The sequence below is a fragment of the Novosphingobium sp. PhB165 genome, assembly GCF_004341845.1.
In the GTDB taxonomy this organism is placed as follows: Bacteria; Pseudomonadota; Alphaproteobacteria; order Sphingomonadales; family Sphingomonadaceae; genus Novosphingobium.
This window is the reverse complement of the sequence record NZ_SLVB01000009.1, coordinates 1-115343: the sequence shown is the minus strand read 5'-3', so window position 1 is coordinate 115343 and position 115343 is coordinate 1. Positions and strand designations below refer to the sequence as shown.

General features: G+C 65.8%; 80 protein-coding genes and 2 riboswitches (1 of these 82 running past the window's edge). Of the genes, 34 read left to right on the top strand and 46 right to left on the bottom strand.

Annotation, left to right across the window (positions count from 1 at the left end; all coding sequences use genetic code 11):
• From EDF56_RS21555 to EDF56_RS21545, 3 genes are all read right to left on the bottom strand, one after another.
• Positions 1-526: the 5' portion of a pirin family protein gene (locus tag EDF56_RS21555; protein WP_132391434.1), read on the bottom strand. 353 nt of this gene lie to the left of the window's left edge; 526 of the gene's 879 nt are visible here — the first part of the coding sequence; the start codon lies at positions 524-526; its stop codon lies beyond the left edge, outside the window.
• Between the two features lie 138 nt (positions 527-664).
• Positions 665-1825: an amidohydrolase family protein gene (locus EDF56_RS21550; protein WP_132391432.1), complete on the bottom strand. Its 1161-nt coding sequence runs from the start codon at positions 1823-1825 to the stop codon at positions 665-667.
• Complete coding sequence (locus tag EDF56_RS21545; protein ID WP_132391430.1) at positions 1822-3282, bottom strand: amidohydrolase family protein; 1461 nt, start codon at positions 3280-3282, stop codon at positions 1822-1824. Before EDF56_RS21545 ends, EDF56_RS21550 begins: the two co-directional genes overlap by 4 nt.
• 87 nt (positions 3283-3369) lie before the next feature.
• On the opposite strand from EDF56_RS21545, the gene EDF56_RS21540 reads away from it, so the two are divergent.
• Entirely contained in the window at positions 3370-4251 is an 882-nt protein-coding gene (locus EDF56_RS21540; protein WP_243652761.1) for a LysR family transcriptional regulator, read from the top strand.
• Positions 4252-4640: 389 nt separating this feature from the next.
• Positions 4641-5633 carry an alpha/beta hydrolase gene (locus tag EDF56_RS21535; protein WP_132391426.1) on the top strand — a complete coding sequence of 331 codons (993 nt, stop codon included), beginning with the start codon at positions 4641-4643 and terminating at the stop codon, positions 5631-5633.
• Between the two features lie 152 nt (positions 5634-5785).
• Here EDF56_RS21535 and EDF56_RS21530 read toward each other — a convergent pair whose 3' ends face one another.
• Genes EDF56_RS21530 through EDF56_RS21520 form a run of 3 tightly spaced genes read right to left on the bottom strand, consistent with a single transcriptional unit; the run spans position 5786 to position 11329 of the window.
• Entirely contained in the window at positions 5786-6463 is a 678-nt protein-coding gene (locus tag EDF56_RS21530) for a DUF6250 domain-containing protein (RefSeq protein ID WP_132391424.1), read from the bottom strand.
• Positions 6460-9243, bottom strand: coding sequence for a Tat pathway signal sequence domain protein (locus EDF56_RS21525; RefSeq protein ID WP_132391422.1), 2784 nt, complete (start codon positions 9241-9243; stop codon positions 6460-6462). Before EDF56_RS21525 ends, EDF56_RS21530 begins: the two co-directional genes overlap by 4 nt.
• A gap of 55 nt (positions 9244-9298) precedes the next feature.
• The gene (locus EDF56_RS21520) at positions 9299-11329 is read right to left on the bottom strand and encodes a rhamnogalacturonan lyase (RefSeq protein ID WP_279389730.1); all 2031 of its coding nucleotides are present in this window, start codon (positions 11327-11329) and stop codon (positions 9299-9301) included.
• 431 nt (positions 11330-11760) lie between these two features.
• On the opposite strand from EDF56_RS21520, the gene EDF56_RS21515 reads away from it, so the two are divergent.
• Positions 11761-14766 (top strand): TonB-dependent receptor, encoded by a 3006-nt coding sequence (locus tag EDF56_RS21515; RefSeq protein WP_243652760.1) that lies wholly within the window; start codon positions 11761-11763, stop codon positions 14764-14766.
• A gap of 48 nt (positions 14767-14814) precedes the next feature.
• On the opposite strand, the gene EDF56_RS21510 is transcribed toward EDF56_RS21515, so the two are convergent.
• The gene (locus EDF56_RS21510; protein WP_132391420.1) at positions 14815-16512 is read right to left on the bottom strand and encodes an arylsulfatase; all 1698 of its coding nucleotides are present in this window, start codon (positions 16510-16512) and stop codon (positions 14815-14817) included.
• On the opposite strand from EDF56_RS21510, the gene EDF56_RS26065 reads away from it, so the two are divergent.
• Positions 16502-16663 (top strand): hypothetical protein, encoded by a 162-nt coding sequence (locus tag EDF56_RS26065; RefSeq protein WP_165912313.1) that lies wholly within the window; start codon positions 16502-16504, stop codon positions 16661-16663. The two genes, EDF56_RS21510 and EDF56_RS26065, sit on opposite strands and share 11 nt — an antisense overlap.
• A 22-nt stretch (positions 16664-16685) precedes the next feature.
• Here EDF56_RS26065 and EDF56_RS21505 read toward each other — a convergent pair whose 3' ends face one another.
• From EDF56_RS21505 to EDF56_RS21470, 8 genes are all read right to left on the bottom strand, one after another.
• Positions 16686-17639, bottom strand: coding sequence for a TauD/TfdA family dioxygenase (locus EDF56_RS21505; protein ID WP_132391418.1), 954 nt, complete (start codon positions 17637-17639; stop codon positions 16686-16688).
• 40 nt (positions 17640-17679) lie between these two features.
• Positions 17680-19086 carry an MFS transporter gene (locus EDF56_RS21500; RefSeq protein WP_132391416.1) on the bottom strand — a complete coding sequence of 469 codons (1407 nt, stop codon included), beginning with the start codon at positions 19084-19086 and terminating at the stop codon, positions 17680-17682.
• Between the two features lie 38 nt (positions 19087-19124).
• Positions 19125-21566 carry a TonB-dependent receptor gene (locus tag EDF56_RS21495; protein WP_132391414.1) on the bottom strand — a complete coding sequence of 814 codons (2442 nt, stop codon included), beginning with the start codon at positions 21564-21566 and terminating at the stop codon, positions 19125-19127.
• A 673-nt stretch (positions 21567-22239) separates the two neighbouring features.
• On the bottom strand, positions 22240-23109 hold the full coding sequence (locus EDF56_RS21490) for a sigma-70 family RNA polymerase sigma factor (protein ID WP_132391412.1): 870 nt from the start codon (positions 23107-23109) through the stop codon (positions 22240-22242).
• Positions 23106-23558 (bottom strand): carboxymuconolactone decarboxylase family protein, encoded by a 453-nt coding sequence (locus tag EDF56_RS21485; protein ID WP_132391410.1) that lies wholly within the window; start codon positions 23556-23558, stop codon positions 23106-23108. The genes EDF56_RS21490 and EDF56_RS21485 overlap by 4 nt, the downstream gene beginning before the upstream one ends.
• 90 nt (positions 23559-23648) lie before the next feature.
• Entirely contained in the window at positions 23649-24347 is a 699-nt protein-coding gene (locus EDF56_RS21480) for a CDP-alcohol phosphatidyltransferase family protein (protein WP_132391408.1), read from the bottom strand.
• Between the two features lie 187 nt (positions 24348-24534).
• Positions 24535-25050: a GNAT family N-acetyltransferase gene (locus EDF56_RS21475; protein ID WP_132391406.1), complete on the bottom strand. Its 516-nt coding sequence runs from the start codon at positions 25048-25050 to the stop codon at positions 24535-24537.
• 43 nt (positions 25051-25093) lie between these two features.
• Positions 25094-25969, bottom strand: a complete 876-nt coding sequence (locus tag EDF56_RS21470) for a LysR substrate-binding domain-containing protein (RefSeq protein ID WP_132391404.1) — start codon at positions 25967-25969, stop codon at positions 25094-25096.
• 176 nt (positions 25970-26145) lie between these two features.
• Here EDF56_RS21470 and EDF56_RS21465 point away from each other — a divergent pair, with 176 nt between their 5' ends.
• Entirely contained in the window at positions 26146-27150 is a 1005-nt protein-coding gene (locus tag EDF56_RS21465) for a putative sulfate exporter family transporter (RefSeq protein WP_243652759.1), read from the top strand.
• Here the strand turns inward: EDF56_RS21465 and EDF56_RS21460 are convergent.
• Both EDF56_RS21460 and EDF56_RS21455 read right to left on the bottom strand, forming a co-directional pair.
• The gene (locus EDF56_RS21460; protein WP_132391400.1) at positions 27113-28477 is read right to left on the bottom strand and encodes an ATP-binding protein; all 1365 of its coding nucleotides are present in this window, start codon (positions 28475-28477) and stop codon (positions 27113-27115) included. The genes EDF56_RS21465 and EDF56_RS21460 overlap by 38 nt on opposite strands.
• Entirely contained in the window at positions 28474-29172 is a 699-nt protein-coding gene (locus EDF56_RS21455) for a response regulator transcription factor (RefSeq protein WP_132391398.1), read from the bottom strand. Before EDF56_RS21455 ends, EDF56_RS21460 begins: the two co-directional genes overlap by 4 nt.
• Before the next feature lie 202 nt (positions 29173-29374).
• On the opposite strand from EDF56_RS21455, the gene EDF56_RS21450 reads away from it, so the two are divergent.
• Both EDF56_RS21450 and EDF56_RS21445 read left to right on the top strand, forming a co-directional pair.
• Complete coding sequence (locus tag EDF56_RS21450) at positions 29375-32191, top strand: TonB-dependent receptor (RefSeq protein ID WP_132391396.1); 2817 nt, start codon at positions 29375-29377, stop codon at positions 32189-32191.
• 164 nt (positions 32192-32355) lie between these two features.
• A complete protein-coding gene (locus tag EDF56_RS21445; RefSeq protein WP_132391394.1) occupies positions 32356-33117 on the top strand; it encodes an FCD domain-containing protein in 762 nt (253 codons plus the stop codon).
• A 489-nt stretch (positions 33118-33606) separates the two neighbouring features.
• Here EDF56_RS21445 and EDF56_RS21440 read toward each other — a convergent pair whose 3' ends face one another.
• Positions 33607-34071, bottom strand: coding sequence for a MarR family winged helix-turn-helix transcriptional regulator (locus EDF56_RS21440; RefSeq protein WP_132391392.1), 465 nt, complete (start codon positions 34069-34071; stop codon positions 33607-33609).
• Between the two features lie 143 nt (positions 34072-34214).
• Here EDF56_RS21440 and EDF56_RS21435 point away from each other — a divergent pair, with 143 nt between their 5' ends.
• Genes EDF56_RS21435 through EDF56_RS21425 form a run of 3 tightly spaced genes read left to right on the top strand, consistent with a single transcriptional unit; the run spans position 34215 to position 38394 of the window.
• On the top strand, positions 34215-35387 hold the full coding sequence (locus tag EDF56_RS21435) for an HlyD family secretion protein (protein ID WP_132391390.1): 1173 nt from the start codon (positions 34215-34217) through the stop codon (positions 35385-35387).
• Between the two features lie 29 nt (positions 35388-35416).
• Positions 35417-36943 (top strand): MDR family MFS transporter, encoded by a 1527-nt coding sequence (locus EDF56_RS21430; RefSeq protein ID WP_243652765.1) that lies wholly within the window; start codon positions 35417-35419, stop codon positions 36941-36943.
• A gap of 8 nt (positions 36944-36951) precedes the next feature.
• Positions 36952-38394 carry an efflux transporter outer membrane subunit gene (locus tag EDF56_RS21425; protein WP_132391388.1) on the top strand — a complete coding sequence of 481 codons (1443 nt, stop codon included), beginning with the start codon at positions 36952-36954 and terminating at the stop codon, positions 38392-38394.
• A 23-nt stretch (positions 38395-38417) separates the two neighbouring features.
• On the opposite strand, the gene EDF56_RS21420 is transcribed toward EDF56_RS21425, so the two are convergent.
• Positions 38418-39689 carry an MFS transporter gene (locus tag EDF56_RS21420; RefSeq protein ID WP_132391386.1) on the bottom strand — a complete coding sequence of 424 codons (1272 nt, stop codon included), beginning with the start codon at positions 39687-39689 and terminating at the stop codon, positions 38418-38420.
• A gap of 150 nt (positions 39690-39839) precedes the next feature.
• Between EDF56_RS21420 and EDF56_RS21415 the strand changes: the two genes are divergently transcribed.
• Positions 39840-40727, top strand: a complete 888-nt coding sequence (locus EDF56_RS21415; RefSeq protein WP_165912312.1) for a LysR substrate-binding domain-containing protein — start codon at positions 39840-39842, stop codon at positions 40725-40727.
• 77 nt (positions 40728-40804) lie between these two features.
• On the opposite strand, the gene EDF56_RS21410 is transcribed toward EDF56_RS21415, so the two are convergent.
• The 3 genes from EDF56_RS21410 to EDF56_RS21400 all read right to left on the bottom strand — a co-directional run bounded on the left by EDF56_RS21410 (position 40805) and on the right by EDF56_RS21400 (position 50970).
• Entirely contained in the window at positions 40805-45559 is a 4755-nt protein-coding gene (locus EDF56_RS21410) for an autotransporter-associated beta strand repeat-containing protein (protein ID WP_132391382.1), read from the bottom strand.
• Positions 45560-45801: 242 nt separating this feature from the next.
• Positions 45802-48555, bottom strand: a complete 2754-nt coding sequence (locus tag EDF56_RS21405; protein ID WP_132391380.1) for a DUF5695 domain-containing protein — start codon at positions 48553-48555, stop codon at positions 45802-45804.
• Between the two features lie 21 nt (positions 48556-48576).
• Positions 48577-50970 carry a DPP IV N-terminal domain-containing protein gene (locus EDF56_RS21400; RefSeq protein WP_132391378.1) on the bottom strand — a complete coding sequence of 798 codons (2394 nt, stop codon included), beginning with the start codon at positions 50968-50970 and terminating at the stop codon, positions 48577-48579.
• A gap of 137 nt (positions 50971-51107) precedes the next feature.
• On the opposite strand from EDF56_RS21400, the gene EDF56_RS21395 reads away from it, so the two are divergent.
• The 9 genes from EDF56_RS21395 (at position 51108) to EDF56_RS21355 (ending at position 65246) form a co-directional block, all read left to right on the top strand.
• Complete coding sequence (locus EDF56_RS21395) at positions 51108-51839, top strand: FadR/GntR family transcriptional regulator (RefSeq protein ID WP_243652758.1); 732 nt, start codon at positions 51108-51110, stop codon at positions 51837-51839.
• A gap of 83 nt (positions 51840-51922) precedes the next feature.
• Positions 51923-54292: a glycoside hydrolase family 127 protein gene (locus tag EDF56_RS21390; RefSeq protein WP_243652757.1), complete on the top strand. Its 2370-nt coding sequence runs from the start codon at positions 51923-51925 to the stop codon at positions 54290-54292.
• An 11-nt stretch (positions 54293-54303) separates the two neighbouring features.
• Complete coding sequence (locus EDF56_RS21385; protein WP_132391374.1) at positions 54304-55332, top strand: Ldh family oxidoreductase; 1029 nt, start codon at positions 54304-54306, stop codon at positions 55330-55332.
• A 1-nt stretch (position 55333) separates the two neighbouring features.
• Positions 55334-57121 (top strand): DUF885 family protein, encoded by a 1788-nt coding sequence (locus EDF56_RS21380; RefSeq protein WP_165912311.1) that lies wholly within the window; start codon positions 55334-55336, stop codon positions 57119-57121.
• Entirely contained in the window at positions 57111-58697 is a 1587-nt protein-coding gene (locus EDF56_RS21375; RefSeq protein ID WP_132391372.1) for a family 43 glycosylhydrolase, read from the top strand. The genes EDF56_RS21380 and EDF56_RS21375 overlap by 11 nt, the downstream gene beginning before the upstream one ends.
• Before the next feature lie 275 nt (positions 58698-58972).
• Positions 58973-61633: a TonB-dependent receptor gene (locus tag EDF56_RS21370; protein ID WP_165912310.1), complete on the top strand. Its 2661-nt coding sequence runs from the start codon at positions 58973-58975 to the stop codon at positions 61631-61633.
• 219 nt (positions 61634-61852) lie between these two features.
• Positions 61853-62767, top strand: a complete 915-nt coding sequence (locus EDF56_RS21365) for a dihydrodipicolinate synthase family protein (RefSeq protein WP_132391368.1) — start codon at positions 61853-61855, stop codon at positions 62765-62767.
• Positions 62768-62777: 10 nt separating this feature from the next.
• Complete coding sequence (locus EDF56_RS21360; protein ID WP_132391366.1) at positions 62778-63776, top strand: 4-hydroxyproline epimerase; 999 nt, start codon at positions 62778-62780, stop codon at positions 63774-63776.
• Positions 63777-64019: 243 nt separating this feature from the next.
• Positions 64020-64126, top strand: a riboswitch (SAM-I-IV-variant riboswitch).
• Between the two features lie 55 nt (positions 64127-64181).
• Positions 64182-65246, top strand: coding sequence for a low specificity L-threonine aldolase (locus tag EDF56_RS21355; RefSeq protein WP_132391364.1), 1065 nt, complete (start codon positions 64182-64184; stop codon positions 65244-65246).
• A gap of 92 nt (positions 65247-65338) precedes the next feature.
• On the opposite strand, the gene EDF56_RS21350 is transcribed toward EDF56_RS21355, so the two are convergent.
• From EDF56_RS21350 to EDF56_RS21330, 5 genes are all read right to left on the bottom strand, one after another.
• Complete coding sequence (locus EDF56_RS21350) at positions 65339-68224, bottom strand: TonB-dependent receptor (protein ID WP_207904853.1); 2886 nt, start codon at positions 68222-68224, stop codon at positions 65339-65341.
• A gap of 249 nt (positions 68225-68473) precedes the next feature.
• The gene (locus tag EDF56_RS21345; RefSeq protein ID WP_132391360.1) at positions 68474-70618 is read right to left on the bottom strand and encodes a molybdopterin-dependent oxidoreductase; all 2145 of its coding nucleotides are present in this window, start codon (positions 70616-70618) and stop codon (positions 68474-68476) included.
• A gap of 88 nt (positions 70619-70706) precedes the next feature.
• Positions 70707-72233: a glycoside hydrolase family 27 protein gene (locus tag EDF56_RS21340; protein ID WP_243652756.1), complete on the bottom strand. Its 1527-nt coding sequence runs from the start codon at positions 72231-72233 to the stop codon at positions 70707-70709.
• Between the two features lie 81 nt (positions 72234-72314).
• Positions 72315-73733, bottom strand: coding sequence for an amino acid permease (locus EDF56_RS21335; protein WP_132391358.1), 1419 nt, complete (start codon positions 73731-73733; stop codon positions 72315-72317).
• Positions 73734-73755: 22 nt separating this feature from the next.
• Entirely contained in the window at positions 73756-74412 is a 657-nt protein-coding gene (locus tag EDF56_RS21330) for a GntR family transcriptional regulator (protein ID WP_132391356.1), read from the bottom strand.
• A gap of 254 nt (positions 74413-74666) precedes the next feature.
• Here EDF56_RS21330 and EDF56_RS21325 point away from each other — a divergent pair, with 254 nt between their 5' ends.
• Entirely contained in the window at positions 74667-75896 is a 1230-nt protein-coding gene (locus EDF56_RS21325; RefSeq protein WP_243652755.1) for an FAD-binding oxidoreductase, read from the top strand.
• A 44-nt stretch (positions 75897-75940) separates the two neighbouring features.
• Here EDF56_RS21325 and EDF56_RS21320 read toward each other — a convergent pair whose 3' ends face one another.
• From EDF56_RS21320 to EDF56_RS21305, 4 genes are all read right to left on the bottom strand, one after another.
• Positions 75941-79066 carry a glycoside hydrolase family 2 TIM barrel-domain containing protein gene (locus EDF56_RS21320; protein ID WP_132391352.1) on the bottom strand — a complete coding sequence of 1042 codons (3126 nt, stop codon included), beginning with the start codon at positions 79064-79066 and terminating at the stop codon, positions 75941-75943.
• Positions 79067-79068: 2 nt separating this feature from the next.
• Positions 79069-81348 carry a DPP IV N-terminal domain-containing protein gene (locus EDF56_RS21315; RefSeq protein WP_132391350.1) on the bottom strand — a complete coding sequence of 760 codons (2280 nt, stop codon included), beginning with the start codon at positions 81346-81348 and terminating at the stop codon, positions 79069-79071.
• Positions 81349-81532: 184 nt separating this feature from the next.
• Entirely contained in the window at positions 81533-82762 is a 1230-nt protein-coding gene (locus EDF56_RS21310) for a phospholipase A (protein ID WP_132391348.1), read from the bottom strand.
• Between the two features lie 144 nt (positions 82763-82906).
• On the bottom strand, positions 82907-83704 hold the full coding sequence (locus tag EDF56_RS21305; RefSeq protein ID WP_132391346.1) for an SDR family oxidoreductase: 798 nt from the start codon (positions 83702-83704) through the stop codon (positions 82907-82909).
• A gap of 112 nt (positions 83705-83816) precedes the next feature.
• Between EDF56_RS21305 and EDF56_RS21300 the strand changes: the two genes are divergently transcribed.
• Together EDF56_RS21300 and EDF56_RS26060 are read left to right on the top strand one after the other, a co-directional pair.
• Positions 83817-84710: a LysR family transcriptional regulator gene (locus EDF56_RS21300; protein ID WP_132391344.1), complete on the top strand. Its 894-nt coding sequence runs from the start codon at positions 83817-83819 to the stop codon at positions 84708-84710.
• A 134-nt stretch (positions 84711-84844) separates the two neighbouring features.
• Positions 84845-85006: a hypothetical protein gene (locus tag EDF56_RS26060; protein ID WP_165912309.1), complete on the top strand. Its 162-nt coding sequence runs from the start codon at positions 84845-84847 to the stop codon at positions 85004-85006.
• A gap of 1 nt (position 85007) precedes the next feature.
• On the opposite strand, the gene EDF56_RS21295 is transcribed toward EDF56_RS26060, so the two are convergent.
• A complete protein-coding gene (locus EDF56_RS21295) occupies positions 85008-85787 on the bottom strand; it encodes an ABC transporter ATP-binding protein (protein ID WP_132391342.1) in 780 nt (259 codons plus the stop codon).
• On the bottom strand, positions 85781-86728 hold the full coding sequence (locus tag EDF56_RS21290) for an iron ABC transporter permease (protein ID WP_279389729.1): 948 nt from the start codon (positions 86726-86728) through the stop codon (positions 85781-85783). Before EDF56_RS21290 ends, EDF56_RS21295 begins: the two co-directional genes overlap by 7 nt.
• A gap of 148 nt (positions 86729-86876) precedes the next feature.
• Between EDF56_RS21290 and EDF56_RS21285 the strand changes: the two genes are divergently transcribed.
• Complete coding sequence (locus EDF56_RS21285) at positions 86877-87746, top strand: ABC transporter substrate-binding protein (RefSeq protein WP_132391338.1); 870 nt, start codon at positions 86877-86879, stop codon at positions 87744-87746.
• Here the strand turns inward: EDF56_RS21285 and bluB are convergent.
• From bluB to cobW, 4 genes are all read right to left on the bottom strand, one after another.
• Positions 87733-88383, bottom strand: a complete 651-nt coding sequence (gene bluB / locus EDF56_RS21280) for a 5,6-dimethylbenzimidazole synthase (RefSeq protein ID WP_132391336.1) — start codon at positions 88381-88383, stop codon at positions 87733-87735. The genes EDF56_RS21285 and bluB overlap by 14 nt on opposite strands.
• Positions 88384-88385: 2 nt before the next feature.
• Positions 88386-88991 (bottom strand): cob(I)yrinic acid a,c-diamide adenosyltransferase, encoded by a 606-nt coding sequence (gene cobO, locus EDF56_RS21275; protein ID WP_132391334.1) that lies wholly within the window; start codon positions 88989-88991, stop codon positions 88386-88388.
• Between the two features lie 2 nt (positions 88992-88993).
• Positions 88994-92788 carry a cobaltochelatase subunit CobN gene (gene cobN, locus EDF56_RS21270; protein WP_132391332.1) on the bottom strand — a complete coding sequence of 1265 codons (3795 nt, stop codon included), beginning with the start codon at positions 92786-92788 and terminating at the stop codon, positions 88994-88996.
• A 163-nt stretch (positions 92789-92951) separates the two neighbouring features.
• Positions 92952-94001: a cobalamin biosynthesis protein CobW gene (gene cobW / locus EDF56_RS21265; protein WP_132391330.1), complete on the bottom strand. Its 1050-nt coding sequence runs from the start codon at positions 93999-94001 to the stop codon at positions 92952-92954.
• Between the two features lie 188 nt (positions 94002-94189).
• Positions 94190-94435: riboswitch (cobalamin riboswitch) on the bottom strand.
• Between the two features lie 270 nt (positions 94436-94705).
• Between cobW and EDF56_RS21260 the strand changes: the two genes are divergently transcribed.
• Genes EDF56_RS21260 through EDF56_RS21250 form a run of 3 tightly spaced genes read left to right on the top strand, consistent with a single transcriptional unit; the run spans position 94706 to position 96842 of the window.
• On the top strand, positions 94706-95029 hold the full coding sequence (locus EDF56_RS21260) for a hypothetical protein (RefSeq protein ID WP_132391328.1): 324 nt from the start codon (positions 94706-94708) through the stop codon (positions 95027-95029).
• Positions 95026-96576 (top strand): PepSY-associated TM helix domain-containing protein, encoded by a 1551-nt coding sequence (locus EDF56_RS21255; protein ID WP_132391326.1) that lies wholly within the window; start codon positions 95026-95028, stop codon positions 96574-96576. The genes EDF56_RS21260 and EDF56_RS21255 overlap by 4 nt, the downstream gene beginning before the upstream one ends.
• Positions 96573-96842, top strand: a complete 270-nt coding sequence (locus EDF56_RS21250) for a DUF3325 domain-containing protein (protein WP_132391324.1) — start codon at positions 96573-96575, stop codon at positions 96840-96842. Before EDF56_RS21255 ends, EDF56_RS21250 begins: the two co-directional genes overlap by 4 nt.
• Position 96843: 1 nt before the next feature.
• Here EDF56_RS21250 and EDF56_RS21245 read toward each other — a convergent pair whose 3' ends face one another.
• On the bottom strand, positions 96844-97629 hold the full coding sequence (locus EDF56_RS21245; protein ID WP_132391322.1) for a helix-turn-helix transcriptional regulator: 786 nt from the start codon (positions 97627-97629) through the stop codon (positions 96844-96846).
• Positions 97630-97784: 155 nt separating this feature from the next.
• Between EDF56_RS21245 and EDF56_RS21240 the strand changes: the two genes are divergently transcribed.
• A complete protein-coding gene (locus tag EDF56_RS21240; RefSeq protein WP_132391320.1) occupies positions 97785-99926 on the top strand; it encodes a marine proteobacterial sortase target protein in 2142 nt (713 codons plus the stop codon).
• Positions 99923-100528: a class GN sortase gene (locus tag EDF56_RS21235; protein ID WP_132391318.1), complete on the top strand. Its 606-nt coding sequence runs from the start codon at positions 99923-99925 to the stop codon at positions 100526-100528. Before EDF56_RS21240 ends, EDF56_RS21235 begins: the two co-directional genes overlap by 4 nt.
• A gap of 186 nt (positions 100529-100714) precedes the next feature.
• Here EDF56_RS21235 and EDF56_RS21230 read toward each other — a convergent pair whose 3' ends face one another.
• Genes EDF56_RS21230 through EDF56_RS21220 form a run of 3 tightly spaced genes read right to left on the bottom strand, consistent with a single transcriptional unit; the run spans position 100715 to position 104014 of the window.
• Positions 100715-101146 carry a YbaN family protein gene (locus tag EDF56_RS21230; RefSeq protein ID WP_132391316.1) on the bottom strand — a complete coding sequence of 144 codons (432 nt, stop codon included), beginning with the start codon at positions 101144-101146 and terminating at the stop codon, positions 100715-100717.
• On the bottom strand, positions 101130-101732 hold the full coding sequence (locus EDF56_RS21225) for a biliverdin-producing heme oxygenase (protein ID WP_132391314.1): 603 nt from the start codon (positions 101730-101732) through the stop codon (positions 101130-101132). The genes EDF56_RS21230 and EDF56_RS21225 overlap by 17 nt, the downstream gene beginning before the upstream one ends.
• 17 nt (positions 101733-101749) lie before the next feature.
• Complete coding sequence (locus tag EDF56_RS21220; protein WP_207904846.1) at positions 101750-104014, bottom strand: TonB-dependent hemoglobin/transferrin/lactoferrin family receptor; 2265 nt, start codon at positions 104012-104014, stop codon at positions 101750-101752.
• A 207-nt stretch (positions 104015-104221) separates the two neighbouring features.
• On the opposite strand from EDF56_RS21220, the gene EDF56_RS21215 reads away from it, so the two are divergent.
• The 5 genes from EDF56_RS21215 (at position 104222) to EDF56_RS21195 (ending at position 108559) form a co-directional block, all read left to right on the top strand.
• On the top strand, positions 104222-105019 hold the full coding sequence (locus EDF56_RS21215) for a DUF4198 domain-containing protein (protein WP_165912308.1): 798 nt from the start codon (positions 104222-104224) through the stop codon (positions 105017-105019).
• Between the two features lie 8 nt (positions 105020-105027).
• Positions 105028-105498, top strand: a complete 471-nt coding sequence (locus EDF56_RS21210) for an EF-hand domain-containing protein (RefSeq protein ID WP_132391310.1) — start codon at positions 105028-105030, stop codon at positions 105496-105498.
• A 59-nt stretch (positions 105499-105557) separates the two neighbouring features.
• Positions 105558-106055 carry a GNAT family N-acetyltransferase gene (locus EDF56_RS21205; protein WP_132391308.1) on the top strand — a complete coding sequence of 166 codons (498 nt, stop codon included), beginning with the start codon at positions 105558-105560 and terminating at the stop codon, positions 106053-106055.
• Between the two features lie 50 nt (positions 106056-106105).
• Positions 106106-107230: a DUF2235 domain-containing protein gene (locus EDF56_RS21200; protein ID WP_132391306.1), complete on the top strand. Its 1125-nt coding sequence runs from the start codon at positions 106106-106108 to the stop codon at positions 107228-107230.
• 432 nt (positions 107231-107662) lie between these two features.
• Positions 107663-108559: a DUF2268 domain-containing putative Zn-dependent protease gene (locus EDF56_RS21195; protein ID WP_132391304.1), complete on the top strand. Its 897-nt coding sequence runs from the start codon at positions 107663-107665 to the stop codon at positions 108557-108559.
• A 162-nt stretch (positions 108560-108721) separates the two neighbouring features.
• Here EDF56_RS21195 and EDF56_RS21190 read toward each other — a convergent pair whose 3' ends face one another.
• From EDF56_RS21190 to EDF56_RS21170, 5 genes are all read right to left on the bottom strand, one after another.
• Positions 108722-109957 carry a hypothetical protein gene (locus tag EDF56_RS21190; RefSeq protein ID WP_132391302.1) on the bottom strand — a complete coding sequence of 412 codons (1236 nt, stop codon included), beginning with the start codon at positions 109955-109957 and terminating at the stop codon, positions 108722-108724.
• On the bottom strand, positions 109957-111798 hold the full coding sequence (locus EDF56_RS21185; RefSeq protein ID WP_132391300.1) for a hypothetical protein: 1842 nt from the start codon (positions 111796-111798) through the stop codon (positions 109957-109959). The genes EDF56_RS21190 and EDF56_RS21185 overlap by 1 nt, the downstream gene beginning before the upstream one ends.
• A 233-nt stretch (positions 111799-112031) precedes the next feature.
• A complete protein-coding gene (locus EDF56_RS21180) occupies positions 112032-113039 on the bottom strand; it encodes a dipeptide epimerase (protein ID WP_132391298.1) in 1008 nt (335 codons plus the stop codon).
• Positions 113036-114049, bottom strand: a complete 1014-nt coding sequence (locus tag EDF56_RS21175; protein WP_132391296.1) for a DUF1611 domain-containing protein — start codon at positions 114047-114049, stop codon at positions 113036-113038. The genes EDF56_RS21180 and EDF56_RS21175 overlap by 4 nt, the downstream gene beginning before the upstream one ends.
• A gap of 85 nt (positions 114050-114134) precedes the next feature.
• On the bottom strand, positions 114135-115022 hold the full coding sequence (locus tag EDF56_RS21170) for a LysR family transcriptional regulator (protein WP_132391294.1): 888 nt from the start codon (positions 115020-115022) through the stop codon (positions 114135-114137).
• Between the last annotated feature and the right edge of the window lie 321 nt (positions 115023-115343).

Here is a 115343-nt window from a genome sequence, read left to right as displayed (position 1 = left end):
ACGACGGGATGGGACCGGTGACATCGCCGAACGCGCCCGCAATCAGGTTCAGCGTGCCTTGACCGTCTGCGATCGGGATCGCGGGAATGCCATCGGCCTGAACGCCGGTGTAGCGCGGCGCCGTCATCTTCAAGTTTGACGGCAGATTGACCCAGAGCTGGAGGATTTCCATGGCTCCGCCCGCTTCCTTGAAGCTGGGTGGCGACACTTCCGCGTGGATCAGGCCGGATCCAGCCGTCATCCACTGCACGCCGCCCGCTTCGATAATGCTCTCGTGCCCGCCCGTATCGTAGTGGGCGAGATTGCCTTCCAGGATGAACGTCACCGTCTCGAACCCGCGATGCGGATGAGGGCCGAAAGGCAGGCCGTTGTTTCCGGGCTGATAGACCTGCGGGCCGTGGTGATTGAGAAACAGAAAGGGGTCGACCTGATCGATGCCGGGCCCGGGCACGGGGCGCCGGGTGATGAGGTCGGCGATATCGTCGCGATGGGCGGGATGGATCCCGGCAACGGAGCGGCTGGTCATGCGAGTTCTCTATCGAATGCGGGCACTGCGAAGCGCCCTCGTTGCATCACGAGGCTCCATCTCGGCCTTGAGAGCCTGGATAGCAAGAGTGCCAATGTCTTCCGGAACGGCCAATGCCTTCTGGAAGGGGGTGTCCGATCAGAACACCCGGCCGCGATGGACGACCACGCGATCGGCGGGCGGGGCCGCGACGGCGGCCGCCGGCGTATCGGCCTCCAGGGCGACGAAGCTGGCCGCCATACCGACCTCCAGCCGGGGCGGCTCCAGCCCGAGTGCGCGTGCCGCTTCTTCCGTCGCCATGGCCAGCGCGCCGGCCAGTTCCTCGTCGCGGTAGAAGCCCGAACGGTAGCCGATCAGCATGGCCCGCTGGAGCATGTCGCCATTGCCGTAGGGCCACCAGGCATCGCGAATATTGTCGTTGCCGGCAAAGACCCTGACCCCATGTTCGCGCAGGCGAAGAATGGGCGGGAAGGCACGGTCGCCGGGCGCATTGGTCATGATCGCCACGCCCGCATCGGCCAGCGCGCGGGCAATGCCGTCCAGCACGGCCCCGTCCACATCGCCCAGCGCATAGGCATGGCTGACCGCCACGCGCTCGCCAAGGCCCAGCGCCTTCGTGCGCGCGGCGATGCGATGGAGCTGCGCGATGCCGCCCGCGCCGCCTTCGTGGAGGTGGATGTCGATCTTCGCGCCGCGCCGGTCGGCAAGGCCGAAGACCACGTCAAGATGCCCGTCGGAATCGCCGTCCATGCCCTCGGGATCGATGCCGCCCACCACTTCGGCGCCGTCGGCGATGGCTGCCTCCAGAATGTCGGCCGTGCCAGGGCAGGTCAGGATGCCGGCCTGCGGGAAGGCGACCAGTTCGATGTCCATCCGGTCGCGCCATTTCTCCCGCGCTTCCATCACCGCGTGAAGGTGGGAGAGGCCGGTGGTGGCATCGACATCGACGTGGCTGCGCATGGCAACCGTGCCGAAGGCGGCGACTTGGGCGATCAGCGCATCGGCGCGCTGGGCGGTGGGGCGTACTTTCGCCAGCAGCGCTTTCTCGGCGGCAAGCCGTTCCCGCAGGCTCGCGGCCGGGCGGTGGGGTTGCCAGGGCTCACCAACGAAGCTCTTGTCGAGATGGATATGGCCGTCGACGAAGCCGGGCAGCACCAGCTTGCCGCCCAGATCGACCGTTTCCGTTGCCGCGTCGGCGGAAAGGTCGGGGCCAATGGCAGCGAAGCGCCCATCCCGTATCGAAAGGTCGACCGAGCGTCCGTCCGGCAGCACGGCATTGGTGAAGAGGCGGTCGATCATTGCGCCGCTCCGTTGCTTTCGGCAGCGTTCCACGCCGCCACCTTGCTGCGGGTTTCGGCCAGCATCGTATCGAGCGCCGCGCGGTCGTGCAGCTTGCCGCGCATCACCACTGCCCGGATCGCGCGCGTCGCGGAAATGTCCTTCAGCGGATCGCGGTCCAGCAACACCAGATCGGCCGCCATGCCGCTCTTCACCGCGCCGTAGCGGTCGAGCAGGCCGAACCATGCCGGGCCGGCGCGGGTGGCGGCGGACAATGCCTGCGCGGGCGTGAGCCCTTCCTTCACGAACAGCGATAGTTCGTCGTGCAGGCCGATGCCGGGATAGTTGAAGGAATTGAGGAAGCCCGCGTCGGTGCCCGCGATCACCGTCACACCGGCCTTTTCCAGCATCGGCAGCACGGCCGCCTCATGCTCGAAATGGGCGTGGCGGGCCTCGATGGCTGCCGCGTCCGCCTTGGCCGCGCGCTCGATGCGCCAGTCATAGGTCTTGCGCAGTTTCGGGCCGATATAGGCGAGGTAAGGATCGTGGGCATGGTCGTCCGCGTCCAGCCAGGCGAGGACGCGGCCGCCGTTGAGCGTCGGCGTGACGAAGACGCCTTTCTGCGCAAAGTTGCGGTAGGAGGCCATGGCGGTGGCGGGGTCGAACCCGGCGTCGAGCCGCCGGTTCGCTTCCGCGCGGTCGATGCGGCCAGCCGCGAAGTCCGCCGCGATTGCCGCCTCGTCCTTGACGCCGGCCTTGTAGGCATAGTCGATATGCTCGATCGAGCTGATCCCCGCGTCCACCGCCTGCCCGACGGTCAGCGCCATCGGGATGTGGCCGGAGGTGCGCAGCCCGCGCGCCTTGGCCTGCGATACGGCATAGAGGAACAGCTGCGGATCCAGCGTGCTGTCGGTGATCTTCACGAAGTCCACCTTGTCGCGGTCCTGCAGGCGGGCGAGCGCGGCATCGACATCGGCCTTGCTGCCCACTTCGATGGTGCCCTTCCACACCGGCTTGATGCCTTCGATCTTGGCACCGGACGTCAGCAGACGCGGGCCGAACAGCGTGCCATTGGCGATCTCTCCGCGCCAGGCGAGCACCTGATCGGGAAGGTCGCCCGAACAGTCGCGGATCGTGGTGATGCCATGCGCGACATAGAGCGGAAGGAGGGCCTTGTTCTCTTCGATCAGGTCCGGCCCGCCGCCGAAGTGGACATGCATGTCCCATAGCCCGGGGATCAGGAAGCGGCCCTTGCCCTCCACTACATCCTGCGCGTGCCACTGGCGGGCAACTTCGCCATCGCCGCCCACCGCGACGATGTCCGCCCCGCGCAGCACCACGGCCTGATCCTTCACCTCGCGCGCATGCTCCACGTCGATCACGGTGACGTGGCGGATCATCAGGTCGCCCTCGCTTGCCGCCAGAGCGGGCGATGCGGAGGCCATGAGGCCAGCGATCAACGGGGCAAGAAACTTCATGGGCACCTGTCTCCTTTGTCGCCTTCGTAGGAGATCGCAGATGCATTCACAAATTAGATGTCAGAATGCATATCATTCTATATATGCATGATTGACATGCTCGATCCCAGACTCCTGCGCAGTTTCGTGGCCATCGTCGATAGCGGCCATTTCACCCGCGCGGCGGAGCAATTGGGGATGACGCAGTCCACGATCAGCCAGCAATTGGGCCGGCTGGAGGAAGCGGCAGGTCATCCGCTGATCGACAGGGCGGCGCGCCCGGTGCGCCCCACCGCCATGGGGGAGCGGCTGCTTGGCCACGCGCGGCGCATCCTTCAACTTGATGAGGAAGCGCGTAACCTCCTGCGCGATCCGGCTGGCACGGCGGGGGTTTCCATCGGCTTGCCCGAAGATCTGGCAACGCCGGCCATGGCGCAGCGGCTTGCCGGTTTCGCGGCGGCCAACAGCCGCATCCGCCTGGATGTCGTTACCGGCCTCAGCCGCGATCTCGCGGCGCGGTACCGGCAGGGCGAATTCGATCTTGTCGTCGTCAAGGAAGACCGGCCCGCGCCCGATTGCCGCGCCAGTTATCCCGAGCCGCTCGGCTGGTTCGCCGCCCGCGATCACGCGGTAGAGGCGCGTGATCCGGTGCCGCTGGTCACCTTTCCCCCCGGCGGCCTTTACCGCGAGCCGATGTTCCGCGCGCTCGAAACGGCTGGGCGGCGGTGGTATGTCGCTTTTACCGGCAGCAGCCTGCAGAGCGTTCTGGCCGCGACGGAGGCGGGCATGGGCCTGTCGCTGCTGCCCCGCTCGGTGGTGGAGGGCAGGGCCTTGCGCCGATTGACAGGGTTGGGCGAAGCGGCCCCGATGGTCGTCTCGCTCTACGCGCGCGAGAATGCAGAGCCGATTGCCGAACTGGTGGACATGACAAAGGCCGTCCTGGAACAGCGGATGTCTCTGGCGCCGACGAGGACCTCCGGCAGCGCCTGAGATTTAGACTGAATCCTCCCGGCCGCGATTACGGACGCGCCCACGCTACGGGCGACCTGCAACGATCCGGCGATTGGTCCGGGATGTTGCTTCCTGCGGCATGAAAGCTTCGCATGCGTCGTGTCGTAGAGAGTATAGCGGCGTCTCTGCGCTGTGTTGTACGAATATATCCGGTCATTTAGGCGTTCTTGAAAATGGAAAATATCAATTACTTCGCATAATGTTGCGATTGATATGGACCATGGTGCGAATTGAACGAATTAAAAACAGATAATCGATCGAATTATCCGAGATAATTCGACTGAATGTTTCACGAAAATTCAAGTTGATGAAGGCTATTTAGTCATATAGTCAGCCATCTTCTTTATCGTTCCAAGGCTTTGTGCAATATGTCGAGTGACCGCCGCCAGTTTCTGGGTTCGCTTACTGCCTTGGCCGCGGCCCCGCTGCTGTCCGGCCGGGCGCTGGCTGCAAGCGGCGAAAGCGTCGTGACGGGCGAGCGTTTCCCGATCTGGCCGGGCTCGCCGCCGGGGCTGCCCAAGGGCGGCGTGACCGAGGAGCGCGTGCTGCGCTCCAACAAGAGCAACCCCGACGATTTCGCGTGGCCCCATGTCGCGGTGCCGATGCTGACCGTCTGCCCGGCGGCGAGGCCCACCGGCGCGGCGGTGCTGACGATGCCGGGCGGCGGCTATGCGCGCGTCGCCATGGGTACGAAGCCTTCCGCGACTTCGCGCTGGTTCGCCAGTCAGGGGGTGACGGCGTTCGAACTGCTCTATCGCCTGCCGCATGACGGCTGGACCGGCGGACCGGACACGCCCTTGCAGGACGCCCAGCGCGCCATGCGCGTGATCCGCGCCAATGCCGCGAAGTGGGGCGTGGACCCGGCCAACGTGGCGGCTATCGGCTTCTCTGCAGGCGGGCACTTGTGCGGCAGCCTTGCCACGCGGGCGGGGGTGAAAGTCTACGAGCCGGTCGATGCCGCCGATGCGCTGGACGCGCGGCCGATCGTTGCGGGCATGTTCTTCCCGGTCGTCAGCATGGTGCCGCCGCTTGCCCATGCGCAGTCGCGCAGCGAGCTTCTCGGCGCGAACCCGAGCGAGGAACTCTCGCGGCGGTATTCGGTCAATCTCGACGTTCCCGCGACGACGCCGCCGATCCTGCTGGGCCATGCGGCGGACGATACCGTGGTCGATTGCGGCAACAGCCTCGCCATGTTCGAAGGCTGCCGGGCGGCGAAGATACCTTCCGAACTCTTCGTGATCGAAAAGGGCGGTCACGGCGCGCCGCTGTTCGAACCGGACGGCCGCGCCGGGGTGTGGCTCACGCGTTTCGCGCGGTTCGGGGCTCGGCATGGGTGGAAAATTCCCTCCGACGGGGCGTGAGAGCAGGAACGAACCGGCAAAACACCGCGTCGCCCCCGCGCGGGCGGGGGCACCGCTTCCATTTCGCCACGCCCGCCAAGGAAAGCGGGGTCCCCGCCTGCGCGGGGACGACGGAGAGGAAGGGGGCAGGCGGTGCGGGGCTATACGCGGCCTCAGCGCTTGGCCCCAAGCGGCACGATCCGGAAATTGCGAATGCGCAGATGGCTCTTCGTCGTGCGCAAGGCGAACCAGCCCCGGCGGTAGAGATCGGCGTCCGTCATCGTGAAGAGCCGCTTGCCGTCGTAGTCCACGGTCACCGTCGCGCCATCGGCGGCAAGGCGCATCGGCACCCATCGGTTTGCCACCAGCAGCGCGGCAGGGTCCGACCGGTCATGCTCGGGCAGCAGCGGCCGGTTCCCCGCCTCACCCACATAGCGGCGCATCCGCGTGGTGGTGTTGCGGTTGCCGCCGATGCCCACGTAGTAGGTCTTCAGCGTGTCATAACGCCCAAACGCCCCGCTGCGCGGGTTCGTCAGCGGTGATCCGTCCGGAGCGGCAGGATCGGTGGCCATCCAGAAGGCGTTGACGTCGCTTACCGCATCGTTCTTCCCGCCTTCGGAGACCGCCATGACTTCGTATTCGATGGCGACAGGCCCGCTGAGTTCGCCAGTCCACCAGACCGAGATCCCTTGCGGCGCATCGATGTCCATCACGCCGCCCTCTACGCTGACGCGCGAGGCTGCCTCGGCCTCGACGCGCCAGTGTGAGAGGCCGTGGCGGAAGTCGTCAGCCTGTGCACTCGCTGCCGCCGGGAGCAGCGCCAGCATCACGGCGGCAGCGAGGGCTCTCATTCCAGCACATCCCCGATCAGCGTGAGGTTCACGGTGGCGGCGATGCCCCACTGCGCGGCGTCGTTGGTGGAGACTTCGGCGATCTCGTCCACCGGCTTGAGCACGGCGGCGCCGTCCACCCGGTGCGCGCCGCGCGACTGGTCTCGGCCTTCGCGGTCGCCCGCGCCGAAGAATTCGCCCCACGCGCGTTTGACCAGTTCCGGCTTGCCGAGCTGCACCCCGGCATAAGCGGTAAAGCGCGAATGCGCCTGCGTCAGCGCGCGGCCCTTGCCGGGGGAGCCGGTGCGGGCGCGGAACTCGGCTTCGGGCGCGTTGTAAAGTTCGCAGTATTCGAGCCAGACCTTGCGATAGGCGGGCTCGTCCACCAGTTCGAGCAGTTCGGCAGTGATTTCGAACACGCCGAACACGCCGTTGAGGTGGCTCATGTTCACCTCGTTCCCGCCGCTGACAAAGCGGCCGCTGGCAAGGTCGAGGGCGCCGCCGCCCGCCAGCCAGCCCTTGGGCATGGCCGCGATTGAGCGCATGCCCGCGACGATGCGGTCGCGCCAGCGGGTGTCGCGCGTGCGTTCCCACTCGGTCAGCCATGCGCCCAGCAGAGAGCCCCAGACCGTGCCGAACTGCATGAAGACCTGACCTTCTGCCAGCGGCTGCTCCGGCACTACCGCGCCGGTTCCGGCGAGGGGCTCGGCGCGGTGGAGGACCTTGCGGCCGATATCGACCGTCTTCAGCGCATGGTCGCTATCGACCAGCGCGTGCATCAGGTCTCCGCAGCGTTCGTCGGTGGTGAGATAATAGTAGAAGCGGCGGAATGCGGCGTTGGAAATGCGCGGCTGCTTCGAACTGTCCCCCCAGTGCTGCACGCCGTGGCGGGTGCCGAGGCCCTTGAAGCGGCCGGAGTGATAGACATCGACTTCGCCGGTATGGCGCGTCATTGCCTCGGCCAGACGGAACACATCGGCGCGGCCGGTGCGCAGGAAGCCGTACCAGAGCCAGAGGTCGGTCGAGAGTTCGCTGTTGTCCCACGCGAAGCCGCCGATGTCGTAGCGCCAGACGTGCCGGTCGTTGTCATAGCTGTGCATGACGTCGCCGTAGTTCCAGAAGCCGTACCAGCGGCGCTGGTCCACTTGCCCGATGTAGAAATCGAGTTCGCGCTTGGCCCGCGTTTCCACTTTTTCGCGCAGCGGTCCGCCCTTGGCGATGGGGCTCCACGGGCCGAACATCCCGGCCGAATGAACGCGCGCGACATTGGCGACCAGGCGCGGCGGCGCGGCAAGGTTCTGCCCCATCCCGGCCAGTCGTTCGCGCGAGGGCGTGGCGGGCAGGGCCCAGAGGCGGAACTCGGTGGTGCGGGCCACGCCGGAGGGATCGCCCCAGCCCGGCTCGTAGTCCTCGTAAGTCGCATCGAGGCCCGCGTTCTGCTTCTCGTAGTCGTCCATGCCCATGACGTCGTGGTAGAAGCGCAAGTCCATCGCCGGGGCATCGGGGGCATGGTACCAGACGGTGAAACGCGCGGTGTCACCGGCGGCGTCGGCCACGTCGAGGCCGACCGGGCAGCGCTGCCAGAAGTCGTGCATACCGAAAGCCACGCCGCCCGAAGGCCCGCCGATATAGCCGAGGCCGGGGCAGCGGCCTGCCGTATCGACATCGATCCACCCGAAGCCGGGCCGCGTGCGCTTGATGATCGAGAACCCGTCCGCATTGGGCTGGCGCAGGCGGAAATCCCCGAATGCGGGCACGTAATCGAGGTTTTGCCGCAGCGCCGGGCTCATCTGGTCGAGCGGGGGCGTTGCCTGCCCGGCCACTTGCGCGCTGCGGAAGGCCTTGCCGGGATCGCGGCGCAGGCCGGTGAGCGGGCGCACTGCTTCGGCCCAGAGGCCGCCGTTCTCGCCTGCGAAGCGTACGTGGCGGTCATGGAGCTTGTCGCGCATCGGCACCGCGCCTTCCAGGCCGAGCCCGCGGATGAAGCGCTTGGCCGGATCGCCGTCGAACACCATCGAATGGACGATGCGCACGCTGTCCGCCCCGGCGTGGAAATAGAGGCGCACGGAGAAGGGCATCCAGTCGCCCTCGCTGCCGCGATGGCGGCCATCGAGTTTCACGACCGCGCGGATCGGGCCGCTCTGTTCGACCGTGGCGCTCTCGATCGTGCCGGTCCAGCGGGCGAGGGCCGGGGCGCCGTCCTCATCGTCCGGTCGGTCCTGCGCGCTGGCGATAAGGCGCACCGATTGCAGCACGTCGTTGGAGCCGACGCGCGCCGAGCGGATCAGCGCCTCGCCGGAACGGCCGACGGTCCAGACCGTCTGGCCGACCGTGACGGTGATCGTATCGCCCGCCTCGCGCAGGAACAGGGTCTGTGCCGGTTTTGCGGAGCCGGGGACAACGCGCAGGCCGCTCGCCTGACCGCCGCCGGCGGGCAGAGCGTGGCCGGTCCACTTGATCGAACCGTCCGGCCACCATGCCATCGGCCATGTCTGAAGCGCTTCGCGCGCGCCGCCCGCGCTTTCGAGAACATAGCCGCGCTTGTCGAGCCGCGTGCCGCGTGGCCAGGGCTGGCCCCAGCTTTGGCCCCAGTTCTGGCTATCGGCGCCGGACGGCGGCGCGCCGTCGAGCCAGACCACGTCGTCGCCCGGTGCGATTCCCGAGCCGAGCGGCTCCTGCGCGCCGCCCGGTGTCGTCGCGGCGTTCGCGCGCCCGGACATCAGCGCCATGGATCCCGCAACGGCGGATGTCGCCAGCGTTTGGGCCAATATCTCGCGACGGCTCCAGCCCGGCTTGGTCATGCTCTCTCCCTTGGGTGTGGCACCTCGTAAGTGCCTTATGTGGGATCATATTTCATTATGTGGGTTGAGTCGTCAACTGGCGCTGCGACGTAAATTGCGCCCGAGATGGCCCTATCTCCTTCGTCATTGCGAGGAGGCGAAGCCGACGCGGCAATCCAGAGCGGCGCCGGGCTGCCCTGGATTGCTTCGCTACGCTCGCAATGACGAAGGTTGGGAGTTGGTGCCCTTTCGTTCGCTCGCTGGCGTGGGCGCGCTCTTCAGCGCTCTCGTTCGGCCCCGCGCCAAGGTAGAAGCCGGTATGCGGCGGCTGGTTGTAGGCGGTGTTCTGCCAGGCCACGCCCGCCCGGTAGACCGGATCCTGCATCAGCGTGACGAAGCGATGCGGGGTGGCGAAAGGCGTGGTGTAGATGCGCAGTTCGCGGTTGTCGGCCCGGCGCCAGATCACTTCCTCACGCCAGTCGCCGATGAGATCGGCCTGAAGCGCGGGCGTCGCCTTGGTGCCGTTGTTCGAGGCGAGACCGTCGGGCGCGAGCAGCGGCGTGGTGGTTCCGTGCTCCCAGTCCCACTTGGAGATCGTCGTGCCGTCCAGCAGTTCGCGCAGCAGATCGCCGTCCCACCAGATTGCAAAGTTCGTCTGGCGCGGGTGCGGGCCGATCGGTTGGCCCTTGGTGTCGAAAAGTCGATCCGAATTGGCGCCCCAGAACTCGTCGCCATAGTGGCGCGGATCGATATCGGCGGCGAGGCCGCGTCCGGCGTCTTCCTCGGCGGGTTTGCTCCACAGCACTTCGCCGGTCCGGGCATCGAGCAGGGCCGAGCCGAGGCCGCCATTGTGCCGGATTTCCTCGAAGACGCCGAACTTTTCGAGGCCCGGACGGGCGGGATCGAGATCGCCGACATGCATGGTGTCGCCGTGGAACAGCGGGCGGGTCCAGAGGCCCTTGCCGGTGTCATCCACGGCCATCGATCCGTAGATCACCTCGTCGCGGCCGTCGCCATCGACATCGGCGATGGAAAGCTGGTGGTTGCCGCGACCGGCGTAATCCTCATTACCCGGCGCGGCGCTGTCGAACAGCCAGCGCTCGGTCAGCTTGCCGCCACGCCAGTCCCACGCGGCGATGGCGGTGCGGGAATAGTAACCGCGCCCGAAGACCATGCTCGGCTGGTGGCCGTCGAGATAGGCGACGCCCGCAAGGAAGCGGTCCGAGCGATTGGCGTAGCCATCGCCCCATGTCGCGGCGAGTTGTTCCGGCGTCGGGTTGCCGCCCGGATAGCGCGGCGGATCGTAAGGCGCGGTGGCAAGCGCCTTGCCGGTCAGGCCCTCGAACACGGTGAGATATTCGGGGCCCTTGACGATGCGGCCCTGCATCGGCGCAACCTTGGTGCCGTCCGCCAGCACTTTCGCGCCGGTGCGGTCCTGCTGCGGCACTTCGCCGCCCGTGCTGCGCCAGTCGGCATTGGCATCGCCGATCGCTTTGCCGGTGCCGTCCACGGTGCCGTCGGCGGTCTTCATCGCCACTTCGGCGCGTCCGTCGCCATCGAAATCGAAGACGAGGAACTGCGTGTAATGCGCCCCGGCGCGGATGTTGCGGCCAAGGTCGATGCGCCAGAGCCGCGTGCCGTCAAGGCGATAGGCATCGAGGAAGACGTCGCCGGTATAGCCGGTCTGGCTGTTGTCATGGCTGTTGGTGGGATCCCACTTGAGCACGATTTCGTAGCGGCCGTCACCGTCGAGATCGCCCACGCTGGCATCGTTGGCCGTGTAGGAATAGGCCTCGCCGGAGGGCGTCACGCCGTCCGCCGGCGGGACGAGCGGGATCGAGAGATAGCCCTTGTCCCACATCATGGCCCGCTGCGGCCCCGCGCGGTCGCCGATGCGCTCCACCGTGTAAGCGCTTTTTGTCGTGCCCTGTGCATCCACGAAAGCCGTCGCCTCGCCGGGCTTGGTGACGTGGATCGGCGCGCCGTCGCGCAGCACGCGGAAGCGGGCATTCTTGGGATCGGTGTTCAAAAACCGCCAATTCACGAGCACGCCGCCATCCTTGGCGGGTAGCGCCACGGCCCCGCGATCGAGCCGTTCCGGAGCCATGCGCGCCGCCGGAGTCGCGGCAAGGGCAGGGCCCGTCAGCGGGAACAGGGAAACAAGCCCGGCCATCAGGGCCAGCGCACGGATTTGGGCCGCCATTTGCATCATCCTCCTGATATGGAACCGATAAGGTCCAAATTATAGCATTGCATCCCACATATCGGTTCCATAAGTGTCCGTCTAGAAAGTGATTCGATCCGACGCCGGAAAACCGGACAAGCGAGATCGTCAGGGGAAAGAGGGGAGAGGCTATGCCGGCTCAGAACGCTGAAGTTACGTCCATTATTCACGCAAACCGCCTTGGTCATCGGGTGTTGCAGGGAGCCTCCGGGTTCGCCCTTGCCGTTGCACTGACGGTTTCCGCTCCGGCTATTGCTCAGACAAATGGGCCGTCAAACCCGTCGTCGAGCGACTCTCCATCAGCCGACGATCAAGTGACCGCCAAGGTCGACGAAAAGACCGCCGAAAAGGCGATCACCACCGCCAACGACATCGTCGTCGTCGGCACGCGCGCCTCACTCCAGTCGGCGATCAACCGCAAGCGGCAGGCCCGCACCATCGTCGATTCCATCGTTGCCGACGACATCGCCAGCTTCCCGGACAAGAACATTGGCGATTCACTCGCCCGCATCACCGGCGTTCAGCTCAGCCGCGATTTCGGCGAAGGCGTGAAAGTCTCGATCCGCGGCGTCGAGCCCGATCTCAACCGCGTGGAAATCAACGGCGTCAGCCAGGTCAGCGCCACCGGCGATCGTTCGGGCGACTTCCGCGAACTGGCGGCCGAACTGGTCAAGTCGATCGACGTCTACAAGGGCTACGCGGTCGATCTTACCGAAGGTGGCATCGGCGGCACCGTGCGCGTGGAAACCCGCAAGCCGCTTGAGCTGATGAAGCCGATCCTGTCGCTCAGCGTGTCCGGCCAGCACCTCGACACCACCGAGAACTGGCGCCCGCGCGTCTCGTTCTTCGCGGGCACGCCCCGGTTCCTGATCGACGGTCTCGGCGTGCTGCTGAACGCCACATACAGCGATGTGGTTACCCGGCAGGACTACATCAGCAATACCGGCTGGGCGCGCATTGCCGACTTCGATCATTCGACCGAGAAGACCGTCGCCGATCCGCTCTATGCGGGCTACAATACTTACGAGAGCTGCGCCGGTGTCGGCGGGGCAAGCGCGGCGAAGGCCACCGCCAACCGCCTCGCCTGCGAAACCCAGTTCTTCGACTGGGCCCCGAAGACGCCGCGTTATCGCAACCTCGTGCGCGAAGACAAGCGCATTTCCGGCGATCTCACGCTGCAATATCAGATCGCGCCGAACTTCCGCGCCTATTCCAATGTGCAGATCAACGTGCGCAACCAGACGCTTCAGGACGTCAATTACTCGGTCGATCTCGGCACGATCCAGCGCTTTAACCTGGATCCGCAGCTTGCCGCCGGTGCCGGTGGCGGCACATCGCGCCAACAGGTGGCGCTCGGCACGTCGACGGTAAATGAGAACCACGTCGTCACCGGCCTGACCACCGCGCTCAATGCCGTGAACCTCGGCACGGCGGCTGCGCCCAACTGGGGCGGTGCGGCCAACATCGTCGGCGTGCAGCGCCGCGATTTCAGCTATGACCAGAATTCGAAGTACTTCTCCGGCGGGTTCCGCTGGGATCTCAGCAAGCTGCACATCGATTTCCTGGGATCGCATGCCACCGCGCACACGGATTCGGAAACCAACCTGATCTCGCTGGGCACGAGCGTTTCCGGCATCGTGATCGACCGCAACAATGCGCAGGGCATTCCGGTCTTCCAGTTCCCTTCGAACTTCGATCCGGCCAATCCGTCGGTCTATTCTGACGCCACCCGCACCGATGCTAATGGGCAGGTCCTGCCGATCTACGGGCCCGGGCTCCAGTACCGCCCGGCCGAATACAACAACACCGAAGATCAGCTGAAGTTCGATGCGGACTGGGAGATCGACCACCCCATCGTCAGCAAGTTCGAGTTCGGCGCGCAGGCTCGTCGTCAGAAGTTCCTGAACTATCTCGGCGGCGGCTCGATGCTGATCGATCCCGCGACTTTGACCTATCAGTCGACCGCGAACGTCTCGTACACCACCACGATCCAGAACAACCCCACGCAGGCACGCAACGGCAATACTTATTACATCACGCCCGCGCAGTACGCCTCGCTGATCTCGTCGCTGGGCGGGGTGACGGGCGGCGCGCCGCTCTACACCGGCCTCAAGAACGCGCCTTCGGGCATTCCGAGCCGGCTGGCCTATCCCAACTTCGATTCCAGCGTGCTGTCGCAGATCTACGATCTGTCGGGCTTCGATCATGACCTTGTGCGCTTTGCCGACGGCTATCCGCAGATCCCCAGCGCCAAGATCACGGAATCGGTGCTGGCGGGCTATGCCATGCTCGATATCGACACCCAGATCTTCGGCATGAACCTCACCGGCAACGCGGGTGTTCGCTGGACGCATACCGAGGACAAGGGCCTTGGCACCAACATCAGCCGCGTCACCCGGATCAATGCGACCGGCGGCACCGAGACGGTGGTCGTCGCCGCGCAAGAGGCCGAGATCTCGAACAGCTACACGGATGTTCTGCCCGCGTTCAACGCCAACCTCGAAATCCAGCCCAACCTCTATCTGCGCGCCAACTATGCCCAGAACCTTGCGCGGCCCAAGCCGACCGATCTGGTGCCGAACATCAACTGCGTGGACGACCAGACGATCTCCGGCGCAGACGATGTCTGCACCGCAGGCAATCCGGACCTGAAGCCCTACCGCGCGGACCAGTGGGAAGTGAACCTCGCCTGGTATCCGAACCCGGACACGATGCTGAGCCTTGGCTATTACAAGAAGTCCGAATCCAGCTTCGTGATCGGCAACGTCCTGCGCGACGGCGTGGACCTGTTCCACGACGGCATTACCTACACCGTCCGCCAGCCCGTGAACGGCAGCGGTGCGCTGCTCGACGGTATCGAGGCGAGCGCGCAGACGGTGTTCACGTTCCTGCCCAAGCCGCTCGACGGTTTCGGTGCCTCGGGCAACTTCACCTATGCCCGCGCCATCCGCACCAACCTCACCAATGTCGCGACGGGCGGTCCGCTGAAGGAATATCCGGGCCTTTCGACCTACACCTACAATGCCAGCGTGTTCTATGACAAAGGCATGCTCAACGCCCGCCTGAGCTACAACTATCGCTCCAAGTGGCTGGACACGGTGATCGATGCCACCAACGGCAACAACCCGATCTACCGCAAGGCCGAAGGTTACCTGGACGGCAAGATTACCCTTCGCTTCCCGCAGTATCACCTCGACGTGTTCTTCGAGATGCAGAACATCAATAAGGAATACTCGAAGACCTACATCAACAAAGACATGCCGCTGGAGCTTTACTACCCCGGCCAGCGCGTCTTTGTGGGCATTCAGGCGAAGCTCTGAAAAAAGTGCCCCTCACGTGGCGACAACCACGTGAGGGGGCATCCGCATTTACGGGCGGTAGAGCACTTGATCCGGCAGGATCACATGGTTCGCCTTGGCGTAGACATCCCAGTCCGCCGCGAGTTCGCGCAGCTTGTCGGGATATTTGTCCGAAAGGTCCTGCGTTTCGCCGGGATCGGCGGCGATATTGAACAGGCGCCACTGGCCGTCACCCACATCGGTAGCCTTCCAGTCGCCCTTGCGCAGCGCGCGGCTGCCGAACAGTTCGGTGCCGATCGGCTCGTTGGCGGCATGGACGAAGGCAGCCTTGCCTTCCAGCCAGGGGCGCGCGCTCTTGCCGGTTATCGGCAGCACGGTGCGACCCTCGAACGTGGTGCCGCCGCTCGGGATACCGGCGTAGTCGAGCAGGGTCGGCGCAATGTCGGCCACGCTCACATAGGCGCCGCCGATGCTCTTGGGGTGAGCGAGACCCCTGAAGTTGACGAAGGCCGTCGTGCGCGTGCCGCCCTCCGAAGCATAAGCCTTGGTCAGCCACGAAGGCGCGGTGCCGGCCTGTGCCCATTCGGGGCCATAGGTCGTGTAGCTGGTGCCCTTGCCGAGATTGTCGAGCGCGTTGTTCGCGGTCGTGGTGTAGCGGGCGAGCATCTTGGCGCCGGTGGTCTTGGCGTCGAGCGCCTCGGCGCCGTTGTCGGCCAGGAACACGATCACGGTATTGTCGAGTTCACCGCTGGCGCGCAGCGCGTCGATCACATGGCCCACGTTGGCGTCCATGCGCGCGACCATCGCGGCGTAGATCTCCATGTTGCGCGCGGCCTCGCGCTTGTCGGCGACGGAGAGGCCGTCCCACCCGCCGCGCGGCGCGCGCGGGGTGTGCGCGACCGTGCCCTTGGCGATGAGCCCGAGCTGTTCCTGCCGGGCCAGACGCGCGGCGCGGATCGCTTCGAATCCGGCATCATAGCGACCGTGCTGGCGGGCAATGTCCTCGTCCGGTGCCTGCATCGGCCAGTGCGGCGCGGTGAAGGTCAGATAGGCGAAGAACGGCTTGTCCGGCGTGTCCTTGCGGCTGCGCTGCAACTCTTCGATCAGGTTGCCGGCAAAGGCGTCGGACGAATAGAACCCGGCGGGCAGCGAGGCGAGGACCTTGCCGTCGCGCGTATAAGTCGCGCCCTTGGTGGGATCGGCCGACTGATCGAGGCCGAAGTGGTTGGCGCCGCCTTGCAGCAGCGCGAAGCTGTACTGGAAGCCGCGTGCATGCGGGTCCTGCTCGGGCTTGAGGCCAAGGTGCCACTTGCCGGAAATCAGCGTGCGATAGCCGCCGGCGGCGAGGCGCTCTGCCAGCGAGGCGACTTCGGGGCGCAGATAGCCTTCGTAGCCCGGCTGCTCCTTCTGGTTGGGCGCGGTCAGTTCGGCCATGTTGCCCAGCCCGGCAAGGTGATTGTCGGTGCCCGACAGCAGCATCGAGCGCGTGGGCGAGCAGGTCGGCGCAGTATGGAAACCGGTGAGGCGCAGCCCGCTTAGCGCGAGACGGTCGAGATTGGGCGTGGAGATCTCACCGCCGAAGGCGCCGAGGTCGGACCAGCCGAGATCGTCGGCCACGATCACCAGGAAGTTCGGACGCGCGGCCGAGGGAACCGGGGCGGGGGCGGCGCTGGGTGCGCTCTGGGCGGCGGCCGGGCTGGCGGCAGTGGTGGCAAGCAGCGCCGCACTGAGAGCGGTGGCGAAACTGAAAAGACGCTTGGCAGACATCGAGGATTTCCTGAAAATCGAGAATGCGGATGGAGAATTTGGCGCAAAAAAGTCCCGCGCCGCGGTTGGGTGCGCGGCGCGGGACTGCGGCAAACAAACGATAAAAATGGAGCGCAATCCGATTCCGAACGGACGGATTGCGCTCCAGTAGTCGGCCCTACAGGGTGGAAGGATCAGGCCGGTTCGTAAGTGGTGGCCTTTTCCTTGCGGATCGTGCGGCTGCTGCGGCCGTCGAGGCCCACTGGCACCACGCCCGCGATCGTCGCGCGGCGCAGGGTGCGGCGCTGGAGGCCGAAGTCGGAGACGGCGCGGTGCTGGGTCGCCTGGTTGTCCCAGAACGCCACGTCACCGGGCTGCCAGCGCCAGCGCACGACGTTCTCGGGGCGGGTGATGTGGTCTTGCAGAATCGCGAAGAGCCGCGCCGAATCCGCCTGGTTGAGGCCGACGATGCGCTTCACGAAGTGGCCCAGCAGCAGACTGCGCTGGCCCGAGACCGGGTGCACGCGGACCAGCGGGTGCTCGGTCTCGTAGACGGTCGCGGCGAAGATGTTCTTGTGGTACTTCTGGCGCTCTTCGGCCACTTCGCTGGCCTTGGGCGTATTGGCGAGGACCTGGGCATAGTCGTAGTCGTTCGAGTGGACCGCCCAGAGATTGTTCACCAGCTGGCGCAGGCTTTCCGGCAGGCCTTCGTAAGCGGTTTCGGTATTGGCCCAGACGGTGTCACCGCCCGCTTCGGGAATGGTGATCGCGCGCAGGATCGAGCCCGAGGGATAGGCGTCGGTAAAGGTCACGTCGGTATGCCAGGTGGAGGCGGCGTAGCCTTCCTTGCTGTCCAGTTCGAGCAGGTAGCTCGAGCCTTCGGCGACCGGCACCGTCGGGTGGGCGACCGGCGCGCCGAACAGCGAGGCGAAGGCCTCATGGCGCTCGTCGTTCAATTCGTGCTGGCCGCGGAAGAACACGACCTTGTGACGGACGAGCGCGTCCTTGATGTGCTGCACGGTCTCGCCGTCGAGATCGCCCGAGAGCGTCACGCCCCGGATTTCGGCGCCGATGGTGCCGGTGATCGGTGCGATGTCGAGCGGGGAGCTGGGGTCCTTGGCATTGGCGTAAGTGGCAATGGTGGTCATGGCATTTACTCCTTCGTCGTTATCAGGGGGACGTGAAAATTCATTCGGCAGGAACCAGAGCGGCGGCGGCGTAGACATCGTCGCGCGCTTCGATCTGGCGGCGGATTTCCGCATGGCGCGAGGCGTCGAGCGGGAAGCGGGAGACCAGCACGGCGGCCAGCGCATGGCCCAGTGCCGGACCGAGTGCGAAGACCAGCAGCAGGCCGTTCAGCGCAGTGGGCGTGTTGGTGGCGGCGGCGGGGTTGAACCCGAAAGCCGTGACGAGCGGCAGGGCGATGCCGAAGGCGAGTGCCGGGCCCAGCTTCATCGAGACGCTGAAGACCGAGTAGTAAAGGCCCACCCGGTCCTCGCCGGTTTCGGCGCGGTGGAGGTCGGCAATGTCCGCCACCATCGACCGCAGCATCAGGTTGCCCGAGCTTTGCGTCAGGCCCTGCGCGATGGCGAGGAAGACCATCAGGCCGAAACGGTCGGGGGTGAGGAACACCAGCCCCAGATTGATGACGGCCTGCGCCACTTCGGCCAGCACGGCGGCCCGTCCCTTGCCCAGAACGAGGCCGATGCGCTGCCAGATCGGCCCGGCGAGCACGCCGAACGCGTACTGGAGCAGGAAGAAGCCCGCCGCCCATTCCGGCCGGTGGAAGTAGAGGGTGATGACGAACAGCAGCAGCGCGGTGCGCACGCCCTGTCCGGCAGTGACGGCCGCGTCCGCCGCCAGCACGCGCAGCAGCAGCGGGTTGCCGAAGATCGCCTTGATCGACTTGCCGAAGGCGAAAGGCTCGCTGTCGGCCGGGGCGCTGCGATCCGGCACGCCGGTAAGCGTGAGCAGCAGCGCGGGCACTGCCGTCACCAGTATAAGCGTGCCGAACAGCGTCAGCCGCAGCGGGCCGTCGTCGGGCCGCAACTGGTCGGCAACGGCAGGGAGTAGCAGGGTGAGCACCAGCGCCACTGCCGACAGCAGCGTGAACTGCGAGGAGATGCGCGTGCGATCATCGTAATTGCCGCTGATCTCGCCGGACCAGGCCAGCACCGTCGTCAGCGTGATCGAGTGGCCGGCATAGTAGCAGAACACGCCCACGCTCACCCAGAGCAGTCCGGCGCCATGCGGCGGGAAGAACAGCATGACGATGCCAAGGGTGAACAGCAGGCCCCCGGCCGCGATCCACGGCCGCCGCCGTCCGAAGCGGCTGCGCGTGCGATCGCTGAGCGCGCCGATCACCGGGTCGAGCAGCGAATTGGCGATCTGCCCGATCAGATAGACAAGGCCGAGGCCCGCGAGCGGAATGCCGTAGTCCCGCGCCAGAATGGCCGGTACGAAGGCCACTGCCGGCTGCGCCGCCGCAAAGATCGGAATGGCCAATGCGTTGAGGCGGAACATGCGCCATGCATCCAGCTTTCTGTGGCTCTGGTGCTGGCTGAGGCGTTGCCGGGCGAAGGACTGGTAATGCATGGCTCGCGGGTTCCCTGTGCTACGTTATGAGCCGGCGGTCAGAGCTTGGTGCGGAGGGTGACGCCGATCGTGCGGGGTTCGCCGATCTGCGCGGTGACGACACCGGTGTTCGCGGGCGCCAGAGCAATGAAGTAGTCCTTGTCGAACAGGTTCTTGGCCCAGATCGAAAGGTCCCACAGGCCGTCATCGGTGCGCAAACCGATGCGCCCATTGACCAGCCCGTAACCGGGCACTTGCGCCCAGGCCGAGTTCGAGGCCGAGGTGTTGTAGTTCGACCGGTAGGCGTAGTCGGCATGGGCGTAGACCGAGACGTCCTTGCCGCCGAGCGTCGTCAGCGCATGGTTGAAGTCTCCGCCCAGCGTCCAGGCCCACTTGGGAACGCCGGGGAGGCGGGCGCCCGAAAGGTCCTGGATCGCGCCGTGGTTGAGGTTTTCGATCGCCTGCGGGGCGTTGTCGTAACTGATGTAGCTGGCGTCGGTATACGTGCCCGAGGCATTGAACGAGAGGAAGTCGGTCGCCGCCACGGTCAGCTCGCCCTCGATACCGCGCGAGCGGACCTTGGGGATGTTGGCGATGTACTGGCGGCTGACCAGCGGGTTGGAGGGATCGAGATCGGTGATCGCGGTCTGGTAATCGCTGATCTCGGTCCAGAACCCGGCGGCGTTCAGCGTGGCGCGGTGGTCGAGGAACTGGGACTTCACGCCGATCTCGAATGCGTCGACCTTTTCAGGCTTCACCGTCGGATCGGTGACGCTGGAGGGAAGCTGGGTCAGGTTGAGCCCGCCCGACTTGTTGCCGCGCGCGTAGCTGCCGTAGACCATCACGTCCGGCGCGACCTTCCAGCTCAGCGAGACGAGGCCCGAGAGGCTGTTGTCGGTAAAGCTGGTGTGGGTGAGCGGCACGGCCTTGTTGAAGCTGGCGCGAATGGCCTGGATCTGGGTCTGGACGGCGGGGGAGAAGCCGGAAATGTCGGCGGCCTGCGCCACCCACTGCTCGAACACGCCGTCCTTTTCTTCATGCGTGAAGCGCAGGCCGGTGGTCAGCGTGAGGGAGGGCGTGATGTGCCAGTCGGTCTGGCCGAACGCGGCCAGCGTCTTGGTCTGCGGGTCGGAGTAGGAATTGACCTCGTACCCGCTGAGCGCGGCATTGTTCACCGCGTTGGACGCGCCGAGGAACCAGAGCGGGGCTGCCGAACCATAGCCCGTCGCGCCGTAGCCGCGCACGGTCTGCCAGAAGTAATAGGCGCCGACCACCCAGTCGAAGGTGCCATTGTCCTTCGAGGCAAGGCGCAGTTCTTGGCTGAACTGGCGCTGGCGGTTGGCCTGCTGGGCCTTGACCACGATCGGCAGCGAAGTGCCGTCACCGTCGTTGGCCGGATCCCAGTCCCACCAGCGATAGGCGGTGATGGACGTGAGCGTCGGGCCGCCCAGCTTCCAGTTCACTTCGCCCGAAACGCCGTAACCGGCCATGTTCGACTGGTAGTGGCTGTCCGCCTCGCCCACGCGGTCGAAGGGCGCGAAGTCGGGCAGCGTGTAACCCGGGAAGCGCGCGGCGCGCTGGGCGAAGTTGCCGGCAATCGGGGTGCCGTCCGCATAAGTCGTGTGCAGGCCGGCGAAGACGTTGAGGACATAGTCCTGCTTCTGCCTTGCATAGTCGCCGATGATGCGGACTTCGAGGTTGGGATCGGGCGTGAACAGCAGCTGCCCGCGAATGCTCTTGTTCAGATAGTTCTGGGCGCGGGTGTTGGTGGTCTTGTTCCACAGGAACCCGTCGTTCTGGCTGATCGCGCCGGACAGGCGCACGGCCAGCAGGTCCTTGATCAGACCACCCGATGCCGAGGCGCGGACCTGATAGTGGCCATAGTTGCCAAGGCTGGCTTCGGCCGAGAGTTCGGGGTCGAACGTGGGCTTGCGCGAAGTGACGTTGATGACGCCTGCGGTCGTGTTCTTGCCGAACAGCGTGCCTTGCGGTCCGCGCAGGATCTCCATGCTCTGGATGTCCACGAGGTCGAACTGCGCAAGGCCGACGCGGCCGTAGTAGACGTTGTCGATGTAGAAGCCGACGCCGTTCTCAAGCCCGTCGTTGGTCAGCGAGACGTTGGAGCCAAGGCCGCGAATGTTGATGTTGGTGTTGCGCGGGTTGAAGGTGATGACCTGAAGGCTGGGCACCTGCTGCTGGATCGAACCCAGCGTATAGTCGCCTCGGCGTTCGAGCGCGGCGGCGCTGATGACGCTGATCGCCACCGGCACTTCCTGCACGTTTTCATCGCGGCGGCGCGATGCGGTGACGATGATCGTGCTGCCCGTATCGCCGTTTCCATCGGCGGCAGCGGCATCCGGTGCGCTCCCGGCCGGAGTCGCCGCGGCGAGATCGGCCGAAGGGGCCTCGGCAGCATAGGCGGGAACGGTGAACAGCAAGGCGGCGGCGAGCGCCAGGGGACTGGTGGCGGAAACGGTATTCCTGAAAGACGTGCGGAACATTGAACGGTATTTCCCTGTTACTGCCGCGTTCGTCAGGCGTGACGACGACCTGCGGGCGGCGAATTCATTCGGTGTGATCGCTGGGGGAGAAGCAGGGCCCGGGAAGCCGTCTCGCCAGGACGTGCGCCAGCATCGCCGGGCAGGCCGAGGCATGCCGGTCGATGCCCGATGGGCACGACGGGTCCTTCGCAGCCGCGCGCTCAGCGCGGTGCGGAAGGGGGTCTGGAGATCCGGTTTCAGGCCGACAGCTTCAGGCACACGTGCAACGGTTGTCCGGTGCGGCGCGACTGGCCCTTCGCGTATCGGTCTGCGGTATCAGGCGCTGGTCTGGAATTTCGGCATCGTATCACCTCATCGTTTCGTGAGGGGAACACGACGCTTGGCGTTGTCGCCCGAGCATCGCGCGCTTTAGCGGTTGGTATCGCGGAGCAAGCTGCTTCCCATCAAATGCCGCGGACCGAGGCCCCTTTAAATGCAGTCCGGCCCGGTCACCGGTCATCTGCGGGGTAAACTCAACCTATTAAGTTGAGAAAGAGAGGTCAAGCACAAGCTTTCCTTTGTCGGCCAATCGCGCAGCTTGCGCGGCCAAGCGTGAAAAGCGCGGAAATCGGGCAGGGATCTGTGCCGGCACCGCGCCGAAAATGCCCAAACGGGCATTTTCCCGAACATCCTCTCAATGCAGCGAATCTTCCAGATGGCGCAGCTTGTCCGGATTGCGGGTGACGTAGATAGCGCGGATCAGTCCGTCTTCCACCAAGAGTGCAGTGGTCTGGAGGATGCCGTCGGGCTCGCGCGTCACGAAGCCCGGCAGGCCATTGACGAAGCCGTAGCGGACCAGCGCGGAGGGCGCGCGGCGCAGGCGTTCGAGTGCGAGATGCGCGCGGACCACTTCGTCCGCGCCTTCCAGCACGCGGGCAACGGCGGGCCGCTTGCCGCCGCCATCGGAATGAAAACGCACGTCCTCAGCCAGCAAGGCGCCCAGATTGGCGAGCCCCTCGCCGCGAGAGGCCTGAAAGAAGGCGTCGGCGATGGCCATGCCGTGCGCCCGGTCGACGGCAAAGCGCGGGCGCTCGCTGCGCACATTAGCCCGCGCGCGGCTGGCAAGCTGGCGGCAGGCGGCGGTATCGCGGCCGATGGCGGCGGCGATATCCTCGAAACTCTCCCCGAATACGTCGTGCAGCAGGAACGCCGCGCGTTCGAGCGGGGAAAGCCGCTCCAGCGCCAGCAGCAACGGCAGCGTCACGTCCTCCACCGGCTCTTCCTCCACCACGGGTTCGGGAAGCCACGGCCCGGTATAAGTCTCGCGCCGCACGCGCGCCGATTTCAGGTGATCGAGGCACAGCCGGGTGACGACACGGCGCAGGAAGGCGGCGGGAATGCTCACCGCCGCCCGGTCGGTTTCCGCCCAGCGGATATAGGCTTCCTGCAACACGTCCTCCGCGTCCGCCATGGAGCCGAGCATCCGGTACGCGACGCGCAGCAGGCCGGGCCTGTGCGCGTCGAAAGTGCCGGTGGCATCAAATGCGGGCGCGGTTCCGGTCACTTCCAGCCCAGTTCCGGCGCGTAGAGATTGAAGCCTACCGCCAGCCGGTTCCAGCCGTTGATGACATTGATCATCATGGTCAGCTTCAACTGCTCCTCCTTGTCGAACGCGGCGTCCAGCGCCGCATAGACGGCATCGGGCGCGCGCTTGGTGGCCACTTCGGTCAGATGATCGGTCCAGGCAAGGGCCGCGCGCTCGCGATCGGTATAGCACGGCGCTTCATGCCATGCGGCCAGCAAGTGGATGCGCTGCTCGGTCTCGCCTGCGGCCCGCGCTTCGGCCGTGTGCATGTTGAGGCAATTGGCGCAGCCGTTGATCTGCGAGGCGCGGATCTTGACCAGTTCGAGCAGCGGCTTTTCCAGCCCGCATTCGCCGACCTGCATGGAGAAGGCATACCAGGCTTTGAAGATCGCGGGCGAGACGGAGTAGACATCGGCACGGGGAGTCATGGCGTGATCCTTTTCAGTGTGGATGCCGCCATGACGAGACAGCGCGGGCCGGTGTGACATGGCCCGCGAAATTTTTTCGAAAATAGTCTTTCAGCGCCAGTTGCGGATGGGCGGCTCGTCCTGCGCCAGCCTGCGCGCGGTGCGCAGGGTCTGGATGATGAAGAAGACGATCAGCAGCAGCCCGATCGAGCCGACCAGCAGGTCGAACCACGTAAACAGGCCGAAGAACACCGGCTGCGATCCGGCGAGGATCATGGCCAGGGTCAGGCCGATCAGCAGGATGCGCAGCTCGGTCGGCCCGGCATAGGCATAGGAAAGCTTCATTTCGCCCAGTACGCGCACCGCCAGGAAGGCGTGGATCGACAGCAGCAGGTAGCCTGCCAGCGCGATAAGCGCGACTTCCAGCAGGACATAGCCGCTCAGGCCGATGCCGACGACGACCAGCGTCGTCGCCAGGCCGTCGCAGCTATGGTCGAGGAAATAGCCGTATCGAGGGCGCTCGATGTGGCGGAAACGGGCGAGGCTGCCGTCCATGGAATCGCCGAACCACTGCACGAAATAGCCGGAAATCGAGAGCCAGAGCCAGCCGTCGCCAAGATTGCTGGCCACGTAACCGCTGAAGACCATCAGCGCGCCGATCATGCCGATCCCGGTCAGCAGGTCTGGCATGACCCAGTCCGGCATGCGCGCGCAGAGCCAGTTGAGCACCTTGCGTTCGGAGCGGGCCAGCAGGTTCTGCTGGATGCGCTGGATGGCTTTGGTTTCGATTTTCTCGTCTCGACTTGCCATTGCATTCCCCGTTCCAGATCGCCGCCAGTGTCGGTGCGGACGAGGCGCCTCGCCAAAAAACGAGCCGGCGCTTGTCGGATTTCCCCTCTCGGAGTTCCCGTCCTGCCTGCATCTGTGGGCGCTTCTGCCCCTTGCGGCAATCGGCAATCGTTGAAGCGCCCGCTTTCACCCCGTACGGGGGCCCCGCTCAGGGCCGGACGGGATCGCGGGCCAATATGATAAGTGAGCCGTTCTCGCGGGGGTGCTGGTCTACCTCTGCGTAGCCGAGGCGCGCCGCCAGTCGTAGCGAAGCGTGGTTGGCGGAGGCGATGCTGCAGGCCGTGCGCAGGCCGATGTGCTTGTCGAACCAGGCTTGTGCGGCAAGGCCTGCCTCCGTGGCATAGCCCCGGCCGTGAAAGCCCGATGCCAGCGTCCACGACATTTCGACCTCGGCCGCCGCGCGGGTGCCGAGATCGCGCTCGAAGTGGGCATGGCCGATCTTGCCGACATAGCGGCCCGAGGCCCGCTCGACGATCGAGAACAGCCCGAACCTCTTGATGCTCCAGTGGCCCACGTCGCGCAGGAAGCGGGTCCATGCCTCCGCCCGCGCGAGCGGCTGGCCGCCGATATGCGCGGTCACGTCCGGATCGCCGAACATCGCGGCGGATTCCTCGAAGTCGGCGGGAAGGGGGGGACGCAGCAGCAGTCGTTCGGTTTCGATCATTGCGTGACGGTAGAGGCGCTATGGGCCGGGCGAAAGGTCCCGCTCATGTCAGTGCCGCGATGACTTCCAGCAGAGCGTCCGCCGCCTTGCTGCGATAGCGCTCCTTGTGGCGCAGGCCGTGGAAGGTTCGCGGTCCGAATTCCAGCGGCGCGGCGTGCAGCGTTCCCGCCGCGATGGCGGGCGCGACGACGAGAGAGGATAGCGCGGCAACGCCTGCGCCGGCTTCCACAGCCGTGCGCACGCTCTCGTTCGAGGGCAGGACCAGAGCGACATCGAGCGCGGTGGGATCGACGCCGAGCCGCCGCAAGTGGATGTCTAGGCTCGACCGCGTGCCCGAACCGGCCTCGCGCCGGATCCAGCGGGCGTTTCGCAGCCAGGCGGCGTCGATTTTCTCTCTTCCGAACGGCGCGGACCGGACGAGTACCAGCCGGTCCGCGCCGACCGGCCAGCGGGCCAGTACGGGATCGTCTATCCGGCCCTCGACGATGCCGAGGTCCGCCTCGCCATCGCGGACGCGTGCGGCGGCATGAACGGTATTGGCAATGGCAAGTTCGACCCGCAGCGCCGGGTGGCGCGCGTGGAATTCGGCCAGGATCGGCGGAAGCCAATAGGCGGCGATCGTCTGGCTGGCGACAAGGCGCAGGCGGCCGCGGCGAAGCTGGCTCAGTTCCTCCAGCACCACTTCGGCGGCGGCGGCGCGGGCCAGCACGCCGCGTGCCTCTGTCAGGAATTCGCGGCCGGTTTCGGTCAGCACGATGCCCCGGCCGACACGGTCGAACAGCTTGACCGCATGCCGTTCTTCCAGCGCTGCGATGGCTGCCGAGGCCGCTGACTGGGTGACGTTCAGCGCCCGCGCGGCAGCGGTCATATGCTCACGTTCGGCGACCGCCACGAAGATGCGAAGCTGTTCCAGAGTCATGCCGCCAGCCTGCCACAATCGATCTGAAAATACGATTGAAATAACAATATCGATGCGTTGGAAGGATTGGTTTTGGAGGCGTAAATGGACCCGCGAAAGGATTTTTCGCTATGGTCTCAAGCGTTTCTCCGCACTTCGGCTTTCCATGGTTTCCCCGGGAAAACCTTGGAGCGCGCTTGCGCCGGGTCTCTCCGGGGATCGTGCTGAGCGCGGCAGTTGCGGCGGGGGCTTATGGGCTTGAAGCCGCCGAACGGATCCTGACCGGCAGGGCGTGGCTGGAGGCTCTGGTCCTGGCGATCGTCATGGGCACGGCGCTGCGCAGCCTGTGGACGCCGGGCAAACGCTGGGATGATGGAATATCCTTTAGTTCCAAATATATGCTTGAAATTGCGGTGGTCTTGCTGGGCGCTTCGGTGAGCGGAGCAACGCTCCTTGCGGCAGGCCCTGCGCTGCTTTTCGGAATTGCCGGAGTGGTGGCTTGCGCCTTGCTGCTTGGTTTCGCGATTGGGCGCCTGCTCGGATTGCCGACGCGTATGGCCTTGCTGGTGGCCTGCGGCAACGCGATCTGCGGCAATTCGGCGATTGCCGCCGTCGCCCCGGTGATCGGCGCCGACAGCGACGATGTGGCGGCTTCTATTGCGTTTACGGCCGTACTGGGCGTGGCGGTCGTGCTGGGGCTTCCGCTGCTGGGGCTGGCGCTGGGGATGAGCGGGCAGGCTTTCGGCGCCTTTGCCGGGCTGACGGTCTATGCGGTGCCGCAAGTGATCGCCGCCGCTGCGCCGCTCGGCCCGGTGGCGGTGCAGACGGGCACGCTCGTCAAGCTGGTGCGCGTGCTCATGCTGGGGCCGGTCTGCCTTGTCCTCTCGCTGATCGCGCCGCGCCTGACGCGGCAATCTGCGTGCGCCCGCCCCGGCATCGGCCATCTGGTGCCGTGGTTCATCCTCGGCTTCATCGCGCTTGTCCTGTGCCGCACGCTGGGGCTCATTCCCGAGGCGGCGTTGCCCGCGCTCAACCGGGCGGCGACGCTGCTGACCGTGGTGTCGATGGCGGCGCTGGGGTTAGGCGTGGATTTGCGGACAGTCGCCGGAGCGGGCGCACGCGTTACGGCGGCCGTCGTGCTCTCGCTGGCCGGGCTGGGCGCGGTCAGTCTGTGCCTGCTGCGCGCCCTGCATCTGGCGTGAGCTGCGCGGGAATCTCGATTTCGACGCGCAGGCCGCCAGCGGGCAAGTTCGCAGCACCAATCCGGCCATGGCAGGCCGCCACCGCGCGCGAGGCGATTGCCAGCCCGAGCCCGAGGCTGCGGTAATCGGGCCGGGGCGTATCCGGCCGGGTGCGGACGAAGGGCTCGAAAATGCTGTCCACCATGTCGGCGGGAACGCCAGGCCCTACGTCGCTGACGGTCACGCGGTAGCGATGGGGGCGCAGGAGCAGTTCGGCCCGTACCTCGATCCGCGAATCCGGCGGTGAGAAGCGCAGGGCATTGCGCATTACATTGTCGATCGCGCGGCGCAGCAATTCGCCGTTTCCGCGTACCGGCGGTGCCTGGTCCTCGTCGATGCCGACGGCCGCGAAATCGATCCGCACGTTCTGCGGCTGGGCCTCGTAACGGGTATCGGCGACGACCTCCGCGACCACGCCGACAAGATCGAAGTATTCATCGCTGCCCGCCGGTTCGTTCTCGGCCCGGGCAAGCAGGAGCAGTTCGCTGACGAGCCCATCGAGCCGATCGACCTCGTGCTCCATGCGGTCCATCGAACTGTCGAAGCGGCCGGGTGACTGGCGGGCCAGAGCAATCGCCAGATGCAGCCGCGCGAGCGGGGAACGCAATTCGTGCGAGACATCGTGCAGCAGGCGGTCGCGGCTCTCGACAAGTTGCTCCAGCCGCCGCGCCATCGCGTCGAAATCGTGCCCAAGGTCGGCCACTTCGTCGCGCCGTGAGCCGATTGCGGGGGAAACACGGGCTTTCAACTCGCCGCGCGCCAGTCGCGCGAAACCGTCGCGCAAGTGATTGATCGGCCGCATCAGGTACCAGGCGAGCAGCGCGCTGAACGCCAGCCCGGCGACGACCCCCATGATCGCCAGTTCGGGCGGGATATCGAGACGCCATTTCCGCATGTCGCGGTGGTACCGGAAGCGCAACTGATACTCGGTGCCGGCGGGATCGCGGACCTTGCGCTCCATGACCGCGTTTTCGACATCGCCCGTGCCCGGCAGCGCCACGACTTGCCCAGGCGCGACGAGTTCAAGCCGCTTGCGCTGGTCTTCCGGCAAGTTGTCGAGCATCGCGACGTAACGTGCCGCGCCGCCCGCCTGGATCGCCTGCGCGCCGGCTTCGAGCACGGCGGGCCCGATCTGATGGATCATCAACGGGGCCGGCGGTTCGCGATCGGTGCGCAACTGGAACAGCAGCCAGACGGCCTGCGTCATCACCACGAATGTGAACAGGAACGACAGCAGGATCTTCCAGAACAGCCGGCGCCCGCTTCTGGCCTGTAATGACGGTGTCATTGGGTGCGGATCCTGTAGCCGACGCCGCGTACCGTCTCGATTCCGGCCTCGCCTTGCGACGCGCCTTCGAGCTTGATGCGCAAGTTACTGACGTGGACGTCGACGCTGCGGTCATAGCTTTGCCGCGCCCGGCCGAGACCGCGCAGCGACAGATCGTCCTTGGTGGTGACGGCGTTTCCGGCGCGGACGAGTACCAGCAGGATGTTGAATTCGGACGGGGTCAGTTCGACGGGGGCACCGCGCCATGCGGCCTTGCGGGCGGCGATCTGGACGTCGAGCCCGCCGATGGAGAGCGTCTGCGCGGCTTGCGGCGGGCGCCCGTCGCGCGGCTGGTGACGCCGCATATTGGCGCGCAGCCGCGCCACCAGTTCGCGGGGGTAGCAGGGCTTGGCAATATAGTCGTCCGCACCGAGTTCGAGGCCGATCACCTTGTCCACCTCGTCCCCGCGCGCGGAGAGCATGATGACCGGCACGTCGTTGGCGGCCCGCAACTGGCGCAGCAGTTCGATGCCGCCCAATCGGGGGAGCATGATGTCCAGGATCACGGCGTCGTGTTCGCCGGACAGCGCGCGCCGGATGCCCTGATGGCCATCGGTGGCGACTTCGACCCGGAACCCCTCGCTCTCCAGATATTCGCCCAGCATGGCGCCCAGTTCGAGATCGTCGTCGATCAGCAAAATGCGTTTGGAATCCACGTCCACGCGCTCCTGATGGCCCAGCCCGCCGCGATTGTCAGCCGTTTGCAGTGATCCTTGCGAAAACTTTACGTTTCCCTTGCGAACTCTTTACCCACAAATCCGCCGCTGCGCGCCATATCGCATTACTCGGACAAATACGAAGTCCAGTTAATCGAAATGGGGCATGGTACGGGCCAGCCCCCTGAGGGAGGGTTGATCCATGGCATTCAAGCCACTTGCATTCTGCACGGCTTCCGTACTCGCGCTCGGCATAGCCGGTGCTGCCCAGGCACAGGATGCGCAGAACGCTACGCCGCAGGATAGCGGCACTGTTGCGGCAGATTCGAGCGCCGATTCCGCAGCCAACGCCAACGATATCGTTGTCACCGGTGTGCGCGCCTCGATCGTCGGCGCACTCAATGTGCGCAAGAACTCGGTGCAGATCGTCGACTCGGTGGTGGCCGAGGACGTTGGTAAATTGCCGGACAATAACGTGGTCGAGGCGCTCCAGCGCGTCACCGGCATCCAGATCACCGACCGCGCCGGCGGCGAAGCCGGCACCGTTACCATCCGCGGCCTTCCGGACGCGGCAACGACGATGAATGGTCGCAATATCTTTACGTCGACCGGCCAGTCGTTCTCGCTTCAGGACATCTCGGCCAACCTCGTCAAGCAGGTGGACGTCTACAAGACCCGCTCGGCCGACCAGCTCGAAACCGGCCTTGCCGGGCAGATCGACGTCAAGACGCGCCGCCCGTTCGATTTCGATGGCTTCGCGGTCTCCGGCCTTGTGCGCGGGACCTACAACGAGGTGTCGGACAGCTTCAACCCGAACATGGCGCTGCTGATTTCCGACCGCTGGCACACCGGGATCGGGGACATCGGCATCCTCGTCAACGGCAGCTACAGCAAGACCAAGTACCGTAACGAGAGCGTGACTGCGGGCGCGCTGGTGCCGTTCGCGACCGAGAACCCGCCAGAGGGCTCCGGGCTTGCGCCGCTGGAGCGCATGTTCTCGGGATGGACGCCGGGCCTTAGCGCGGGCCTGCCCACCACGCCCGGCTCGACGATCAACTACAACGGCGTCGATGTGCCCTATTACCTCTCGCGCGACGCGGTCTTCTCGACCGACCAGTACGGCGAGCGCAAGCGCCCCTCGTTCAACGTCGCGCTGCAATGGGCCCCGAACAGCAGCTCGGTCTACACCGCCGAGATGTTCTACACCGGCTACCGCAGCAGCCTCTACAGCGACATGATGTTCAGCTACGTCGACTGGTGGGGCAACCCCGGGGCGTTCCAGACCTATGACGGCACCAACATCATCAAGTCGCGCACCGTGGACGATGTCTATGGCTTCAACAGCGGCGATTACACGAAGTCGAGCACGGACAGCTACGTCTACGCCCTGAACGGCCAGTGGGACGTGGGCGACGGCCGGGGCAAGATCACCGCCGATCTCGCCTATCAGGACAGCACCTACAACACCTCGTTCATCGCCATGCGCACCGACCGCACGGCGGACCAGATCACCGCCGACTTCAATGCAGGCGGCGGCATTCCGTCGTACCACTTCAGCGACGATACGCTGCTGACCCAGCCCTCGACCTGGAACGTCGCGCAGCTTTACGACAACGCCGAGCGCGACAAGGGCAGCGCGATCACCGGCACGCTGGACGCCTATTACGGTTGGGACGAAGGCTTCCTGCGCCGCATCAAGGCGGGCCTGCGCTATGACGACCGCAAGGCGTCGAGCTATTCGCGCACCGCGGACGCCGACAGCCTCGGCGTGAACATGACCACGCTGCCCGAGGCGGCGTACTTCACCAATTCCGGCTTCATGAGCGGCGAGGCCGATGTGCCGCGCAGCTGGGTGGCGGCCGACGGCCGCTGGGTCTCCCAGAATGCCGATTACGTGCGCAGCCTCTACGGCTTGCCCACGTCGGACTCGCTGAGCCTCAACAAGACCTTCGACATCGACGAGATCACCATGACCGCCTATGTCATGGCCGATGGGCAGGCGACGATCTTCGGGCGTCCGCTCGATATCGAAGGCGGCGTGCGCTACGTCAATGTCGCGACCGATTACGACTTCTTCGACCGCTACAACGACTATGCGCTGAGCCGCGCGAATTCGGGCTCGGCGAAGTTCCTGCCCAGCTTCACCGCGCGCTATGCGATCACCGACAAACTGCGCGCGCGCTTCAACTATGGCGAGACGCTGCGCCGTCCGAACTTCACGGACGTCAACCCGACTTATTCGCTGACCGGAGACCTCACCAACGTCGGCTACGGCAGCGGCTCGGCGGGCAACCCGAACCTCAAGCCTACCCATTCGAAGAACTTCGACGTGGCGCTGGAATGGTACTTCGACCGCGACAGTGCGATCACCGTCACCGCCTTCCGCCGCGAGATCGACGGGCTGGTGGTCAGCTTGCCGGCGATGACCTACATTCCGAACAACGGCATCGTGGCCGGTGCGACGGACAATTTCGTCATCACCAAGCCGGTGAACGCATCGGACGGCGTGCTGAAGGGCGTGGAAGTTGGCCTCACTTACTTCCCACACTATCTGCCCGGCCTGCTCAACGGCCTTGGCTTCCAGGGCAGCCTGACAGTGCTCGATTCCAGCCAGACCATCCCGGTCACGGACTCGACGGGCACCGTCACCGGTTACACCAAGTCGGCCTTCTTCGACGTCTCGAAGCTGTCCTACAACGCCACGCTGGCTTACGATCGCGGACCGTTCAACGCGCGCCTCTCCTACGTCTGGCGCAAGGGCTTCCTGCATAACAACGAGGCCAGCCTGTTCGCGAACCCGATCGGTATCTGGTACAAGTCCGAGGACAGCCTGGACATGCAGCTGACCTGGAACGTCACCCAGGACATCGGCCTGACTTTCGACGCCACCAACCTCACCAAGTCGAAGCAGCAGAGCTATTACAAGTTCGGCGATGCGGGCGGGGCGACGACCGACAACCTCGGCACCACGCTACTGGCGCGGACTTTCGCCATCGGCGCGCGCTTCACCTTCAAATGATCCTTGCCGCGCGGCCTGCGACGGACTTTCGGGGAACCTGTTCCTCAAGGTTCCGCGCGGGCCGCCGGTGGCGATCGTTTCGGAGTGCTTTCCGGCAGGGGGGAGAGGGCGCGCCGCACATATCGAAAACGCGGGGGCGGCACTTATCTGATGGACCCGATCCCATGGCCAGACCCCAGCTTGCGATAACACCGCCCGCCGCAAACGATGCCTGCGGTGCTTCTGGCCGCCTGCACGACAGCGTGGCCTCGCGCCTGGCCGCGCGCATTCTTACCGGCGAATATCCGGTGGGCCATGTGTTCGTGGCCGAAGTGCAGCATGCCGATGCGCTCGGCGTCTCGCGCTCGGTCCTGCGGGAGGCGTTTCGCATGCTGACCGCCAAGGGGCTGGTCAGCAGCCGTCCCAAGTCAGGGACGCGGGTCAATGCCCGCAGGCACTGGAACCTGCTCGATCACGAGGTGCTGGCCTGGCAGGTGGCATGCGGGGCGGACGAGGCGTTCTTGCGCAATCTCTTCGAACTGCGCATGGTGGTGGAGCCGGAAGCCGCCGCACTGGCTGCGCTCCGCCGCGACGAAAGGCAGCTTGCCGACATGGCCAACGCGCTTGAGGCGATGGAGCACCACGGTCTTGCCAACAAGCCGGGCCGCGCCGCCGATCTGCGTTTTCACGAGCTGGTTCTGGAAGCCACGCACAACGAGATGTTGCTGGCGCTGGCCGATCCGATCCTCACCGCGATCGCCTCGACGACGGCGATCAAGCAGGAGGGCAATGCCGCGCCTGAGAACCCGCCACGCTGCCCGATGCCCGAGCACCGCGAACTTCACCGCCATATCGCCGACGCTAACCCGGCCCGGGCGCGGCGGGCGATGGCGCGGTTGATCGACCTTGCGCTGGCCGACACGCAGCTCGCCCTGCGTCGGTTCTAACTGGCGGGGCGTCCGAACGGCCAAACGGTCACACGGTCACACACCCAAAAAACGAACCCACAGCCCCGTCATCCCCGCGAAGGCGGGGATCCCGCTTCTTGCGGCATGCGAGAGCTTGCAGAAGTAAGCGGGGCCTCCGCCTTCGCGGGGGCGACCGGGTTTGTAACTGACGGCTCATCACCGGCATGGATCGTGGTGCGGAGGCCAAACCTCGTGCCGTACAGCGGCTCTACCGGCCTCGAAAACCTTCCTCTCCAGACAAGTCCGATGTCTTAACGGCGCAAGTATTACTTCGCCCCGGCGATGGCACAAATGCATCGGATCGCTACCAGTGCCCCGCAATCCATGGTATCCTCGCGAAAACCACCAAAGAGTGGACTTGAGAGGAGAGCCGGAATGGAAGGCTTGGAATCGGTTTTTTGCGTTTGCGAATTCCGCACGTTGTGCGCTGCGGTGGCCTGTTCGGGCACCTTTGCACTCGTGACGATATTATTGCTGCGTTGATCCTTCGGTAGACGCCGTTGGCCCCCCCAACGCGCGTGGAGCACCCATGTCGACCAGCCGGTCGTTCAGGGTTTCCAGGATCCTCAGAAAGCTGGCCTGATCCGCGTCGGTCAGGACTTCGAAGAACTGTGCCGTGAAGGCATCCTTGTGCGGCTCCACTTCCCGGATCAACGCACGCCCCGCCTCCGTCAGACTGATCCGCTTGGCTCTCCGATCGTCCGGATCGGGGTTGCGGACCGCCAAACCCTCGCGTTCCAGCCCGTCCACGGCTTCGGTGACGGTCCTCGGCGCCTGTCCCAATGCATCGCAGATGTCGGTGGAACGCACCGACCCACCCCGCTCGATCAGCAGAAGCAACTTGATCTGCGCCAGCGATGCACCCTGCGCGCGCATTCGTTCGTTGAACAGCCGGTACATGCGCAAATGCAAGTCGCGCAGCTGCTCCATCATCTGCTGATGAATACTCACGGCAAGAAATATTGTGGGACCATATAAAATGCCATTGCCATAGGCCTCCCGGCAGGGCAAGGGGCCAGCCCATCACTGCTGCGATGCAGCAAACGATCGAGCAACCAGGACGTGAGAAGCGATTGATGGCAAGCGACGGAATCGATTCGGACGGACAATCGCACGGCACCCCAGAGCAGGCGCCCGCACCAAGCCCCTCGGCGCTCAAGCGGCCCACCGTTCGCCGTGCGCTGATGGCCGGCGTGCTCGTGGTGGTCGTCGCCGTGGGCGCCTGGCTGCTCTACTACGCGACGCGCGGCAAGTATCTGGAAGACACCAACGACGCCTTCATCCAGGCCGACGCGGTCACCGTTTCGCCGCGCATTTCCGGCTATGTCGATGCCGTGCTGGTGGGTGACAACCAGGACGTGAAGGCAGGTCAGCCGCTCGTACGCATCGATCCGCGCGATTATGACGCGCAGGCGCGCCAGTATCAGGCGCAGATCGACGTTGCGAAGGCCAATGCCGACAACATCCGCGCCACCATCGGCGAACAGCAGTCCGCGATCACGCAGGCGCAGGCCCAGCTCGCCTCGGCCGAGGCGGATGCCAGCTATGCCGAGCGCGAGGCCGCCCGCTATGCGCCGCTCGCCGCCAGCGGCGCCGAGACCAAGGAACACCTCGCCACGCTGCGCAATCAGGCCGAAAAGGCCCGCGCGGCTGCCGATGCACAGCGCGCCGCGCTGGTTTCGGCGCAGCGCCGGATCGCCTCGCTCAACGCGCAGGTCCAGCAGGCCGAGGCGCAGGGCGAAGCCGCCCATGCGCAGCTTGCTTCCGCGCATGTCAATGTCGGCTCGACCGTGCTGCGCGCCAGTGTCGATGGCCGCATCGGTGACCGCACCGTGCGCGCCGGCCAGTTCGTGCAGGCGGGCACCCGCCTGATGTCGGTCGTTCCGCTTTCCAAGCTCTATGTGACGGCCAACTTCAAGGAAACGCAGATCGGCCTGATGCGTCCCGGCCAGCCGGCGACGATCGAGATCGACGCGCTCGACGGCACCAAGATCCGCGGCCATGTCGAGAGCATCTCGCCGGGCACGGGATCGCAGTTCTCGCTGCTGCCGCCGCAGAACGCGACCGGCAACTTCACCAAGATCGTCCAGCGTGTGCCCGTGCGCATCGCCATCGATGCCGGTGACGAAGCGCGCCGCGTGCTGGTGCCCGGCCTTTCGGTGACCGTGACGGTCGACACGATCGCCGCCAAGGGTTCGCAGCAGGCCATCGCCAAGCAGGAGAAGGCCCGCCGGAACGACGGCCGGTGAGCGCAACCTCCACAGCAGACGCCCATGCCCTGCCGCCGCAGCTGGCGGCGGAGAAACCGGCCGACGCGGCGGCGTGGCTGGCCGTGGCGGCCGGTACGCTGGGCGCGCTCATGGCCACGCTCGACGTTTCGATCGTCAACAGCTCGCTGCCCACGATCCAGGGTGAAATCGGCGCCAGCGGCACCGAGGGCACGTGGATCGCGACCGCCTATCTGGTGGCCGAAATCATCGTGATTCCGCTCTCCGGCTGGCTCGAACGCCTGCTGGGCCTCAGGACCCTGCTGCTGATCGCGGCGACGCTGTTCACGATGTTCTCGGTCGCCTGCGGGCTTTCGACGACGCTGCCGATGATGATCGCCGGCCGCGTGGGCCAGGGCCTGACCGGCGGCGCGCTGATCCCGACGGCCATGACCATCGTCGCCACCCGCCTTCCGCGCGCGCAGCAGCCGATCGGCAATGCCCTGTTCGGCGCGACCGCGCTGCTGGGGCCGGTCGTCGGCCCGGTGCTGGGCGGTTGGCTGACCGAGAATGTCAGCTGGCACTACGCATTCTTCATCAATCTGCCGGTCGGCGTTGCGCTGGTGACGCTGCTGCTGGTCGCCATTCCGCATCAGGCGGCCAAGCTGTACCTGATCCGCGAGGCGGACTGGCTGGGCATTCTCGGCCTCGCTCTGGGCCTCGGCGGCCTGACCGTGGTGCTGGAGGAAGGCGAGCGCGAGCAGTGGTTCTCCTCCTCGCTGATCATCACGCTCACGGCGATTTCGGCTTTCGGGCTGGTGCTGTTGGGGCTGGGTCAATTCCTTGCCCGTAAGCCCGTTATCAAGCTGCGGCTCCTGCTTGACCGGCAATTCGGCAGCGTCGTCGCCATGGTGACGGTGGTGGGCATGGTGATTTACGGCACGTCTTACGTGATCCCGCAGTTCCTCTCCCAGATCGCCGGGTACAACTCGCTGCAATCGGGCCAGATCGTGATGCTTTCGGGTATTCCGGTCATGCTGATGATGCCGATCACGCCGTGGCTTATCCGCAATGTCGACATCCGCCTGTCGGTCTGTTTCGGCCTGTCCGTCCTGGCGCTCAGTGCCTGGCTGGAAACCGACATCACGCCGCTTTCGGACGGCAGGGACTTCGTCGATTCCCAGCTTCTGCGCGGCATGGGCACGGTATTCTGCATGATGTTCCTGAATCAGGCGGCGATCCGCTCGGTGCCGAAGGAAGAGGCGGGCGATGCCTCCGGCCTCTACAATGCGGCGCGCAACCTCGGCGGCTCGTTCGCGCTGGCGGGGGTCGCGATCATTCAGGACCAGCGCCTCTGGCTTCACGCCCGCAGGCTGGAAGAGAGCCTGAACGCGAACTCGATCGCGGTGCAGGACTATGTCGCGGGGCAGGGCGCTGCGGCGCTGCGCTCGCTTGAAGCGACGATCCAGGTTCAGGCCCTTGCGATGACTTATGCGGACATGTTCCAGATCATGTCGGTGGGTATCATGTTCGTGATCCCGCTGGTGATGTTCCTGCGCCCGCTTCCGAAGAATGCGCCGCTGGCGACCGGACATTGAGGAAAACCATGCGTTCCTATCTTCTGCTGCCTCTCCTGACCGGAATTCTCGCCGGCTGCACTGTCGGCCCGAACTATGCCGGGCCCCCCAAGGCGGTGTCCGGCACCGGCACTGGCTTCGTGCGCGCCGACGCGCAGACCGTCACGTCCGCGCCGCCGGTCGCGCAATGGTGGAAGACGCTGGACGATTCCGCGCTCGACGATCTCATCACCCACGCCCTTGCGAACAACACCGATGTCGCCGTGGCCGAGGCGCGCCTGCGCCAGTCGCGCGCGGCGCTGGGTGAGGAACGCGCCAACTTCGCGCCCAAGGTCAGCGGTTCGGCGCTCTATGCCCATGCCCATGTTCCCGGCGTCGCTTTCGGCGCGACGGACAGCTCGTCGGACGGTTCGGGCAGTGGCAGCAGCGGTTCCAGCGGCTCCGATCTCAACCTCTACAACCTCGGCTTCAACGCCAGTTGGGAAGTGGACCTGTTCGGCGGCCAGCGCCGCGCTGTCGAGGCCGCGCGCGCCACCGCCGAAGGCGCCGAGGCCAGCCTTGCCGACGTGCAGGTCAGCCTCTCTGCCGAAGTGGCCAATACTTACCTCAACTTGCGCGATCGCCAGCAGCGCATCGCATTGGGCCAGCAGGCAATTGCCTTACAGGAAGAGGTCCTTGGCCTGACCCGCCAGCGTCTCGAGCGCGGCACGGCAACGGCGATGGAGGTGACGCAGATCGAGGGGCAGCTTGCCGGCACCCGTGCCCAGCTTTCGCCCCTGATGGCGGACCGCGATGCCTATCTCAATTCGCTGGCCGTGTTGACCGGGCAGGAACCGGGTGCGGTGGATGCCGGTCTCGTGCAGGCGCGCGACATTCCGCTGCCGCCCGCCTCGGTCCCCGTGGGCGATCCGGCCCAGCTTATCGCCCGCCGCCCGGACATCCGCTCCGCCGAACGCACGCTCGCGGCCGACACTGCCAAGATCGGACAGTCCGAGGCGGCGCGTTTCCCCAGCCTCTCGTTCATGGGGCTGATCGGGATCGGCGGGACCAAGATCAGCGACCTTGGCAAGCTGGACGATTTTACCGCGCTGGCCGCACCGCAGCTGAGCTGGAACTTCCTCGATTTCGGGCGGAACAAGGCCAAGGTCCATCAGGCCGAAGCCGTGCGGGACGAGGCGGAGGCGCGCTATCGCGGCACTGTGCTCACGGCCCTGCGCGATGCCGAGGACTCGCTGGCCCGCTTCCGGGAAGGCCGCGTCCAGTTGGCCGAACTCGCCCGTGTGCGGGAGAAGGCGGCAATGGCCGAGCAACTGACGGCGCAGCGCTTCGCGGCGGGCACGGCAACGCGCATTGCGCTGCTCAATGCCCGGGGCGATCTCAACACTGCCGACCAGAACCTCGTTACCGCGCGGGCTTCGCTGACTTCGGGCTATGTGCTGATCCAGAAGTCGCTGGGCCTCGCGTGGCAGTAATACGGCGGTGACGGGCCCCTTCCTCAGCCCATGCTGGGGAGGGGCTCCGTACGGTTCCGGCCGAACCCGGCCATGAAGGCGAGAGCGGCAAGAACACCGAAGGCTCCGGCGATCAGGAAGGCGGGCGTGTAGGTCCCGGTGGTCTCGCGGATCACCCCGGCGCCGAACGCCGCTATCGAGGCGCCGATCTGGTGCGCCACGAAAACCCAGCCGAACACGATCGGCCCGTCACGCTCGCCGAAGGTGCTGTTGGCCAGCTTCACCGTGGGCGGCACCGTGGCGATCCAGTCGAGGCCGTAGAACACTGCGAAAACGGTCAGGCTGAACGGCCCGAAGTCGATGAACGGCAAGGCCACCAGCGATAGGCCCCGAAACCCGTAATAGACCGCCAGCAGGCGGCGCGGGTCGTAGCGGTCGCTCAGCCAGCCCGAAGCGGTGGTGCCGAACAGGTCGAAGAAGCCCATCATCGAGAGCACGCCTGCGGCGGCGACTGGCGCGATGCCGTGATCGCCGCAAAAGGCGATCATGTGCGTGCCGACAAGGCCGTTGGTCGTCAGGCCGCAGACGAGGAAGCTGCCCGCCAGCAACCAGAACATCGGCTGGCGCGATGCGCGCACGAGGGCCTCGATGGCGAGCCACGGCGTTGCCGCCTGCTTCATCGGCGGGGGAGGGGGTGTATCCTCATTCTCGCCATAACGGCGCACGCCGCGATGATGCGGGCGCTCGGGCACCAGCAGCGCCACCACCGGGATCAGCGCCGCGGAGGCAAGGCTCACCGCAAGCGCCACCGGACGCCATGCCCCGCCCTGCGACAGCCAGGCAAGGAACGGCAGGAAGATCAGCGATCCGGTCGCCGTGCTGGCACTCAGCAGGCCCATTACCAGCCCCTGCCGGGTCGCGAACCAGCGGTTGACCACGGCCGCGCCCAGCACCGAGGCGACCGCGCCCGAACCGATGCCGGAGACCACGCCCCAGCTCAGCACATATTGCCAGGGCGCGCTCATCCACCGGCTGGCGAATGTCGCCACGGCCATGAGCGCGAGCCCGCCGAGCATGGTGCGCTTGATCCCCACGCTCATCATCAGCGCGGCGGCGAAGGGACCGACAAGGCCGTAGAGCAGGATGCCGATGGCCGCGCCTGCGGAAATGGTCGCCCGGTCCCAGCCGAAGTGCAGTTCCAGCGGGACCATCATCACGCCCGGTGCCGAGCGCAGCCCGGCCGAAACCAGCAGGGCCAGGAACGTCACGGCCACCACGACCCAGGCGGGATGGAAACGGTTGGAAGTGGACGGCATCTGGCGCGAAATCCCCTGATCGATACGGGCACCGTTTCTAGCCCTCTCCTCCCGCTGTTCCGAATGAGAAAATTTGGCAGGGGATGTGAGCAAATCCGGGAGTGCTTGGCCGGATTGAGTTCGCGCGGGCGCCCATGTAACAACGCCCGCATGTACCGGCCGCCTTCGCTCAACACTCTGCGCGCGCTTGAGGCGGCCGCGCGCCTTCGCAGTTTCAGCCGCGCGGCGGAGGAACTGGGCGTCACCCATGGCGCGATCAGCCACCGTGTGCGCGAGGTGGAACAGCGGCTAGGCGCGGCCATGTTCGAGCGGCAGGGCAATTCGATGGAGCCCAGCATGGCCCTGCGGCAGATCCTGCCGACGGTGCGCCAGTCGCTCGAACTGATCTCCAGCATTTTCCCCGCGCCGCCGGAAGCCGGACGGCAAGTGCTCAGGATCGCGGTGCTACCCTCGTTCGCGGCGCAGTGGCTGGTGCCGCGTCTGGCCGAGTTCCATGAGGCGCATCCCGGCATCTTCATCGCGCTCGATGCCCGGATCGATGTCAGCCGGGTCGGCGCGGACGGGGTGGATGCGGCCGTGCGCTATGGCAGCGGAAACTGGCCCGGTCTGGCGATCGAGCGCCTGCTGACCGATATGCTTTTCCCGGCCTGCTCGCCCGAATACCGCGCGCGGATGAAGATCGAGACGTTGGATGACTTCGCGCGCTGCCGGTTCCTGCGCAACAGTTGGCAGACCTGGACGCCGTGGTTCCAGCGGGCCGGGCTGTCCTTGCCCGAGCCTGCGGATTCCCAGCCTTACGACGATGCCGCGCTCATGCTGGAGGCGACGATCGCGGGCCACGGCATCGCCCTTGCCCGCCGGGTGATTGCGCACGACGCGCTTCAGGCGGAGCGGCTGGTGCGTCTCTCAGAGATCGAGATACCGTTCGAAGGGGCATATCACTTCGTGTGGGACCCGCACACGCCCAAGCCGCGCCTCGATGCCGTGGCCGCGTTCGGTGCATGGCTCTCGGCGCGGCTCAGATCCGAGTTTCCCTGACCGAGCGCGGCCACCCGCTACGCGAACCGGCGGCGCTTCGGTTTCCTCGCAGGGAACCCGAAGCGCCGCCGTCGGGATTAGAACCGGATTCCGAAAGTCACCCGGCCACCGTGGTTGAACTGGCTGTCGCCCACGGTGCCAAGATACGATGCACCCAGCCAGACATTGCCCATCGCGATATCGAAACCGCCGTCAATCTGGGCGGCATCCTTCGGCAGGGCCGGGCCCACGACCTCGAACGGCGCAGCACCGGCAAGCGCCACCGTGGCAACTCCGGTCCGGTCGCCCCAGCCACGCTGATAGGCGAGCGAGAGGCGTGGTTCGAACACTGCCCGGGTTCCCGGGATCGGGGTCGATCCGGAGAAGTGGAAGCCTACCCGCGCCAGATCGATGTCCCGCTTGACGCGCGCTACCGAAAGGGCTGCCGCCCCGCCGGTCTCCGTCGTCGGATCGACCGACACATATTGATGGGTGTAGCCGATGAACGGTTCGAACGTCACCGCGCTTCCCGCGAACAGGGCATACCCCAGTTCGCCGAAGCCCTGCGCGCTGTTGGCGTGCTGGCGCGAATGAAGGGCGTCCTGGAAGCCGGCAAACGCCACGGAACGGTCGTTGCTGAGGGTGTGCCAGCTATAGGTGCCGCCTGCCTGCAAACGCAGCGCGCCAAAGCGATAGTCGACAGTGCCGCCGGCATAATAGGACTTCACGCTGGACCGGCTCTGCAGCGCGGGCTGGGTGTAGGTCCCATCGGAATAGCCGGTGGCGATGCTGGCGCGGAATGCGTCCCGGCCATAGTCGATGCCGGTGATGATGCCGTCCCGGTGCGTTTTCAGGACGGACGTTCCGAGCGAGGCATCGCTGTCGAATCTGCCGCTGTCGTCCATCGCATCGCCCCAGATGCCGAAGCCGTCGCCGGTCCGCCGCCCATTGAGGAGGAGCGCCTCGCGTACATGTCGGCCTTCGTCGATCAGGGCCATCGGCGCTGCGGCGTAGCTTTCACCGGAGAGCGAATTGTAGGCCTTCCTCGCCCCCGCTGCATCGAGCGAGGCGATCGCGCTCGGCAGGGCCGAAGTGAAGTCCATGCTTCCGATCGCGGTCGCCACGGCGCGCTGATTGGGCGTCTGGGCGACATCGGTAAAGGCAACGTCGTTGCGAACGAGGTCCAGGGAGACAGTATTGCCGGTGTAGGCCAGATGCGGCGTCAGGAATGCCAGGTTCGAAGTGACATCGGCGAAGGTGCCGGAAACCCCGCCGTTCGCCGACAGGATCGTGTAGCGGGTCGACGGGCTGTAGGTCGTCCCGCCTGCGAGAACGCGAACCGTGCCGCCTCCGATCGTGGCGGTTCCCGATGCGGCGATGCTGTCGGACTGACCTGCCGGGGTCGCGGCAAGCTGGTACGTCGAACCCGCCGCGAACGTCACGCTGCCCTTCACGGTGAGCGTGCCGATCGAGCCGGCAGCGCTGGGCGCAACCGTCCCGCCGTTTGCCACGGTCAGGCCGCCGATCGTGCTCGTGCCCGTGAGCAGGGCACCGTTGGCGACCGTTACCGCCGAAGCGAGCGCCCCCGTGACGTTCAGTGTACCGGCGCTGACCGTGGTCGCGCCGGTATAGCTGTTCGCACCCGACAGGGTGAGAGTGCCGCTGCCGGTCTTGGTCAGGGAGGTGGCGCTTGCCCCATCGGCGATGGTGCCCGCGTAGCTGGTGGAGCTGTTGTCCGATCCGGCCGTCAGGTGCCCATTGCGCAGCACCGCGCCCGTGTTCGTGCCTGACAGGGACGCCACGCTGAACGCGGTGCCGCCGAGATCGACCAGGCCGTCGTTCACGAGCGACACGTTGCCCGTGGTCGCGCCGGTGAGCAGGAGATCCCCGCCATTCTCGACGGTTCCATTGATCTGGCCGGAGACTTGCGCCGTGCCGCTGTTCGTCAAGCCGGCGGCGAGTGTGCCGGTGCTTGCGAGCGTCCCGTTGTTGGTGACGGTGCCTGCTACGGTGCCTGCGTTGTCGAAAGCAGCGCCGCTTGCAACCGCCACGTCCGAGACCAGAGAGCCGCTTGCCGCCACGGCCAGCGTGCCGGCCGTAACACTGGTCGCGCCGGTGTAGGTGTTCACACCCGACAGCGTCAGCGTACCGGTGCCCAGCTTGACGAGGCCGATTGTGCCGCCGGTGCTGGTGAGCGCGTTGGCAATGTCGACGCCGACGCCGTCATCCACGTTGATGAAGCTCTGGTTCGGGGTGGAGAAGGGATCACCCGTCAGGTTGAGCGTTCCCGAGCCGACGAGCTGGTAGCCGTCCACCGTGAACTGAAGGCCTTGCACGTTCTGCGCGTCCGCGACAGTGACCGTGCCCGCGCTGCCGGCGAAGATGCCGACGCCGGAGCCCCAGGACGTGTTTACATTGCCCGTCGGCGCGCCTGTCCAGTTGGTGCCAGCAGCGTCCCAGGTGCCGTTACCGCCCTGACCGCCCGAGGTAGCCCCCGTGGTGTCGATGCCATCCCAATATTGCACCGACTGGCCGGCATTGGCGATCAGCACGTTCACCTGGCCGGGAATCGTCGTGTAGACGGTCGCGGACTGGGCGGTGGGCGTCGACACCGTGTCGAAGCTTCCGGCGAGCGTGCCGCCGTAATTGTAGAGCCGGTAAGCGCCTGCCACCGGCGAGGCGGAAGCGTCGGCTGCGTTGACGAGGCTGAGCGTGCCCGCGAGAGTCAGGTTGCCGCCGACTTCGATAAGGTCGTTGCCGACGCCGCCGGCCACATTGGGCGTCCCCAGCTCGAACAGGGACGTGGCGTCGCTGGCCAGCGTGTAATTCCCGTTGACCGTCAGCGTGCCGGGCGAGTTGCCCGCCGAAACGGTACCCCCCGAGGCGACGTTGACCGAACCGGCGACCGTGCCGGAACCATGCAATGTACCGCCTGCGTTGACATTGACGGTCGCACTGTTGGTGGCAGTGTCGCCAAACGTCCCGTTCACCGCGAGAATGCCGGCATTGACGTTGGCGGTGCCGGTAAACTGCCCGGCAGTGGCGCTGTTTACGCCCGTCAGGGTCAGCAGGCCCGAGCCGTTCTGATTGAAGGTGCCTGCACCGGTGATCGTGTTCGACAGCGACTGGGCCGTCGCGGTGTCCATGGTCAGGACGCTGCCGGCCCCTGCGAGCGCGATGTTACCGCTGAGCGTGCCGCTTTGCCCTGCAAGGACGAGCGTGCCCGAGGCGATCTGGATGGCATTGACCCCCGCCCCGCTGGCGCCGATCGTGCCATAGTTGGTGAGAGTGGTCGTACCCGTGCCGGCGAGGTAGAGGCCGGTCTCGCCCTGCACTGCGGGCTGGCTCGGCGCACCGGCTGTTCCGATGGTGACGCTGTTGGCACTGCTGTTTCCGGAGAGGATAATGCCGGCATTGCCTGCGCCGTTTGCCGTCACGTTCCCTTGGGCGGCAATCGAGATCGCACCCGTATCGGCAGACGCCAGGATGCCTGAACCGGCCGTGCCGACGACGTTGCCGCTCGTCACGATATCCAGGGTACCAGTGCCGCTGATCGCGGTATCGATGCCACGCGCGCCCGATACCGCTCCGAGCGACGATGCGGTGGTGCCCAGGACAATGTCGCCGTCCTCACTGCGGACATAGATGCCGGAATCACCGCCCGTATTGCCGCCGGTGTAGGAGCCCGCGCCGGTCACTGTAAGCGACTGGGTGCCGCTGCCCGAGAAGTTGATGCCGCTGTCGCCGCCAGTGATGGATCCGGCATTTTCGATCACGCCGCCTGAACGGGCATAGACGCCCGAAGTCTTGGCTGTGACGGTGCCGCTGGTGATCGTGAGGGTACCGCCATTGAGCTGGACGCCGTCCTCCAGGCCCGCTCCAGACGTCGCTGTGATAGTGCCGCCATCGAGGGTAAGATGCGTACCGCCCTGATCGACGAGTGCAGCCGCCGAGGAGCCCATGTAGCCGGTTCCGGTCGTGGCGAGACTGCCGGTCAGGACGATACCGCCGCTGCCTGTCTCAGCCTGAACGCCGTTGATAGTCAACGGACCTGAAAGCGTCACGGTGCCCGCACCGCGCGCGACGATCACGCCCGAGCCTGCCACGGCGCGATTGAAGGACGTGTCATCGGAACGGTCGAATGCCAGGGTGCCGTTATTGAACATGGAAACGTCCGAAGACGTGTCGATCGAGCCGGTCGTGCCGCCGTTACCGATCTGTAGCGTGGCGCCGTCGATTATCGTCTGGCCGGTGTAACCGTTGGTGCCCGTCAGCACGAGAGTGCCGCCGCCGTTGGCGATCAGCGGCGCGTTGCCGCCGATGGCCCCGGTTATGGTCATGACATGGCCGCTGGTGATGAACGAAGCCCCGTATCCAGCCAAAGTGATGGTCTTGGCGACGCTGACATCCTGCAGCGCCTGGAATGACTGTGTGTTGAGCGTGATGGGCCCGACGCCCAATGCGCTGTCGCTGTCGAAAGCGATAATGCTGCTTGAGGCGCTGAGGCCGTTGAAACTGTTGGTGCCGGTCAGCCTCACGATGCTGGAACCGCCGCTGCCCAGGAAGGTCAGGCTTCCGGAGCCCCCCATGCCGGTTATGCCAAGTGTATTTGCGCCAAGGTTGATCGTAATGTCGTTCGTGGCGGACACTGCTGGAGCCGACACATTGAAGCTGCCCGCAATCACGATCGTCTGGCTCGGATTGGCATTGGCGGTGGTTACGGCCGTCTCGAATTGGCTCTGGTCCGAAGCCGTTCCCGCATAAGCCGGTGCAATCTGGGAAATACCAATGAGCGCCGTCGTCGCCAGGATTGCGCCGCGCAGCCCCTTCGCTCGAGTAACCTGTCCAGTCATGTCTGCTTGTTCCACTGCCGTATCTTGCGTTGTTGCTTGCCGATCGCAGCCAGAATTCGGTTGCCGCCCCGGATGCCCGTCTGATGGGCGTGCGTTCTTAATGTAGAGGCTTCGGAACAGGAATCGGCTCAGCGCGCATCGAAAAGGGGTTTGCGGCACGGGGAATTTCGTCCGCTTTTCAATCGCGGACGGGTAAGGAGGCCCCGCCAGTCATGGACATGGCGGGGTTCCGTCAAGCGGGTTTAGCGCGGCGTCAGCGTCACCACGGTCGGAGCGCCGCTCAGCGTGATGGCATAGCCTTCGCGGTCCGCCGTGCCGGTGTCGGTGGCGTAAGGGCGGCCGCCAGCCGTGGTGGTCTGGAACAGCAGGCGTGCGGCCGGATCGGTGGCGCTGGCGGGATCGAGCGTCAGCACGACCTTGCCGGTCTTGCTGTCATAGTCGGCGCTCTGGATACGGCCGGCTTCCAGTGTGATCCACAGACCGGCGGGGGCGACGAACAGGCGGCGGCGGGCGCCGTCCTTCGGGGCGAGGCTTACGGTGCTGCCCTTGGTGGTCAAGTCGCCGCCGAAGCCGATCCAGCCGAACTGCGGGTCATTGACCATGTAGCTCGCCGCGGTGATCGCATGGCCGTAGAAGCCCATGCCGTAGTCGCCGGTGATCGCATCCCACTTCATCATGTCCGGCCAGGAGTGGAACGCGGCCGAGCCGAAGCCCTTCTGGTCGATATTGGTGATGCCGCCCATCATGCCGCCGTAAGCGACGCGCAGCAGGTGCAGGTCGGTGGGGTTCTGGCGATAGGCGTCGAACAGCGGCACCGCGTTGAGCGCCGACCCGTAGTGATGGATCTGCCGCTCGATGCGCGAGACCTTGCCGCCATAGAGGAAGTCCCAATAGCGGCGCGCATTGCCGTTATAGCCCCAGCTGGGGATCGTGGGGTCGTAACCCAGGATCACTTCGCGGGTCTCGTCCGCCTGCGGCTGGAAGCCGAAGTAGCGCATCCAGGCGTAGACTTCGGGCTGGCCGGTGGAATCCCATGCCATCTCGCTGCCGAACGGATACTTCATCGAACGCCAGTGATCGGCGCGCTGCTTCATCAGGCCTTCCATTTCGGTGGCCTCGGCGGTCATGCCCTCGCGCTTCAGGTCCTTCAGGATGTCGACGAAGACGTCGCCTTCCATCTGGCCGAATTCGGCATAATAGGGCGCATCGCGCATCATCGCGACGGTCGTGCGATAGGCCCAGTCCAGATAGAACTTCCAGTCGTGCTGCTTGACCAGCCCGGCATTGTCGCGCGCCAGACGGTAAAGCACCCAGTGGCCGATGGCGACGTGCGGATAGTTGTAGGACCGGCCGAGATCGCCGGCATCCTTCTTCGACCACGCGGTCCAGTTCTTCCAGTTGATCTTGGGGTCGTAGTAGTTCGGGAACGCGACCGGATCGTAATAGAAGATACTCTTCTTGACGGCACCGGCCTGCGGGCCGTCCTTGACCTGCAGCGTGCCGAGCACGGTCTCGTTGACGAGGCGCTCCAGCTTGGCGACTTCTTCCGGGTTCGGATTGTCGAGCTGCTTCATCATCGCCGCGACCCACGAACCGGCGCCGCCTTCGTCGCTCATGCCCGAAACCCAGACGCGGCCGTCCTGCGTCAGGATCTTGTTGTCCTCACGGTCGTAGGACAGGATCGCGGGCGAACGGTGGAAGGGATCGTCCTTGCCTTCGAACCACTGGTCGGTGGTGGTGAAGTGGCCAATGTCGGCCATCACCTGATCGAGCGGCTTGGTGATGTAGTAGCTGACGGTCTGCTTCTGCCCGTCCGCATAAGTCACCGTCAGGCGGGCCTGACCCCAGCCGCTGGCCTTGATCTGGTAGCGGGCCCAGCCGCTTCCCGATTTCTCCGAGGTGGCGGTCAGCGAACCTTCGGGGAAGGCTTCGATCTTGGCCACCTTACTCGGCGTCTTCAGGAACAGGCTGGCGGTCTGGTCGGTGGGCACGACATAGCCGGGAATGCCGACCGCGACCGGGCGCTTCTGGGCGACCAGCGTATCCTCGATCGCGCGGACGCTGGGCGCGGTCACGAAACGCAGGCCGATCGTGCGGCTCTCGCCGGGGGCAAGGGTGATGCTGGTCGGCTCGTTCCACTGCTGGCCGGCCTTTGCCCATTCCTTCTCGGCAAAGCCCTTGCTGGCGACGGTCCAGTCGTAGAACCCTTCGGAAACCTGCGTGCGCGGGCTCTTGTCGGTGAAGATGTCGCCATGGCGACCGGCGCGCGCCTCGGCAATCGGGCGATAGGCTTCGAGCGGGGTGCCCTTCTCGGGCAGTACCAACAGCGCCGGGCCTTCGCCGTTCAGGCGCGTGACCTGAAGATAGCCGGCATCGCGGCCGATATAGGGATCGACGAAGCTCGCCTGCGCGTGGGCGGAATCGAGATCGCGGTCGAGGATGATGTTGTCGAACACCATCGGCATGCCGAGGCCGCCGATCTCCACGGCAGCGCTGCTGGTGTTGACCAGCGTGAAGCGCAGGGCGAGCACGCCGTCCTCGTTCACCCAGCGGCGCTCGACGCGCAGCGGAATCCCGGCTCCCATCGATGCAGTGATGTCGGCGGCGGCGAGCACGCCCTTGCCGCCCGTCAGTGCGGCGATCTGCTTGCGGGCATGGGCGGAGGAGAAGTCCTGCCAGTCGGAACCAGCGGTCTTCAGGCGGATATGGATATCGCCGATATGGACATAGCCATCGGCCGCACGTTCGGCCTCTCGCCCGGCGGGCACGAAGTCGAACGCGGCATTGCCCTTGGGCGAGAGATGGGCGAGCGTCTGCGTATCCGCCCGAAGGGCCAGATCGAAGGCAGGGGTCTGCATCTCGGTCTTCTGGATCGGCGGGTAGACCGGCTTCGGCTTTTCCGCTTCCTGTGCCTGCGCCGCCGCCATCGGCAGCATCGCCGGAACCGGCGCGAGTACCAGCGCAATCAGGGGAAGGGGCTTCAGAAGGCGCTTCATGTCAAATCCTCGCGGGGGAGTTCAGTGGGCCAGCGCGACTGCCGGTGCGGCAGGCTTCACGGGGCCGAGCGGCGGCGGCGTTTCGCCGAGCAGGTAAAGGGTGAAGTAGTCGCGCAGCTTCTTCCAGAAGAAGGGCTGGTAGACGTTGTGCGTGGCGTTGGGCACGACCACCATGTCGACATCGCGCCCGGCATCGATGAGCGCTTTGGCCAGGCGGAAGCTTTCGGTGATCGGCACGTTATCGTCGATATCGCCGTGGACGAGCAGTAGGTGGCCCTTGAGCTGGCTGGCCACCGCCATGTTCGAATTGCGCTCCCACGTCGCCGCGTCCGCCTCGCCCATCGAGACTTCGGGCCACCAGGTCTTGTCGAGCCTGAGGTCGTGGTTGCCCGATGCGGAGACGCCCACCTTGAAGAAGTCCGGCCGGCGCAGCACGAAGCGTGCGGTGTCATAGCCGCCCGCCGATCCGCCGAACACGCCGACGCGGTTCACGTCCATGTAGGGATACTTGGCGGCCATCTGGCGGATCAGCGCAATGTGATCGTCCAGCCCAACTTCGCCAAGGTTCTGGAAGGCGGGCAGGCGGAAGGCCTGACCGCGCCGCGACGTGCCGGTGCCGTCGATCATGACGACAACCGCGCCGATCTGCGCGATGCTATTGCCTGGCACGCGCAGCGCCATGCCCCAGGTGGAGGGAACATCGGTCGTGGTCGGGCCGGTGTAGACATTGTCGATCACCGGATAGCTGCGCTTCGGATCGAAGTGCACCGGGCGATAGATCATGCCGTAGATCGGCGTCTTGCCGTCTGCCGCCACGCCCTTGAACGGTTCGGGCGGAGTGTAGCCGGCAGCCAGAAGGCGGCTGTCGTCGGCCTTGGCCAGTTCCATCACGATCTTGCCGGTAGTGCCGTCGCGCAGCACCGCGCGGGACGGCGTGGTCGGGCTCGACATCTGGTCGACGATCCACTTGCCGTCCGGCGAGACTTCGGCCTCATGGTCGAGCGGTTCGGGCGTCAGTTCGGTAAGGCCGCCGTTCAGCGAGACCCTGTATAGCGCCCGCCAGTAGGGATTGCGCGCAGCTTCGCGCCCGACGCCGGTGACGATCAGCGAGGCCTTGTCCTCGGCCACATGGTCCACCGAGAGAACTTCCCAGTCGCCCGTGGTCAGCGCCTTGCCGCCATCCGGGTTGTCCGGGGTGACGAGGTAAAGCTGGGCCCAGCCGCTGCGCTCCGAGATCGAGAGTTCACCGCCGAGTTCGGGCGCGGGGAAGATCATCGAGGACGTGACGGTGATGACGGGCTTCACCGCCTCATGCGCGACGATCTTCGTGGCGCCGGTCGCCGGATCGGCTACATAGACGGCCTGCTGGCGATAGCCGCGCTCGGTCCACTGCATGCGCGGTTTGCCGTCCACCCAGTTCATGTCGGGCGGGGAGGGGTAGAGGATCGATTCGGGCGGCATCTGGATCGGCACGACCTTGGCCTTGCCGCTCTTCAGCGCCGCCTGCACATCGACCACAAAGCGCGTCGCCTGCGGCAGCTTCTCTGCGCCCGCCAGCGGATAGACGTACGAGAAACTGCGCGGATAGAAGCTGCCCGGCGGGTTCTGCTGGGTGATCGAAAGCTTCTTTACCTCGCGCGTGTCGAGCCGCCATGTCAGCAGATAGCGTCCATCGGGCGACCATGCGCCGGAGACGGGCATCGCCGGTTCCTCGGTGCCTTCACGCAGGATCTGCGAGAGTTCGGGGATCGAACGGCCATAGGGCTGCTCGTGCGTGCCATCGGTGGTCAGCGCCACTTCGCGGCCCGAGGCTACATCGACCGCATAGAGGTTGTATGCGCGCGCGACGATCTTCGTCTTGCCGTCGGGTGAGGGCAAATCGAGCCGCGGCGCTTCTGGCGGGAGCTTTTCCGCCTTGCCGTCGGCGCCGATCCGCCAGTGCCCATCCAGCGCCTCGAATGCCAGCGTGCCCTTGGCGGGATCGTAATCGACATCGGCAAGCCGCGCGTCGTCCAGCGTTACCGTCTTGCCGCTTGCTTGCGTCAGCGCCGCCAGCAGGGTGGCCGTCGTCGCCACTTCGCGCACCTGCCGGGTGGCGAGGTCGAGGAACAGGTAGCGCTGATGGCTGCGGTTGCCGGTGCGGTAGAACAGGCCCGCATCCTTGCCTTCGCCGACGAAGCTGGGCGCGATATTGGCATTGTCGATGAGGTCGGCGATGCCGCTGCCCAGGAACGTGTCGGCGGCAGCATATCGCTCCGCGATGCTGGGCGGCGGAGTATGGGCGGCGGCAGTTTCGGTCTGACGCGCCAGTGCGGCACCGGGTTGCAGTGCCACGGCGACGGCAAGCGTCAGCAGCCCGACTGCGGGTTTTTTCAGGACACGAACGAAAGGACGGGAAATCAAAGGGCTGCTCATGTCATGTACCCATTGGCTGGCGCCGGAAGATGCATGGGTTCTTGACGCCCATCCCGGAAAGGGTCAAGAAAATTATACGATATATGATCTGAGCATTGGGAATGGACTTCGCTTCCATTGGGCTGGGGATGAGAAAGATGACCGCACGACTGCCCGCCGAAACCGCGCTTCCACTTGTCAGCGGCCGCCTTCATCACGCGGTGGCGCGCCGGTTGGCGACCGCGATCGTCAGTGGCGAGCTGCCACCGGGGCACGTCTTTCCCGCCGAAGTCGAACATGCCGACCGGCTTGGCGTTTCGCGCTCGGTCCTGCGCGAGGCGTTCCGGATATTGACCGCCAAGGGCATGGTCAGCAGCCGCCCGAAAGCGGGTACACGCGTGAACGAGCGCAAGAACTGGAACCTGCTCGATCCTGACGTGCTGGCCTGGCAGATCCAGTGTGGGGCAAGCGACGAATTCCTGCGCGACCTGTTCGAACTGCGCATGGTGGTCGAGCCGCAAGCCGCCGAGATGGCCGCGCAGCGCCGCGATGAGCGACAATTGACCGACATGGCCAATGCGCTGGAAACGATGGAGCGCTGCACGCTTACCAGCGACAAGGGCCGCGCCGCCGATATTCGCTTTCACGAACTGGTGCTGGAAGCGACGCGCAACGAACTGATGCAGGCGCTCTCCACCTCGATCTCCACGGCAATCGCCTCGACGACCGCGATCAAGAGCCGTGTGCAGGATTGCCCGCGCGATCCGATGCCCGAGCACCGCGCGCTCTACCGCTGCATTGCGGAAGGCAATGCCAAGCAGGCGCGCAAGGCGATGATCGCACTGATCGATCTGGCCCATGCAGATACCCGCGTCGCGCTTCGGCGCTGACGGCACACGGTTCAACAGGGTTGACTCGCGCCCTCCGAAGCTTATCAATAACCGTATACGATATTCGATAGGAGTTTCTGGTGATGAAGGCCAATCGGCGCGAATGGATGGCGGGTGTGGCGGCGCTGGCTGTCAGCTCTGTCCCTCTCAAGGGCTTCGCGGCCGTCATCGCCCCCAAGCTTCCGATCAAGGCGAAGCCGCTGCCGCTCAGCGACGTGCGGCTCATGGCTTCGGACTATGCGACCGCGGTGGACGTCAACGTCGACTACCTGATGTCGCTCAGCCCCGATCGCTTCCTGCACAATTTCCGCAAGTATGCAGGTCTTGAGCCCAAGGCGCCGATCTATGGTGGCTGGGAATCGGATACTATCGCCGGTCACACCCTTGGCCACTACATGACCGCGCTGGTCTTGGCATGGCAGCAGACCGGCAATCCCGAATGCCGCCGCCGCGCGGACTATATCGTTGACGAACTGGCGCTCTGCCAGGCGCAGCGCAGCGATGGCTATATCGGCGCGCTCGGCCGCAAGACCAAGGACGGCAAGGTCGTCGACGGGCAGGAGATCTTCCCCGAAGTCATGCGCGGGGAGATCAAGTCGGGCGGGTTCGACCTCAACGGATCGTGGTCGCCGCTCTACACCGTGCACAAGTACTTCGCGGGTCTGCTCGATATCCATTCGGCCTGGGGCAATGCCAAGGCGCTGGAAGTGGTCATCGGCCTGGGCGGATACTTCGAGAAGGTCTTCGCCGCGCTCGACGACAAGCAGATGCAGGAACTGCTGGGCTGCGAATATGGCGGCCTGAACGAAAGCTATGCCGAACTCTACGCCCAGACCGGCGATCTGCGCTGGCTGAAGGTGGCGGAACGCATCTACGACAAGAAGGTGCTCGATCCGCTGGTGGCGCAGGAGGACAAGCTGTCCAACTTCCACGCCAATACGCAAGTGCCCAAGCTGATCGGCCTGGCGCGCATTCACGAGCTGACCGGCAAGGACGAGCCGGGCCGCGCCGCCCGTTTCTTCTGGGAGCGCGTGACCCAGCATCACAGCTACGTGATCGGCGGCAATGCCGACCGCGAATACTTCTTCGAGCCGGACAATATCGCGCTGCACCTCACGGAATCGACCTGTGAGCACTGCAACACCTACAACATGCTGAAGCTGACCCGTCAGCTCTACTCGTGGCAGCCGGACGGCGCGCTGTTCGACTATTACGAGCGCGCCCACCTCAATCACGTGATGTCCGCGCACAACCCGCATACCGGCGGCTTCACGTACATGACGCCGATGATGAGCGGCGCCCCGCGCGGCTATTCGCAGCCGGGCGAGGAAGCCTTCTGGTGCTGCGTCGGCTCGGGCATGGAAAGCCATTCAAAGCACGGCGATTCCATCTACTGGCAGGGTGACGACACGCTGTTCGTGAACCTCTTCATCCCGTCGAAGGCGGAGTGGAAGGCCAAGGGCGTGGCGCTGACGCTGGCCACCGAATATCCGTTCAAGCCCGAAGTGGGCGTGACGCTGGATGCGGTGAAGAACGGCAAGTTCACCCTCGCGCTGCGCATTCCGGGCTGGGCCAACGGCCGTGCGCTGGTCGCCGTCAACGGTGCCCCGGTTCCGGCCAATGCCGTGAATGGCTACGCTGTCATCGACCGTCGCTGGAAGAAGGGCGACACGATCTCGCTCACCCTGCCGCTCGATCTGCGGTTCGAGGCGGCCGCCGGTTCGCAGGACGTGGTGGCCGTGCTGCGCGGCCCGCTGGTCATGGCGGCGGACCTCGGTCCGGCCGAAATGGAGTTCACCGGCGTCGAGCCGGCGATGGTGGGCGACAATCCGCTGTCGGCCTTCGCGCCGATCGTTTCGGACCGTCCGCGTTTCCAGACCACCGGCGTGATGCGCCCGGCGGACCTGACGTTCGTGCCGTTCTACAGCCAGTACGACCGCCGCAGCGCGGTCTACTTCAAGCGCTTCACCGAGGCCGGCTGGAAGAGCGAGGAAGCCTCGTTCCTGGCCGAACAGGCGCGCCAGAAGGACATCGCCGCCCGCTCGATCGACGTCATGCACCTGGGCGAAATGCAGCCCGAGCGCGATCACAACCTGACCTCGGAAATCTCCTACCCGGTCTCGTACCGTGGCCGAAACGGGCGGGACGCCCGCTCGGGCGGCTACATCGAGTTCACGATGAAGGTAAAGCCGGGCCCGCTGCTGCTGCAGGCGATCTATTGGGGCAGCGAGCGTTCGCGCGTGTTCGACATCTTCGTCGATGGCACCAAGGTCGTCACCCAGACGCTCGACAACGATACGCCGGGCAAGTTCATGGACGTCGACTATCCGCTGCCCGAGGCGCTGACCAAGGGCAAGAGCCAGGTCAAGGTGCGCATCGTGCCGCATGACCGCAGCTCGGCCGGTCCGATCTTCGGCATGCGCCTGTTCACGGCGAAGCCGGCGACCAAGTGAGTTCACGGAAAATGACTGGTCTAAACGAAGTCGCGTTCACGCTCGACGAAGCAGATGCGCTGGCCCGCAAGGTGCTGCAGGCCTGCGGTCTTGCCCCCGATCACGCCGCTGCCGTGGCCCAGACCATGGTCTCGGGCGAGCGGGATGGTTGCACCTCGCACGGGCTTTACCGCCTGCTCGTCGCCGCCAATTCGGTGGCGCGCGGCGTGGTGGTGCCCGATGCCGTGCCGGAAGTGACCGAGCCTGCCAAGGCGCTGGTCAAGGTCGACGGCAAGGGCGGCTTCGCCCAGCTTCCCTTCGAGCGCGGGATGCCGCTGCTGGTGGAGAAGGCCAAGGCTTACGGCATTGCCGCCATGGCGCTGAACAACGTGGTCCACTTCGCCGCGCTCTGGCCAGAGGTAGAGGCGCTGGCCGAACAGGGCCTCGTTGCACTCGCTTTCACGCCCAGCCACGCCTGGGTTGCGCCGGAGGGCGGCACCAAGCCGGTGTTCGGCACCAACCCGATCGCTTTCGGCTGGCCGCGCCCCGATCGCGCGCCCTTCGTGTTCGACTTCGCCACCAGCGCCGTCGCGCGCGGAGAGATCGAACTGCACCGCCGCGCGGGCAAGGCGATCCCGCCGGACTGGGGCTATGACGCCGATGGCCGTCCCTCCACCGATGCCAAGGCCGTGCTCGACGGTGCGATGCGCACGTTCGGCGCGCACAAGGGATCGGCGCTGGCGGCCATGGTCGAACTGCTGGCCGGGCCGCTGATCGGCGACATGACCAGCGCGGAATCGCTGGCGGCAGACGAAGGACGCGGTGGTTCGCCAATCGGCGGCGAACTGATCGTCGTGATCGATCCGGCGGGCTTCCTGGGCGACAGCGTGGATGAATACCTGAAGCGCGCCGAGACCATGTTCGAAACCATCGAAGGGCAGGGCGCCCGCCTTCCCGGCGCGCGCCGCCTGCTGGCTCGCGCGCGTTCGCAAGTGGAAGGCGTGCGCATCCCCGCGCAGCTCCACGCCGACATTCTCGAAATTCTCGAAAGGGGAAATTGACGTGAAGAATACGCTTGGCCGCGCGCTGCTGCTGGCAGGCGCGGCGCTTGCCGTGGGCATCGCCCACGCCGCAGTGGCCGCCCCCGCCGCTCAGACTGCCAAAGTCCAGACCGCCGATGAGGCGTTTGAGGCGATCTACACGTCCGAATATGCCTGGCGCGCGGCACAGTCGGGCCCCAGCGAGGATGGCCCGAAGAGCCAGACGCTGATGCTGCCCGATGTCGGCGCCAAGGCGCAGGCCGAGCGTCTGGCCCGCTGGACCCAGGTGGAAAAGCAGCTTGCCGCCATCGATCAGGCCAAGCTTTCGCCGGAAAACCGCATCAACTTCGCAGTCTACAAGGGCCAGATCGACGCGCTCGTTGCCGAGCAGCGATACCGCGATTACGAAAAGCCGTTCAACGCCGATACCAGCTTCTGGGGCGATCTGGCCGGCTGGGCGCGGGAGCCGCTGCGCGACCAGAAGGGCGCCGAGAACTACCTCGAAATGCTGCGCGAGATCCCGCATTTCTACGATCAGCAGATCGACAATATGCGCGCGGGCCTGAAGCGCGGTTTCTCGGCCCCGCAAGTCACGCTGATCGGGCGCGACAAGAGCATCGAACTCGTCGTCGACGCCAAGACGCCCGAGGACTCGCCGTTCTACGAACCGTTCAAAAAGCTGCCCTCGACGATCCCGGCCGCCGAACAGGAGAAGCTGCGCGCCGCAGCGCGTGAGGCGATTACCGGCAGTGTCGTGCCCGCCCATGCCAAGCTGCTGACGTTCATGCGCAGCGAGTACGAAAAGCAGGCCCGCAAGTCGCTGGCCGCCTATGCGCTGCCGGACGGCAAGGCCTATTACCAGTCGAAGATTTCCGAGTTTGTCACGCTCGACAAGTCGCCGGAGGAAATCCACCAGATCGGCCTCAGCGAAATGGCGCGCATCCGCTCGCAGATGAACGAGGTGATGCAGCAGGTCGGCTTCAAGGGCGACCTCAAGGCGTTCCTGCACTTCCTGCGCACCGATCCGCAGTTCTATCCCAAGACGCCGAACGAGCTGCTCTACCGCGCCGCGTGGATCGCCAAGACCTTCGACGGCAAGGCCTCGCAGTTCTTCGGCCACCTGCCGCGCAGCCGCTTCGCCATCAAGCCGGTGCCCGATGACATCGCACCGTTCTACACCGGCGGGCGCGGCGGTCCGGGCATCTACCTCGTCAACACCTACGACCTGCCGAGCCGCCCGTTCTACTCGCAGATCGCGCTGACCCTGCACGAGAGCGCGCCGGGCCACGCGATGCAAATGCCGCTGGCAATGGAGAACAAGGACCTGCCGGCCTTCCGTCGCGACACCTATCTCTCGGCTTATGGCGAGGGCTGGGCGCTCTATTGCGAGGCGCTGGGCGAGGACATGGGCATGTACGAAACGCCCTATGACCGCTTCGGCATGCTCAGCTATCAGGCGTGGCGCGCCTCGCGCCTTGTCGTCGATACGGGCATTCACGCCAAGGGCTGGACCCGCGAGCAGGCGCAGCAGTACTTGCGCGACAACACCGCGCTTTCCGATCACGAGATCGAGACCGAGGTGGATCGCTACATCTCCTGGCCGGGCCAGGCGCTGTCCTACTACATGGGCCAGCTGGCCTTCATGGACGCGCGCAAGAAGGCGGAAACTGCGCTTGGGCCGAAGTTCAACATCCGGGCTTTCCATGATGCGGTTCTTCAGCTTGGCGGCGTGCCGCTGCCGGTGATCGACCAGCGCGTCGACCAGCTGATCAAGGACGGTGGCAAGGGCCCCTATCCCGATGAGGAATAGGCTCGCACTGATGCTGGCGGCGTGTGCATTCGTGCCCGCCGCCCCGGCACCCGTTTTCGCGCAGCAGGCGCGCGAACTGACCATTCCGGGCAATCCGATCCTCGCCGACGGGGATTACTACTCCACCGATCCCGCGCCGTTCGTGGCGGACGGCCAGCTCTGGATCCTCACCGGCCGGGACGAGGCGGCTCCGGACGTCAACGACTTCATCATGCCCGAATGGCAATTGCTGAAGACCGCCGATCCGGCCTCGCACAAATGGACGCATTATCCGGCGATCCTGAAGCCGGAAAACGTCTTCGCATGGGCCGAACCCGCGCGTGCCTATGCTGGGCAGATCATTCAGGGCCCCGAGGATCCGAATGGGGTCAAGCGCTACTACCTCTACGCCCCGGTGCTGGAGAAGAACAGCGACGCCAAGGACCGCTTCGCCATCGGCGTGGCTGCGGCGGACAGCCCGCTCGGCCCATGGCGCGATGCGCATCCCTCGGGCCCGATCATCTCGCAGAAAGTGCCGGTCGCCAACGATATCCAGAATATCGATCCGACCATGATGATCGACGACGATGGCCGGGTCTACATCTACTGGGGCACGTTCGGCCAGCTTCGCGGCATGGAGCTGGAGCGGGACATGATCACGCCCAAGGGCCCGGAGCTGGAAATGAAGGGGCTGACCGGCTTCTTCGAAGCGCCGTGGATCATGAAGCGCAAGGGCACGTATTACATGCTCTACGCCGGCAACAAGGCCGGCCCGACGTCGGACTGCACGCCCGCCGTCTACCACGCCTGCATCGCCTACGGCACCGCGCCTTCGCCGATGGGGCCGTGGACGTATCGCGGCGTGGTGCTGAAGCCGGTATCCTCCACCACCTCGCACTCCGGCGCGGTCGAGTTCAAGGGGCAGTGGTACCTCGCCTACCACACGGCGGACGCCAAGGGCGGCGGCCACTTCCGCCGCAGCGTCGCGCTCGACAAGATGGAGTGGGACGACAGCGTCTCTCCCGCGCGGATCCTGCCGGTCACCCCGACCCTGCGCCCGCAGCCTCCGCTGGCCGCCACGCGCAACATTGCCCGTTCGGCGTGGGCGACCGCTTCCAACAAGCCGGTGCCGGTGCAGTTCTGGATCAAGTCGCTGAACGACGGGATCGTGAAGGAAGCCCCGCTGCCGCCCGACATGTGGGGCAGCTGGTCACCGAACAATCCGCCCAGTCAGTGGATCGAATACCGCTGGGATGAGCCGGTGACGGTGAACGGATCGCGCATCCGCTTCTGGAACGACCAGCCTGCCGGCTCGGGCGTCGGCGTCGCGCCGCCGGCCAAGTGGCATCTCGAATACTGGGAAAAGGGATGGAAACCCGTCCCGCGTCCCAGCGCCTACGGCACCGCGACCGACGCTTTCCAGAACGTCTCATTCCGCCCGGTCACCACCCGCTGTCTGCGCGCGGTGATGGAGGCATCTACGGACGGCAAGACGCACGCCGCGCTTGCCGTGCAGGAATGGGAAGTGCTGGCGCACCAACCGGCAGTCCCGATTGTGCGCGATTCGGACAAGGCACCGCCGATCCCTTGCGGGTAGGGCGCCGAATCGAATTTAATTCTCCGACTAATTGAAAGGGGAGCGCGGTCCGTCCGCGCTCCCCTTTCTCGTTATAAATGCAAGATTCGATGCATTTTTGTCACGGAACGCCCGTTTTGTTGCCGGTCCGTGACAACTCCGTTGACTCCGACAAATAAAGTAGGAGGTATACGATATATTCGGGTGTGATCCGGGGCCGAGGGCCGAACAAACAAGGGGAAGTTCGCATGATGTCACGTAGAGTTTCGCGGCGAGGTTTGGCGCTTTCGTCGGCCATGACGGCGGTTATGGTCATGGCGCTGACAGCCGCGCCGGGCGCCGCCCGCGCCGAGGAAAACGCCGCTGGCGACACCGCCCAGCCGGGCGCGACGATCATGGTCACCGGCGTCAGGGGCAGCGTCGAAAAGGCCGCCCAGAAGAAGCGCAAGGCGAAGCAGATCGTCGACTCCGTGGTGGCCGAGGACGTCGGCAAATTGCCGGACAATAACGTCCCCGAAGCGATTGCCCGCGTCACCGGCGTCCAGATCGACCGCGTCCATGGCGAGGGCTCGTCGATCTCGATCCGCGGCATGACCGACATCTCGACGACCATCAACGGCTTCGAGGCTACCAGCGGCGTCGGTCGCTCGATGAGCCTGTCGGACGTTCCGGCCGAACTGCTCAAGGCCGTCGACGTCTACAAGACCCGCACGCCCGATCAGGTGGAAGGCGGCATCGCCGGCACCGTGAACGTCGAACTGCGCCGCCCGCTCGACCTCAACAAGGGCCTGACCCTGGCGGGGAGCTTCCGCGAGGTGTTCTCCAGCATCGGCAACACCAAAAGCCCTTATGGCAGCCTCCTGGTCGGCGACCGGTTCGACACCGGGATCGGCGAGATGGGCTTCCTGATCAACGCATCCTACACGCGCAACAACTACAACGAGACGTTCCTTGAAAGCGAGACGCCGGGCACTTTCTTCGGCACCGATCTGAACTCGCTTCCCGCCGATCAGCAGCAGACGACGATCACGCCCTATGCGGTGAATTACGGCACGGAAAACGGCCGGATCTCCCGCCCTGCGCTCAACGCCGTGTGGCAATGGCAGGCCAGCGACCAGCTCGATTTCGTGGTTGAGGGCAATTACTTCGGCAGCCGTGAGCTGCGTTCACGTGATCGCCTGCATCTCGTGCTGCGCAATGGCAACTACAACCTGTCGAACATCTCGTATGCGGATAACGGCAATACCGATTTCCAGACCATCGACGGCATGACGGTGGCGCCCGCCTCCGGCATCATCGCCGGTGGACCGGAATCCTATTACGAGCGCCAGACCTCGAACAATTACGGCGGCAACTTCGAGACCCACTGGCACAACGATCACACCAAGATCAATTTCAGCGCCCAGTACAATCAGTCGAAGCGCGTCTACTACGGTGTCCTGAGCACCTACCGCTTCTCGACGATCGACAGCGCGACGGTGAACTTCAATGAAGACGTCGGCGCCGGCCGTGGTCCCTTCGTCTCGTTCAACGGCGTCGATATGTCCAACCCCGGCGAGTATTATCTCGACAATCTGCATGACGAACGCGGCGTCGAGCGCAGCCGCAATTTCGCATCGCAAGTCGATTTGACACAGGATCTTTCCGATACCGGCCTGCTGCGCTCGTTCCAGATGGGCGCGCGCTTCACCGATCGGAAGATCAGCTTCCGGTACGGTTATCGCGACAGCTTCCCGCGCAATAACGGCGCGACCATTGCGCTCGACGACGTCGGCTATCCCTACGAGACATCGACGACCGATGTTTCGGGCTTCGACGCGCCGACCTGGTATCATCTCGACGGCAAGTATCTCATGAACAACATGGATAGCGTCCGTCAGTGGTTGCAGGGCGTGAGCACGACCGGACAGGACTGGTCGACCGAGAATCCGAGCCTCAATCTCGGCAGCGGCTATGCCTCGCGCGAGAAGACTTTCGCGGTCTACGGGCAGTTCAATTATGCCTTCGACGCAGGCGTGCCGGTGGAGGGCGTGTTCGGCGCCCGCGTGGTCAACACGTGGGGAACATCGGACAGCGCCTCCTACAATATCGACAAGCAGAATAACCAGGTCATCACCGACGCCGCCGGCAAGGGCAATTTCCTCGATGTCCTGCCAAGCTTCAATGCGATTGCCCACTTCACCTCGAAGCTGCAATTGCGCCTGGCCTGGACGAAGAATGTCCAGCGGGTCGGTTTCGATGCGCTCAGCCCGTTCCGGATCGTGAACTTCCAGAACAATACGGTCACGTCCGGCAATCCGGATCTCAAGGCCTATAGCGAAAACAGCTTCGACGCCTCGCTCGAATATTACTTCGGTCGAGCAGGGTCGGTGTCGTTCGCGTCCTACCTCAAGAAGCCGAAGGGCTATATCTACTATTCGGTCGCGGACGAGTACGTTCCGGAATTCGGCGGGATCGGCCAAGTCTGGACGAACCGCAATGCGGGCGGCGGCACGTTCCAGGGCTTCGAGATTGCGGGCCAGACGTTCTTCGACTTCCTGCCCGGCTTCTGGAAGAACTTCGGTGTTCAGGGCAACCTGACCTGGCTGCGCAAGGGCAACATCAATTACCCCGATGGTTCGGACAACAATGCCATCGGCATGTCGAAGCTGACCTACAATGCGGCGCTCTATTACGACACGCCGGAGTTCAGCGGCCGTGTCGCCTGGAACTATCGCTCGCGCTATCGCACTTCGGTGATGTCGGACTTCCCCGACTACTCGCCCTACATGGACGCGACGTCGCGTCTGGACGCGGCGCTCAACTTCACGCCGTGGGAGCATATCACGTTCAGCGTAGAGGCGACGAACCTGCTGAAGAACAATGCCCAGATGTGGTGGGGCAAGGATCGCCTGCTTCCCTATGGCGTGCGCCTGCAGGCGCGCACCATCCAGGCGGGTGTGCGCTTCCGCTTCTGAACCGGCGTTCCGGAACGGTTGGAAGGGGGGCGTGGGCATTGATGTCCGCGCCCCCTTTTCTTTGGACAGAGGCAGTTTTCGGAGCGTGCAATTGCCCATTTTCGCCGGGATTCGTTTGACTTACGGCGCATGCGGTGGTGCAAAGAATGCAATTGCACACTCATTTGTAATATCGTATACGATATCTGCATTAACAAGAAGCGCAGGAACGAGATAGTTATGGCAATTGCTTGGAAGGGTGTGTTCCCGGCCGTCACCACGCAGATCCGCGAGGATCTGTCGCTTGATCTCGCTGACACGCAGCGCGTCGTCGACGATCTGATCAACGACGGCGTGACCGGCGTGATCGCGCTTGGCACCGTGGGCGAGAACAACTCGCTCGAATACGACGAGAAGGTCCAGGTTCTCACCGCCATCGTCGAAGCCGTGAACGGCCGCGTTCCGGTCGTCACCGGCGTTTCGGAGTTCGATACCCGCCGCGCAGTGCGCTATGCGCAGGCCGCTGAAAAGGCTGGCGCCGACGGCCTCATGCTGCTGCCGCCGATGGTCTATGTGCCCAAGGCCAAGGAACTCGTCGCGCACTTCAAGGGCGTGGCCGACCAGACCGGTCTGCCGATCATGCTCTACAACAACCCGCCGGCCTACCGCACGGTGATCGACAAGGACGTGCTGACCGCGCTGATCGATGTGAAGAACATCGTCGCCGTCAAGGAATCCGCGCCGGATACTCGCCGCTTCACCGATTTCCGCAATACCTTCGGCGATCGCTACACGCTGTTCGCGGGCCTCGACGACGTGGCACTGGAAGGCCTCTACCTCGGCGCGCAGGGCTGGGTCTCGGGCCTCACCAACGCCTTCCCGAAGGAATCGGTCGAGCTGGTCAAGGCGTTCGAGCGTGGTGACCATGCCAAGGCAATGGAAATCTATCGCTGGTTCATGCCGCTCCTCCACCTCGATGCCGAGCATGACCTGGTCCAGTCGATCAAGCTGGCCGAGCAGGTCATGGGTCGCGGTTCGGAGCGCGTTCTGCCTCCGCGCTACGTCCTTGAGGGCGAGCGCCGCGCGGAAGTGATCGCGATGGTCGAGAAGGCCGCCGCCACCCGTCCCGACCTGACGGTCGCGGCAGCAGCATAAGGGAGCGTCGATGCGGCACACTTTCTTCTGCATCGACGGCCACACAGCCGGTAACCCCGTTCGCCTTGTGGCGGGCGGGGCTCCGCTGTTGAAGGGCGCCTCGATGTCCGAGCGTCGGCAGGATTTCCTGTCGCGGTTCGACTGGATCCGCACGGGGCTCTGCTTCGAGCCGCGCGGGCATGACATGATGTCGGGCGGCTTCCTCTATCCGCCTTGCGATCCGGCGAACGACATCGGCATCCTGTTCATCGAGACCAGCGGCTGCCTGCCGATGTGCGGCCACGGCACCATCGGCATGGTCACCTTCGGGCTTGAGCACGGGCTGATCCAGCCGGCGACGCCGGGCAAGCTGCGCGTCGAGGTTCCGGCAGGCGTGATCGAGATCGCCTACGAGACCAACGGTCCCAAGGTCACTTCGGTACGCATCACCAATGTCCCCGCCTATGTCGCCGAGCGCGGCATCGAGGTGGACGTGGAAGGCATCGGCCCGCTCTCGATCGACGTGTCCTATGGAGGCAACTACTACGCCATCGTCGAGCCGCAGGGGAACTACACCGGCCTCGACGACCTCGGCGCCTCGCGCATTATCGAGCTTTCGGGCCGCATCCGCGAAGCCGTGCGCGCGAAGTACGAGCCGGTCCACCCGCTCGATTCCACGATCCGCGGCGTCAGCCACATCCTCTGGGCCGACAAGCCCAAGCATGAGGGCGCCGACGGCCGGAACGCCGTGTTCTACGGCGACAAGGCGATCGACCGCAGCCCTTGCGGCACTGGCACTTCGGCACGCATCGCGCACTTGCACGCGACCGGCCGGCTGAAGGTGGGCGAGCGCTTCGTGCACGAGAGCTACATCTGCAGCCGGTTCATCGGCCGCGTCGAACAGGAAGTCATGCTGGGCGACAAGCCGGCGATCATTCCCTCGATCGAGGGCTCGGCCATCGCCACCGGCTTCAACACCATCTGGATCGACCGGGAAGACCCGTTCTGGGCCGGTTTCCAGGTAACCTGATTAGAGTACCCACCCGATCGGCGGGTCTGCATTCCCTCGCCGCCGATCTCTCTTTGGCCCTCGCCGTAATCCGGCGAGGGCTTTTTTTGTGCGGGCGCAATGGCTGCCTTCGGCACTTCGAAGCATGCGAAAAGGCCGGGTAAGTCAGGGACTTCGCATCAATCGCATGTAACAGAAATCGGTAATGTTTGTGCGCAGAGCCGTAACACTCTTGCGTTGCGGCATTGCGGGGTTTATTGGCCGCCACAGCATCAAGAGTCGGACCGACGTTCGACACCAACCTGCTCCCGAGCAAGGTGGTGCCTCCAGAAAGGAGGGATGTGGCCGGACCGGCAATAAACGGGACCTTCAGCCGCAGTTACGTCGATCCGATGCTTGTCTATCGAAGCATGAAGGAATCGATCAATGACAGACCAACCTCAGCAGTTCGCGAGCGACAATTACGCCGGCATCTGTCCTGAGGCGCTTGCCGCGATGCTGGCCGCGAACGAGGGGTCGGCCGTTGCCTATGGCGACGACGAGTGGACCTTGCGCGCCGCCAACACGTTCCGCAGCCTGTTCGAGGCGGATGGCGAGGTGTTCTTCGTCTTCAACGGCACGGCGGCGAACTCGCTGGCGCTGGCCTCGCTCTGCCAGTCCTACCACAGCGTGATCTGCTCTTCCTCCGCCCACGTCGAGACGGACGAGTGCGGCGCGCCGGAATTCTTCTCCAACGGTTCGAAACTGCTGGTCGCGCCCTCGGCCGACGGCAAGCTGACCCCGGCCGCGATCCGCGCGCTGGCGGCAAGCCGCTCCGACATCCATTTCCCCAAGCCGCGCGTGGTGACGATCACCCAGCCGACCGAGACCGGGCAGGTCTATGCCGTCGACGAGATCAAGGCGATCTCTGCGGTCTGCCGTGAGCTCGGCCTCAAGCTGCACATGGACGGCGCGCGCTTCGCCCATGCCTGCGCGGCGCTCGGCTGCACCCCTGCTGCGATCACGTGGGAGGCGGGCGTGGACGTGCTCTGCTTCGGCGGCACCAAGAACGGCATGGCCGTGGGCGAGGCGATCATCTACTTCGACCGCGCGCTGGCGGCGGACTTCGAATATCGCTGCAAGCAATCCGGCCAGCTGGCGTCGAAAATGCGCTTTCTGTCGGCGCCGTGGATCGGGTTGATCGAGACCGGCGCATGGCTTCGCAATGCCGAGCACGGCAATGCCTGCGCGCGGCGGCTTGCCGAACTGGTCGGCGACTTGCCCGGACTTTCCTTCAAGTTCCCGGTGCAGGCCAATTCGGTGTTCCTGGAGGCCCCGGCCGAAGTGCTGGAGCGCCTGCGCGGGCGCGGATGGCGGTTCTACACTTTCATCGGCGGCAGCGCCCGCTTCATGTTCGCATGGGACACCGACCTTGCCCGTGTCGAGGAACTGGCCCGCGATTTGAGCGAGATTACGGCGGAAGTCGCTGGCGAGCACGTCCCCGCAGCCTGACCCAAACGCGAAAGGCCCGACCGGTCTTGCGACCGGACGGGCCTTGGATTTCACGGCGGCTCCAAGTGGGGACGGGGAGCCGCCGTGCGGGATCAGAAGTTGGCGGTGAAGCCCACGAAGATCGTGCGGCCCAGCGCGTCGTAGACGCCCGGATAGGTATTGCCGTTGCCGAAGGCCGAAAGGATGCCCGCAGCGATAGCCGGCGGATTCTTGTCGAACATGTTGTTCACGCCTGCGCGCAGGGTGAACTGCTTGTCGATGGCCTGCGAGACCGAGAGATCGAAGTAGTTGTAGGCATCGATCTTGCGGTTCACCACGCTGGGCGTGCCGGCCAGGAACGGATTGTCCGACAGGCTCGAAAGCTTGGTGCCGCCGATATAGCGCCACGACAGCGAGACGGTGGTATCGCTCGGTGCCATCCAGGTCATGCGCGCGACATGGCGCCATTCCGGGTTCGGCTGGCCGCAAGTATAGCCGAACAGGCCCTTGCAGTCATAGGAACCGAGGCCCGAGATCGGCTCGGACTTCTGCGAGGCCAGCCAGGTGCCCAGCATGTTGACGTTCACCTGACCGGCATTGCCGATGTTGAACGTATAGTCCGCGTTCACGTCGATGCCCGAGGTCTTCAGGTAGCCGGTGTTCAGCATGGTCGAGACGACATAGCCCGCGTTCGTGCCGAACAGCGCGCCCGAGCGCGGATCGCGATGGAACAGGCCGCAGAAGTACGGATCGCCCGTGGTCGCGCACTGGCTGATGCTCAGCGAAGGCGCGATCGAGGAAATGTAGTCCTTCACCTTGATCGTGTAGTAATCGACCGAGAGCGAGAAGCGGCGCAGCGCCTTCGGCGTCAGCACGAAGCCCAGCGTGTAGGTGTCGGCCGTCTCCGGCTTCAGGTCGATATTGCCGCCGCCAAGTGCGGAGCAGGTATCGGCCGGGCAGGTGGGGATCTTGCCGTACTGCGCGGCGGTTACGCCGGTGAGTTCGCAGGCTTCCAGCGACGCGGAGGGGCTGGCGCCCGAGCAGGGATCCTGTGCCGCCACGTTGCCCACCGACTGCGAGGCGAACAGTTCGCCCACGTTAGGCGCGCGGATGGCGTGGTTGTAGCTGGCGCGAATGCGGATATCATCGATCGGCTGCCAGCTCAGTTCGCCCTTGTAGGTCCAGACGTTGTAGCCGGACTTGATGCCGGTCGAGTCCTGCTTGTTGTCGTAGGACGAATAGCGCAGGCCGCCGTTGACGGTCAGCGAGCGGAAGAACGGCTTGTCCTCGATCAGCGGCACTTCGACTTCGCCGTAACCTTCGACAACGCTGATCACGCCGTCCGAATTGGTGGCGCCGCCCTGCTGGGCGATCTCGTCCGCGAAGTAGTTCAGCGATTCGCGGCGCTGCTCGGCACCGAACGCGACGCCGACGCCGTGGCTGGCCCAAGGCAGGGTCACGCCCATTTCGCCAAGGTCGCCGCTGATGTTGCCCGAGAACACCCGCAGCGAATTGCGCGACGAGGTGTGGCTGGGCGTGAACAGGTAGGCACCCTGTTCGGCGGTAACGCCGCCGGCCTGGAACACATTGGCCGGGATGCAGCTCGGATCGCTTCCGTCGATGACCGACTGGCAGGTCGGCACGCCGTTCACGTCCACGACGTTGAGCGCGCGAGCGGCCTTCACGGCATCGACGTTGTTGAGGTAGGTCTCCTTGTAGCGGACCAGCGAGTAATTGTAGTTCACGTCATAGCTGAAACCGCTGCCAAGGTCGCCCTTGACGCCGGCGCTGTAGCGGTAGTCGTTGTAGTTCAGATCGTCGCGGCGCGGCGCGATCGACATGCGGTAGCCGACCAGCGAGTCCGCCGTCGTCGCGGTTCCGGCCTTGGCGCCGCAGATCGCCTGAAGCTGGCTGGCACTGGCAAGCGGGTTATTGCACGAAATCGGGAACGCTTCGCCCAGGAAGATCGCGGAAGGCGCCACCTGCGAGAAGGTGTGATCGCGCATGAACATGAAGCTGCCGTAGACTTGCGCCGCCGGGCTGATGTCGAAGTGCGCGAAGCCGCCCGCGTTGATGCGCTCGTCCGAACGCTGGATGTAGCTGTCGGGCGCGTAGTTGTAGGCATAGCTGTTGTCGTAAGGCACGAGGGTCTGCGTGCCGTTGCGATTGTTGATCAGCGTCTGGCCCTGATAGGGGCTGGCATCGTCCAGCGGCACGAACGAGCCGTAGGGCGTGTTGCTCGAACCACCGCAATAGAGACCGGCGCCGTCATCGTTCAGCGCGCAGGACGAATAGTCGCGGCTGGACTGCTTGACCGGATCGACATGGCGATAGCCGGCGAAGACCGTGATATTGCCGCGACCGTCGGCAAAGTTCTTGCCCGCCGAGATCGTGATGTCCTGCTTGCCACCGTCGGCCACCGACCGGGGCGCGGTGTCGTAGCCCTGCGAGCGGACGAGGTTGCGGATCGAGCTGTCGTCGTTGGTGTGCTGCGCGAAGCCGGTCTGGGCGTCGATGCGGACGCCGTCCAGATCCTTCTTCATCACGAAGTTGACGACGCCCGAAAGCGCGTCCGAACCGTAGACCGCCGAGGCGCCGCCGGACATCACGTCCACGCGCTCGATCAGGCTGCTGGGAATGAAATTGGTGTTGATCGCCTGCGAGGGCATCAGGCGCTGGCCGTCGATCAGCACCAGCACGCGGTTCGAGCCGAGGTTGCGCAAGTTGATCTTGGCGGTGCCGTCTGAACCGTTCGAGACGTTCTCGTTGGCGTCGGCGGTGAACTGCGGCAGGCGGTTCAGCACCTGATCCACGGTGGTCGCGCCCTGGAACTTGAATTCGTCGGAACCGACGACGGTCTGCGGGCTGTTGCTGGCGAGATCGGCGCGCTTGATGCGCGTGCCGGTCACGACGATGTCGGCGGCCGGCGTGGCGTCCGAAGCGCCGTCCTGAGCGAACGCGGCCTGGCCGAAGGCCGTGCCTGCAATGATCGCGGACATGGCGGCCGCGCAATAAAGTGTTCTGTTACGACCCCTCATGGGTTTCACTCCCTTGTTCAATGTCGGGAGGTTGCGACACATTTCGGTGCATGTCAAATATAGTATACGAAATAAGTTATCTGTCGTAAAAATGCCGCAATGACGCCTTGTTGGCGGTACCGGCGGCGGGCGGGTTTCGGGCAAATGGCACGGCCCCTCCGCTCGCCATGAGGCGACGGGGGCGAATCGCCGGGGCGGAAGGGGCTTCCTTCAGACGGGCGTGACGCGGACCGGAATGCCCGAAAAGCGCGGCATGTAGTTGACCGAGGCGAGCCCATCGACAAGCGAGGTCAGCTCGCCGGTATTGGCGCCGCCATCCGCCAGCGGGTAGCCGGTACCGACCAGCGGGCCGAACATGTGCGACATCGAGACGACCCCGCGCCGTAGCCGGTCCTCGCCGCGCGCGAGCGAGCGGATCGTGCCGTGGGGCGAGGCGATCTCGACAAGCGCGTCTTCGGCAAGGCCCAACGCGGCCATGTCGAGCGGGTTCATCCACGCCGGATTGACCGGATAGCGCTTGCGCGCCCCTCGCGATTCCCGGAACGCGCCGTTGAGTGTGTGCAGCGTCCGGCGGCAGACGAGCTGGAGCGGATAGCTCTCATTGGCGCGTTCGTCTGCATAGGCGCGGAACTCGGCGGCGACGTCATCGGGCATGAGCTGGAGTTTGCCGCCAGCGTTCGGGGCGGGCTGTACGAAGGAGGTCGGCGTATCCGGCCGCAGCCCCTCGGGATGGGCCACAAGCTGGTCGAACTCCACCGCGCTTTCCCCGCACAGAAAGCGGCAGAGGGCTTCGGGATCGGGCTTTTCGGTCAGGCTCAGCGGAAGGCCGCGCGTGATATCCTCGAAACGCTGGCCGTAGCTCCAGTACTTGAACGTGAGCGGCAGGTTCATCCGGGCGGAAAGAGCCCAGAAGAACTCCCAGTCGTGCACGCAGCCCTCCGGTTTTGGGGCGATAGGCGGCGCATATTGCGCAAAAGGCTCAGGGTACAGCGCATCAGCGGCGATAGTCAGGTCGTGCCGCTCGAAAGGCTGGCTGGCGGCCACGACATAGTGCGCGCGCTTGCCGGTCTCGTTCATTCGGGAATCGAGCGAGACCAGCAGGTCCAGCTGCGCGAAGGCGGCGCTGGCGACCGCCGGATCGCCCACCGCCTTCAGCGGATCGCCGCCGAAGACGAGCAGCGCGCGGATGCGGTCGGGCGAATCCGCCGTGATCTCGCCCGGCAGCAGGGCGCTGGGAAATTCGCCGAGAAGCTGGCCGGTCGGCGCGCTGACGCACTGCGGCGCCTGCTCGAAGCCGCGCGTGGGCGGGACGGCCATCTCGTAGAAGGCGCGCGGGCGAAGCGTGCCCGGATTGCGCACGCGGTCGCCCGCGCGGCGATAGCCGCCGCACAGCACGTTCACCAGTTCGATCATGTGATCGGCAAGGTTGGAATGGGCGGAGAACGAGGGACCGGTGCCGCTGCCGACGCCCACGTTCCGTGCCTCGCCCAGCCAGCGGGCGGCCTGTTCGATCTGCTCGGCCGGAACATCGGCGCGGGCGGCGACCCACTCGGGCGTCGCGGCCGCCACTATTGCGCGGACCTCGCCAAGCCCGGCGCACCAGCGTTCCACGAACGCGGTATCGTACCCGCCGTCGCGCAAGAGGACATGGGCGATGGCCGCGAAGAGGGCGGCATCGTGGCCCGGCAGCGGCTGGATCAGCAGGTCGGCATAGCGGGCGGTCTCGGTCCTGCGCGGATCGACGAGGATCAGCTTCATGCCGCGCGCCCGCGCGGCCTCCAGCGCCCGGCCGGGCGCACCGCTTTCGACCAGCGCGAACGGTGCGCCCTGATGCGTGACCAGCGGATTGCCGCCCGCCAGCAGCGCCACGTCGAGATCGCGCAGGGCATGGCGGCCGCTGGCGAAAGTGCCCATCCGCGCCATCGTCACCCACTTGGCCGACTGATCGATGGTCATCGTGGAGAAGAAGTTGGGCGTGCCCAGCGCGGCGACCCACGCCCGCTCCATCAGCGCGCCCAAGGTGCTGCGATAGGCGCCGGTGCCGTGATAGACCGCGACCGAGCGCGGCCCATGTTCCGCCACCAGCGCGGCCAGCTTTGCGCCGATGGCATCGAGCGCCGCTTCCGCCTCAATGGGAGCGAATTCGCCGTCCACCCCGCGCGCGAGGCAATGCAGCAGGCGGTTCTCCGCCCCGTTGTGGAACTCGACCGAGGCGAGCCCCTTGGGGCAGAGATAGGCGCCGTAAGGCGAAACTTCGCCATCGGGCCGCGCGCGGATCAGGCGGCCATGCTCGACGTCGATCTCCATCGAGCAGGCGGCGCTGCAATTGCGGCAGAAGGTCCGGGCGGTCTCCATCGTCCCGCGATGGAACCGCCCGGTGAGGGAGGAAAGGGCGGAGGGCCGGTCTTGCCGTCAGGGGCAAGCCGGTCCGCCGCCCCCGGCGCTAGTCCGCCTTGGGACCGTGCACCGCGAGCAGGACCACGCCGTGCCCGGGCACGGTGTAAGCGGCGGGGAGGGCGCCCGAACGCGCGCCGCTCCAGAGATCCTCGACGCCATCAACCGCGCGCAGCCCGGCATCGGCGGGAGTCAAGGCAAGCGAGGCGGCGCTGTCGCCCCGGTTGAAAAGTGCCAGCGCCACGCGCCTGTCAGCGAGCGGCTTGCTCCAGACTTCCAGCGCGCCCGCCTTGCGCAGGGCCTTGCCCTGAACCCCCAGCGCATCCTGATCGACCGCGATGACGCGGCGGTTGGTGAGCATGGCGAGCGTTTCCGGGCTCATTTTGCTGAGATCATGGCCCATCATCAGCGGCGCGGCGGACATCGCCCAGAGCGACATGTGGGTGCGGTATTCGTCCGCGCTCATGCCGCCATTGCCGATTTCCAGCATGTCGGGATCGTTCCAGCCGTGCGGACCCGCGAATGCGGCGCTGCCGTTCTTGTCGAAGCCGATCTTGGCCATGGTCGGATAGTCGTCGGTGATGTCGCCTGTCGTGCGCCACAGCACCCCGCCGACATCGCGGCCCCAGCCGCCCACGTCGAAGCGGCCATATTCGCAGAGCGAGAACACGATATCGCGTCCCGTTTCCTGAAGCGCCTTGCCCATCTCGTAGTAGCTGCGCTTCACGGTATCGGCATCGGCGTAGAACCACTCGCCCGAGCAGAGGTCGTACTTCAGGTAGTCGAAGCCCCAGTCCGCGAAGCTCTTGGCGTCCTGCTTCACATGGCCGTAGCTGCCGATGTAGCCCGCGCAGGTCTTGGGGCCCTGCGAGGAGTAGATGCCGATCTTCAGCCCCTTGGAATGGACGTAGTCGGTCAGCGCCTTCATGTCGGGGAACTTGGCATTGGGTTGGAGCACGCCGCTGGCATCACGCGTTCCCTGCCAGCCGTCGTCGATGTTGATATAGACGTATCCCGCATCGCGCAGGCCCGAGGAGACCATGGCATCGGCCATGGCGCGCACGGTCTTGTCGTCGATATGGTCGGCGAACTTGTTCCAGCTGCTCCAGCCCATTGGCGGCGTGGCGGCAAGCTTGCTGGGGATCGGCGCACCGAGTGCGGGCAGCGATGCGAACTGGAAAGCGCGGGCCTTGGCGTCCTTGGCCGTGCCGGGGCGGCCGGTGCTGTCGATCTCCGATTCCCAGATCTGGCCCTTCAGGTGCGCTTGGCCGCCTTCGATCGCGACGCTCCACTGGCGGGTGAGGTGATCGCGGTCGTTGAGGTTGCGCGCCTCGAACTTCAGCACGCCGCCTTCGAGATGCGGGTTGATCATCTCGACCGGGCCGTACCACTGGGTCGTGACCGAGCCGGCGATCTTGCCGCCTTTCGAGGTGACTTCCATCATCGTCACGCCCGGCGTGGGCGGGGTATCGTCGAAGAGCCAGACGCCGTCGTAGGCCGTTTTGGCAAGGGCGGGCGAGGCGGAGGCAAGCAGGGCGCCGGCAAGGGCGGCTGCCGTCATCAGGGCGTGTTTCATCGCGATCTCCTTGGACCGTGTCGCATTCGGGAAAGGGGGGAGCGAGTGGGGGAATGCCCGGCCGGGCATTCCCCGAAAGGCTTATGCCGCGAGCTTGGCTTCGCGGGCGGCTTCGCTGCGGGTACGGCCGTAAAGGCAGTAGGCAACGAGGCCGATGACGTTCCACATGCCGAAGCGGATCAGCGTCGTCGAAGGCAGGCTGAACAGCAGGTAGGCGCAGCCCAGGATCGTCAATGTGCCGACCACGTAAGGCTGCGGGCACTTGAACAGGCGCGGAAGCTGCGGCGCACGGCGGCGCAGGATCATCAGGCACGCGCCCACCGAGATGAAGGCGATCAGCGTGCCGGCATTGGCCAGCTCGGCAATCTCGTCGAGGCGGAAGATGCCGGCGACCAGCGCAATCGAAATGCCGGTGATCAGGGTGATGCGGGTGGGTGCGCCGGTGCGCGGGCTGATCTTGGCAAGGCTGCGCGGCAGCAGGCCGTCACGCGCCATCACGAAGAACACGCGGCTCTGGCCGTACATCATGACAAGGATGACCGAGGGCAGCGCGAGCACGGCGGCGAGCGCGATCAGGTGTGCGGCCACCGGCTGGCCAAGCTGGCGCAGCACGAGCGCGAGCGGCTCGGGCGAGTTGGCAAGCTGCTGGAAGGGCAGCGCGCCGATCGCGGTGATGGCAACGGCCATGTAGATCACGGTGCAGACCAGCATCGAACCGACGATGCCGATGGTGAGGTCGCGTCCTGGGTTCTTGGCTTCCTCTGCCGAAGTGGCGACCGCGTCGAAGCCGTAGAAGGCGAAGAACACGATGGCCGCCGCCGCCATCACGCCGCGCTGCATGCCGCCCACTTCGGTGCTGGCAAAGCCATAGGGCATGAAGGGGTGCATGTTGTCGGCATTGAAGGCGGGCGCGGCCATGAAGACGAAGATCGACAGCGCGACCAGCTTGATGATGACCAGCACGATGTTCAGCGTCGCGCTTTCGCGCGTGCCGGCGATCAGCATGCCCATCACTGCCAGCGCCACCATCACGGCGGGCAGGTTGACGATGCCGCCGCCATGGGGACCGACCAGCAGCGCGTGCGGCAAGTGAACGCCCGCGGACTCGATCCAGCCGACCAGATAGCCGGACCAGCCGACCGCCACGGTAGAGCAGGCCAGCGAGTATTCGAGGATCAGGCTCCAGCCCACCACCCAGGCAACGGTTTCACCCATCGCCGCATAGGAGAAGGTATAGGCGCTGCCTGCAGCCGGGATCATCGTGGCCATTTCGGCATAGGCGAGCGCCGCGCAGGCGCAGACCGCGCCTGCCACGGCAAAGGCCAGGATCACGGCGGGCCCTGCGCGCTCGGCGCCGACCCCGGTCAGGGTATAGATGCCGGTGCCGACGATGGCGCCGACACCCAGGGCGATCAGATGCGGCCAGCTCAGCGTCTTGGCCAGGGAGTGTCCGGAATCGCGCTGCGACAGTTTTTCTATGGATTTACGCGGTCCGAGCATGGAATCCCCTGTTTTATCGTGTTCAGCCGGTCAATTCGGCAGTGAAATGGGCGCGCAGATCGTCCAGCGTGCTGGCGATGTGCTGGGTGAGCAGTTCCTTCACCCGGTCCGCATCCGCGGCAAGCCAGGCGTCGAGCAGATCACGGTGTTCGGTATGCGCGCGGTCTCCGCGACCGGCCGGTTCGAGGTGCCGGAGCACGTAGCGTTCGGCGAGCACTTCCAGGCGCTCGACAAGCTGCGTGGTCAGCAGCCGCTTGGCCGGACGCACCAGCGCGACGTGGAATTCGCGGTTGCGCACCGCCACGTCGTTGAGGTTGTCCTTCGCGGCGGCGTCGAGCCGTTCGAAGGCCGCGATGGCGGCCTGCTTGTCGGCCTCTTCGGCGCGGGTGCAGGCATAGGCGGCGGCTGCCGGTTCCACCGCAAGGCGCAGCAGATAGATTTCTTCGGCCTGATCGGTCGACATCGGGCGGACGAACCAGCCGCGATTGGCCTGGCTGGTCAGCAGCCCTTCGTGTTCGAGCCGGGCAAGGGCCTCGCGCAGCGGGATCTTGCTGACGCCGAGTTCGGCGGCGAGCGCATCCTGCCGGACCGGCTCCATGACAGGCAACTTTCCTTCGACGATCCTTTCGCGGATCACGTCGAAAATACGTTCGGCAAGCGTGCGGACGACGATTGTCACCTGAGGGTCTCCATATGGGGCGCCCGCGGGCGGCGCGGTGCCGTCGCGGAGCGGACGTATACGGTAGATGATGTCCCGGAGGCCCGCAATATTCCCAACACGGACGTTGGGAAGAATCGCGGCGACGGCGTGGCCGTTCGCCTGCTCAAACCGGGGAAAATCGAACCCATTCGTGATACGCCGCCTTGCGTGGAACTCTCGATACTCTTATATCGTATACGATTGTATTCGAGCTTTGCAATGGAGTTTTTGTGGTGCGCACAGCAGTCGTCGGTGGAGGCGTGGTCGGCCTGTCGGTAGGTATCGAATTACTCGATGCGGGCGAGGCGGTTACGCTGATCGACGATGACGGTGCGGCGGGCAATTCGGCGCAGGCGGCAAGTTGGGGCAATGCCGGTCATATCGCCGTCGAGCAGGTCGAACCGCTCGCCTCGATGGAGATGGTGCGGGCCTTGCCGGGCCGCCTGTTCCTGCGCGGTGGGCCGCTGGCCTTCCCGCCCGCAGCGATGGCGGCATGGATGCCGTTCGGGCTGCGACTGCTGGCGGCGTCGGCACCCTCTCGCTTCCGGAAGGGCTGCGCGGCGCTGCGCCCGCTGATGGATGGGGCGATGCCCGCATGGGTTGCGCTGGCCGAGCGGATCGGCGCTCCGGACCTGCTGCGGCAGGACGGGCACTTCGTGCTCTGGAGCGATCCGCGCAAGGCGCAGGCGGGCAAGGCGGCATGGGAATCGGCCGACACCGGCCCGGCGCGCGTGGAAGCTGCCTCTCCGGCCGAGCGCGAGGCACTGGGCAAGCTTGGCGTCTTTCCGGTGGCGGGCGCGGTGCGCTTCTCGGGAAGCGGGCAGATCGCCGATCTCACCGCCTTGCGGGATGCCTTGCGCGCGGCCTTTGCGGCGCGCGGCGGCATGATCGTCGGCGCCCGCGCGGTGGTTCGCCAGGCCGGCGGAAAAGTGGCGGTCGAGGGCGTCGAGGCGGACCGGGTGGTGATCAGTGCGGGCGTGCGTTCGCGCGGGATCATGGAAGCGCTGGGCCACAAGGCACCGATGATTGCCGAGCGCGGCTATCACATCCGCGCCGATGCGGCCGGTTGGCCGGAGGACATGCCGCCGGTAGTGTTCGAGGAGCGCTCGATGATCGTCACGCGCTATCGCGATTGCTTGCAGGCGGCGAGTTTCGTCGAACTGGGCACGGTCGATGCGCCCGCCGATCCGCGCAAGTGGGAACGGCTGGAGCAGCATGTCGCCGAACTGGGCCTGCCAGTGAGCGGGCCGTTCCGCCGCTGGATGGGCTGCCGCCCGACTTTGCCGGATTACCTGCCGGCGATCGGGCGTTCGGCCAAGGCGGACAATCTCTATTACGCGTTCGGCCACCAGCATCTGGGGCTGACGCTGGCGCCGATCACCGGCAAGCTGGTTGCCGCGATGATGGCGGGCGAGCAGCCGGCGGTGCCGCTGGAATCCTTCGACATCCGCCGGTTCGGCTGAATTTCGGGCGGAGGGCGGCGCGCTGGCGCCGCCCTCCGCTCCGCTCATTGCGAAGCGCCGATAGTGAACGAATACGTCAGCGGCTTCAGCGCGATGCGATAGGGCATGTGCGCCCGGCCATCGAGGTTCCAGCCGGTATCGCCACCCACGCCCGCCTGCGCCGCATCGATCAGTAGCGTGCCGTTGCCGTGCGGGCGAATGTCTGAGCTATGCGCCTGCGATGGCGGCTTCATTGCCAGATCGGCATAAGGGAACGCCAGCGCATTGACCGAAAGCGGCTGCGCGCCGGTGACGCGCAGGCCGGTTTTGGGCCCAGCCTTCGCGCCTGTCAGTTCGATCCAGCGCACATCGGTCTTGTTGCCCGATTCCTGCGGCCTTGCGTAGTCGTGGAACTGTTCGGCCACGGTGCCCTGCCACTGGGCTATCAGGCCGCCGGTCTTGCGATCGGCATAAGTCTCCTGCGGTCCGCGCCCGAACCAGCGAACCTGGTCGAGCATGGCGGGCGTCTCGAAAGCCAGCCCCACGCGCAGCGGATCGGGCAGTGTATCGCGCAGCGGTTCGAAATGGACGGTAACGCCTACGGAGCCATCGGCGGCCATCGTCCAGCGCGTTTCGGTCTTCACCGAGCCGACGCCCATGTCGTGGTGGACGACGATGGCATTGCCGTCCCGCTCGATGCCCTCGACGCGGCGATGATCGGAGAAATACTGCCACATCGCATGGCTCTTGGGCACGCCGGAGCCGACGTCGTTATCGGTGGGCGAGCGCCAGAAGTTCGGCGCGCCGCCGGTCAGCAGGAGCTTGCCGCCGCGTTCGTAACGGGTGACGAGGCCGGTCGCCTTGTCGATCTCCAGCACCGCATCGCCACTGGCGAGGCGAAGCGTCGAGGCGGTCTCGCTGGGCGCGACGGCGCCGGCCGCAACCGGCACCACGGCCGGCGCGGAAAGTTCGAACTGCTCCCAGCCGACGACATGCCCGGCAGGCTGCGTCGGCACCGCTCTGGCCTTGGCGCGGGCGCGCAGGACCAGGATGCGTTCGGCGGACGGGTTCTTCGCCGCCGGGATCGGCACCGTCAGCGGCGCGGAGGCACCCGGTGTCACGTTAGGTGTCGCCAATGTACCGCTAGCGACATCCTTGCCGTTCTCCATCACCGTCCAGTCGAGCGTGAAGCGCGAGAGGTCGATATGGTCGTGGCGGTTAACCACGCGGTAGCCGCTGGCGTCATGCGTAAAGGCAATCGGCGCCTGCACTTTGGCCAGTTCGTAGTATTCGGGATCGGGGGTGCGGTCCGACTGGATCACGCCGTCACCCACCGGGCTGTCGTCGCCGTGGACGCCGGGGGCCTTGGGATCTGGATCGTAGTCGAGCCCCTGTCCCCAGTAGGTGCGACCCTGCTTGTCCTTCAGCTCCATGGTCTGGTCCACCCAGTCCCAGATGAAACCGCCTTGCAACTTGGGATAGGTGCGCATGACCTCCCAATAGCCCTGAAGATCGCCCAGGCTGTTGCCCATCGAATGCGCGTATTCGCACAGGATCAGCGGCTGCGTGAAGTTCGGGTCCTTGGCGTAGTCGATCAGCTTCGGCACGTCGTCATACATCGGCGCAAAGATATCGACGTAGCTGTTGGTCGGGTGGCGCCAGTTGCTCATGCTCCAGCCGAGGAAGTTGATCAGGCGGGTGGGATCGTTCGCCCGCACCCACTTGCCGGCCGCCTCGAAATTGGCGCCCACGCCGCTCTCGTTGCCGAGCGACCAGAAGATGATCGACGGGTGGTTGCGGTCGCGCTGCACCATGCGCTCCACGCGGTCGAGGTGCGCGGCCTGCCACTTGGGATCGTTGGCCAGCAGGTACTTGGGATCGTTGCCATGTTCCTGCGAGAGGCTGAGGTAGCCGTGGCTCTCGATATTGGCCTCGTCCATGACGTAGAGGCCGTATTCGTCGGCCAGATCGTACCAGCGCGGATCGTTGGGATAGTGCGATGTGCGCACGGCATTGACGTTGGCCGCCTTCATCAGTTCGATGTCACGGCGCATCGTCGCTTCGGAAACGACGTGGAAGGTCTTGGGATCGTGTTCGTGGCGGTTGACGCCGCGGATCATCACCCGCTTGCCGTTCACCCGCACTTCGCCGCCGGCGATCTCCACGGTGCGGAAGCCGATGCGGCGGCTGGTCGCCTCCACCAGCTTGCCGTTGGCATCGAGCAGTTCGACCAGCAGCGTGTAGAGCTGCGGATCTTCGGCCGACCATGTGCGCACGGCGGGGATTGCGCCGTTCAGCGAAACCGTGCCGCCTTCCGCAGCGCCTTCGCGCGTCAGAACCTCGCGCTGGCCGTCCAGCACGGTCGCCCGCACGCGCATGGCGGCGGGCTGTCCGGATAGGTCGACCTTCAGGTCCAGCTTGCCGTCGCGGTAGTCGTTCTCCAGCCCGGCATCGACAGTCAGGTCGCGGATATGCGTGGCGGGGGCCGCGTAGAGCGTGACGCTGCGCTCGATGCCGTTGACGCGCCAGAAGTCCTGATCTTCCAGATAGCTGCCATCGGCAAAGCGGTAGAGTTCGATGGCGACGGTATTCGTGCCCGCGTGGGCATAGCGCGTCACGTCGAATTCGGCGGGAAGCTTGGAATCCTCCGAATAGCCGACGCGCTGGCCGTTGACCCAGATGTAATAGGCAGCGCCCGCCGCTCCGACCGTCAGCAGCAGCTTGCGCCCTGACCAATTGGCCGGAACGGTGAACTCGCGGCGGTAGGAGCCGACTTCGTTGAGGTCGTGCTCGATCCACGGCTGGTTGCGCGGGAACGGATAGCCGCTGCCGACGAAGACCGGGCGGCCGCGCCCTTCGGCCTGAAGGATGCCGGGGACCTTCATCGTCTCCCACCCACTCACGTCGAAGCCGGGCTTGTAGAAGTCGGCCGGGCGCGCCTCGGGATTGGGCGAGAGGTGGAACTTCCAGTCGCCATCGAGCGAGAGGTGATAGCGCGACTTCGTCACATCGCGCGAAAGCGCCCCGGCACGGGTTTCGAAGCCGTCGAAAGTGGTGTGCATGGGCTCCGCGCCCTGGCGGATGACTTCGGGCTGTTCCCATTCAGGCGGGGTGGTTTCGGCATAAGCCGGTGCCAGCGAAAGGCCTAGCGCGAGGCTGCCGATGGCGCAGCCCTGAAGAAGATATCGCATGATCACTGACCCTGAAGGCTACGGACGAAGAACGTGGAAAGGCGGCGCGTCACGTAGTCGATCGGGCCGGTAGAGCGGCCCACGGTGTGCTCACCGCCGGGCACGACAAGGAGGTCGAAATCCTTGTTCGCGTTCACCAGCGCGTTCACCACCTGCATGGTGGAGGCGGGATCGACGTTGCTGTCCTGCTCGCCCACGATCAGGAACAGCTTGCCCTGCAGCTTCGCGGCATTGTCCACGCCCGAGGCATCGGCATAGCTCTTGTCCACCGGCCAACCGAGCCACTGTTCGTTCCAGCTGATCTTGTCCATGCGGTTGTCGTAGCAGCCCGCCATGGCGACGCCGGCCTTGTAGAAATCGCCGTGGAACAGCAGCGCGTTGAGCGTCGATTGCCCGCCTGCCGAGGCGCCGTAGATGCCGACGCGGCTGATGTCGTAGGACGGGTCCTTGGCGGCCATGGCCTTGTGCCACAGCATGCGATCCGGGAAGCCGGAATCCTGCAGGTTCTTCCAGGCAACGTCCTGAAATGCCTTCGAACGGTTGGCCGTGCCCATGCCGTCGATCTGCACGACGATGAAGCCGAGATCGGCCAGCGCCTGCATGCCGATCACCTTGTCGCCGCCCGAGTGGTAGCCGAAGGGCCAGAAGGTTTTGGGCACGAAGCTGTCGTGCGGGCCGGCGTAGATGTTCTCGATCACCGGGTACTTCTTGGCCGGGTCGTAGTCATGCGGACGCACGACAAGGCCCCAGATATCGCTTTTGCCGTCGCGGGCCTTGGCGGTGAACACTTCGGGGGCGTGGAAACCGGCGGCGGTGAGGCGGCTGATATCGCCCTTGGTGATCGTCGCCACCACGCCGCCGTCGCTGGCGCGGTGGAGTTCGCTGACGGTGGGCATGTCCACGCGCGAATAGGTATCGACGTAGAACTGCATGTCGGGCGAGAAGCGGGCGGTGTGGTCGGCGCGCTCGGGCGTCAGCGGGGTGAGGTTCCGGCCGTCGAAATCGATGCGATAGTAGTGGCGGAAATAGGGATCTTCGCCCGCGTTCATGCCGCTGGCGGCGAACCAGATCTGGCGCTTCTTGTCGTCCACCTTGACCACTTCGCGCACGACCCACTCGCCGGTGGTGATGCGGTTCTTCACCTTGCCGGTCTTGCCGTCCATCAGGTAGAGATGGTTCCAGCCATCGCGCTCGGAGGCCCAGACGATCTCGCCTCCAAGCCCGTTCACATCGTGCGCGAAACGGCGGTCGGCGTAGAAGAAGGTCTTGGCATCTTCGGCAACGGCGGCATGGGCGACGCCGGTTTCTGCATCGACGGCGATGATCCGCGCCTGCCCGAAGCCGCGCTTGTCGTAGTCGAACTCGACGCTCTTACCGTCCGCGCGCCAGCGGGCCTGCGAAAGCTGGTAGGGATTGGGGAACAGGGTGGGGTCGACCACCATCTGCCGCCGCGCGGCGACGTCGAACAGTACCGGCTGCTCCAGATCGACCGCATCGCCCGGCTTGGGGTAGAGCTGGCTGCGCAGCGCCGGCTGAAGTTGACCATCGGGCGCGGCTTCCACGCGCAGGACGTGGCGCGCGAAGCCGGGGCGCACGCGGTAGATCATCACATGGCGGCTGTCTGGCGACCATTCGATGGTCTCTGGATCGTAGAAATTGCCCTCCGTCCCGTCGCTGCTGAGGCGCGTCAGGTCTTTCGAACCGGCAGGACGGACGACAAGGTTGTTGTCCTCCACCACGGCTTCCCACTTGCCGTCGGGCGAGAGGCGCGGGTGGTTGTCGGCGGGCACCGAAAGATCGCGCACCACGCCGAAGCCGCGCGGGCGGCGCGGGTCTTTCTCGGCCTCGCAGCGATAGTCGGTGAGTGTGCAGTGCCAGCCTGCGTAGTCGATTTCGAACGCGATGGTCTCGCGGTTGCCCGCATAGGAGAACTGCTCGAACGGCAGGCGCAGCGGCTGGACGGGCTTGCCCATCGCATCGCCCAGCGCCTTGGCGAGCCGCTGCTGGTCGAACGCGGCGGATTTGGCCTGCGTATGAACGTCGTACGTCTCGAAGGCAAAGCCGCCTTCGACGGTCTTGCGATAGGAGAAGGCGCTGCCATCCGGCGTCCATGTCGCGGGCCAGGCAATCTCGCGCGTCAGATATTGCCAGTCTTCCCGCAGGGCGACCGAGCGCGCGATTTCCGCCTCGCTGGGTGCGGCCATGGCCATTGCCGGAAGCAGCGTGGCGGTGCACGCCAGCAGCAGGGCCGCGAGACGGGGGCGACGGGCGGGGGAGTTCATCGGGCGCGATCCTCGGCTTCTCCGGGCCCATCCCGTTCGTGCCGAGGCCGCGCGGCCGCCCGCGTGGGAGCGGCGGCCGAGGGGAATCAATGGAGGCTGGCGGGATGGCCTTGGGGTATGTTGCGGCTAGTATCGTATACTATATTTCGGAAGCAGCAACAGGCAAGTGCCTCGCTCCCCGGCACTATCGGACCAACGCGAAGCCTACGCGCAGGCGGGTGGTCGACTTGTTGTAATCGAGCAGGTTCTCGCCATAGCCCGCGAAAGCCTGTGCGAAGAGGTAGAAGTCCGGCCCGCCGCCCAGCAACCGGGGAAGCGGGTAAGAGACCTCGGTATTGATCGCGCCCTTGCCGGACCCGAAATTGAATCGCGTGTTCGTCGCGATCCGCAGCCCGTCCGGATCGCCGATTTGCAGGAACAGCCCGGTATGGCCGCGATAGTGGATGATGTCGGGGTTGTCGGACGTGTCACCCAGATAGAAGGCCAGTTTCGGCGCCACCAGCAGGCGCCAGTCGCCGCCCAGCGGGATGGCGGCCATGGGAGCCACGTAGAAGGTGTTCACGCTGCGCGAATCTTCGCCGTCGCGGCCGTTGGATTCGTGTCGAAGCCCGCCCTGCAACGCCAGCGACATGCCATTGTCCAGCACCTTGGCGGGGGAGACGTAGATGAGTTCAGGTTGGTAATCGATATTGTGGAACGGCATCGATTGCGCGCGCAAATCCCAGAACATGCGCTGGGTGTACGTGAAGTGAAGTCCGCCGCGCCACGAGGTGGGCAGGTCCTTGCGCTCGTGCGAGCCGAACAGGTGGTAATCGAAACTGATCTGAAGGCGTGCCTCGGTATCGGTTCCGGGGCCGAAAACCGCGTAGATCGGCTCGTAAGGGCCAAGGTTGTCGATGAAGGCGTTGCCGTAACTGCGATCGGCGGGCGCCGTGGGGGTCGGAGCCGGCGGAAGGGTGGCGGTATGCGCGGAGGGTGGCGGCGATGCCTCGGCCATTCGGGCGGCGGAAGTGCTGTGCAAGGCGACTTCGGCCGTGCGCCACTGCGGGATCGAGAGCAGGGCGCCATCGGCAACCGTGCCTGCCGCCAGCCGATAGCGTGCTTTCGCGAAGCCGCCGGGGGCAAGGCTCAGCGATGCCGGGGTGCCGGGTGCGCGTTCCAGCCAGACAGTATCCTGCCGCCCGGCGCTTTCGACATTCGCGGCGACGCGGTCGGGAAGCGCCACGGTGGCCGGAGCAGCGCCGGGATTGAGGAAGCGCAGTTCGACAGGCACCGTGCCGTCGGCCTCGGCACTCGACACGCTGCCGATCAGCGTTTCCACGGGCTCCTCGGCATGGGCCGAGAGCGGCATCAACAGGGCCGCGCCGGGAAGGCATCGGGCAAGTATCCGGCGCGCGGCAAGACGATCGGTCATTGGCAATCCCCTGTCGCGCCATTTCATACGGGCAGGAGGATATCGGCCGCCGCGACCAAACACAAACGCCTTGAAGTTATGGATGTTTGCGCTTCCGGCAACCTGTGCCCGGCGCGCGACTGGGCGCGCCGGGCGGGCGTCGGGTCAGGCGATGGTGGGGACGATGCCGCCTTCGACGCGAATGGCCGCGCCATTGGTGATTGCGCCGAGCGGGCTGGCCAGCAGGGCCACTTGCGCGGCGATCTCGTCGGCCTCGATCAGGCGGCGGATCAGCGAGAGCGGGCGCATCTTGGTGAAGAATTCGGCCTCGCGCTCGGCCTCGGGCGCGTCCTTGTTATCGACCACCGAGCGGATGAACTCGACGATGCCTTCCGAACGCGTGGGTCCGGGCATAACCGAGTTGACGGTGACGCCGGTCCCGCGCGTCTGCTCGGCAAGGCCGCGCGCGATGGCGAGCTGGGCGGTCTTGGTCATGCCGTAGTGGATCATCTCGCCCGGGATCACGAGCGCGCTCTCGCTGGCGATGAAGATCACGCGGCCCCAGTTCTTGGCCAGCATCTTGGGGAAGTAGTGACGGGCAAGCCGGGCGCCGCTGACGACGTTGACTTCGAAGAAGTGGTGCCAGTCGGCATCGGTGATCTCGGTGAAGGGCTTGGCCTCGTAAATGCCGAGATTGTTGACGAGGATGTCGACTTCGGGCGCGGCGGCGATCAGTGCTTCGGCGCCTTCTGCGGTCGCAGGGTCAGCCAGCACTGCGCGGACCTTGCCGCCATTCGCGCTGCTTGCGGCGACTTGCGCGGCGGCGGCGTCCAGCTTCTCCTGGTTACGGCCCGAGATGACGACGTCGACGCCTTCGGCGGCCAGTCGCTCGGCAATGGCAAGGCCGATCCCGGCGGTGGAACCGGTGACGAGAGCGCTCTTTCCGGCGAGTTTCAGATCCATGCGAAATTTCCTTTGGGGGGAGAGGGGTTAGGAAACTCGAAGATAGGCGGGCCGGCGTTTATTGATTAGATAGAGACTTGGCATCTCAGAATTGCATTGGATTCACGGATCGATGGACAACCGCTTCGGTGAAATGCAGATCTTCCTTGCGGTATCGCAGAGCGGCAGCCTTGCCGGAGCGGCCAGAGCGCTGCGGCTGACGCCCTCGGCAGTCAGCCGCGCGCTTGCCCGGCTGGAGGCACGGCTGGGCGTTCAGTTGATCGCCCGCACCACGCGCGCGCTGTCGCTGACGGCGGAAGGAGAGATCTACCGCGCCCGCGTCACCGGTCTCATTGCCGAAGTGGACGAGGTGGAGCGGGGGTTCGGCGGTGCGTCGGACGTGCCGCGCGGGCCGCTGCGGGTGAACAGTTCGGTGCCATTCGGCACCCAGTGCCTGCTGCCGATCCTTCCCCGGTTCCTCATGCGCCATCCCGCCGTGCGCGTGAATCTGGCGCTCGCCGACGAACTCGTGGACCTTGTGGAAGCGCGCGCGGACATCGCCATCCGCATCGGTCCGCTGCGCGATACCGGGCTCAAGGCCAAGAAGCTGGGGCGCAGCGGCATGGCGCTCGTCGCGAGCCCGGGATACCTTTCCGAGCGCGGCACGCCCACGCATCCGCGCGATCTGGCCCGCCACACCTGCCTGCAATTCAGCTTTCGCCGGGCTATGGACACCTGGCCGTTCCGGATTGACGGCGCGCTGGTCCAGCGTCCGGTCGAGGGGGCTTTTCTCGGCAATTCGGGCGAAGTCGTGCGGCTCATGGCGGTAGCGGGCGGCGGCATCGCCCGGCTCGGCCGCTTCCATGTTGCCGCCGATCTTGCAGCCGGGCGGCTGGTGGAGGTTCTCGAAGACTATAATCCCGGCGATCACGAGGATATCCATGCGCTCTATGTCGGCCATCAACGGCTGGCATCGCGCATCCGGGCCTTCCTCGATTTTCTGGAAGCGGATTTGCGCCTGCCCTGACTGTTCGGAAATATCGAACGTTTGGCGCAAGATTATCGTGGTTTTCCGAAGATCGGAAAAGGCGCATTCACGCTCTCACACCGCCGGTCCGCGGCTTTTCCGAAGCGACCGGCAATCCTTGCAGGAGCAGCGGCGTGACCCGGATGATCGAAACCTTGAACCAGCGCGCGCAGCCCTTCGCCAACATGGCGCAGCCTGTCATCGTCGCGATCGGCACCGCCGGACTGACCGGCGGGACCATGGCGGCGATCGGGCTGATCGCGGATCGCGCTCTGCGCCGCCACAGGGCCTCCTGATCTATCCGCGCCAGCGCGTGAGCGGCACGACCAGCGGAACATCGTCCAGCATGCGGCTATAGCCGGTCACGCCGTAGACGGTCCGCAGGGTTTCCTCGGTCAAGACTTCGGCAGGCGGCCCATCGGCAACCAGCCGGCCGTTATCGATCACCAGCAGCCGGTCGCAGTGCCGCGCGGCGAGATTGAGGTCGTGCAGCACGGCCAGCACCATTGCTCCGCCCTGCGCTTCGCGCACCAGCATTTCCATCACGTCGATCTGATGGCCGGGGTCCAGCGAGGCCAGCGGTTCGTCCACCACCAGCGCCTTTGCCCCCACCGCCAGCGCGCGGGCGAGCAGTGCCCGGGCCCGCTCGCCGCCCGAAAGTTCGGTGGCGACCCGTTCGGCGAGATGGGAAACGTCCGCGCGCGCCATGGCCTCTTCGATAGCGGCCTGATCTTCCTCCGAAATGCGCGAAATCGGCCCGAGATGCGGCAGCCGGCCCAGCGCGACCAGTCGCTCCACCGTCAGCGGCCAGTGGAGCGTCTGGCCCTGCGGCAGATAGGCCACGCGGCGGGCGCGCTCGCGGGCGGGCAATTGCGCTAGATCGTGACCGTCCAGCGTGACCGTGCCCTCATGTGGGTCGATCAGGCCGACAAGCGCGCGGACCAGCGTGGACTTGCCCGCGCCGTTGGGGCCGATCACGCCGATCAGCGTGCCGGGCTCGAAACGGGCGCTGATCCCGTGCAGCACATCGCGCCGACCCAGCCGGACGGAGAGGTTCTCGGTCGAAATCGTCACCACAGGCGGCGCTCCCGGAGCAGGTAGAAGAGGAAGACGGGAACGCCCAGGAAAGCGGTCACCACGCCCAGCTTGAGTTCGGCATCGGTGGGGATCAGGCGGACGAGGATGTCCGCGCCGGTCAGCAGCACTGCGCCGCCTAGCAGCGAGGGGATCAGCAGGGCAGAGGGGCTGCGGTCGGTCAGCGGGCGGATCAGGTGCGGCACGATCAGGCCGACAAAGCCGATGGCGCCCGAGACGGCAACCGCGCCGCCGACGCCGATCGCCACGCCCAGCATCAGCCGGCGACGCGTGCGGCGCAAGTCGACACCGAGCGACCGCGCGCCGTCCTCACCCAGCGAAAGCGCGTCGAGCGCGCGTGGATCGATCAGCAGCAGCGTGACCCCGACAGCGATGCAGGGCAGCGCGATCCAGACATGCTGCATCGCCCGGTTCTCGATCGAACCCAGCAGCCAGGACATGATCTCCATGGCCGCGAAAGGATTGGGCGAGAGGTTGAGCGCAAGGCTGATCCCCGCGCCCGCCAGCGTCGAGACGGCAATGCCGGCAAGGATCAGGCTGAGCGGGCTTTCCGAGCGTCCGGCCAGAGCGAAGAGCAGGGCAATGGCAAGCAGTCCGGACAGGATCGCCATCAGCGGCAGCAGCGCCGGGTGCCATTCGGAAAGTCCGAAATAGAGCGCGATCACCGCGCCCAGCGCCGAAGCGTTCGAGGCGCCGAGTACCGAAGGCTCGGCCAGCGGATTGCGCAAGTAGCCCTGAAGCACGGCGCCGGACAGGCCCAGCATCGCGCCGACCATGAGCCCGATCAGCGTGCGCGGCAGGCGCAACTGGAGAAGGATCGCCCGAGCGACCGGATCGTCATGTCCGGCCAGCGCGCCCACGATCCGCCCGAGGCCGAGCGAGACCGGGCCAAGGCTCATCGAGCCGAGGGCGACGAACGCCACGGCGAGGCCCAGCAGCGGGATCAGGGCACGATGGCGCGCCCGCTGGGTTGAGGGTGATGATGTACTGAGAGATTGCACGAATACCTCGCATCGGATCGGCGCCCCGCCACGCTTGTGTCCCGGGTACGTGTTGGTAAGGAGCCATGCCATGGCTCTCGGAAAAATCCACCTTCGCCTGCGGCTTGCCGCGTGCATGATTATTGCGGCCTTGCCCGGAGCCGGTGTGAGTGCGGGGGCCGGTGCGGTAAATTCGACCGTGCGGCCTCACCGGATCGTCTCGCTCAACCTCTGCGCGGACCAGTTGCTGGTCGCGCTGGCCGATCGCGACCAGATCGCCGGGCTGACGCGCTATGCCACCGATGCGCAGATGTCGGCGGTGGCCAGTCAGGCGAAGGGACTGCCGGTCTTCGGCGGTTCGGCCGAGGAAGTGATCGCGGCCGATCCCGACCTCGTGGTGGGCATGCCTGCGCGGCGCAATCCCTCGATCACGGTGCTGAAGGGGCGCCACTATCCCGCGCTCGACCTCAAGGCGGCGCGTGACTACGACGAAATCCTCGGCTCGATCCGCGATGTCGCCCGTGCGGTCGGCCATCCCGAGCGCGGAGAGGCACTGATCGCGCGGATGAACGCCGATCTTGCCGGGCTGCCGCGCGTGCCGGGCCACAAGGTTGCGGCCTATTACCAGCGGAGCGGATACCTCACCGGCACCGGCACGCTGGTCGATGACCTGATGACGCGCGTCGGTCTGGTCAATCTTGCTGGAAAGCTGGGCAAGCCGGTGCTCTCGCAGGTGAGCCTTGAGGAAATGGCCATGGCGCGGCCGGACTTCATCGTGGTGGACAGCGCCACCCAGACCGTGACCGACAAGGGCACCGAGATGATACATCACCCCATTCTCGCGAACATCCCGCGCGTGGCCATTCCGCAGGCCTGGACAGTCTGCGGCGGCCCGGCCTACGTCAAGGCAGCGCGCTTGCTGGCAGCGCAAGTGAACAAGCCCCGGCTCAACGCTCACTGACGTTGCTGCTCCCGTCGAGGCGGGGTTGCCAGCCGCGTCGTTCCAGTTCGGGGATGACATCCGGTTCGAGCGGATGGCCCAGGCAGAGCAGCGCGATGAAGCGCCAGCTCGCCGGAACGTCGAGCAGGTCGGTAACGAAGCCGGGCTCGACGATCGACACCCAGCCCAGCCCCAGCCCGCGCGCCCGGGCGGCCAGCCATAGCGTGTGGATCGCCAGCACCACCGAATAGGCACGGGTTTCTGGCATTGTCGCCGCGCCAAGACCGAAACCTGTCGTCGTGGCATCATCGCAGAACACCGCGATGACTTCCGGGGCCTCGCGTATGCCGTGGAGCTTCAGCGCGGCATATTTCGACCGGCGTTCAGCATCGGGCATGGCGGCAGCGGCCGCCGCCTTTTCGGTATCGGCATGGCCCGCGAGCGTCTCGCGCAAGGCGGCCGAGCGAACCCGCACAAAGCGCCAAGGCTGCGAATTGCCGACCGAGGGTGCAAGCTGCGCCACCGCCAGCAGTTCGGCCACGCGGTCCTCGCCAATCGGCTCCTTGCGGAAATGACGCACGTCCCGCCGCCACGCCAGCAGTTCGGCCAGTTCGCTGGTGAATTCCGGGCTGAAGTCAGGGGCGGACGGAGACGGCATCGTCAGAATTCGATGCCGGCCTGCGCCTTCACGCCGGAGCGGAACGGATGCTTCACCAGCGTCATCTCCGTCGCCAGGTCCGCCGCCTCGACCAGCGCCTCGGGCGCATTGCGGCCGGTGACGACGACATGCTTCATCTCGCCGCGCGATGTCAGCACTTCCAGCACCTCATCGAGCGGCAGGTAGTCGTAGCGTAGCACGATGTTGAGTTCGTCGGCGAGCACCATGTCATAGGCGGGATCGGCGATCATGCGCTTCACCTCGTTCCACGCCTCGCGCGAAAGTTCGATGTCGCGGGCGCGGTCCTGCGTGTTCCAGGTGAAGCCTTCGCCCATCGGCTTGAATTCGACGTTGTCCGGGAAGGCATCGAAGACGACCTTCTCGCCGGTGGTCATCGCGCCTTTCACGAACTGGACGACGCCCACTTTCTTGCCGTGACCGATCATGCGCACCACCATGCCGAGCGCGGCGGTGGTCTTGCCCTTGCCCTTGCCGGTGTGGACGATCAGCAGGCCCTTTTCGACCGTCTTTCCGGCCATGATCTTGTCATGCGCGGCCTGCTTCTTCTTCATCTTCTCGGCGTGCTGTTCGTCGGTACGCTGCACCATGGTCATGCTCCTGAGAGGGCCGCGAGCGTCAGGCCCGCGCTGTTCGATCGGGGTTTCCAGAGGCCGCGCTCCAGCGCCTCGGCAAGGCGCGCGGCGGTTTCGCGCAAGGCGGCGGGGTTGGTTTCTGCCATGAAATCACGCACCGCCTCGTCCTCGATGAAGGCGGCGTGGACGGCATCGAAATGGTGGTCCTTCACCGCGTGGGTGGTGGCGGCGAAGGCGAAGAGATAGTCGACCGAGGCAGCGATCTCGAATGCGCCCTTGTAGCCGTGGCGCATGACGCCGGCGATCCACTTGGGGTTGGTGACGCGCCCGCGCACGATGCGGCCGATCTCGTCCTCCAGCGTGCGGACGACCGGGCGTTCCGGGCGGCTGTGGTCGTTATGATAGCTGAGCGGCGCGCGGCCTTTCAGATGCTCGACGGCGGCGGCAATGCCGCCTTCGAACTGGTAGTAGTCGTCGCTGTCGAGCAGGTCGTGCTCGCGGTTGTCCTGGTTCTGGACCACCGCATCGACCGAGGCGAGGCGTGCGGCGAAGAGGCCGCGCTCGGCATCGCCCTCCACACCGCCGCCATAGGCGTAGCTGCCCCAGTCAAGATAGACATCGGCCAGATCGCCGCGCTCATGCCAGATCTTCTCGTCGATCATCGCCTGAAGTCCGGCACCGTAGGCACCCGGCTTCGATCCGAACACGCGTGCGCCGGCGCGGCGGGTGGCCTGCGTTTCCGCCTCGCCGCTTTCGACGAGTGCGGCCGTTTCGGCGCGATGGCGTTCGGCGGCGGGGTTGTCGCCCAGCGGTTCGTCGAGCGCCATCACCGCGCGCGCGGCGCTGTCGATCAGGTCGATCTGTTCGGGGAAGGCGTCGCGGAAGAAACCGGAGACGCGCAAGGTCACGTCCACGCGCGGGCGGCCGAGTTCGGCCACGGTCATTACCTCGAAGCCGACCACGCGGCCCGAAGTCCAGTCCCAGCGCGGGCGCACGCCCATCAGCGCGAGGGCCTGTGCGATATCGTCACCGCCCGTGCGCATGTTGGCGGTGCCCCATGCGGAAAGGGCCATGGCCTGCGGGTACTCGCCCTCGCGCTGGAGGTAGTCTTCCACCAGCAGATCGGCCGACTTGCGGCCGAGTTCCCAGGCGACGGCGGTGGGCACGGCGCGGGTGTCGACCGAGTAGAAATTGCGTCCCGTGGGGAGCACATCCGGTCGCCCGCGCGTGGGCGCGCCGGAAGGGCCGGGCAGCACGAAGCGGCCATCGAGTCCGGCCAGCAAGGCTTCGGCTTCGCGCGGGCCGCAAAGATCGATGCGGGGGGCTAGGTCGGTGCGGATCGCGTCGAGGACGGCCAGTGTCCTGTCCCCCGCTCCGCTCATCCTGAGCTTGTCGAAGGATGCTGGCGCCGTGCTGTGGTCCTTCGACAAGCTCAGGACGAGCGGGGTTTGGGTTGTTTCGCTCACCCATTCCGCTGCCAGCAGTTCCAGCCGTTCGACGGTGTCGCCATGCGTGCGCCACGGCTCTTCGGATACCGCCCCGAGCGCTTCTGGCCGGGCGCCATTCCAATGGTCTCCCATCCGGCAGTCGAGCGGGTCGAAGTCCAGCCCGAAATCGTCCGCCATCGCCCGCAGCAGCGAGGCCTGTCCGGCATGGTCATACCCACGCGGCGTGCGGGCCAGCGCGACCAGCAGATCACGCCGCAAGCGGCCCTCGGGCGATTGCGTGAAGACATGCAGACCATCGCGGATCTGCAATTCCTTCAACTCGCACAAGTAGTTGTCGATGGCCGAAAGCGCATCGTCATCGTCGCCGTTGGCCCCGGCGTCACGGTCGAGGCCGTGGCTTCGCGCCAGATCGAGAATGTCCCGCCGGAGCCGGTAGAGACGGCGCGGGTCCATCCCGGCGGCGAGGTAATATTCGTCCACCAGCGCCTCAAGCTGCTTGAGCGGGCCATAAGTCTCGGCTCGGGTCAGCGGCGGGGTGAGGTGATCGACGACGACCGCGCCGATGCGGCGCTTGGCCTGCGTGCCTTCGCCGGGGTCGTTGACGATGAAGGGGTAGAGTTGCGGCAGCGGCCCGGCGCAGATCTCCGGGAAGCACTCGCGCGAGAGCGAGATGGCCTTGCCGGGCAGCCATTCCAGATTGCCGTGCTTGCCGACATGGACCACCGCCTGCGCGCCGAAGTCCTGCGCCAGCCAGACGTGGAAGGCGAGATAGGCGTGCGGGGGCGGCAGGGCCGGATCGTGATAGCTGGCCTTGGGATCGATATTGTAGCCGCGCGCGGGTTGCACGGCGATGGCGAGATTGCCGAAACGGTGCACCGGCAGGCGGAACGCGCCGTCCCGCACGAAGGGATCGGCCGCAGGCTCGCCCCAGCGTTCGACCATGGCCTTGCGCGCGCTTTCGGGCACGGCTGCAAAGGTGGCTTCGTAGATCGAAAGCGGCAGGGAAACTTCGCCGGGACGGCTCAGCGATGTCAGGTCGTTGGTCACGCCGCCGGTCATCACGCGCATCAGCGCGGCGCCGTCCTTGGGCGCGTCGCCGGTGTCATAGCCCGCCTCGGCCAGAGCGGCGATGATCGCAGCGGTGCTGGCGGGGGTGTCGAGGCCGACGCCGTTGCCGATGCGCCCATCGCGGTTGGGATAGTTCGCCAGGACCAGCGCGACGCGGCGCTTGGCAGCCGCCGTGCGCCGCAGGCCCGCCCAGTTCGCGGCAAGATCGGCGACGAACGCCACCCGGTCCGGCGCCACGCGCGGGACGACGATGCCGCATTGGGTCACTTCGTCAAAGCGCTCCGCTGCCTTGAAAGCGACCGCACGGGTGAAAACGCGCCCGTCCACCTCCGGCAGCGCGACGTTCATGGCGAGATCGCGCGGGCCGAGCCCGCGGGCGGACCCCTGCCATTCGCCTTCCTCAACGCCGGCGAAGGCGACTTGGAGGATCGGGCAGTCCGCCTTTTCCAGAATGCCCGGCTTGCGATCGTCGCCTGCGGAGGACGAGGCGAAGCTGGTGGCATTGACGATCACATCGGGCGCGATCTCGCCTAGCAATCCGCTCAGCCAGTCCACCGCGAAAGGCTCCCGCAAGGCGCGAACGTGAACGGCGGCGACGTTGAAGCCGCGTTCCCGCAACGCAGCGATCATCGCGTCGACGGCGTGCAAGGTGCCCGCGATCATCAGCGCGCGATAGAACACCAGCAGGGCGAGCGGGCGGCCTTCGGTCCAGCCTGCCTGCACGTCGGCAAGTCCGGCGCGTTCTGTGCCCGCAAGATAGAGCCCGGCATCGGCTACCGGCACCGGATCATCCGGCTCGCCCGCATCATGCCCGATGGTCCGCGCGGCAGTACGCAGGAACGAGAGGGCATTGGCGGTGCCGCCCTGCCGCAGATAGTCGCGCATCCGCTCGCGGACCTCGGCGGGTAGGGTGGAGGCGCGGTCGAGCGCCGGGTCCGCCTCGCGCCCATCGGCAATGGCGGCGAAGGCGATGGCGTTCTCGCGCGCGACGCGGGCGATCTCGTCGATGCCGTAGCCCCAGTAGCTCTTTCCGCCGAGCAGGATCACGCAGACGAACTTGGCCTTGGCGATCACCTTCTCGACATAGAGGTCGATCGAATAGGGGTGGCGCAGTTGCAGCAGGTTCGCGAGCCGAACGCTCGGCGCGCCTTCCGGCATTCGCGCCGCCGCGCCCGCAAAGCAGGCGAGTTCGCTGTCCGCCACGGTGAGGATCACCATGTCGCCGGGAGACTGGTCGAGGTCGATCGCCTCCTCGCCGTTGGAGATCGTCCCCGGCGTGGCGGACAGCAGGTGCATCAGGCGTTCCCCCCGCCACTGCGACAGAACTCTGACTCGTCATTGCGAGCGTAGCGAAGCAATCCAGTGCGGCTCTGCGCGAATCTGGATTGCTTCACCCGCTTCGCGGGTTCGCAATGACGAGGGTAGGGGGGGGCGGCGAAGGTGGGCATGAGGGAGAACCTCAAGCCGCTACCGTGCCGAGAACATGCGTAAGGCCCGCCTCGATGGCGGTGCGGTCCAGCCCCTTCTGGCCGATGATGACAAGCTGGGTGCGGCGCACTTCCTGCGGCAGCCATGCACGGTCGTAGAAGTGCTGGATGCGCGGGCCCACGGCCTGCACGACAAGGCGGCTAGGCTTGCCGCCGACGGCGACCATGCCCTTCACGCGCAGCACGTCGTGTTCCGCGATCAGGTCCTTCAGGCGGGCGAGAAGGGCGTCGAGATCGGCCACGTCACCGCCGGAAACAACGAAGCTGTCGAAGTCGTCATGGTCGTGATCTTCGTCCAGCCCGTCGATGTGCGAGGGGCGGGAATCGAGATCGTCTTCGGCCGCAGCGGTAATGCCCAGCAGCGCGGCGATGTCGACGGCGCCGTGATCGGCGCGCACGATCTTCACGCCGGGGCGTGTCTCGGCCAGCACCAGCGTCTCGACATGGGCGAGGGCATCGGCGTCGACGAGGTCAGTCTTGTTGAGCACCACCATGTCGGCGCAGCCCAGTTGTTCCTCGAACAGTTCTTCCAGCGGGCTTTCGTGGTCGAGCATCGGATCCGCCGCGCGGGCCGCCGCCAGCGCCGCCTCATCGGTGGCGAAGCGGCCCGCCGCGACGGCATCGGCGTCGATCAGCGCGACCACGCCGTCAACCGTGGCGCGGGTGCGGATGTCGGGCCACTGGAAGGCCTTTACCAGCGGCTTGGGCAGGGCAAGGCCGCTGGTTTCGATGATGATGTGATCGGGCTTGTTCTCGCGGTCGAGCAGCTTCTGCATGGTCGGCAGGAAATCGTCGGCGACGGTGCAGCAGATGCAGCCGTTGGCCAGTTCGACGATATCGTCCTCCGGGCAGGCCTCGTCATTGCAGCCCTTCACCAGTTCGCCGTCGACGCCGACATCGCCGAACTCGTTGATGATCAGCGCAAGGCGGCGGCCCTTGGCGTTCTGCAGCAGGTGGCGGATCAGCGTGGTCTTGCCGGCGCCCAGGAAGCCGGTGATGACGGTGGTGGGAACTTTGCTCATGTATCGTCTCCCGCGCGCCGGTAACTCGGAAGCGGCGGGGCAGGCCGTCTCTTGCGGACGACGCGGACACACGGGCGTCGGGCAGGCGCGCGAGCGCCCGACGTGGCATGCCGCTGCGGCCCCGGCCGCATGCATCACGTCGCTCAGACGGAGAGTTACCGTGCCTTGGCCAATCCCTGGACCCGGGCAAGAGCGACATCGACCCCGGCAGGTCTCCTGGCTTGCGGGTCACGGCACGATGCACTGCCTTCCCAGGCCTCGCATGACTTAGCGTCCGGCCCAGTGGCTGCGGGCAGAGGCTTTGCCCCGCCGCGAATGTGCATCGCGCTCGCCGCTTACAGTTGCAGGGACAGCCCCGGATTGGAGTGGCAGGCCACTCGTACCGTGTTCCCATTTTAAGCCCCTTGCGGGGCACCGGCGCGATAATGGTGTTCGCCGTCGCCCCGGTCGGGGCTGCGGCGGACAGGCAGGCTCCTAGCCGTCGCCGTGTCCGCCCGCAAGTGTCGCGCCCCGGGCAAGCGCCGGGATCGCGCGCGCAGGCCGATCCAAAACGCGATGACGATGAGCAACGCATCAGGCTGGCGGTGCAGATCCCCTCGATTTTGCATCTAATGCGATTGACTCGCAAGTTGGGACTCTGTTAGCAGCGCCAGAAATGCGAATGGTTCGCAATAACGCGACCAAGGCGCACTTTCGGAGCCGTCATGAACACGCGCGCGGGCAAAGTCCGTAAAGGCATCGGCAAAGGCAATCTCGCGGCCAGACTGCTGGCGGCGGTTCCGGCCAATTATGCGCTCTCTTCGCTGGCGGCGGCCTGCGTTGCCCGTGCGTTGGCGCATGGTCTTGCGGTCTCCGCGCCCGAAGCGAGCATGGCGGCCACGCTGCTGTCTTTCGCGATCTTCGCGGTGCTGGCGCTGGCGGCGTTCGGCATGCGTTCGGTGGTGCGGCTGTGGCTGTGGATGCTCGTTTCGGGCGCGGTCATGGGCGGGTACCTCTGGTTTTCTCTGACAACGGGGGGCCGCCTGTGAAGGAGAGCCTGCGGCAATCGATGGCGCTCGTGCACACCTGGACAGGGCTGGTGCTGGGCTGGCTGCTGTTTGCCATGTTCGCCACGGGGACTTCGGCCTATTTCCAGGACGAGATCACCCGCTGGATGCAGCCCGAAGTGACCGGCACGGCCGATCCGGTGGCATCGGCGCAAGGCGCGGTCCGCTTCCTCCAACGCACCGCGCCAGACGCGAGCTTCTGGTTCCTCACGCTTCCCAACGGACGCAGCGCTACCACGCAGGCCTTCTGGTACCCGGGCACCGGCACCAGTGGCCAGACCGAGGCCGTACTCGATGAAAGCGGCCGGGAAGTGACTGTGCGCCAGACCAACGGTGGCTACTTCCTCTATCGCTTCCATTTTGACCTGCATTACCTGCCGGTGCTCTGGGCCCGCTATCTGGTGGGCATCGCGGCGATGTTCATGCTGGTGGCGATCCTCTCGGGCGTGATCACGCACAAGAAGATCTTCGTCGACTTCTTCATGCTGCGCTTCGGCAAGGGCCAGCGATCGTGGCTGGATGCGCACAACGTGACCGCCGTGCTGGCGCTGCCGTTCCACCTGATGATCACGTTCACCGGGCTGGTGACGCTGGCGGCGATGTACATGCCGTGGGGTATATTGGCGAACTACGCTTCGCCCGACACCTTCCAGTCCGCGGTTTTCGGCGATCCACCGGCCGCCGAACGCAGCGGCAGGAACGTCCCCCTTGCCGACCTTGCGCCGCTGATGCGCAAGGCATCGGCGCAGTGGGGCGGGCGTGAGGTCGGCGTGGTGCGGATCAACAATCCGGGCGACGAGACCGCGACGATCGCGCTGACGCGCGGGCCGGGCGAGGCGATGGGCTCGCGCGGCGAAGTCATGGTTTTTGACGGTACCAGTGGCCGCCAGACCGGCGGCAGCCTGCCGCAAGGCGCTGCGCTCAAGACCGAGAGCGTGATGATCGGCCTCCATTCGGGACGCTTCGCGCAGATTGCGCTGCGCTGGCTCTATTTCCTGAGCGGCCTTGCCGGAACCGCGATGGTGGGCACCGGGCTTGTGCTCTGGACCGTCAAGCGCCGCCAGCGGCTACCCGATCCGGAACGCCCGCATTTCGGTTTTCGCCTCGTGGAAAAGCTCAACATCGCGACCATTGCCGGGCTGGGCTGCGCCATTCCGTCCTACTTCCTCGCCAACCGATTGTTGCCCACCGGGATGGCAGCGCGCGCGGACTGGGAGATCCACACGATGTTCCTCGTCTGGCTGGGCGTGCTGATCTGGGCGCTGCTGCGCCCGGCGGCGCGGGCGTGGCTTGAGGCGCTGCGACTGGCGGCGCTGCTTTTCGCGGCGGTGCCGCTGGTCAACGCCTTCACCACCAGCCGGGGACTGCCTGTCAGCCTGATGAGGGGGGACTGGCTGTTCGTGGCTTTCGATATGGTCATGCTGTCGCTTGCGGCTGCCTTCGCGCTCGCCGCTGCCAGACTGGCGGCACGTCAGCGCAAGGCGTCGGCCGGCCGGACGATGGGCCGGGAAAAGGCAGTGCGGGCATGACCCACGTTCTGGGTATCCTGCTTGCCCTCGCTGGTTTCTGGGCGCTGGCAGTGTCCATGCCGCGCCACCAGCGCGATCTTGCCGGGCGAACGCTCGCGAAGAGCCACGCCTTTACTGCCCGGTGGGCCGGATGGGCCCTGCTGGCGGCAGCGCTTGCCGTCGATATTGCGGGCCTTGGCGGCGGCTATGGGCTCGTTGCCTGGTGCGCGCATCTAACGGTGGGCGCGTGGCTGACTGTGGCGCTGCTCCACCTGCCGAAACGCTAAGTCAGCCGGGCATGTGCACCCGCGCGTAGTCGTCGTCGGTCGCGCGGCCGAGCATCTCGCGATAGGGCGCGAAATGCGGCATCTCGGGCGTTACCAGCCCCAGCGCCACGTCCTCACCCTCGGCCAGCTTGCGCAGGGCGAGCGGCGCGGCGGCCGGAACGAGCTGGGAGCCCTTGCCCACTTCCAGCGTGGTGAGAATGCCGAACAGCCCGCCATCGATGGTCGGGCGCGAGAGGATGGCGAGGCGGTATTGCCCCTGCTCGTTGGTCACGAGGTAGATATGGCCGGAAAGGTTGGGCATCGAGACTTGCCCCGCCTGCTCGAAACGCGCGTCTGACCGGCCGGATTCGGCGAAAGCGAGGCAGGCCTTGGCGCTGTCCCACCGGATTGTCGTCAGATAGGCGAACAGGCTGCCCGGCGTGCCGAAGCTGGGGCGCAAGGTCAGGTAGCGGCCTTCCAGCCAGGCCACGGCCGAGCGGGCATAGGCGCCCAATGCTTCGGGGGCGACATCTCCGGCGCCAGGCAGTGGTGCAGGCGTGCCCGGGATGGTGCCGGGGCGCAGGTTTACGCCCAGCGCTTCCTCGATCCGCAGCAATGTCGCCAGCGTGAAAGGGCGCTTGCCCGCCAGTGCCTTTTCCAGCGTCGAGAGGCTGATCCGCGCCATGTCGGCCAGCGCCTGACGGGACATGCGCCGCCGCGCGATCTCCTCGCGGACGAGGCGCGCGGCCTCTGCGCTTTCGGGAGCGATCGGGGCGGAATCCGGCAGGTCGGTCTGGGGTGTCGTCATGTCTGCCTATTTCCGCACAAATGCGCACATTCCGTCAATGCCTGCGTCAACAGGCGCAATTTGCGCACGCGTGCGGAACCGGCCAATAGTGCTCGTGGCTGTGCGCACCGCCATGCGCATAGAGGGAGGGCTCCCGAACATCCAAGGAGCCTGTCATGCCGCAATCACCCGCTTTCCGCCCTCTCGCCTTTCGGGGCGCGCTGATCCCTGCCGTCGTGCTGGCGCTGGGCGCTCCGGCCGCCGTCGCGGTCCAGTCCACCGCCGCCCTTGCCGCCGACGAAGCCGAAGACGCCGCCACTGACGACGGGCCCGCTGCCGGCACCCTGATGCTGCGCGGGCAGGGCATTGCCGAGAGCTTGCCCGCCGTTCGCCTCGGCACCGACATGGACGTGACGGTGACTGGCCAAGTGGCCCGCGTGCGCGTGACGCAGGCCTTCCGCAACACCTCGGGCAAGTGGATGGAGGCGCATTACCTCTATCCGCTGCCGCAGGACGGAGCGGTGGACTCGCTGAAGATGGTGGTGGGCCAGCGCGTGATCGTGGGCCATGTCCAGCCGCGCGAGAAGGCGCGTGAGACCTATGAGGCGGCCAAGGCCAGCGGCCGCAAGGCCGGTCTTGTCGAACAGCAGCGGCCCAACATGTTCACTACAATGGTCGCCAATGTCGGCCCCGGCGAGACGGTGCTGATCGCCATCGAATATCAGGCCCCGGTCACGCAGGCGAACGGCACGTTCTCGCTGCGCCTGCCGCTGGTGGTCGGCCCGCGTTACACGCCGCCGCACACGCTGACTTCGGCGCCCGCGGTGGAGGATGCCAATGCCGTGACCGCGGCGCCGGTGCTCGACCCCAAGGTGGGTTCGGGGCTCAATCCCACGTCGATCTCGGTTCGCCTCGCCCCCGGCTTCGATGTCGCCAACCTCATCAGCCGCTATCACAAGGTGAACATCACCGGCCCGTTGGACGACCGCACCGTCCGTCTTGCCGAAAGCGTCCCGGCCGACCGCGACTTCGTGCTGGAATGGCGCTCGGCCTCGGCCGATCCGACGCTGGGGCTCTTCGCCCAGCACACCGACAAGGGCGACTTCGTGATGGCCTCGGTCACGCCGCCCGCCGATCTCTCCAACTTGCCCACGCCCCCGCGCGAGATGGTCTTCGTGATCGACAACAGCGGCTCGATGGGCGGGGACTCGATGGACGAGGCCAAGGCCAGCCTGATCCACGCGCTCGGCACGCTACGCCCACAGGACCACTTCAACGTGATCCGCTTCGACGACACCATGACCCGCCTGTTCGACCACAGCGTGGCCGCCACGCCCGATCAGGTGGCGCTGGCCAAGCGTTTCGCGGAATCGCTGGAGGCACGCGGCGGCACCGAGATGCTGCCCGCGCTCAAGGCCGCGCTGGAGGATGCGGGAACCGGCGGCGGCGCCGATGCGCTGCGCCAGATCGTGTTCCTCACCGATGGCGAGATCTCCAACGAGCGCGAGATGATGGCCGCGATCGGTGCCGACGGCGGGCGCAGCCATGTCTTCATGGTCGGCATCGGCTCGGCGCCGAACGACTATCTGATGGAGCGCATGTCGACCTTCGGCGGCGGCGTCTACACCCATGTCGGCACCCCGGCCGAAGTGGCCGCGAAGATGATGCCACTGATCGACGTGCTCAGCCATCCGGCCATGCGCGACCTGTCGGTGCGGGTCGAGGGCGGGACGCTGGATCTCACGCCTGCGCGCCTTCCCGATGTCTATGCCGGGCGGCCGCTGGTCCTTGTCGGCCGGACCGGGCATCTTGCCGGCACGCTGACGGTGAGCGGCACGATCGGCGGCAAGCGCTGGGAGCGGCGGGTCGATCTGGCCAGCGCGCTGCCCAGTCCCGCGATCGAAAAGCTCTGGGCCCACCGCCGCATCACCGACATCGAGGCGGACCGCGCCCTCGGCCAGATGGAGGACGCGCAGGCCGATGCCGAAGTCGAGCGGATCGGCATGGAGAGCGGGCTGGTCACCAGCCGCACCAGCCTCGTCGCCGTGGACGAGACGCCTTCGCGGCCCGCCGGTGCGCGGCTGACGCGTGAGGAATTGCCGATCAATCTGCCGGCAGGCTGGGATTTCGACACGCTGTTCGGGCACGATGCCGTGCAGTCGCGGGTGGGTTCGGATGACCTTTCCGCCATGCAGGCCCAGGCGCTCGACCTGCCGCAGACCGCCACCGGCTTCGTTGGCATGGTGGGCAAGGGGCTGGCGCTGCTGCTGGCGGGTCTTGCCGGGTTTGCTCTCCTGCTGCGCCGGAGGACGGCATGATCGGGCTCGCACGTGTGAAGGAGGCTGCGCGCGGGCGCGGCCTCCTCGTTTTGCTGCTGGCCGGACTGTGCCTTGCAGGCGCGGCGGAGACCGGGCGGGGACTTTATGTTCCCGCCAAGGCCATGGCCGCGCAAGTCCTGTTGGAGCGGGCTTTCGAGCGCAGCCTTGCCAACCACACGCCGCAGCGGCCCTGGGCCTGGGCGGACATGACCCCGCTCGCCCGGCTCTCGGTACCTCGCCTCGGTGCGGCGCGGGTGGTGCTGGACAGCGGATCGGGGCAGGCCATGGCGTTCGGACCCACCCTGCTTCCGGGCGGCGCGGCCTTCGGGAAGGAGGGAACCGCCGTGGTCGCTGCCCATCGCGACACGCACTTCCGCTTCCTGCGCGATGTCCACAAGGGTGATCTCATCACCGTGCAGACCCGCGAGGGACTGGAGCGTCGTTACCGGGTGACCGGGGCCGATGTGGTGCGGTGGGATCGCTATGCCGTGCCCGATGCAGGCGCGGGCGAGCGGCTGGATCTGGTGACGTGCTATCCCTTCGACGCCGTGCGGCATGGGCCGTGGCGCTATGTGCTTCATGCGGAGCGGATCTCGTCCTGATGGGAAAGCGAAGTCCGCCAACCTCAACCCGTCATCCCCGCGAAGGCGGGGACCCCGCTTTCGCTGTGCAGGACGAGAGGTCGCAAAGAAGCGGGGCCCCCGCCCGCGCGGGGGCGACGAGGTTTGAAACCGGGAACTCATCCCTCGACACTGAGCGCATCCGAGATCGTCCACGTCGTCCGACGTTTAAGTGCTGTCCCCGCTCGGCTCGCGCCGCCGCCCCACCCAGATGGCGCAGGCGAGCAGGACTGCCGCTACCGGTAGCGCCACGAGCGGACCCGGCCGCACAAGCAGGCAGAACGAGACGAACCCCACCGTCATGCCGATCCACGAGGCGATCTTGGCATGACGCGGGATCGCCCGCTCCGCCCGCCAGGCACGCAGCCCGGGGCCGAAGCGGGGATGATTGAGCAGCCAAGCCTCCAGCCGCGGCGACGAGCGCGCGAAGCACGGCAGCGCCAGGATCATAAAGTCTGTGGTCGGCAGCAGCGGGACGAAGATCCCCACCACGCCGATGCCGACCAGCACGAGCCCCAGCACCAGCCAGCCCATGCGCGCGGCCCGGCCCCGGCGGAGCAGGTCCTCGGTGCCGCTGCCGTCCTCAGGCGAGGCGGGCATCGGCCAGCGAACGCACGCGATCGAAAGCCGCTTTCGCCCCCGCGACCGCGCGGGCTTCCTCGTCCGGGCCCAGCCGGGCGGCGTCGAGCCCCGCCGTGAAGGCCCGCCAGTGCGCGGCAGGCCCTTCCGCCGCCGGCGCGAGATGGCGCGCGCCGTGATCGTCGGAGAGGCCAAGCTTGGCCGCCTCCTTGCGCAGCAGCGCCGCGCCCATGTTCGACCCTTCGGCGACATAGAGCCAGCCGAGCGCGGTCGGGACATCGACCGGCTCGCCCGCCGTGAAGGCGGGCGGCATGTCATCGGCGGGCAATGCCTTGCCAAGGTCGGCCAGATCCGCCGCGATCAGGCCGAGGCGCTGCCGCTCGGCAAGGCCCGGCAGAATGTACTGCAAGGCCTCGTGGGCATAGAGCGCCGCGATGTCTCGGTGGAACAGGTACTGCAACTCGGCGAAGCGGGCATAACCCGGCAGGCTGGCGAACGGGTCGGCGGCCATGATCGCCTTGTCCAGGCGTTCATGCATCTCGCGCGTCCCGGCCCGGAGCGATTGTACGAGGCTGGGTGCCAGCGAGTTGTCCGTAGTGGTGTTCATGGTCTGCGGCGTTCCTTTCAGAACGAGATCAGGGCGGTCGCCTTGAAGGTGCGGCCGGGCTGCGAATAGAACAGCTTCGAAAGGCTGCCGCTGTCGGGCAGGTCGAGCGCGTTGTAGTAGGTCTTGTCGAGCAGGTTGTAGACACCGACCTGAATACGCAAGCCCTCTGCGAAGGATGGACGGATCCATGCGCTGGCGTCGATGATGCCGTAGCTCGGCGTCTTGTTGAGATCGGAGGCGGGATTCTCGACCTTGTTCCGCGATGCTGCCGCCGTGCCGGAGAGGTCCGCGCCGAAGTTGCCGTGCGAATAGCCCACGCCCAGAATGGCGCGCAGCGGCGGGATCGAGTTCAGGTGATAGTCGTCCGCAGTGTTCTTGCCGTCGGCGTAAGCGAGCGAGGCCCAGGTCCGCCAGTTCTTCGAAAACTCCCAGTTTCCGCTCGCCTCGATGCCGTAGATCCGTACGCGGTCGAGGTTCATGTACTTGAACACGCCGAAGGGATAGCTGCCGGACAGGCCGGCCTCGGCGGCGGTCGTCGTAACCGTGTCGATAAAGTTGCGGTAGGTGTTGTGGTAATAGGCCACGCGCAAGCCGCGCTTGTCGTCGCCGAAGCGCATGCCGAATTCGTAGCCCTTGCTGGTCTCGGGCTTGAGATCCGGATTGCCGATGCTGACGTAGCTGCCGGTGCCGCCATAAGTCAGATAAAGCTCGGTTGCCGAAGGCGCGCGGAAGGCCTGTGCCCACTGGCCATAGAGCGTGAGTTTTGACAGCACTTCGGCCTCGACCAGCACCTTGGGCGACCAATGCGTGTCGGACGACTTGGCGGGGAGCCCCTCGAACGCGGCGTTCTCGGCATAACTCGGCGTGTCCTGCGGCGAACGGCGATAGTTGTCGTAGCGAATGCCCGGAGTGACATGCAGCCACGCGTTCGTGCCGAAGCCGATGCGGTCCTGCAGGACAAGGCCGATGTCGGTGCCGCGCACGTCGGGCATGTCGGACTGGTTCACGTGAAGGAACGAGCAGGAATAGATCGCGGGCGTGCAGTTGTCCTGCCCGGCGGCGTATTGGCTGGTATTGGTGCGATAGGCCTCGCCCGCCACGGTGATTGCGTGGGAGAGCGGGCCGGTCGTGAAGTCTCCGGTGATCGAACCGTTCAGGCCGAACATCTCCACCTGCAGGTCGCTGTCGCGGGTATAGAGGCCCTTCGGTGCGGTCAGGCGATTGCCCGCCGTATAGGTCTGGAGATTGCTGCGCTGCCAATATGCGGTGAGATGCGCTTCGCGGACTGCCCCGCCATCGCCCTGATAGTCGTAATTGCCCGAAATGCGCTTGCGCTTGGTCGTATTGTCGGTCCGGAAGCTGGAATAGGTCGAGCCGATGCTGGTCAGCGTGTTCTCGTCGTAATCGCGCGAGAAGATTTCGCCGGTCAGGCCAAGGCGGTGGCCGCCGGGCAGGTATTGGTGGACTTTCACCAGCAGGTTGAGCTGGTCGTAGCTGGCGGGATTGGGCTCGGTGCGCGTGGTGCCGGTGCCGCCGGTATCGCCCTGGTTCTTCGTCTCATTGCCGTTCTGGTAGCCGCCCTGGATCAGCATCAGCGTGTCGCCGCTGCGCACGGCGGCGGCCTGATTGAGGAACACGCTGTCGCTGGCGCTGTCGTACGTGACTTTCGAAAGGCCGGCCATGGCCTTGCCGTCGGTCAGCAAGTCCTCGGGATCCAGCGTGCGCAGCGCCAGCGTACCGGAAAGCGCGCCGGTGCCGAAGAAGCTGGAATCCGCGCTGCGAACCACGTCGATGGCGCTGAGCGAGTTGAAGTCGAACGAGGCGACGCCGCCTTGCACGCCGCGCGCGCCGTCATCGAGCCACGGGGTGCGGATGCCGTCGATGGTCGTCAGTACACGGTTGGAATCGAGGCCGCGGATGTTGATCGACATGTTGCGGGGGTTGAAGTTTACACCGGCATCCACGCGGCGGGAGAAGTCCGTGAGGCTATCGACCATGCGGTCGCGCAGGGTTTCTGCGGTCGTGGTGGTGGTAAGGACGCGGGGCTTGCCGGCCGCGCTGCTTTCGGCGTCGGTATCCTCGGCCTTTGCCCTGACCGGGAAGCTGCCGAGCGGAACCGCGCTGTCTGTCGAGGCTGATTGGTCGGCCGATTGAGCCCAGACCGGAGCGCCCGGAAGTGCGAGCGTGAGGGCCACCGCCCAGCCGATCTTGCAGCCGATGCCGGTGCCGATTTGGGCAGCGATGCTTGCCCTGCTCGTTCCTGTCAGCAGACCCATGTTCATCCGTTCATTCCTTTTAACAAATGCGACGCAGTAGCAATAAGAGAGTGAAGGGCGAGCAAAGGGAGGAGGTTCTCCGCCGGTCGTGGTTTTGAGTGTTCCCCCAGGCGCCCCCAAAGTGCCCTTAACCGCCCCTCTACCTTAATGCTATTGATTCGCAATAGATAATGTGAGACGAGCCGCGCACTCGCTTTCGAGGGGATGAATCTCATGACTCTTTTGACCCGATTCCGGCCGGCCATCACGCTGTCAGCCGGTCTCTGCGCCAGTCTCGCCGCGACATCGGCGCTCGCGCATTCGCCTTACCTTCTGCCCAATGGCTTCACGATCGACGGGCAGGACCACGTGACGGTGGAGGCCGCGTTCAGCGAGCACGTCTTCGTACCCGCCATCGCCATGCAATCGGACGGCTTTCAGGTCGTCGCGCCCGACGGCACGGCCTCCGCGCTCAAGCCGGTGATGCTGCGCGACCTCGCCGTGCTCGAAGTGCCCACGCCCGCCGACGGCACGTACCGGATCAGCAGCGGCGAGCGGCAGGGCCGCGTTTCCAAGGCGGCTTTTATCGACGGCCAATGGGAGTTCATCGACCCGCGCCGTCCGCTCCCACCCGGCGTCACGCCGGTCGACATGCAGAGCGTGACCAAGGCCGAGGCCTATGTCAGCCGGGGCACGCCGACCCAGACGGTGCTCGCGCCCACCGGCAAGGGCATCGAATACCGCGCCGTAACGCACCCCGACGCCATCCACGCCGGGAAACCGGCCGAATTCCAGATCCTGTTCGACGGCAAGCCGCTCGCCAATGCCGATGTCGAGGTTGAGGAGGCGCGGCCCGGCGAAGTCGAGAATGTCCGCCTGCCGCTGATGACCAGCGACGCGCAGGGGATCTTCCACGTCACCGCGCCGCGACCGGGTCTCTACCACGCAATGACGCGCCACCGCGTCGCCGCGACGGCTGGGGAGCCCGCCCGCAGCTACACATATGCCCTGACCTATTCCGTAAGCGAATGAGACCGACCATGACCATCAAGACGATCCGAATTGCCCTTGCCGCCGCCGCCTCACTGGCCGCCATCGGCACCGCCCACGCCGCCTCGCATGATCTTGCGACTTTCATCCGCGAGCAGGATCTCGACGGCGACGGAAAGGTCAGCAAGGACGAGTTCCAGCGCGGCCGTGACGCCGAATTCGCGCGGATGGACCGCAATCACGACGGTGTGCTCTCGCACGACGAATATGTCGGCGACTATCGCGAACGCCTTGAAAAGGAGCTGCTGACGGAACCGGCAGCCTCGCGCGAGGAAGAGCGCGTGCGTCAGCTGCGGCAGGCCGATGTGCGCTTCGGCGTTCTCGACAGCGACCACAGCGGCGGCATCACGTCGGCCGAATTCGCTGCGACCGGCTGGGGCATGTTCCTGCACCACGACACCAACCACGACGGCTGGGTTTCGGCCGAGGACGCCGCCACAAAGGCCGATCCAGCGCCCTAAGCCGAGATGCGAGCGGGCGGGGCTTGTCCCGGCCCGGCCCGCTCCGTAATCCGGTACGCATGAGCCCTGTTCTGATCCGCCCCTTCGTCCCGTCGGACGAACAGGGCGTTATCGATGTGATCCTCCCCATCCAGCGGGAGGAATTCGGCATCGCCATTTCCGCCGACGATCAGCCCGATTTACGTGCGATTCCGGCCTGGTATCAGACCGGCGCGGGCGAATTTCTGGTGGCGGAGCACGAAGGGCGGATCGTCGGCACCATCGCCATGAAGGACATTGGCGCAGGGCAGGGCGCGCTGCGCAAGATGTTCGTTGCCGCTGACTATCGCGGCCGGGAATTCGGCACCGCGAACGCATTGCTGGCGCGGCTGCTGGAGATCTCGCGAGCGGCCGGAATCCGCGAGGTCTTTCTTGGCACGACCGACAAGTTCCTTGCCGCGCACCGCTTCTACGAGCGGCATGGCTTTCACCGCGTGGAGCCGCAGGAACTTCCCGAAAGCTTCCCGAGAATGGCGGTGGACACGCGGTTCTACGTGCTGGTGCTGGCTGAAGAATAGAGGCATGATCGGCCCGACATTACGTCACCGCTTGTTCGGTGTTCCGGGGGATGATCGAGATGCCGGAGGAAACGGGCCAAGAATTCGCCGGACGTAATATCGTCGTTTGCTGCGACGGTACCTCAAACCAGTTCTCCCGTGACCGTACCAGCGTCATCAAACTCTTTCACGCACTGGTGAAGGACGAGGAAAGACAGGCCGTCTATTACCACCCCGGCATTGGCACCCGTGCGCCGACCGGGATCGGAACCCGCACCGGACGCTGGCTGGGTGAGCTTGCCGGGCTCGCTTTCGGCTATGGTTTGCAGGACGACATTGCCGACACCTACCGTTACCTTGCCGACACCTATCGGCCCGGAGACCGCGTCTACATCTTCGGGTTCAGCCGCGGCGCCTATACCGCGCGCGTCGTGGCCGCGATGCTCCATTGCTATGGCCTTGCCATGCGCGGAAACGACCCCTTGGTCCCCTATGCGGTGAAGATGCTCTGGACCATGGCCCGGGCGAAACCGGGTGCCGACTATCAGGCCTGCGAGCAGCTCGCCTCCGATTTCAAGGGCACGATTTCGGCGCGCGATTGCCCGGTTCATTTTCTGGGCGTGTGGGACACCGTCAATTCGGTCGGCTGGATCGGCAGCCCGCTCACCATTCCCTACACCCGCGCCAATCCCGATGTCGCTATCGTCCGTCATGCCAAGGCGCTCGACGAGCGGAGGGGGTTCTTTCGGGTCAACTGGTTTGCAGCCGATCCCCGGCGCGACATTCGCGAGGTCTGGTTTCCCGGCACCCACTGCGATGTCGGTGGCGGCTGGCCCGAGGCCGAGAGCGGGATTTCCAAGTACCCGCTGGAGTGGATGGCGCAGGAAGCGGAGAAGGCCGGCCTCTTGCTCGATCCGGACCGGCTGGCGCAAGTCCTTGGCAAGGACGGCGGCCTCTATGCGCCGGAAAGTCCCAATGCCAAAGTGCATTACGGCATGCACCCGTGGTTCTGGGCGCTGGCGGAGTTCGTGCCGAAGAAGCACTGGAATTTCGACTGCAAGCGCTGGGAGTGGCGGATGAACCTGTTCCGCCGCCGCAGCCTGCCGCCTGCGCCGGTGGTGCACGATGTGGCCTGGGAAATTCCCGGTTACGCTTTGCCCGATGGGGCAGTGAAGCTTTCGCAATCCGCGCCTTAGGGTGTGAACGAATGCCCGTTCCGGCGGGTATTGCGCACTGATGTACGCCGCTGGCTTAACCGCCGCCGTCCCCCTCCTACCCCCGCTCATCCTGAGCCTGTCGAAGGATGTGAACCTCGCGCTGCGCCTCCGGGGGCTTCGACAAGCTCAGCCTGAGCGGGTTGGAAGACAATTGGGCAGAGAAGGCAATTGGGCAGAGTGGAAGGTAGCGGTGACTATATATGAAGCGCGCAGCATCCCGATTCAGGCAGAACTGCCATCCCTCTATTTGTGGATTAGGCGCGGGCCGGGCTTGCTGTCTACGACCTGTCTTGCGGGCTTTCCGATAAGCAGGTTTTAATACCAGACCACTGGCAAGCTGCCCTTACAGCGCATAGACTGCGAGAAGCGGAGCGAAGGGGGCGTAAGTTGCGCAGAAAATTTGGCTATTTGATGGTCGGCATCGCGGCAATCGGTGCCGTTATCTTTCCGGCCGACGCAAGCGACTTGGGCCAGATACGGACCAGCGACGTAGCGCTTTTCTACAAGCTATATGATGCGGCCAATGGCACGCCGAGCAGCAGCGTACTGCAGCAGGATTACATCGACGCGGGAAGCGATGGTGTTCGCCAGTTCGTCCCCCATCGGATCATCTCCGGTACGTCGCTGGCACAGACCATCCAACAAAATCGCTCCATCTACGATCAGGCGCGAACGTGCATGGACGTTCTGCCAACGGTTACCCGCAAGTTGGAAGTGGCCTTCCGGAAGCTTTCCGATCTCGATCCTCAGGCGACTTTCCCGCCCGTGACGATCCTGATCGGAAGGAATAACAGTGGAGGCACAACCGGCAAGGCGGGCGTGTTGATTGGCCTTGAGGTCGTGTGCAGATCATCCTGGTTGCAACCCGACCTGTCGGAACGCCTTTTCCATCTGATCTCGCACGAATACGGGCATGTTCAGCAAGCCCCGGAGCTTGACGATGACAACGCTCCAACCACAGTCTTAAGGCAGTCTCTTATCGAGGGCGTTGCCGAACTCGTCGGTGAGCTAATTTCCGGTCAAGTAGGCAACGTGCATCTGCAAAAATGGACGCAGGGACATGTGAAGGAAATAGACGCCAGATTTGTGGCCGATGCCGATAAAGCCGACATATCGGATTGGCTGTATAATGGCGTTGGCACTCCCGACCATCCGGGCGATCTCGGATATTGGGAAGGCTATCGAATTGCCAAAGCATATTACACCAAAGCCAAGGACAAGCGCGCAGCGCTTCGCACGCTATTGGACCTGAAAGACCCAAAAGCCGTGCTGGCCGAGAGCGGTTGGAAGCCGGGGCAGGACAGCTGAACACATGGCAACTGTCGGGATCGCCATGGCAAACGCGTAACGGCGTATTCGGCGGTGGTTCGGGAAAGGCGGCTTCCGGACTGAATCTCTGAAAAGCAGCGATTCAGTCGCGCGAAGGTCCTCGCGCGTCGTCCATCGCCGTTGCGCAGCAATCGGCTCCGCCTAAAACGGCACTTTCATCACGATCACATCCGCGTCCGCCCTGACGACGCCCTGGGCCTGCGCGGGAAGGTCGCTGCGCACCACGTTCATCGCGCGCGGGCCTTTCATCTCGTCGACCAGTCCCTGATAGGGCACGTTCGAATAGGCCTTGGGATCCACCGAAACCATCGCCGGAATGCTCTTTGGCAGCAGTGTGTCGATCAGTGTCACCGGCGAGGCATTGTGGCTGGCGTGGTGGCCCACTTTCAGGAAAGTCGTCTCGCGGATCAGGTCGCACCAGTGCGGATCGGCGAGGATCGATTTCCAGTTGCCCCACTGCGCATCGGCGCAGAACAGCAGCCGCGCGGCGCCCACTTCGATCAGGATGACAAGGCTGGTGTTGTTGATCGCCGCATCGATCTCGGCCGCGAGGCCGACGAGATCCACCCCGTCGGACATGCCCCGGATCGTCGCCATGTCGGCGGCGGAGAGGCGGGCCGAGAGCATCTGGCGCTGGCGCGGTGACAGTGCTTCGGGATCGATCCGGCAGCGCGCGGGGAAGGGCGAGAGTTGGCCGCTTCCGGCGGCATCCTGCGCCATCGCGAGGTGCCGGAACGTCTCGGCGCGCGGTGGGTCCATCACTGCCAGTGCTGCCGCATCGCGCGAGGGCCCCATGACGTGAAAACGCAGGCCGGGAAAACCGGCGAGGCCGAGCGGTACTTGCGGCGCGTCGGCATCGGGCAGGTAGCGGCGAACCGGCTTTCCGGCGAACCCGGAATAGAGCGTGTCCATCGCCGCCTCGTTGCTGAGCGCGAGGGAAAGCATTGCGTCCGCCCCGGCCAATGCCTGCGCGGATCCGTTCGGCGCGGCGGCCAGCGCGGGCGCCAGCGCCATCCGCGCAAGCGCGGCGCTGCGCACCTGCCGCTCGACCATGCCGCGCGCGGCGGGGTCCTGCGGGTTCTCGGTCCATGGCATCCAGACTTCGGCGACCTGCACTTTGTCCCAGCCGCTGGCGGCAAAACCGCTGACATGGTCCTTGTGACGGTGCGTGCCGACGACGAGGTCGATCCGGGCGCTGCCGTCGCTGTCGCCGGCGGCGGCGATCACCCGTTCGGCAAGCTTCTGGTTCTCGTCCGCCCCGCCCTTGTGGCGGCCGCAGTCGAAGAGGATGCGGCACATTTTCTCGGGGAAGGGGATCTCCACCAGAAAGCAGTCGCCGAAGCCGACATTGAACATCGAGATGGTGATATCCGGCATTAGCATCCTCCCCCATGCAGCGCGCGCAGGCTGGCACGGGCGATCATGCGATCGGCCACCCCGCGCGGATCGCGATAGGTGCTCATCGGATCGGCCAGGTCGCACTGCTGGACGAAGGCGGCCACCGCCTCGATGCGCAGCGCGCCCTTGTCCGGCGCCACCGGCGTTCCCGCCGCGCCCGGCTGCGGCGGCATCGGCAGTTGTTTGCCGATGACGTAGCGGATGCGGCCATCGGCGCTGGCGATCACGGTGCAGCCGCCGCGCAGGGGGAGGCCGCCGAAGCGCGGATCCCCGGCAGCGTCGTTGTCCTGCTGTTCGAGCCGGAACACGATCTCGTTGAGGATGCGCCCGTCCTGGCTGACCCGCGCGACGCGGTGGAAGCTGCGCACCGAGACCGTCAGCGTGGGGTGCAGGCCCAGTTCGGCGCGCACCTTGGCGCTGTCTGCATATCGGTGGATCGCCTTGGCCGCGTTGGCCTGCAATTCGTCGTAGCGGGTGTCGCGCTCGTGTTCGGAATCGTCCTCCTGATTCAGCGAGCGCCTGCGGCGCATCGGATCGAGGCTGGAATAGACCGCGTCATAATGGAACCAGTCGAGCGCGTCGGTCAGATCGATCCGGGTCATCGCAGGATCGGCCTCGGGCCATGTCACCGAGCCTTCGGAGAGTGAGAGCACGCCTTCGGGATAGATCGCGCGGGCGCGGAACGCCTCGATCAGCGCGGCGCGCAGGCCGAGCCGGTCATCCGGGGCGACGACGGCATGCGAGGTGACCGTTGCGCGCAGGAAGTCTCCGAAGGTCATGTCCATCGGCGGGGTGTAGTCGAAGGCGCGGACGATCATCGTCAGCGTCTCGTCGGCTATGCGCGAGGCGGCCTTGGACAGTTCGTCGATCAGTTCGGGGTGCAGCTCGCCCGCAGGCAGGATGCCGGAGCCGCCGGTCGCCAGCCGGATCAGCGGTCCGGTCGCATCGATATAGGCGGCCTTGAAGGCATCGAACACGGCGGCGAGCAGGATGCCGCCGCGCGCATGGGGCTCGGCGATATCGGGCGAGAGCTTGATATCGGGCGACCGCATGGCCGATCGCAGGGCATTGCCGGTGCGTGTGGCCTGCCCGAACTGGACGGCGATCTCGTTGAGGATCGACCCGGTGCCGACATCGCCCCGCGCCTGCCGCACCAGCGCGCGCAGCGTGACCGGATAAGTGAAATGCTGGAACAGAGCGACAAGGTCGGCAAAGCCTTCGTGGAAGGCGAGCAGGTCGGGATTGGTCGCTTCCAGAAAGTGCGGGCGCAGGCGGTTGATCAGGGCGTGCGTCACCTCGTGGACGATGATGTCGTGCGATAGACAGGTGAAGATCACCTGATTGGGCAGGTTCGCCCCGGGATCCTGTGGATCGGCGCGGAAATAGCCGAACAGCACGGCATGCAGTGCCGGATCGTAGAAGGCATTGGCGCCGACGAAAGCATGGGGGATCAGCCGCAGCTTGGGGTGGGACTTGTCGCGATAGAGCTTCAGGCGGCGGCCGAGCGCCTTGTCGAACGCGCGCACCGTCCGCATCGCCACGGCATAGACCATCTGCTGGTGGAATTGCGGATTGGACTCGGAATGGGCGATCCCGCCCTGCATCAGCACCGAGGGATCTTCGAGATTGCAGGGCAGATAGGTGCAGTCGTTGCCGCCGTCGTAATCGACCACGACTACCCGGTCTCCCTCCGGGCCGGGGCCGAGCGGTTCGAAATCGACCTCTATCGAGGTTCGGTTGCCGGGAAAGGTGGTGAATTGCGGGTCCAGCGCGAAGATCTTGAGCGGCCGGGCCGCGGGCATGTCCTGATTGGTGGCCATATTGTCCCCCTCTCGGCCCGAAAATCGGACCCGCAGGCAGGTTCCCGGCAAGATGACCACCGCATGACATGCTCATGAAGGCGTATCATGGAAGCCCGGTTTGCCCGCTGTCCTGCCATCAATACTGATCGTATCGTTTTCAGGGAGGCGCGCCCGCGATTCGCTTTGCCGCCCGAGCGCGTTTATACCTTTGCGCGCGGGTCAGTTCGATGGTTTTTTGCGGGAATTGGGGATTAGCCGATGCCCCATTTCAGGCCGTGCGGCGCGCGCAGCAGACCGTTTTCCACTTGGCAGCCATCCGGAATGTCCTCCGCCAGCCAGAGCGGCCCGTCGAGATCGACGAAGCGGCTCTGCGCCGCGAGCGGCCATGCGGCGGCGACCGAGAGCGAGGAGCAGAGCATGCAGCCGGTCATCACCTCCATGCCCGCCTCCCGCGCCGCCTCTGCCAATGCCAGCGCGCCGGTCAGGCCGCCCGCCTTGTCGAGCTTGATCGTCACATGGGAATAGCGCGCGGCGATCTCCGCGATGTCGGCGGCGACATGCACGGATTCGTCGGCCGATATCGGCACGGGCGCGCGCAGTCCCTTCAGCGCGGCGTCGGCACCGGCGGGCAGGGGCTGTTCGAGCAGGGCGATGCGCGCATCGGCCAGTGCGGGCAGGACGCGTTCGAGCAGGGCCATGTCCCAGCTCTCGTTGGCATCGGCGATCAGCGTTGCGCCCGGCGCCGCGTCGCGTACGGCGGCAACACGCGTGGCCACGTCATGCGCGTCCAGCTTGAGCTTGAGCAGCGGCGGCGGATCTTGCACGCCGTGGGCGAGGGCAATGTCCCGCGCCCGCTCCGCCATGGCGCGCGGCGAGGCGATCCCCACCGTGACGGCCGTGACCAGCGCCTCAGGCTGCGGCCCGAAACGCGCGGCCACGGGTACGCCGGAAAGCTTGGCCTCAAGATCCCAGAGCGCGCAGTCGATGGCATTGCGCGCCGCGCCCGAAGACATTGCCGTCAGCAGTTCCTCGCGGCCGATGCCATCGGCGATGAGCGGGGCCATAGCCTCGATCTGTGCGGCCACGGCGGGTGCGAACTCGCCGTAGCGGGCATTGGGCGCGCCTTCGCCGTGGCCGATCCATCCGTCCTGCTCCACCGTCACGCGCACCAGTTCGATTGCCTCACGCGTGCCCCGCGCGATGGCGAAAGGCCGCGCGAGGCGGTGATGCGCGATCCCGACGGAGAGGCGGCGGCTCATGCGGCCGGGAAGCGCGCGAGCAGGCGGTCGACCACGGCATCCATGCCGGTCATGACCGGATCGACGCAGGGCAGGCCGAGTTCGCTCTCGATCCGGGCGATCAGGTCGCGGGCTGCGGCAGGCTCAAGGCCGGAGCCGTTGATCGATATGCCGACGAACTCCGCATGGGGGCTGGTCAGCCGGGCGCAGCGCAGGTTTTCCTCGATACAGGCGGCGATGTCCGGCACCGGCATATGCGGCAATCCGCGCATATGCGGGCGGGCTGGGTCGTGGCACATGACCAGCGCCTGCGGCTGCGCGCCGTGCAGCAGGCCAAGCGAGACGCCCGCGAAAGATGGGTTGAACAGCGATCCCTGCCCCTCGATCACGTCCCAGACATCGTCCTCCCGCGCAGGAGAGAGCGCTTCGGCGGCCCCCGAGATGAAGTCGGCAATCACGCTGTCGATCACCACACCTTCGCCCGCGATCAGCACGCCGGTCTGCCCGGTGGCACGGAACCGCGCGGACACGCCGCTTGCATTGAGGGCATCGGCGAGGTGGATGGAGGTGTACATCTTGCCGACAGCGCAATCGGTGCCGACGGTCAGAACCCTGCGCCCCGCGCGTGGCGCGCCGGTGCCGACCTTGAGGTTTACGGGCGCGGCGCGCACGTCGATCAACTGGCGGCCCAGCGTCTCTGCACGCTCGCGAATGCGCGGCTCGCTGGCGAGATGCTGGTGCAGACCCGAGACCACATCGAGCCCGGCGTCGAGCGCCGCAAGCACTTGCGGGATCATCGCCTCCTCCATTCGCCCGCCGCTGGTGGCAATGCCGAGCACCAGCGATCGCGCGCCTTTCGCCGCCGCCTCGCGCACATCCATGCGCGGCAGGCCGAGAGAGACCGGGCAGTCGGCATCGCGCAGTTCGCCGATGCAGTCCGCGCGGCGGAACGTCGCGAGCCCGCGCGAGGTCTTCACGTCGAGGGGATTACGCTTGTCGCCGATATAGAGAAGGAAGGGGCCGGGGATCATGAAACTCGCTCCGTAGTGGACGAGCCAGCGACTAGCACGGCGAGTCGCCACCCGCGCATATCGAGCCGGGCCCGATCCATAACCCTTACTTATGGCTCTGGAGCACCGTCCGGAGATGATCGAGGAAATCGAGCGCCAGTTGCGAAGGGGGGCGGGCCTCCAGACTGACCGCGTGGATATCGTAGCGTTGCGGCGGGTCGAGCTTGCGCGTCGCCATGCCCGGCGCCTGCATGGCCAAAGCCGTATGGGTATCGACGATGGTCATGCCCAGTCCGGCCCGGGCCATGGCGGCCGCCACGAAAAATGTGCGCGACGCGCCAACCACCTCGGGCTCTATTTCCCGTCGCGCCAGTTCCTCGGAAATCATCCGCCCCTGCGGCCCGCTTTCGAACGTGGCGATCAGCTTGCGGTCTTGCAGGCTTGCGAGCGGCAGCGGCTCGGGTGCATCGGGAAAGTCCGCTTCCTGAAACAGAGCGACCATTTCACCGGTGCCGAGTAGAGTACTCTTCAGCAGGGTATCGCGCGGCGGCGTGTAGCAGATGACCACGTCGGTCTCCCGCCTGGCGAGTTTGGCCGCCACATCGTCATGGTGGATGGTGTGGAGTTCGATCGACACTCCGGAATGGCGCGCCAGATAACCGGCTAGAGCTTCGGGCAGCAATTCCATACCGAGCGAAGGCAGGGTCGAGATACGCAGTGTCTGCCCGCGTCCCCGCCGCATGTTGCGCGCGGTCTCACGCATCTGCTGGACCTGCCCCTGTATCGCGTCCGCCTGCGCGTAAAGGTCGTGCGCGTCGGCCGTGGGCACCAGTCGTCCGCGCGAACGCTCGAACAGGGGAAAGCCGAGCACGCTCTCCGCATGGCGCAGCAGATTGGTCACCGCCGGCTGCGAGACATGGAGCAGCCGCGCCGCCGCGCTGACCGATCCGGTGGTGTAGACCGCGTGAAAGACCTCGATATGGCGCAGGTTCATCGTAGCATGGATCCTAAGGTCCGTTCGAAACGGCGCCAAGGGCTCAATTGGCGACTCCATTGGGGACTGAGTCACAGGAAGGTCGATGGGCGGTGCGACTGCTCGTGGCGGGAGCCTTGCGAATTGCCGATATCTGCCCCCGGAAACGCAGCTAACCGTAGGTAAACTGCCATTTGTCCTGTGAGTGACGATTTTTTGAAAATTGTGTTTGACCGAATCATTGGTGGGACTTAGAGGGCCTCTCACCGCAGCGGACCACCCGGTCTTCTAGTGGTCGCCAGACAGAAACGGGCAACATGCTCTCCGAGATAAAAATCGGGG

Coding starts and splice junctions, on each gene's coding strand:
- EDF56_RS21550 (WP_132391432.1), bottom strand. CDS start 1,825: ATGATCGACCGCCTCTTCACCAATGCCGTGCTGCCGGACGGACGCTCG.
- EDF56_RS21545 (WP_132391430.1), bottom strand. CDS start 3,282: ATGAAGTTTCTTGCCCCGTTGATCGCTGGCCTCATGGCCTCCGCATCG.
- EDF56_RS21540 (WP_243652761.1), top strand. CDS start 3,370: ATGATTGACATGCTCGATCCCAGACTCCTGCGCAGTTTCGTGGCCATC.
- EDF56_RS21535 (WP_132391426.1), top strand. CDS start 4,641: ATGTCGAGTGACCGCCGCCAGTTTCTGGGTTCGCTTACTGCCTTGGCC.
- EDF56_RS21530 (WP_132391424.1), bottom strand. CDS start 6,463: ATGAGAGCCCTCGCTGCCGCCGTGATGCTGGCGCTGCTCCCGGCGGCA.
- EDF56_RS21525 (WP_132391422.1), bottom strand. CDS start 9,243: ATGACCAAGCCGGGCTGGAGCCGTCGCGAGATATTGGCCCAAACGCTG.
- EDF56_RS21520 (WP_279389730.1), bottom strand. CDS start 11,329: ATGGCTCCGGAACGGCTCGATCGCGGGGCCGTGGCGCTACCCGCCAAG.
- EDF56_RS21510 (WP_132391420.1), bottom strand. CDS start 16,512: ATGTCTGCCAAGCGTCTTTTCAGTTTCGCCACCGCTCTCAGTGCGGCG.
- EDF56_RS21505 (WP_132391418.1), bottom strand. CDS start 17,639: ATGACCACCATTGCCACTTACGCCAATGCCAAGGACCCCAGCTCCCCG.
- EDF56_RS21500 (WP_132391416.1), bottom strand. CDS start 19,086: ATGCATTACCAGTCCTTCGCCCGGCAACGCCTCAGCCAGCACCAGAGC.
- EDF56_RS21495 (WP_132391414.1), bottom strand. CDS start 21,566: ATGTTCCGCACGTCTTTCAGGAATACCGTTTCCGCCACCAGTCCCCTG.
- EDF56_RS21485 (WP_132391410.1), bottom strand. CDS start 23,558: ATGACTCCCCGTGCCGATGTCTACTCCGTCTCGCCCGCGATCTTCAAA.
- EDF56_RS21480 (WP_132391408.1), bottom strand. CDS start 24,347: ATGGCAAGTCGAGACGAGAAAATCGAAACCAAAGCCATCCAGCGCATC.
- EDF56_RS21475 (WP_132391406.1), bottom strand. CDS start 25,050: ATGATCGAAACCGAACGACTGCTGCTGCGTCCCCCCCTTCCCGCCGAC.
- EDF56_RS21470 (WP_132391404.1), bottom strand. CDS start 25,969: ATGACTCTGGAACAGCTTCGCATCTTCGTGGCGGTCGCCGAACGTGAG.
- EDF56_RS21460 (WP_132391400.1), bottom strand. CDS start 28,477: ATGACACCGTCATTACAGGCCAGAAGCGGGCGCCGGCTGTTCTGGAAG.
- EDF56_RS21450 (WP_132391396.1), top strand. CDS start 29,375: ATGGCATTCAAGCCACTTGCATTCTGCACGGCTTCCGTACTCGCGCTC.
- EDF56_RS21445 (WP_132391394.1), top strand. CDS start 32,356: ATGGCCAGACCCCAGCTTGCGATAACACCGCCCGCCGCAAACGATGCC.
- EDF56_RS21440 (WP_132391392.1), bottom strand. CDS start 34,071: ATGATGGAGCAGCTGCGCGACTTGCATTTGCGCATGTACCGGCTGTTC.
- EDF56_RS21435 (WP_132391390.1), top strand. CDS start 34,215: ATGGCAAGCGACGGAATCGATTCGGACGGACAATCGCACGGCACCCCA.
- EDF56_RS21425 (WP_132391388.1), top strand. CDS start 36,952: ATGCGTTCCTATCTTCTGCTGCCTCTCCTGACCGGAATTCTCGCCGGC.
- EDF56_RS21420 (WP_132391386.1), bottom strand. CDS start 39,689: ATGCCGTCCACTTCCAACCGTTTCCATCCCGCCTGGGTCGTGGTGGCC.
- EDF56_RS21415 (WP_165912312.1), top strand. CDS start 39,840: ATGTACCGGCCGCCTTCGCTCAACACTCTGCGCGCGCTTGAGGCGGCC.
- EDF56_RS21410 (WP_132391382.1), bottom strand. CDS start 45,559: ATGACTGGACAGGTTACTCGAGCGAAGGGGCTGCGCGGCGCAATCCTG.
- EDF56_RS21405 (WP_132391380.1), bottom strand. CDS start 48,555: ATGAAGCGCCTTCTGAAGCCCCTTCCCCTGATTGCGCTGGTACTCGCG.
- EDF56_RS21400 (WP_132391378.1), bottom strand. CDS start 50,970: ATGAGCAGCCCTTTGATTTCCCGTCCTTTCGTTCGTGTCCTGAAAAAA.
- EDF56_RS21395 (WP_243652758.1), top strand. CDS start 51,108: ATGACCGCACGACTGCCCGCCGAAACCGCGCTTCCACTTGTCAGCGGC.
- EDF56_RS21390 (WP_243652757.1), top strand. CDS start 51,923: ATGAAGGCCAATCGGCGCGAATGGATGGCGGGTGTGGCGGCGCTGGCT.
- EDF56_RS21385 (WP_132391374.1), top strand. CDS start 54,304: ATGACTGGTCTAAACGAAGTCGCGTTCACGCTCGACGAAGCAGATGCG.
- EDF56_RS21375 (WP_132391372.1), top strand. CDS start 57,111: ATGAGGAATAGGCTCGCACTGATGCTGGCGGCGTGTGCATTCGTGCCC.
- EDF56_RS21370 (WP_165912310.1), top strand. CDS start 58,973: ATGACGGCGGTTATGGTCATGGCGCTGACAGCCGCGCCGGGCGCCGCC.
- EDF56_RS21365 (WP_132391368.1), top strand. CDS start 61,853: ATGGCAATTGCTTGGAAGGGTGTGTTCCCGGCCGTCACCACGCAGATC.
- EDF56_RS21360 (WP_132391366.1), top strand. CDS start 62,778: ATGCGGCACACTTTCTTCTGCATCGACGGCCACACAGCCGGTAACCCC.
- EDF56_RS21355 (WP_132391364.1), top strand. CDS start 64,182: ATGACAGACCAACCTCAGCAGTTCGCGAGCGACAATTACGCCGGCATC.
- EDF56_RS21350 (WP_207904853.1), bottom strand. CDS start 68,224: ATGTCCGCGATCATTGCAGGCACGGCCTTCGGCCAGGCCGCGTTCGCT.
- EDF56_RS21345 (WP_132391360.1), bottom strand. CDS start 70,618: ATGGAGACCGCCCGGACCTTCTGCCGCAATTGCAGCGCCGCCTGCTCG.
- EDF56_RS21340 (WP_243652756.1), bottom strand. CDS start 72,233: ATGAAACACGCCCTGATGACGGCAGCCGCCCTTGCCGGCGCCCTGCTT.
- EDF56_RS21335 (WP_132391358.1), bottom strand. CDS start 73,733: ATGCTCGGACCGCGTAAATCCATAGAAAAACTGTCGCAGCGCGATTCC.
- EDF56_RS21320 (WP_132391352.1), bottom strand. CDS start 79,066: ATGCGATATCTTCTTCAGGGCTGCGCCATCGGCAGCCTCGCGCTAGGC.
- EDF56_RS21315 (WP_132391350.1), bottom strand. CDS start 81,348: ATGAACTCCCCCGCCCGTCGCCCCCGTCTCGCGGCCCTGCTGCTGGCG.
- EDF56_RS21310 (WP_132391348.1), bottom strand. CDS start 82,762: ATGACCGATCGTCTTGCCGCGCGCCGGATACTTGCCCGATGCCTTCCC.
- EDF56_RS21305 (WP_132391346.1), bottom strand. CDS start 83,704: ATGGATCTGAAACTCGCCGGAAAGAGCGCTCTCGTCACCGGTTCCACC.
- EDF56_RS21300 (WP_132391344.1), top strand. CDS start 83,817: ATGGACAACCGCTTCGGTGAAATGCAGATCTTCCTTGCGGTATCGCAG.
- EDF56_RS21285 (WP_132391338.1), top strand. CDS start 86,877: ATGGCTCTCGGAAAAATCCACCTTCGCCTGCGGCTTGCCGCGTGCATG.
- bluB (WP_132391336.1), bottom strand. CDS start 88,383: ATGCCGTCTCCGTCCGCCCCTGACTTCAGCCCGGAATTCACCAGCGAA.
- cobO (WP_132391334.1), bottom strand. CDS start 88,991: ATGGTGCAGCGTACCGACGAACAGCACGCCGAGAAGATGAAGAAGAAG.
- cobN (WP_132391332.1), bottom strand. CDS start 92,788: ATGCACCTGCTGTCCGCCACGCCGGGGACGATCTCCAACGGCGAGGAG.
- cobW (WP_132391330.1), bottom strand. CDS start 94,001: ATGAGCAAAGTTCCCACCACCGTCATCACCGGCTTCCTGGGCGCCGGC.
- EDF56_RS21260 (WP_132391328.1), top strand. CDS start 94,706: ATGAACACGCGCGCGGGCAAAGTCCGTAAAGGCATCGGCAAAGGCAAT.
- EDF56_RS21250 (WP_132391324.1), top strand. CDS start 96,573: ATGACCCACGTTCTGGGTATCCTGCTTGCCCTCGCTGGTTTCTGGGCG.
- EDF56_RS21245 (WP_132391322.1), bottom strand. CDS start 97,629: ATGACGACACCCCAGACCGACCTGCCGGATTCCGCCCCGATCGCTCCC.
- EDF56_RS21240 (WP_132391320.1), top strand. CDS start 97,785: ATGCCGCAATCACCCGCTTTCCGCCCTCTCGCCTTTCGGGGCGCGCTG.
- EDF56_RS21235 (WP_132391318.1), top strand. CDS start 99,923: ATGATCGGGCTCGCACGTGTGAAGGAGGCTGCGCGCGGGCGCGGCCTC.
- EDF56_RS21230 (WP_132391316.1), bottom strand. CDS start 101,146: ATGCCCGCCTCGCCTGAGGACGGCAGCGGCACCGAGGACCTGCTCCGC.
- EDF56_RS21225 (WP_132391314.1), bottom strand. CDS start 101,732: ATGAACACCACTACGGACAACTCGCTGGCACCCAGCCTCGTACAATCG.
- EDF56_RS21220 (WP_207904846.1), bottom strand. CDS start 104,014: ATGAACATGGGTCTGCTGACAGGAACGAGCAGGGCAAGCATCGCTGCC.
- EDF56_RS21215 (WP_165912308.1), top strand. CDS start 104,222: ATGACTCTTTTGACCCGATTCCGGCCGGCCATCACGCTGTCAGCCGGT.
- EDF56_RS21210 (WP_132391310.1), top strand. CDS start 105,028: ATGACCATCAAGACGATCCGAATTGCCCTTGCCGCCGCCGCCTCACTG.
- EDF56_RS21205 (WP_132391308.1), top strand. CDS start 105,558: ATGAGCCCTGTTCTGATCCGCCCCTTCGTCCCGTCGGACGAACAGGGC.
- EDF56_RS21200 (WP_132391306.1), top strand. CDS start 106,106: ATGATCGAGATGCCGGAGGAAACGGGCCAAGAATTCGCCGGACGTAAT.
- EDF56_RS21195 (WP_132391304.1), top strand. CDS start 107,663: ATGGTCGGCATCGCGGCAATCGGTGCCGTTATCTTTCCGGCCGACGCA.
- EDF56_RS21190 (WP_132391302.1), bottom strand. CDS start 109,957: ATGCCGGATATCACCATCTCGATGTTCAATGTCGGCTTCGGCGACTGC.
- EDF56_RS21185 (WP_132391300.1), bottom strand. CDS start 111,798: ATGGCCACCAATCAGGACATGCCCGCGGCCCGGCCGCTCAAGATCTTC.
- EDF56_RS21180 (WP_132391298.1), bottom strand. CDS start 113,039: ATGAGCCGCCGCCTCTCCGTCGGGATCGCGCATCACCGCCTCGCGCGG.
- EDF56_RS21175 (WP_132391296.1), bottom strand. CDS start 114,049: ATGATCCCCGGCCCCTTCCTTCTCTATATCGGCGACAAGCGTAATCCC.
- EDF56_RS21170 (WP_132391294.1), bottom strand. CDS start 115,022: ATGAACCTGCGCCATATCGAGGTCTTTCACGCGGTCTACACCACCGGA.